78 protein-coding genes and 2 tRNA genes (2 of these 80 running past the window's edge) are annotated in these 115,343 nt (G+C 45.0%); 43 read left to right on the forward strand and 37 right to left on the reverse strand.

The window, feature by feature from the left end:
• Positions 1 to 949 carry the 5' portion of an NAD(P)/FAD-dependent oxidoreductase gene (locus tag IAQ59_RS07800; protein WP_209330236.1) on the reverse strand. It extends 104 nt beyond the left edge of the window, so only the first 949 of its 1,053 coding nucleotides appear in the window; its start codon is at positions 947 to 949; its stop codon lies off the left edge, out of view.
• A 54-nt stretch (positions 950 to 1,003) separates the two neighbouring features.
• Between IAQ59_RS07800 and IAQ59_RS07805 the strand changes: the two genes are divergently transcribed.
• The 5 genes from IAQ59_RS07805 to IAQ59_RS07825 are packed head-to-tail and all read left to right on the forward strand — an operon-like array spanning position 1,004 to position 8,109.
• A complete protein-coding gene (locus IAQ59_RS07805) occupies positions 1,004 to 1,654 on the forward strand; it encodes an MBL fold metallo-hydrolase (RefSeq protein ID WP_209330237.1) in 651 nt (216 codons plus the stop codon).
• Between the two features lie 2 nt (positions 1,655 to 1,656).
• A complete protein-coding gene (pssA, locus tag IAQ59_RS07810; protein WP_342450688.1) occupies positions 1,657 to 2,355 on the forward strand; it encodes a CDP-diacylglycerol--serine O-phosphatidyltransferase in 699 nt (232 codons plus the stop codon).
• Positions 2,339 to 5,620 (forward strand): type IX secretion system sortase PorU, encoded by a 3,282-nt coding sequence (gene porU, locus IAQ59_RS07815; protein ID WP_209330239.1) that lies wholly within the window; start codon positions 2,339 to 2,341, stop codon positions 5,618 to 5,620. The genes pssA and porU overlap by 17 nt, the downstream gene beginning before the upstream one ends.
• Complete coding sequence (gene porV / locus IAQ59_RS07820) at positions 5,617 to 6,834, forward strand: type IX secretion system outer membrane channel protein PorV (RefSeq protein WP_209330240.1); 1,218 nt, start codon at positions 5,617 to 5,619, stop codon at positions 6,832 to 6,834. The genes porU and porV overlap by 4 nt, the downstream gene beginning before the upstream one ends.
• A gap of 3 nt (positions 6,835 to 6,837) precedes the next feature.
• The gene (locus IAQ59_RS07825) at positions 6,838 to 8,109 is read left to right on the forward strand and encodes a M16 family metallopeptidase (protein ID WP_209330241.1); all 1,272 of its coding nucleotides are present in this window, start codon (positions 6,838 to 6,840) and stop codon (positions 8,107 to 8,109) included.
• Here the strand turns inward: IAQ59_RS07825 and IAQ59_RS07830 are convergent, their stop codons facing one another.
• Complete coding sequence (locus IAQ59_RS07830) at positions 8,110 to 9,066, reverse strand: glycosyltransferase family 2 protein (RefSeq protein WP_209330242.1); 957 nt, start codon at positions 9,064 to 9,066, stop codon at positions 8,110 to 8,112.
• A gap of 144 nt (positions 9,067 to 9,210) precedes the next feature.
• Here IAQ59_RS07830 and IAQ59_RS07835 point away from each other — a divergent pair, with 144 nt between their 5' ends.
• Positions 9,211 to 9,807, forward strand: a complete 597-nt coding sequence (locus tag IAQ59_RS07835; protein WP_209330243.1) for an IMPACT family protein — start codon at positions 9,211 to 9,213, stop codon at positions 9,805 to 9,807.
• Here the strand turns inward: IAQ59_RS07835 and IAQ59_RS07840 are convergent.
• Both IAQ59_RS07840 and nhaC read right to left on the reverse strand, forming a co-directional pair.
• Positions 9,797 to 10,399, reverse strand: coding sequence for a 3'-5' exonuclease (locus IAQ59_RS07840; protein WP_209330244.1), 603 nt, complete (start codon positions 10,397 to 10,399; stop codon positions 9,797 to 9,799). The two genes, IAQ59_RS07835 and IAQ59_RS07840, sit on opposite strands and share 11 nt — an antisense overlap.
• Positions 10,396 to 11,877, reverse strand: a complete 1,482-nt coding sequence (gene nhaC / locus IAQ59_RS07845) for a Na+/H+ antiporter NhaC (protein WP_209330245.1) — start codon at positions 11,875 to 11,877, stop codon at positions 10,396 to 10,398. Before nhaC ends, IAQ59_RS07840 begins: the two co-directional genes overlap by 4 nt.
• Positions 11,878 to 12,128: 251 nt before the next feature.
• On the opposite strand from nhaC, the gene IAQ59_RS07850 reads away from it, so the two are divergent.
• Positions 12,129 to 12,608: an Mpo1 family 2-hydroxy fatty acid dioxygenase gene (locus IAQ59_RS07850; RefSeq protein WP_209330246.1), complete on the forward strand. Its 480-nt coding sequence runs from the start codon at positions 12,129 to 12,131 to the stop codon at positions 12,606 to 12,608.
• Between the two features lie 212 nt (positions 12,609 to 12,820).
• Positions 12,821 to 14,845: a monovalent cation:proton antiporter family protein gene (locus IAQ59_RS07855; RefSeq protein WP_209330247.1), complete on the forward strand. Its 2,025-nt coding sequence runs from the start codon at positions 12,821 to 12,823 to the stop codon at positions 14,843 to 14,845.
• 24 nt (positions 14,846 to 14,869) lie between these two features.
• Here IAQ59_RS07855 and IAQ59_RS07860 read toward each other — a convergent pair whose 3' ends face one another.
• The 5 genes from IAQ59_RS07860 to IAQ59_RS07880 form a co-directional block, all read right to left on the reverse strand.
• A complete protein-coding gene (locus IAQ59_RS07860) occupies positions 14,870 to 15,307 on the reverse strand; it encodes an RrF2 family transcriptional regulator (protein ID WP_209330248.1) in 438 nt (145 codons plus the stop codon).
• A gap of 243 nt (positions 15,308 to 15,550) precedes the next feature.
• On the reverse strand, positions 15,551 to 17,728 hold the full coding sequence (locus tag IAQ59_RS07865) for a bifunctional alpha,alpha-trehalose-phosphate synthase (UDP-forming)/trehalose-phosphatase (protein ID WP_209330249.1): 2,178 nt from the start codon (positions 17,726 to 17,728) through the stop codon (positions 15,551 to 15,553).
• 301 nt (positions 17,729 to 18,029) lie between these two features.
• Positions 18,030 to 18,389 carry a hypothetical protein gene (locus IAQ59_RS07870; protein ID WP_209330250.1) on the reverse strand — a complete coding sequence of 120 codons (360 nt, stop codon included), beginning with the start codon at positions 18,387 to 18,389 and terminating at the stop codon, positions 18,030 to 18,032.
• Positions 18,390 to 18,567: 178 nt separating this feature from the next.
• Entirely contained in the window at positions 18,568 to 21,003 is a 2,436-nt protein-coding gene (locus tag IAQ59_RS07875; protein WP_209330251.1) for a penicillin acylase family protein, read from the reverse strand.
• A complete protein-coding gene (locus IAQ59_RS07880) occupies positions 21,000 to 21,572 on the reverse strand; it encodes a DUF2911 domain-containing protein (RefSeq protein WP_209330252.1) in 573 nt (190 codons plus the stop codon). The genes IAQ59_RS07875 and IAQ59_RS07880 overlap by 4 nt, the downstream gene beginning before the upstream one ends.
• A 255-nt stretch (positions 21,573 to 21,827) precedes the next feature.
• Here IAQ59_RS07880 and IAQ59_RS07885 point away from each other — a divergent pair, with 255 nt between their 5' ends.
• Both IAQ59_RS07885 and IAQ59_RS07890 read left to right on the forward strand, forming a co-directional pair.
• The gene (locus tag IAQ59_RS07885) at positions 21,828 to 22,907 is read left to right on the forward strand and encodes an endonuclease/exonuclease/phosphatase family protein (protein WP_342450689.1); all 1,080 of its coding nucleotides are present in this window, start codon (positions 21,828 to 21,830) and stop codon (positions 22,905 to 22,907) included.
• 198 nt (positions 22,908 to 23,105) lie between these two features.
• A complete protein-coding gene (locus IAQ59_RS07890) occupies positions 23,106 to 24,953 on the forward strand; it encodes a M1 family metallopeptidase (RefSeq protein ID WP_209330253.1) in 1,848 nt (615 codons plus the stop codon).
• Between the two features lie 110 nt (positions 24,954 to 25,063).
• On the opposite strand, the gene IAQ59_RS07895 is transcribed toward IAQ59_RS07890, so the two are convergent.
• The 4 genes from IAQ59_RS07895 to IAQ59_RS07910 all read right to left on the reverse strand — a co-directional run bounded on the left by IAQ59_RS07895 (position 25,064) and on the right by IAQ59_RS07910 (position 31,728).
• Positions 25,064 to 28,465: an efflux RND transporter permease subunit gene (locus tag IAQ59_RS07895; RefSeq protein WP_209330254.1), complete on the reverse strand. Its 3,402-nt coding sequence runs from the start codon at positions 28,463 to 28,465 to the stop codon at positions 25,064 to 25,066.
• A gap of 9 nt (positions 28,466 to 28,474) precedes the next feature.
• Positions 28,475 to 29,611 (reverse strand): efflux RND transporter periplasmic adaptor subunit, encoded by a 1,137-nt coding sequence (locus IAQ59_RS07900; protein ID WP_209330255.1) that lies wholly within the window; start codon positions 29,609 to 29,611, stop codon positions 28,475 to 28,477.
• Between the two features lie 105 nt (positions 29,612 to 29,716).
• Complete coding sequence (locus IAQ59_RS07905) at positions 29,717 to 31,114, reverse strand: TolC family protein (protein WP_209330256.1); 1,398 nt, start codon at positions 31,112 to 31,114, stop codon at positions 29,717 to 29,719.
• Between the two features lie 5 nt (positions 31,115 to 31,119).
• Positions 31,120 to 31,728 (reverse strand): TetR/AcrR family transcriptional regulator, encoded by a 609-nt coding sequence (locus IAQ59_RS07910; RefSeq protein ID WP_209330257.1) that lies wholly within the window; start codon positions 31,726 to 31,728, stop codon positions 31,120 to 31,122.
• Between the two features lie 425 nt (positions 31,729 to 32,153).
• Between IAQ59_RS07910 and purL the strand changes: the two genes are divergently transcribed.
• The gene (gene purL, locus IAQ59_RS07915; protein WP_209330258.1) at positions 32,154 to 35,834 is read left to right on the forward strand and encodes a phosphoribosylformylglycinamidine synthase; all 3,681 of its coding nucleotides are present in this window, start codon (positions 32,154 to 32,156) and stop codon (positions 35,832 to 35,834) included.
• 87 nt (positions 35,835 to 35,921) lie between these two features.
• Here the strand turns inward: purL and IAQ59_RS07920 are convergent, their stop codons facing one another.
• Positions 35,922 to 38,669 (reverse strand): outer membrane beta-barrel protein, encoded by a 2,748-nt coding sequence (locus IAQ59_RS07920; RefSeq protein WP_209330259.1) that lies wholly within the window; start codon positions 38,667 to 38,669, stop codon positions 35,922 to 35,924.
• A gap of 344 nt (positions 38,670 to 39,013) precedes the next feature.
• Between IAQ59_RS07920 and IAQ59_RS07925 the strand changes: the two genes are divergently transcribed.
• The 7 genes from IAQ59_RS07925 to IAQ59_RS07955 all read left to right on the forward strand — a co-directional run bounded on the left by IAQ59_RS07925 (position 39,014) and on the right by IAQ59_RS07955 (position 45,393).
• Positions 39,014 to 39,086 (forward strand) — tRNA-Gln (locus IAQ59_RS07925).
• Between the two features lie 384 nt (positions 39,087 to 39,470).
• Positions 39,471 to 40,931, forward strand: coding sequence for a tRNA (N6-isopentenyl adenosine(37)-C2)-methylthiotransferase MiaB (gene miaB, locus IAQ59_RS07930; RefSeq protein ID WP_209330260.1), 1,461 nt, complete (start codon positions 39,471 to 39,473; stop codon positions 40,929 to 40,931).
• A gap of 18 nt (positions 40,932 to 40,949) precedes the next feature.
• Positions 40,950 to 42,266, forward strand: a complete 1,317-nt coding sequence (locus IAQ59_RS07935; RefSeq protein WP_209330366.1) for a sigma-54 interaction domain-containing protein — start codon at positions 40,950 to 40,952, stop codon at positions 42,264 to 42,266.
• The gene (gene lptE, locus IAQ59_RS07940; protein WP_245189493.1) at positions 42,250 to 42,795 is read left to right on the forward strand and encodes an LPS assembly lipoprotein LptE; all 546 of its coding nucleotides are present in this window, start codon (positions 42,250 to 42,252) and stop codon (positions 42,793 to 42,795) included. The genes IAQ59_RS07935 and lptE overlap by 17 nt, the downstream gene beginning before the upstream one ends.
• Before the next feature lie 46 nt (positions 42,796 to 42,841).
• Positions 42,842 to 43,783, forward strand: a complete 942-nt coding sequence (locus IAQ59_RS07945; protein WP_209330261.1) for a hypothetical protein — start codon at positions 42,842 to 42,844, stop codon at positions 43,781 to 43,783.
• A gap of 8 nt (positions 43,784 to 43,791) precedes the next feature.
• The gene (gene secG, locus IAQ59_RS07950; RefSeq protein WP_209330262.1) at positions 43,792 to 44,163 is read left to right on the forward strand and encodes a preprotein translocase subunit SecG; all 372 of its coding nucleotides are present in this window, start codon (positions 43,792 to 43,794) and stop codon (positions 44,161 to 44,163) included.
• Positions 44,164 to 44,433: 270 nt separating this feature from the next.
• Positions 44,434 to 45,393, forward strand: a complete 960-nt coding sequence (locus IAQ59_RS07955; RefSeq protein ID WP_209330263.1) for a sterol desaturase family protein — start codon at positions 44,434 to 44,436, stop codon at positions 45,391 to 45,393.
• A gap of 56 nt (positions 45,394 to 45,449) precedes the next feature.
• On the opposite strand, the gene IAQ59_RS07960 is transcribed toward IAQ59_RS07955, so the two are convergent.
• Entirely contained in the window at positions 45,450 to 46,160 is a 711-nt protein-coding gene (locus IAQ59_RS07960) for a hypothetical protein (RefSeq protein ID WP_209330264.1), read from the reverse strand.
• A 340-nt stretch (positions 46,161 to 46,500) separates the two neighbouring features.
• Here IAQ59_RS07960 and IAQ59_RS07965 point away from each other — a divergent pair, with 340 nt between their 5' ends.
• From IAQ59_RS07965 to IAQ59_RS07975, 3 genes are all read left to right on the forward strand, one after another.
• The gene (locus IAQ59_RS07965; RefSeq protein WP_209330265.1) at positions 46,501 to 46,779 is read left to right on the forward strand and encodes a co-chaperone GroES; all 279 of its coding nucleotides are present in this window, start codon (positions 46,501 to 46,503) and stop codon (positions 46,777 to 46,779) included.
• Between the two features lie 42 nt (positions 46,780 to 46,821).
• A complete protein-coding gene (groL, locus tag IAQ59_RS07970) occupies positions 46,822 to 48,456 on the forward strand; it encodes a chaperonin GroEL (RefSeq protein WP_209330266.1) in 1,635 nt (544 codons plus the stop codon).
• Positions 48,457 to 48,625: 169 nt separating this feature from the next.
• A complete protein-coding gene (locus tag IAQ59_RS07975) occupies positions 48,626 to 49,003 on the forward strand; it encodes a response regulator (protein ID WP_209330267.1) in 378 nt (125 codons plus the stop codon).
• A gap of 11 nt (positions 49,004 to 49,014) precedes the next feature.
• Here IAQ59_RS07975 and IAQ59_RS07980 read toward each other — a convergent pair whose 3' ends face one another.
• The 7 genes from IAQ59_RS07980 to IAQ59_RS08010 form a co-directional block, all read right to left on the reverse strand.
• A complete protein-coding gene (locus IAQ59_RS07980) occupies positions 49,015 to 50,469 on the reverse strand; it encodes a TolC family protein (protein WP_245189494.1) in 1,455 nt (484 codons plus the stop codon).
• A gap of 23 nt (positions 50,470 to 50,492) precedes the next feature.
• A complete protein-coding gene (locus tag IAQ59_RS07985) occupies positions 50,493 to 51,845 on the reverse strand; it encodes an HlyD family secretion protein (protein WP_209330268.1) in 1,353 nt (450 codons plus the stop codon).
• Positions 51,846 to 51,849: 4 nt separating this feature from the next.
• Positions 51,850 to 53,562 (reverse strand): peptidase domain-containing ABC transporter, encoded by a 1,713-nt coding sequence (locus tag IAQ59_RS07990; protein WP_209330269.1) that lies wholly within the window; start codon positions 53,560 to 53,562, stop codon positions 51,850 to 51,852.
• Entirely contained in the window at positions 53,552 to 54,232 is a 681-nt protein-coding gene (locus IAQ59_RS07995; protein ID WP_209330270.1) for a TetR/AcrR family transcriptional regulator, read from the reverse strand. The genes IAQ59_RS07990 and IAQ59_RS07995 overlap by 11 nt, the downstream gene beginning before the upstream one ends.
• A gap of 170 nt (positions 54,233 to 54,402) precedes the next feature.
• Entirely contained in the window at positions 54,403 to 54,792 is a 390-nt protein-coding gene (locus IAQ59_RS08000; protein WP_209330271.1) for a DUF983 domain-containing protein, read from the reverse strand.
• A 2-nt stretch (positions 54,793 to 54,794) separates the two neighbouring features.
• Positions 54,795 to 55,001 (reverse strand): hypothetical protein, encoded by a 207-nt coding sequence (locus IAQ59_RS08005; protein WP_209330272.1) that lies wholly within the window; start codon positions 54,999 to 55,001, stop codon positions 54,795 to 54,797.
• 34 nt (positions 55,002 to 55,035) lie between these two features.
• On the reverse strand, positions 55,036 to 55,536 hold the full coding sequence (locus tag IAQ59_RS08010) for a DUF4920 domain-containing protein (protein WP_209330273.1): 501 nt from the start codon (positions 55,534 to 55,536) through the stop codon (positions 55,036 to 55,038).
• 244 nt (positions 55,537 to 55,780) lie between these two features.
• Here IAQ59_RS08010 and serA point away from each other — a divergent pair, with 244 nt between their 5' ends.
• From serA to IAQ59_RS08045, 7 genes are all read left to right on the forward strand, one after another.
• Positions 55,781 to 57,673 (forward strand): phosphoglycerate dehydrogenase, encoded by a 1,893-nt coding sequence (gene serA, locus IAQ59_RS08015; RefSeq protein WP_209330274.1) that lies wholly within the window; start codon positions 55,781 to 55,783, stop codon positions 57,671 to 57,673.
• 554 nt (positions 57,674 to 58,227) lie between these two features.
• On the forward strand, positions 58,228 to 59,151 hold the full coding sequence (locus tag IAQ59_RS08020; protein ID WP_209330275.1) for a universal stress protein: 924 nt from the start codon (positions 58,228 to 58,230) through the stop codon (positions 59,149 to 59,151).
• A gap of 91 nt (positions 59,152 to 59,242) precedes the next feature.
• Positions 59,243 to 60,175 (forward strand): DUF4412 domain-containing protein, encoded by a 933-nt coding sequence (locus IAQ59_RS08025; protein ID WP_209330276.1) that lies wholly within the window; start codon positions 59,243 to 59,245, stop codon positions 60,173 to 60,175.
• Between the two features lie 22 nt (positions 60,176 to 60,197).
• Positions 60,198 to 60,695, forward strand: coding sequence for a dihydrofolate reductase (locus IAQ59_RS08030; RefSeq protein WP_209330277.1), 498 nt, complete (start codon positions 60,198 to 60,200; stop codon positions 60,693 to 60,695).
• A 90-nt stretch (positions 60,696 to 60,785) separates the two neighbouring features.
• Positions 60,786 to 65,396 (forward strand): PAS domain S-box protein, encoded by a 4,611-nt coding sequence (locus IAQ59_RS08035; protein WP_209330278.1) that lies wholly within the window; start codon positions 60,786 to 60,788, stop codon positions 65,394 to 65,396.
• A gap of 102 nt (positions 65,397 to 65,498) precedes the next feature.
• The gene (locus tag IAQ59_RS08040) at positions 65,499 to 65,714 is read left to right on the forward strand and encodes a hypothetical protein (RefSeq protein WP_209330279.1); all 216 of its coding nucleotides are present in this window, start codon (positions 65,499 to 65,501) and stop codon (positions 65,712 to 65,714) included.
• Between the two features lie 181 nt (positions 65,715 to 65,895).
• A tRNA-Val gene (locus tag IAQ59_RS08045) sits at positions 65,896 to 65,970 on the forward strand.
• A gap of 19 nt (positions 65,971 to 65,989) precedes the next feature.
• On the opposite strand, the gene IAQ59_RS08050 is transcribed toward IAQ59_RS08045, so the two are convergent.
• Positions 65,990 to 68,944, reverse strand: coding sequence for an FAD-binding and (Fe-S)-binding domain-containing protein (locus IAQ59_RS08050; RefSeq protein ID WP_209330280.1), 2,955 nt, complete (start codon positions 68,942 to 68,944; stop codon positions 65,990 to 65,992).
• Positions 68,945 to 69,721: 777 nt separating this feature from the next.
• Between IAQ59_RS08050 and IAQ59_RS08055 the strand changes: the two genes are divergently transcribed.
• The 8 genes from IAQ59_RS08055 (at position 69,722) to IAQ59_RS08090 (ending at position 84,116) form a co-directional block, all read left to right on the forward strand.
• Entirely contained in the window at positions 69,722 to 76,165 is a 6,444-nt protein-coding gene (locus IAQ59_RS08055) for a PAS domain S-box protein (protein WP_209330281.1), read from the forward strand.
• A 186-nt stretch (positions 76,166 to 76,351) separates the two neighbouring features.
• Positions 76,352 to 77,323: a sensor histidine kinase gene (locus IAQ59_RS08060; RefSeq protein ID WP_209330282.1), complete on the forward strand. Its 972-nt coding sequence runs from the start codon at positions 76,352 to 76,354 to the stop codon at positions 77,321 to 77,323.
• Between the two features lie 79 nt (positions 77,324 to 77,402).
• The gene (locus tag IAQ59_RS08065; RefSeq protein WP_209330283.1) at positions 77,403 to 78,749 is read left to right on the forward strand and encodes a sensor histidine kinase; all 1,347 of its coding nucleotides are present in this window, start codon (positions 77,403 to 77,405) and stop codon (positions 78,747 to 78,749) included.
• Positions 78,750 to 78,992: 243 nt separating this feature from the next.
• Positions 78,993 to 79,430, forward strand: a complete 438-nt coding sequence (locus tag IAQ59_RS08070) for a response regulator (RefSeq protein WP_209330284.1) — start codon at positions 78,993 to 78,995, stop codon at positions 79,428 to 79,430.
• The gene (locus IAQ59_RS08075; RefSeq protein WP_209330285.1) at positions 79,427 to 80,449 is read left to right on the forward strand and encodes a response regulator; all 1,023 of its coding nucleotides are present in this window, start codon (positions 79,427 to 79,429) and stop codon (positions 80,447 to 80,449) included. The genes IAQ59_RS08070 and IAQ59_RS08075 overlap by 4 nt, the downstream gene beginning before the upstream one ends.
• A 31-nt stretch (positions 80,450 to 80,480) precedes the next feature.
• A complete protein-coding gene (locus tag IAQ59_RS08080; RefSeq protein WP_209330286.1) occupies positions 80,481 to 81,059 on the forward strand; it encodes a DUF4202 domain-containing protein in 579 nt (192 codons plus the stop codon).
• A gap of 339 nt (positions 81,060 to 81,398) precedes the next feature.
• On the forward strand, positions 81,399 to 82,736 hold the full coding sequence (locus tag IAQ59_RS08085) for a hypothetical protein (RefSeq protein WP_209330287.1): 1,338 nt from the start codon (positions 81,399 to 81,401) through the stop codon (positions 82,734 to 82,736).
• Between the two features lie 282 nt (positions 82,737 to 83,018).
• Positions 83,019 to 84,116: a glycoside hydrolase family 43 protein gene (locus IAQ59_RS08090; RefSeq protein ID WP_209330288.1), complete on the forward strand. Its 1,098-nt coding sequence runs from the start codon at positions 83,019 to 83,021 to the stop codon at positions 84,114 to 84,116.
• Between the two features lie 96 nt (positions 84,117 to 84,212).
• Here IAQ59_RS08090 and IAQ59_RS08095 read toward each other — a convergent pair whose 3' ends face one another.
• The 7 genes from IAQ59_RS08095 to IAQ59_RS08125 form a co-directional block, all read right to left on the reverse strand.
• Positions 84,213 to 86,543 carry a TonB-dependent receptor gene (locus tag IAQ59_RS08095; RefSeq protein WP_209330289.1) on the reverse strand — a complete coding sequence of 777 codons (2,331 nt, stop codon included), beginning with the start codon at positions 86,541 to 86,543 and terminating at the stop codon, positions 84,213 to 84,215.
• A 60-nt stretch (positions 86,544 to 86,603) separates the two neighbouring features.
• The gene (locus IAQ59_RS08100; protein WP_209330290.1) at positions 86,604 to 87,854 is read right to left on the reverse strand and encodes a sensor histidine kinase; all 1,251 of its coding nucleotides are present in this window, start codon (positions 87,852 to 87,854) and stop codon (positions 86,604 to 86,606) included.
• A gap of 140 nt (positions 87,855 to 87,994) precedes the next feature.
• Complete coding sequence (locus tag IAQ59_RS08105; protein WP_209330291.1) at positions 87,995 to 88,678, reverse strand: response regulator transcription factor; 684 nt, start codon at positions 88,676 to 88,678, stop codon at positions 87,995 to 87,997.
• Between the two features lie 254 nt (positions 88,679 to 88,932).
• Positions 88,933 to 90,123, reverse strand: coding sequence for a DUF4221 family protein (locus IAQ59_RS08110; RefSeq protein WP_209330292.1), 1,191 nt, complete (start codon positions 90,121 to 90,123; stop codon positions 88,933 to 88,935).
• Positions 90,124 to 90,374: 251 nt separating this feature from the next.
• Entirely contained in the window at positions 90,375 to 91,928 is a 1,554-nt protein-coding gene (locus tag IAQ59_RS08115) for a sulfatase-like hydrolase/transferase (protein ID WP_209330293.1), read from the reverse strand.
• A gap of 37 nt (positions 91,929 to 91,965) precedes the next feature.
• A complete protein-coding gene (locus tag IAQ59_RS08120) occupies positions 91,966 to 93,438 on the reverse strand; it encodes an alkaline phosphatase D family protein (RefSeq protein WP_209330294.1) in 1,473 nt (490 codons plus the stop codon).
• 180 nt (positions 93,439 to 93,618) lie between these two features.
• A complete protein-coding gene (locus tag IAQ59_RS08125) occupies positions 93,619 to 95,166 on the reverse strand; it encodes a sulfatase family protein (protein WP_209330295.1) in 1,548 nt (515 codons plus the stop codon).
• 406 nt (positions 95,167 to 95,572) lie between these two features.
• Between IAQ59_RS08125 and IAQ59_RS08130 the strand changes: the two genes are divergently transcribed.
• Positions 95,573 to 98,389 carry a TonB-dependent receptor domain-containing protein gene (locus tag IAQ59_RS08130; RefSeq protein ID WP_209330296.1) on the forward strand — a complete coding sequence of 939 codons (2,817 nt, stop codon included), beginning with the start codon at positions 95,573 to 95,575 and terminating at the stop codon, positions 98,387 to 98,389.
• 11 nt (positions 98,390 to 98,400) lie between these two features.
• Entirely contained in the window at positions 98,401 to 99,849 is a 1,449-nt protein-coding gene (locus IAQ59_RS08135) for a hypothetical protein (protein ID WP_209330297.1), read from the forward strand.
• A gap of 154 nt (positions 99,850 to 100,003) precedes the next feature.
• Here IAQ59_RS08135 and IAQ59_RS08140 read toward each other — a convergent pair whose 3' ends face one another.
• Positions 100,004 to 101,161, reverse strand: a complete 1,158-nt coding sequence (locus tag IAQ59_RS08140; RefSeq protein ID WP_209330298.1) for an MFS transporter — start codon at positions 101,159 to 101,161, stop codon at positions 100,004 to 100,006.
• A 285-nt stretch (positions 101,162 to 101,446) separates the two neighbouring features.
• Between IAQ59_RS08140 and IAQ59_RS08145 the strand changes: the two genes are divergently transcribed.
• The 3 genes from IAQ59_RS08145 to IAQ59_RS08155 are packed head-to-tail and all read left to right on the forward strand — an operon-like array spanning position 101,447 to position 105,298.
• On the forward strand, positions 101,447 to 102,112 hold the full coding sequence (locus IAQ59_RS08145; protein WP_209330299.1) for a spheroidene monooxygenase: 666 nt from the start codon (positions 101,447 to 101,449) through the stop codon (positions 102,110 to 102,112).
• A 12-nt stretch (positions 102,113 to 102,124) separates the two neighbouring features.
• Entirely contained in the window at positions 102,125 to 103,006 is an 882-nt protein-coding gene (locus IAQ59_RS08150) for a glutamate--tRNA ligase family protein (protein ID WP_209330300.1), read from the forward strand.
• Between the two features lie 54 nt (positions 103,007 to 103,060).
• Complete coding sequence (locus IAQ59_RS08155; RefSeq protein WP_209330301.1) at positions 103,061 to 105,298, forward strand: ligand-binding sensor domain-containing protein; 2,238 nt, start codon at positions 103,061 to 103,063, stop codon at positions 105,296 to 105,298.
• A 4-nt stretch (positions 105,299 to 105,302) separates the two neighbouring features.
• Here IAQ59_RS08155 and IAQ59_RS08160 read toward each other — a convergent pair whose 3' ends face one another.
• On the reverse strand, positions 105,303 to 106,505 hold the full coding sequence (locus tag IAQ59_RS08160) for a Gfo/Idh/MocA family protein (RefSeq protein ID WP_245189495.1): 1,203 nt from the start codon (positions 106,503 to 106,505) through the stop codon (positions 105,303 to 105,305).
• A gap of 324 nt (positions 106,506 to 106,829) precedes the next feature.
• Here IAQ59_RS08160 and IAQ59_RS08165 point away from each other — a divergent pair, with 324 nt between their 5' ends.
• Both IAQ59_RS08165 and IAQ59_RS08170 read left to right on the forward strand, forming a co-directional pair.
• Positions 106,830 to 109,904, forward strand: a complete 3,075-nt coding sequence (locus IAQ59_RS08165) for a PVC-type heme-binding CxxCH protein (RefSeq protein ID WP_209330302.1) — start codon at positions 106,830 to 106,832, stop codon at positions 109,902 to 109,904.
• 14 nt (positions 109,905 to 109,918) lie between these two features.
• A complete protein-coding gene (locus IAQ59_RS08170) occupies positions 109,919 to 110,812 on the forward strand; it encodes a hydroxypyruvate isomerase family protein (protein ID WP_209330303.1) in 894 nt (297 codons plus the stop codon).
• A gap of 72 nt (positions 110,813 to 110,884) precedes the next feature.
• Here IAQ59_RS08170 and IAQ59_RS08175 read toward each other — a convergent pair whose 3' ends face one another.
• The 5 genes from IAQ59_RS08175 to IAQ59_RS08195 form a co-directional block, all read right to left on the reverse strand.
• Complete coding sequence (locus tag IAQ59_RS08175; RefSeq protein WP_209330304.1) at positions 110,885 to 112,045, reverse strand: glycosyltransferase family 4 protein; 1,161 nt, start codon at positions 112,043 to 112,045, stop codon at positions 110,885 to 110,887.
• A 96-nt stretch (positions 112,046 to 112,141) separates the two neighbouring features.
• Positions 112,142 to 113,191 (reverse strand): NAD-dependent epimerase, encoded by a 1,050-nt coding sequence (locus IAQ59_RS08180; RefSeq protein WP_209330305.1) that lies wholly within the window; start codon positions 113,189 to 113,191, stop codon positions 112,142 to 112,144.
• A gap of 177 nt (positions 113,192 to 113,368) precedes the next feature.
• Positions 113,369 to 114,187, reverse strand: coding sequence for a glycosyltransferase (locus IAQ59_RS08185; protein WP_209330306.1), 819 nt, complete (start codon positions 114,185 to 114,187; stop codon positions 113,369 to 113,371).
• A gap of 8 nt (positions 114,188 to 114,195) precedes the next feature.
• Entirely contained in the window at positions 114,196 to 115,038 is an 843-nt protein-coding gene (locus IAQ59_RS08190) for an ATP-grasp fold amidoligase family protein (protein ID WP_209330307.1), read from the reverse strand.
• Positions 115,035 to 115,343, reverse strand: partial view of a glycosyltransferase family 2 protein gene (locus IAQ59_RS08195; protein ID WP_209330308.1) — the 3' end only. The gene runs 483 nt beyond the window's last position; the window shows 309 of its 792 coding nt (coding positions 484-792); the start codon falls outside the window, past its right edge — the gene reads right to left on this strand; its stop codon occupies positions 115,035 to 115,037. Before IAQ59_RS08195 ends, IAQ59_RS08190 begins: the two co-directional genes overlap by 4 nt.

Here is a 115,343-nt window from a genome sequence, read left to right on the forward strand (position 1 = left end):
CGCCCTTTGCCCCAAGCCCATTAAATATATATACCTGATTATAAGCAGGATGCCGTCCTAAAAATGGCTTTCGGTCTTTGGTCGCAGGCCGTATGCCCCAATCATGCCGTAGAATGGTTGGCCAGGGCAGATTTATCAGTGACTGCAATTTTTCCAGCAATTCGACCTTTCCCTTTTCCGTAGAACCAGATTCCAAATCTTGATTATCGTAAGTAGACCCAACCCGGTGAACGCCTTCCTCTAAAGTAATTCGAAACACTCCCCGGTTAATAATTTCTTCCGGAGAAAAGGATTGTTCCACAGTCAATATTTCTCCCCGAACCGGACGAAAGGGCAGCCAGGCAAAGTACTTGCTTTTCAAGGCCTCCAGGCCATTGGTGTAAACAACCGCTTTGGCTTCAATCCCATTGTAGGAAATGCCATCTGAATGCAGGATCAGCTTTGTTTCGTCAAAAAGCTCCTGCGTGAGCAAGCCCTCATTTTGCAGCCAATGACTATACGCATCCAGCAACTTTGGAATATTTAAGTAACCGCAGTGGGCAAGCACCACGCCTCCATAAGGGTCACTGACTACGTCATATTTCGATGCAGTGCGTATTTCAAGTAGGTAACGGCTAAAACTCATCCGGCTACTATTTCCCATCCACTCGTTTTGCTCCTCAACATTTAAAAATGGCCTGTAAATGGGTCTAGGTTCCAAAAAACGCTGACCCAACCGCTCTTCCAAACTCCGGTAGAAGGGTTCAATTTCCGGAAAATGCAAATCTGCCGCCCAGGTCTTGACCATCTTCCTTCCGGTAATTGGGTTGTAAAGACCGGCGGCTACCCGGGAACTCATATGCATGCCAGGCATATCCACCAAATGCACACGGTGTCCCCCAGCCATTAACCTCCAAGACAGCACTGTTCCAGCCAAACCTTGACCAATTAGTAAAAAATCAGTTTTCATACCCAAAATTAAATCATTATTCGTTATTTTGAATTAAAATTAATCCATTTGCACATGCAGCTAAAATCCTTCACGTTTAATCCATTTATGGAAAACACCTATGTGCTGTTTGACGAGACTAAAAAAGCGGTAGTGATCGATCCGGGGTGCCATAATAAACAGGAAAGGGGAGAACTCTTTGACTTCATCCAATCACAGGGCCTTGTGCCCGTGAAGCTTTTAAATACCCATTGCCATATTGACCATGTGCTGGGGAATGCATTTATTCAAAACAGTTACGATATCCCCTTGTGGTATCACAAAGACGAGGACCCAATCCTCAAATCTGTACCGGCCTACGCACCCAACTACGGGTTCCCGCATTTTCAGGAGTCTTCGGCAGACCATTTCATCGCAGATGGGGAAATCATAAAGTTTGGAAATCAGCAATTGAAAGCGATCCTTGTGCCGGGGCATTCACCAGGACACTTGGTTTTTTACCATGAGGCTTCCAAAATCTGCATAGGTGGTGACACGTTGTTTCAGGGAAGCATTGGCCGAACCGATCTGCCAGGTGGAGATGCCGACACACTGCTTAATGCCATCAAAGAACGACTGTTTGCCCTTCCAAATGACGTGGTGGTATTCCCAGGGCACGGACCTGAGACCACCATTGGTGTCGAGAAGATCACCAACCCCTTCGTAGGTAAAAACGCTAGATTTTGAAGGTGAAAAAGCACATTCCCAACCTGATCACTTGCCTTAACCTCTGCAGCGGCATGGCTGGTATTTACGTTGTATTGGAAGGCCGATTACTGTGGGGAGCCTATTTCGTCATGGCCGCCGCAGTTTTCGACTTTCTGGATGGGTTTGTCGCAAAATTGCTCAAAGCCCATAGCGAGATAGGCAAACAATTGGATTCCCTGGCAGATATGGTCACTTTTGGGGTGTTACCGGCATTCATCGCCTTCAAACTGCTCCAAAGTGGTGGTCAGTTGGAATACCTCCCCTACCTCTCATTTCTTATTGGCATACAATCCGCTCTTCGGCTGGCTAAGTTTAACATCGATGAGCGACAAAGTGAGCGCTTTATTGGCTTGCCTACCCCAGCTAACGCCTTGTTTTTTAGCACACTACCTCATTTAGCTATGGCGATCCCTGAGCTTGGTAGACTGCTCCTCCACCCCATCCTAATAGGCCTGTTAGTTGTGCTATTTGCTTTTCTGCTGACCGCGGAACTTCCACTATTGGCCTTGAAGTTTAAAACATTTTCTGTCAAAAAGAACTTCTCAAAATATCTATTGCTGGCCATTGGATTGGTCGTTTTGGTGATTTTGGGTACTGCCGGAGTTCCCTTTATTGTGGTGACTTACCTCCTCCTATCATTGGTTGAAAACCTGCTGACTAAACATGCTGTCCAAACCTAACATATGGAACTCACTAGCCACGCTTACCATTTGGATAATTGCTGTCGGAACCTTACCTGCGCAAGCATTTTTGGTAACCACCGAAACAGAAGGAATATATAAAATCACCCAAACAAAAGCCCAAACCTTAGGGCTTGGAGAACTTGAAAATATCAGCCTATTTGGGTTGGCCGGCATGCTTCCTCAGCGGTTGGATTCTGGTGCATGGAACATGCAGGAGCTCCCGGGACAGCTGATCGATGGCACCCTCTATTTTTTCCTTCCCGGGCCGGACACCTTCATCTGGGAGGAAAACTACCCAAGTTTTCAAGTCAATCATTACACAGAAAGGCAACACTTTATTCTAAAGGGAAATACTCCTTCCCCAAAACGGATCCAAAACCTTAACCCAAGTGAACCTACTCCTGACGATGATAACAACTCCTCCCCGTGGTATGCAATGGAAAGCTACCATGAACCAACCTACAACCTACTTCAATCGGGCCGAGATTGGTATGGGCATCGAATGTTCTCAGGGCAGCAGACTATCCTTACGGTAGACGTTCCCTCTGCGTTTGACTCACGACAAGAAGTGCTTTTCTCTGCCACCCTGCTCGCACAATCCATCGCAGACAGCAAGTTTACCACCTCATTAAACGGGCAACTTATCAAAGAATCAGCGTTCCCATCGATTCCAAACAGCACTTATGGAATAAAAGGACGGGAGGGGGCCTTCACCGAACAACGTCAAATCAATACCTCAGAACGGCTGGAGGTGCAGTTTGACTTCTATACAGCAGACCGCAACGGTGCAGGCTATTTAAAACACTTATGGATAGGCTATCCCGTAAACCCTTCCTTAATGGATAACCACGTCCTCTATCGACCGCCAAACACCGCAAAAAATACCACTTTTGAGGCACCTGAAAACCGACAGGCTTGGTCCCTTGCCCCCAAAACGCAGAAAATCGCAAATGGTAGCCTTCTCCCAGCTGAAGTATCCAAAATTGCTTTTTTTGACCCCCGATCAGTCCCAGAAATGACAATCTCCAGACCAATGGACCTCTCCCTGCGCGAAAACACATTCTTTCCGGAATTATGGATCGTGACCGCCCCACACTTTATGCCAGAGGCCAACCGTTTGGCTTCATTCAAAAGCAGTTCGGGCATATCAGCCAAAGCCGTATCCATCGATGCCGTATACGATGCCTTCGGATATGGAAATCCCGACCCAAGTGCGTTACGAAACTTCTTGGCCTATCAATACCATGAGGGAAAATCCCTGCAAAACGTTCTGCTATTGGGAAAGGGCACTTTTGATTTCAAAAATATCCTTGAGGGCGAACCTAACTTAGTACCAACCTACAGTTCCAGAAATAGCCTCAATCCACTCACAACTTACAGTTCGGACGATTATTTTGGCTTCCTATCCTTTGGAGACGGTGAATGGGAAGAATCGAACTCCGGAGATCACCTGCTATCTATAGGAGTTGGAAGGATTCCTGCCATAAGTTTATCCGATGCCAAACATGCCATTGACAAAATTATTCAATACAGCACCCGGGAGGGTCATGAAGGAGATTGGAAACGCAAGCTACTGTTGATTGCGGACGACGGAGACAACAATATCCACCTAACCGATGCCGAAGCCCACGCAACTTTTCTCTTCAACAACCACCCGGAATTTATCGTTGATAAACTGTATTTAGACCGCTTTGAACAAGTCAATACAGGGAGCTCACAAGCATCCCCCGCGGCGCGTACCTATTTGAAAGAATGGCTCCGAGAATCCGGATTAGTAATCAACTACATTGGCCATGGAAATGAAACCACCTTGGCTGCGGAAGGGTTATTTCGGGTAGCCGATATTGCTGAAATGCCAGCATCCAACCGCCTGCCTGTGTTTGTAACAGCCACCTGTGAATTTGGCCGACACGACAGCCCTTTGGTTCAAAGCGCCGCCGAAATGCTGCTTTTGACTCCTGAAAAAGGGGCCATTGCCCTGCTGACTACCGGGCGTCCAGTTTTCAGCAGTGTGAACTTCTTACTTAACAGGGCGTTCATAGAGCATCTATTTGCCCGCCCCTATGGAGAATCACTTTCCTTGGGAGAAATCTTTCGACTGACGAAGAACAATAGCCTAAGCGGTTCGCTAAATCGAAATTTTTCGCTACTGGGAGATCCTTCCCTGAAGCTTTCACTTCCTGAATACCGGATCGGAGACCTCGAGCTACGCGATGGCCTGACGGAAATGGAAGTAGATACTATACAGGCGATGCAGCGGATTCATTTTCGCGGTTCCGTATCCGACCCACTCTCCGGAGCCATCCCTGCGGGGTTTAATGGGACATTTGATATCCGTATATTGGACAAACCATTGACCTTAAAAACGCTCGGTGACGAAAGTCCGTCTGTGGAGTTTTTCGAAAACCGTGCCCTTTTGCACAAGGGAGTGGGAACGATTAAGGATGGGAATTTTGAAGGAAGCTTCTTTGTAGGTAAGAATATCGACTACCGCATTGGAGATGGAAGCATCCAACTGTTTGGCCTTGATTCAGCTTCCGGCGGGGAAATGATTGGCGCCCTTCGGGTGAAAATAGGCGGCACCTATACAGAGACTCCGGAAGATACCCAAGGGCCGCAAGTCGCCATCAATTACAACAGCCCAAACTTGTCGCCAAACGGGCAGCTATCCTCCACACAGGTTCAGCTCACCGTTTTCTTTGAAGATCCTTCCGGAATAAACATTTCACCCATAAATCTGGGGCAGGATATCACCCTGCGGCTAAACGATCAGGATCCAGTGGTTTTAAACCACCTCTTTCGCTCATTAGATTCCGGATTTGAACGAGGAAAATTGCTGATGGAAGTATCCGGCCTCAAATCAGGAATAAACCAGTTGGTTATTACCGCCTTTGACAACCTAGGCAACCGTACGGCTAAGGATTTTAGGGTAGATGTGACTGGCATCGAATCAATCAAAATTTTAGCTGTAGCCAACTACCCAAACCCGGCTTCACTGGAAACCTCCTTTCGGTTTAGGCATAATCGGCCGGGGGAAACGGTTGGTGTTACGTTGCGGATCTTTTCGATTGACGGTCGTGAAATATTTTCTACGGAAAGACGTTTTGAAAACGCTGGTGAAAACATCAGCGGTCTTGATTGGATATTTTCAGAGGGCAACGCTGTATTTCCCATAAAAGGACCGTATATTTATCATTTAAAACTCTCATCTGAGCAGGACGGCAGTTCCGACCAGATAGGAGGAAAATTATTGATTAAATGAAGATCAGAAAACCTATTTACGCGCTAACTTTTTTAGCACTGGTTTTTATGGCACCGTATTACGCGGCCGCCCAAAACTCTGTAACCCTTTTTGGCCAACAGGATCCAAACAGACGGGTCATCACCACGGCGGTACCCTTTCTGAATTTTGCACCTGACAGCCGACATTCCGCTATGGGTGACGTGGGAGTCGCCACCTCACCCGATGCCAATTCAGCCCATTGGAATGCAGCCAAATTAGCCTTTGTCGATACAGATATGGGGTTTTCCTTGTCCTACTCACCTTGGCTTGGACGATTGGTACCCGATATGTCAGTCAATTACCTCACTGGGTATAAGCGGATTGACAATGTATCCACATTTGGGTTGGATTTGAGATATTTTGATATGGGTTCTATCCAACTCACCAATGAAAACGGCGATCCGTTAGGTGATTTTAATCCGAGAGATATCGCTATTGGAGGCACCTATTCTCGCAAACTTTCCGACAACCTTGCACTGGGAATTTCTGCCCGTTTTATTCATTCCAATCTTTCGGGAAATATATCATCTGCCGGCGGGAATGAGAGTCGGCCGGGCGTCAGCGTGGGAACGGACATTGGTCTTTACCATCAATCCGACGTCTTGGTATCCGGAAAAGACGCATTGTGGTCCTGGGGGCTGAACATTTCAAACATAGGGCCAAAGATCACCTATAACAGTGCCGAAGACCTAGATTACCTGCCGACGAATTTCCGGCTTGGAACCGCATTGAAAATTCCAATGGATAATTTTAACAACATCACCTTTGCCTTGGATTTCAATAAGTTGATGGTTCCTACCCCCCCCTTGTATGAACGTAACGCAAACGGTCAGATCGTAAGAGATCCCATTACCAATCGGCCAAGCATAGCAGCTGGAAGCGACCCCACCCGCCCGCTATTGAGTGGAATGTTTGGATCTTTTGGAGATGCCCCCGGAGGGTTCAGAGAGGAGCTTCAAGAAGTGATGATTTCCTTTGGAGTGGCGTACGACTACGACAATAAATTTGCCGTTAGGACCGGGTATTTCTATGAAAACCCCCGAAAAGGAGGTAGACGGTACTTTACCATGGGTGTTGGCTTTCGAATTGTTGAAGGCCTCGCCTTTGATTTTTCTTATCTGGTACCTCAAACCCAAAACCATCCACTGGCAGAAACACTGCGCTTATCGCTCGCTTACAACATCAATAAATAGGTGATGCCAGACAGACGAAATGCGCCACCATTTCAAATACCCGATCAAATAGAGCTACGTGAACCGGAACGGAAGACGCTGGGCAATGGCATACCAATGTATTTTATACGCACCCCGCAGGTAGATGCCGTCCGGCTGGAAATCATGATGCCATCTGTAGGCCTTCCGGTTTCCTTGGAAAATTCACTGGTCCCTTTCTTTACATTAAACATGCTTTTGGAAGGCACTCGGGAGATGAATTCTTCGAAGTTGGATGATTTTTTTGATTACTTCGCTTCAGAAGTAGAAATCCACACCGGGTACGAACAGCAAGGGCTTTCACTCCTAACTACGCGAAAGCATTTTAGAGAAGTCCTCCCTGTTTTTAGATCCCTATTCACCGAAGCCACTTTTCCGGAAAAAGAACTTCAAAAGCGAAAATCGCAGAAAAAGCTGACGATTAACCTTCAATTCGATCAAACTGGTGCCCGTGGCAATCAATTGATTCGAAGGGTTCTATTTGGTGAAAACCATCCCTTCGGATTTATTTCTGATGAAGACCATGTGGATGCCGTGACAAAAGAATCTATCCACGAATACTACGACCAATACTTTCGGGTATCTCCGGAAATATTCGTTACCGGGAATTTGGGAGACCGGGAATTGTTGGAAATTGAACGGAATTTTGGAGATCTACCCTTTGGTGAGGGTAATTATGCTACCATCGCCTTCGACACGTTCCCTGAAAAGCGCCTAGTAGAAACCCGTCCATCGGCAGTTCAATCCAGTATTAGGCTAGGTAAAATTTTGGTTCCCAAATCAAACCCTGATTTCTTTGCGCTGATGATTGCCAACACCGCTCTAGGTGGCTATTTTGGCAGCAGGCTTGTCAAAAATATTCGGGAGGAAAAAGGGTATACCTACGGAATATCCAGCTTTTTGGGAAGCCTCAGATCCACGGATTATTGGATGGTTTTAGCGGATATCAAAATGGGATTTGCTGAACAGACCATCGAAGAAATTTACCGTGAACTGGAGTTACTCAGCAGTGTGCCCATGGACGAAGATGAACAAACCAAGGTTAAAAATTACCTGATCGGAAACCTACTCTCTCAGTTTAGCAGCCCCTTCGATTTAATGACTCGATTCAAAAGGGTCCATTTGCAGGGTCTGGACTATTCGTTCTACGAAAAGCAGCTTCATTACATCAAGACTTTTTCGGCAAAGGAAATTATGGTGAAAAGCAAAACCTATTTCAATCCTGAAACAATCAAAGAAGTGATTGTAGGTCCTTAACTACCTTTTTCTTTGCCAGGAACGGTACAAAAAAGAAAGATCCAGTCTACTAATAGCCCAAATTTTATAGCAAAGCACTTTGGCTCGCTGCATATTCAAGGATACAGCGAGTGCCACCATTTTATCCACCACATCGAAATTTGCCGACGCCAATGCCTGCCTACATTCGAACAAAACCCGCTGCAATAGTGCCCTATCCTCTTCAGCTGTCCGGTTCATCCTTTTAATCTTTAATAGCACTTGGTAAGTAGACGGCAACATGCGTGAAGCACCCTTTTTATATTGATGGGCAGAAAAAGAATCGGGAAGTATTCGCTTGACCACGCCCATATTTGCATCAAATACAAACGGATATTTTCTAGCCAATCGTACCAGTATATCAAAATCTTCATACACCAAATTGGCGTCGTATCCTCCCTCCCGTAGCAGCACGTGCGTGCGAAAAACCATGGAAACAGTACTGATAGCATATCGGCCCACTACATCTATATATACATCGCCCTCCTTTACGGACTGAATCAACTCACCGGCGGCATTTGTGGGATAAAAAGGCCTTTGCACTCCACCTTCAAACTGTAACATTACATTTGAAAAGTAAACTGCTGCCTTAGAAGTCTCCAGTTTGTATACAGCCGTGGCCACATGGCTTGGCAACAATAGATCATCTGCCGCAAGGTCAATGACGTACTTTCCATTGCAGTAAGAAAGCGCGTCGTTAAATACCCTGCAATAATTCTCCGTCTCCGGATAGAAGAAGGTTTTTACCGATTTGAAAAAATCATGCAGCCAAATCCAATCTTCAATTACCTTTACCGAGTTGTCGGTGCTGCCGTTATCAATCACCAGTAGTTCCAAAGCCTTATATTGCTGGTTTAGCACACTGTTTAGCGCTTCGAAAACAAAGCGCTCATGATTGTATGAGGTGCAGATTATGGAAACAAGCGGAAACTGCGACATGGCAAATCAGTAGGCTATCCAATATTTTCCCACGGCAAGGCAAACGAAGGAACAACAATTCGGGTTATTTCGAAACTTAGCGCTAATTTAGCCAAAGCGGTAGAAAAGAAACCAAGTATTAGACTATTAAATGGCGCATTCCAAATGGAAGATACTTATTTGACGCTTGCTGAAATTTCAGAGGGTCTGTACAAGGAAAAGGGTAGCCGATTTTTGGCCTTTGCCCTTCCGGTCAAAACGGAACAGGAGATCAAATCCCATCTGGATGCGCTGTCCAAGAGGTTCCATGACGCAAGGCATCAGTGCTATGCCTATATACTGGGAAGTGACCAAGCCAACTACCGAGCCAACGACGACGGCGAACCGAGTCATTCGGCGGGCGATCCGATTTTAGGACAAATAAAATCCAGAAACCTGACTGATGCCCTCGTGGTGGTGATCCGTTATTTTGGCGGTACCAAACTAGGGGTCGGCGGATTGATTAACGCATACCGGACGGCCGCAGCCTTGGCATTGGACAATAACCGCATCGTAACGGTAGTCAAAAAAGCAGTGATTCGTATCCGGTTCGATTATTCCGATACAGCCGAAGTGATGCGACTGATTCATCAACTTGGACTAGAAATCAGTCATCAGGATTTCCGGGAATACTGCACGATGTCTTTATCCTGCCGGCTAAAAAACCAGGAAGCAATTACCTCCGAACTACATGCGACCCGATCTGTCAAGATCATCGATTAAAAAGCCCGTCGAGATAGCCCTCATCTTTGAGACGAATAAAAATCTCCAAACACGCCCACGCATCAGTTGCTGCGTATAGCTGCTGTTTATCCGTCAGCTTCTCGGACTCCCAGTTGGAAACCTGCTCAGACTTGGATATGCGAATGCCCAGTACCATGGCACTCAGGTTTCGGACGCCGACATTCAAAAAGCCTACTCTCTTTAATTCCTCGTTCAGATCAAAAAAAGCCTCCGGATTGAACGAAGCGTCCAGCTTTTTTAAAGCTTTGAGATCGTCCCGAACGGCCGCCCCCACTTTTACCACGCGGGGATTTTCCAGTATCTGCTTCACCGCTCGGGGTAAGCCCATATGATTCAGCCTTACCAAATACGCCCGCTCTCGGGTAGCCAGTTGAAGTAGCGCAACCTGGTAGCTCACGCCCTTTCGGAATGCCGGACGGGTTTCTGTATCAAATCCAATATAAGGCTGTCCGTACAGGCCTTCTACCAACTGTTGCAACCCATGCTGATCCTCAACAAGCGAAATTTCGCCGTCAAACGCCCCTACTTCCAGTTGGTTAACTTCTTCTTTGGTAATCTTTAAAGGTATCATACGGCCACTTCTTGTTGAATTTCTTTAAGCTCCTCCTCGGAATAAAAAGAAATACCTAATTTCAAATATCCAAACAAAATCGTCATCAGCGGACTGATGAGATTAAAAAAACAATAGGGCGCATACGCCAGGGTAGCCACGCCCAGTACCGAGGCCTGTGTGGCCCCACAGGTATTCCAAGGCACCAAGACCGACGTAACCGTAGCACTGTCTTCTAGTGCCCTGCTCAAGTTTTCACCTTTGAGGCCTCGTTTTCGGTATATATCTGCATACATTCTACCGGGCACTAAGATCGCCAAATACTGATCAGAGGTGGCGATATTAAAAAATATGCCGGTCCCTGCGGTAGCAGCTATCAGAGAGCCAACGGACGTAACTTTTCTGATTACCGCTTCTGCCAGCACCCTTAACATACCACTCACCTCCATAATGCCCCCAAGCACCATCGCACACACGATCAACCAAACCGTATTCAGCATGCCTGCCATTCCACCCGTTACCAACAGTTCATTTACTACGTCATTCGAAGTCGTGATAGCCGTCTCTCCATACAGCGAAGTCATCACCACCTGAAAAGCATTAAATGTGAAGGATCCATCCGAGTTCCAAGCAAGCGATGTAATCAAAACGGGCTGAAATATCACAGCGCAGATACCTCCCAGTAATGCCCCCACCAAGAGCGTAGGTATTGCGGGTACCTTCTTGACGATCATAATAATTACCAGTAATGGCACGACAAACAACCATCCATTAATTTCAAACCTATCTAAGATCACTTCACTGATTTCCTTTACCTGGCCAACCGTGCCTTCGGAATCACCCGTAAATCCAATCACCCCAAAGATTAGGAGCGTGATCAGAATGGAGGGTACCGTGGTCTTCGTCATGTGTCTAATATGGGTAAATAGATCCGTTCCTGCCATGGCTGGTGCAAGGTTGGTGGTATCGGAAAGCGGGGACATTTTGTCTCCAAAATAAGCCCCTGAAATGATCGCTCCTGCAATGATTCCTTCTTCAAACCCAAGTGCCTTGCCTATTCCCAACAGGGCTACCCCTACCGTGGCAACCGTTGTCCACGAACTTCCCGTTGCCACCGAAACCACGGCGCTTACCACACAGGCCGCCAAAAGAAAAATCGTTGGATTCAACACCTGCAACCCGTAATAAATCATGGCCGGAACAATCCCACTTAACATCCAAGTACCCGCCAATGATCCGATCAACAACAAAATCAGGATGGATGACATTGCCGCAGAAATACTCTTGATCATACCGTCCTGGAGCTTGTCCCAAGGGAAATTCAGGCGAAATACCGCTATAAGACCCGCAATGGCAGCAGACATGACCAAAACCATCTGATTAGAGCCCCCCAATCCCTCAGAACCGAATACCCGAATGTTTAACACCAGTAAAACGACCAGAAAAACAATCGGAAAAAATGCTTCCAGTACGGTGGGCTGCTTAATCGCTTTATTCATTAACGGCTTTTCTTTTTCTCCACAAAGATACAGGTAAATAAAGGTAGAAAAAATATCGGTTATTCAAATGCCACTCTAAGGGTAGAATCCACAAATTATGACCTTTTCGAAAACACCTACTAAGTCTCCATGGGTAATCTGGTCTATTCACGGAAAAGAACACTGCAAAGGATGTCCCTCCACAGAATTCGAGGTAATTTGCCTTATGACAAAAAGTATTTAATATCTTTAGTATATAAACCCCGTAATCTATGAGAAAGATTGATCAGTTGCTCGAAACCTATGGAGAAAGCCATCAGCACCCGACAAATAAAACGATCCATTGGATATGTGTGCCCTTAATCTTTTTTAGCATCGTGGGGCTGCTATTTAGCATACCGCCCGGACCACTACTTTGGATTCAGTTTCTATTGGGTAATTTCTCTAACTGGGCCACTTTGGCGCTTGCAGCTGTTTTATTTTACTATCTATCCGTTTCTCCACCATTGGCATTGGGCATGTTATTTTTTTCCTCGGTATGTTTAGCCATGGCAAACCTGTTCAGCATCTTGCTTCCATTTCCACTTTGGATGTTCAGTTTGATTATTTTTATCCTTGCTTGGATTGGTCAATTTTACGGGCACAAAATCGAAGCCAAAAAACCCTCGTTCTTTCAAGACCTACAATTTTTATTGATAGGACCCGCCTGGCTGATGCATTTTATATACAGGAAGTTTGGATTTGCATATTGAGTAGCCCCGAGCCTTTTACTCAATTACGGGAATCTTACTAATGGGTCGGCGATCTACTTCCAAAAGGAGAACCAAGAAGCTTAGTACGCTTTTTGGTTGATTCGAGTCTGAAAGAGGGCTTTAGTCAGAAATCCGGCTAGTTTCCGGCAAAAAAATGTATTTTTTTAACTTGGTTGGGTTACTTTTACCTAAAGACCCCAAAAAAGGATTTTATGTTTCCAACCATACTCGCCGCAGCAGAGATCCCGCTGCTTTCGGACATCGTCGTGATCTTCGGACTGGCCACCTTGGTCATCTTGCTATTCATGCGGTTGAAACTGCCTACGATTATTGGATACCTTTTTACGGGGGCCATAGCTGGCCCCTATGGATTATCCTTGGTGGATGCCTCCACGGCAGTGGACGTGCTCTCTGAAATCGGCGTGATTTTGTTACTCTTCGTCATAGGAATGGAATTTTCGCTGAGGAGCCTGATGGCCATCAAAAAGGCTGTTTTCGTCGGAGGCACCTTACAGGTTCTCTTTACAATCGGAGCCACCATGTTGGTTGCGAATCTATTCGGCTTTTCCTGGTCCGTATCGGTGTTTTTCGGCTTTCTATTTTCCCTTAGTAGTACCGCTATTGTACTAAAGATACTGCAAGAAGCCGGGCAGGTCAATACCGTTTCCGGTCGAACGACCCTGGCCATCTTGATTTTTCAGGACATCATCATAGTGCCCTTCGTACTCTTCACTCCCATGTTGGCGGGAGAATCAGACAATGTATTGGTTTCCTTGTTGCTGCTAGGCGTTAAAGGAGGACTGGTCATTGTTCTTACCATTTTGGGTGCCAAATACGTGATACCCAGGATCCTGTTCCGAGTAGCCACTACCCGAAACGAAGAACTCTTTCTTTTGAGTATCATCGTGATATGTTTTGCTGTGGCCTATGCCACATCACTACTCGGATTGTCGCTGGGATTAGGAGCATTCCTAGCAGGACTGATCATTAGTGAATCTGAATACAGTCACCACGCTACCGGAAAGATCCTTCCCTTTCGGGAAATCTTCCTCAGTTTCTTCTTTGTGTCCGTGGGCATGCTGTTTGACGTCAGTTTCCTGTATGAGCACCTGCTGATTATCCTAATGCTGGTCGCTGTAACCTTTGTGTTCAAATTTGCAGCTGCGACACTTGCGGTTAGGGCCATCGGGTCAAGTTTTAAAGAGGCTTTTATCGTGGGCTTTTCGATCTTCCAAGTGGGTGAATTTTCGCTGCTTTTGGCAAAAGAAGGATTGAAATTCAACTTGCTAGATAATGAAACCTATCAATATTTCCTCGCCATTTCTATCCTTACCATGGCGATCACACCCTTTGTACTTAAACAGCGGGAAAATCTGGCATGTAGAATATTAAACGCCCCCCTACCTCCCAAATTAAAAAACCGCTTGGAGAACAGTGAGGCCATTCCTATGACAGTATTGGATGAGGAAGCGCTTAGCGACCATTTATTGATAATTGGGTATGGACTAAATGGAAGAAACCTCGCACGTGCTGCGAAAGCTGCTGACATTCCATTTGTAATCATTGAGATGAATCCGGAGACGGTGCGAGACGAAGCAGCTAAAGGCGAACCCATTGTATATGGAGATGCCAGTAATAGCGCAGTGCTCGAACATGTAAACATTCACAAAGCAAGGGTCGTCGTGGTAGCCATATCCAATAATGACGCTACAAAGGGAATCGTCCTAAATGTTCGTTCCTATAATCTACACGCTAGCCTTATTGTAAGAACGCGCTATGTAAATGAAATTGAATCACTTAAACAATTGGGAGCAGATGAGGTAGTACCGGAGGAATTCGAGACCTCAATCGAAATTTTCACCCGTGTCCTGAACAAATACTTGGTGCCCAAACGAAACATTGCCGCATTTACAGAGGATGTGCGGTCACATAACTACGAAATGTTTCGTTACGCCTCACTTGAACTTGGTTCCGGTGTTACGTTGGATGTACCCGAGATCAACTTTGTGAGCGTTGAAATCGAAAAAGATACCGGGCCATATATCGGGCGCCCGATTAAAGAGATTGACCTCAGAGAAAAAGCAAGGGTGAATCTCGTCGCTATCAAACGAGACGGGATTACAGAAACTAACATTACCGGAAATACCAAATTGAAATTAGGGGATATCATTTATCTCGTAGGCAAAACCGAGGACTTGGAAGCATTCGAAAAAACTGTTACTTTGCCACCGACTTGACCGTTTGGCATACAGAATAAATCGCTAAGCCAGTCTTGCCAATACGGTATCTCCGCTTTCTACCTCAATTGCAAGCTCTTTGAGGGACTTTTTGGTAAGCATTTCCTCCAATTGGGTGCGAATCTTTAGAATATCAAAATGGATAGGGCAGGGATTGCTTTCTGAACAAGTCTTCAGCCCCAAGCTGCACCCTACAAAAAGCTGATCACCATCTATTGCAACCACCAAATCCCTGATAGTCAATTCTTCATGTTCTTTATCCACGTAAAATCCACCTGTTGGACCCTTCTGAGACGACACTATCTCTTTTCTCACCAAATCTTGCAGAATCTTTGCGGTGAATGGCTCTGGGGCATGTATGTGCTCTGCTATCTCTTTTGCTCCTACCTTATACCCTTTTAGGCTTTGCTTCCAGACATAAATGACTGACTTGATACCATACTGACAAGCTTTCGAAAACATATCTCTTAACGTGAAAACACCTAAATAAAATGATGGAGACTACCAACCGAAACAACTTCCCCATCTGATAAAACAAAAATACCCAAAATATGTTACAATTGCATGACGACAAAATCTCTTATTCACTGATATTCGTCAAGTAATTATCAATAAATTACCCATTCAGAATCATTTTGGTATTTTTTTATTTCCCTTTGACATGTAGCAGGCTACCTCCGCAAGACACCAACTCATACAAACTGCTTACTTCGATCCCATTAATTGCTTCAACAATTTTCTCACCTCTGTCGGGTTTTTGATATTATAGTTGGCCTGTGTATAATCATATCCCACGCGAATGGTGTAGGAGTCTTTGGGCATAGCTTTAAAGGTATCTTCATCCGTCCAGTCATCTCCCAGCGCCAAGATAAAATCATATTCATTTCCTCTCATAAAGGAATTGGCAGCACGGCCTTTGTTGATATCCGGCCGCTTGATTTCCAACACCATATTACCCTCTAATACTTGCAGGTTGTGTCCGCTCGCCATGTATTTCAAGTGACTGAATAACTCCCTCATCCTGAGGTCGCCAAGCCCACTTTCTACCTTTCGATAGTGCCAAACGAGCGAATGATGCTTTTCTTCAATAAAAGCTCCAGGCGTTCGCAGCACATAGTAATCCATTACCTTTCGGATATCGTCCTTCCATCCATCGTCGACATCGGCATAAAGTTCCCATTCGGACTGATCTCCCCTCTTTAGCCAAACTCCGTGTTCGGCTATCATCTCCACCTTTTGATTTTCAAACCACTTCCCGAGGGTTTCCTTGTCTCTACCACTGATGAGCACCACTTCGCATCTGTTTGCCAGACCGCTAACGATTTCCAGCAATTCTTCATCGGGATAAGCGTCTTCTGGCCTACTTTTAAAGCCTACCAAAGTGCCGTCATAATCCAGAAAAACAATCGGTCTTTCAGCCTCTTTAAATTTGGAAACAATCTCCGCTGCAATGTTTCTATCCAGAGCTTTTGATTGAAACTCCTGCTGCTTTTGCTTTACATGCGCCAGGCGATCCATGAAGACTTCCACCCACTGAAAAATATCGTATTTCTTCAGGCTACTTTGCATGGAAGCGATGCGGGATTTCTTTTCCTCATCACTCATGGTCAAGGCTGCCACGATTGCCTGCTCAACCGCTGAAATATCATTTGGATTTACCAAAATAGCATCCACCAATTCTTTGCTTGCCCCTGCCATTTCCGATAGGATGAGTACGCCATCTTGGTCCGTTTTTGAAGCGACAAATTCTTTGCATACCAGATTCATCCCGTCCCTAAGCGGGGTAACCAACGCAATGTCTGACATGGAATAAAATGCGCTGAGCTCTTCAAATGGAAAACTCCGATAGAAGTAATGAATGGGGACCCAATTTAGCGTACTATACTTACTATTGATCCTTCCTACCAACGTGTCAATTTCCGTTTTGAGTTCTTTGTAAGACTGAACTTTGGCCCTTGAGGGCACTACAACCATGATCATCGATACCTTTCCATGGAAATCCTCTCGCTGATCGAGCAGCCGATCAAAAGCCCGAATGCGCTGCGGAATCCCCTTGGAATAATCTAATCGATCAATGGTAATCAACAATTTTTGCCCACCCAATTGGTCTTTAAACTTTTTCCTTTTCGTTAGGGTCTTTTGACTGATTGCAGCATTGGCAAACTTATCGTAATCAATTCCCATCGGAAATGAATCCACATTAACCAGCCTATGATCCGCTTGAATATACCCACTCTCATTGGACAAGCCCAGGATCCTACCCACTGCACTTAAAAAATGTCGCATATCATCGTAGGTATGGAACCCTATTAGGTCTGCACCCACCATTCCCTCAAGAAGCTGCCTCCTCCATGGTAACATTCGGATGATTTCATACGAAGGGAATGGAATATGCTGAAAAAAAGCAATCGTGGCATCCGGTAGCGCTTCTCGAAGCATCATTGGAAGTAACAAAAGTTGGTAGTCGTGTACCCAAATGGTATCTTCGGGCTCCGCATAGGCTAAAATTGCATCACAGAATTTCCTATTGACCTCATAGTAGGCATCCCAGTAGGCATCTTTGTAGTTTATGTATTGAGTAAAATAATGAAACGCTGGCCAAATGGTCTCATTGCTGAATCCCTCGTAATACAACTCGATATCCTCCTTGGTCAAAAAAACCGGAGCCATCTTTAGCTTTTTTAGCTCCGTGGATATCTCCTGTTGGAGTTCATTCTCTTCCACCGCATTTCCCGGCCATCCGATCCACAGATTTTCCCCTTGCTTATAAATAGATCCCAAACCGGTCGCCAAACCACCTGCACTGGCCTTAAATTCGAATTTTCCGGACTTAAGTTTTAAATTAACAGGGAGTCGGTTAGAAACAATAATTGTTTTGTTCATCTTTATTTCGTTGTATTTCAGTGGTCAAATCCCTACTCACACCGAAGATTTGGTGTAAAATCAGCAAGTTGGGTATTTCACTCTTTTTTGGTTGTCCTACACCAAGAATCGAGACTCCTTTGCAGCCCGCTTTTGTAATCCTTCCATGCACAGGAAAATTCCTATTGGATTTATTTATCATCGAGGCGATTCAAAAGTATTCCCGGATACAGACTATTCAAGTAACGAGCCTTGCAGTAAAATATAGTTCTAAGGTACTAAAAATTAAGCGAAAACTCAAGAAAGCTACCGCATGTATCCCTCAATGAAAGGTGTCACGATGAAAAATCCTAGCCAACAAACTACCTGTCAATCCACTAAACCCTCCCAGCAAAAAGCCAATTAATCCTGTGATTGCCAGTAGGTAGGTACTATTTTTTAACCCAACAATCTCACCCATCCGATTGGGTAGTTCAGATTCGGAGACTACCCAGATATACAAGGGTAAAAATAGCCAAACCACACCCACACCAAGCCCTGAGGCCACAAAGGCTACGATGCCATTTGCTCTAATCACCGTAGCAAATACGAAAATACAGGCCATGATACCCCAATAGGGTATCGAATTACCCAACAAAATCCAGATCAACGCACTTAAAATGAACAATAACGTGAATTTCATCTGTTTATAATTTGTTCTTTAGCGGTCAGATGGAATCTCGCACGAATTTCAATCGTCCCTCCGTGTGTCGCTTGCGTCGTGCTCGATTTCATGTGTCTATAATTGTTTTTCATTTTCCACGAATTGTCCCGGTTAATTGGGGTGCCTGCCCGTCCGGTAGGCAGGCTCGATTTCATGGTTAATGCTTTGGTTCCAGGCGGGTCTCAAATAACAAACGATCTATTTCGGCCATTTTCCAGAGACTAAAATCCAGGTAATCCCCTAAAGCCCACCTAGAAACAAAACTACCGTAATACTTGCTACCAGGATTGCCAGACTGTCCTCCAGGGTAAATCGCAAAGGCGGCGATTGGCTCTCCTAACTCTACAACCATCCGCCAGCTAGCACCATGGCGACTATCTGTGGCATTTACGATACCCTTACCTCCTCCAGTTTCAATTCCTTGAAACCCAAATGATTCAAAATTGGGTACTAAGTGATTGATTCTGGTGCGTTTGTAGGCAGACCAAGTGATTGATCCCCGCTCGGATTCCAGCGTGCCTAAGGTCTCCACCGTCGTCAAGAATGAGGTCTGCACTACATCCACCACGGTTTCCACTTTCCCGGTTTCGGGATTGTCAAACAACTCACTACTAGGATCTTCTGAGATGATTTTGGAAACTTGGTAATTATTTGGAAGTACGATGGGCAAATCCGCTCGCTTCCATTTTGAAAAAACAGACTCTTTCAATATTTCCCACCAAACGGTAAATACTGTGGGCGCCACCGTATTTGGATGCGTGAAATAATCCCAGCCCTCCAAAATTTGTAGATACTTACCCGCCTGATCCAAGGTTTTCAGTTGAATGGTGGATGAATCCGAAAGGTAGGAAAGAAGACCGGGCAACACCTCTGAGGCGTGAAGGTGATAATTGTCAAACTGCAATGCCTTCATATCTTCTATGGTAATCCGATTCATTTGATTAAGCTGCCCATTTATCCGTCTGTTCCGGTAATGCTCGAAGGTATGATCAAATAAGTAATACGGATAGCTGGAATCCGTAGAATGCTGATTTGCAGAGCTTACAAATCCACGGGATGGGTTAAGAGACGCTGGATTTTCCTCGAATGGGATATACCCTGACCAATCGTAGTGCGGGTCACTGCCATCCATCAAGTATTTCCCTTGTCCTTCCCATTTATTTGGAAATTTTCCTTGAACCTTTATCGCTATATCACCGTCCTTGCTGGCAAATACAAAGTTTTGGGCGGGGGAGGTAAAATGATTTAAGGCTTCGATGTAATCCGAATGATTCTTGGCCTTATTCAACAATAAAAATGTCTTTTGTTCATTAGAACCTTCGTGGGCAGTCCATTTTAACGCAAAATTGGCCTGCTGCTTATCTGCTGAAAAATGACTATCATATACCACAGGACCATGATGGGTATAAATCACCGAATCCAGAAAATCCGGCTGTCCCTTGATTTTAATGGTCTCTAATCTAACCGAGGTGGGCATCCACTGCCCATTATAATGGTATTCAAGTCGCGTATTGTCCTTAAAGGAAACAGCGTATAAATCCATCACATCTCTGGTGGCGTTGGTGACTCCCCAAGCAATGTGTTCGTTAAACCCACTGATTACTCCCAAAGCTCCTGGTAGACTTGCCCCCTTGGCACTAAACTCAGGGGTGGTTAATTGCACTGCAAACCAAAGTGATGGCATATTAAGGCTGAGATGCGGATCATTGGCGAGAATGGGATTCCCATTTAGCGTCTTGATTCCAGAAACAGCCCAGTTATTCGACCCGGTTCCAAGCTCTGGCTTGTCCATCGTAGTTACCCACAGAAGGGAGTCTGGATAAGCTATATCCTCCGGCACAGCCGGCATCTTTCCGGAAAAAGTCCAGGAATGGCTTTGATCGATCACTGGATCTATGTCGTCTGGAAAATCCGGGAACAATCGGTTCATCCAGGATTCCCCGATCATAAACCGCAGATTGGTGTATTCCACATCGGATTCCCCTACCAACATGTCTGCCATGTACTTTAGCAAAAGTAAGGTCTTTCCCGCATCCCAATCAGCGGGTTGATAGCCTAGCAGCTTGTATTCTACTGGAAGTTTAGCGAAGGGAGTTTGATGAATATATGCATTCACCCCCTCCGCATAAGCATGCAATTTTTCAAGTGTCTGGGGATCGGATTCCTCCAAGTACCGTAAACCTGCCTCCGCCCCATACGACAATCCCTTTCTTCGCTGCAACCGGTCAAAATCCAGGGCTTGTTTGCCGACGATTTCGGAGATCCGACCTGCGGCAGCCATGATTTGGAACTCCATCTGCCAGAGTCGGTGCTGTGCGGTGACATAACCTTGTGCCCGGAAGAGATCCAGTTCATTCTTTGCAAAAATGTGGGGAATTAGGTTTTCATCGTAGCGAACCGTTACTTCTTCTTGTAATCCCTCGATGGTAAGAGAAGCTACCGGACGGTGATCTTCACTATACTGATTCTGCCAAAACCCCCTGAAAGGATCCAGCAGGTCTGATATAGCCGGCATGCCTCCCAAATCCATGGAGAGCAGCATCACCAACGCCAATGTGGTGAAAAGGGAAAGGAGGAAACCTACATATTTCATTCAATATTAATTGGCAATTTCAGCTTTTCCCACTTTACTACCAATCCCTCAGGCACCATTTCGATAGTTAACCACTCTTCGCTGTTTTCCTCCCATATGGGCTCTGCGGAGATCCTCAGCACATCGTTCTCTTCCTTATACTGATAATGTCCGTGTTCCAGGTTCCATTCTGAATTAAAGATTACCGTCCAAGGTCCACTTTCCCGCGGAATCGTAAATAGCGAGTACTTGCCTGCTGGTAGGATTTCACCGTTGAATTTCAAATCCTCGGTAAACTCCAGATAGGTAGCTTCGTTTGCCCCAGTACGCCAAACCTCATTATACGGTACCAAGTCTCCCCATATGGGCCGGCCTTTGACCGCGGGCGATCCGTACTGAACTTTTAGCTGCTTATTGGCTATCGTTCCCTCTACCTTCCGCAAAGGACTAGCCCGTGACTCAACCACATCGTCAGATGGGGCTTCAGTCGTGTTCGATTCCGTACCACTCTTTTGTTCTCCACAAGAAATCAAGGATACAAAACAGGCGATAAAAAAAAGATTTGCCAGAATAGATGTCTTCATGTTCATTTAGCTGCGAATTTTTAATTACGAACGAAATTAATGATTTTTTTTGATTTGTCTATTATCGATTTCACCTGACCCTAACCAGTCCCAATTCACCGCATTACTTGCCTATGGGCAGACAGGAAATTCCCGGAGGTACCCTCTGCCTGCACGGGTATGGCTCTTAATGGTATTTCAGCGAACAAGTACATACCAAAATAAGAAAAAGGGCTAGGATGCTTTCACTAATACCTCATTGAAATTTAAAATACTAGGGCTATGTTTGTAATAGAAAGGGATATTTATTTGGTAAAGCGCATGAGGGCTGTTGTAGTATTATTCTTTTTAATGTCTTTGTTCCTGTTTTTCAGCGTCTACATTTCGCCGGAGGTCTTGTCCTATACCGGACTTCTGCCTCTTCTGATTCCGGTGTTTATGATTTTCAACCTGTTTTTGGTAGTACTTTTTTTATTCGGTAAAACCCGACTTATCCTATATCCCTTAATTGTGTTAGTTATTGGCTGGAAGTTTTTCCCGATCACCTTCCAATGGAATCAACCTTCCTCGCCCGAAGGGGGACTTGTACTGCTCAGCTTCAATGCAATGCATTTCAACCAATCTTGGAGTACTAAAAGCAAAGAAGCTATTAGCAATTCCATCGAATGGGCGAGAAAATACCCAGCTGACATAAAGTGCTTTCAGGAATTTCATCAGGATTTTTCAACTCCGTCTCGAAACGCATTAAAGCTAATCAGTAACGAAGGAGAATATCATTACAAATATCACCCCTTCGGTGGCAACAAAAAGAGATCACAAGGCCTGGCGATTTTTAGCAAGTACCCGATTGTCAATGACGGAACCGTTTTCGACAACCAAACCAACAACGGGACGATTTTTGTCGACGTGAAGGTAGCCAAAGACACCATCCGTGTCTACAACACCCATTTGGAATCCATGAACATTCCCGCCCAACAACTTGGCGAGTTGGAGGGTATCAAAAAAAATTACCGGCAAACCATCCGAAAACTCAAAAATGGAATCGTGATGCGTGCAAGGCAGATAGAGATGCTGATGGAACATATAGCCCAATCTCCCTATCCGGTGATATTGGCAGGAGACTTCAATGACGTCCCATACAGCTACACGTACTTTACAGTACGCTCCACGCTCCAAAATGCATTTGAAGCCGCCGGAAGGGGCTTTGGGTTCACTTATAACAAAGTACTTTTCTTTTTACGAATAGATCATATTTTCACGGATAAAAAATTCACAATTCACCAATTCAAGACTCACCGGGAGGTAGATTATTCGGATCACTACCCCATATCGACGAAAATATCCTGGAAGCCGCCAATTTAATCTTCGTAAAACAGACGGTTGAAATCGAGCCTGTCTGCCGACCTTTAGGCAGGCATCCCGATAAACCTAGACAAGTTGTGACCTTTGAAAAATCAATTTAAGACACATGAAATCGAGCACGACGCAAGCGACACACAGTGGGATGATTATAAACCGTGCGAGATTCCATCTGACCGCTTAAGAACAAATTATAGACAGATGAAACATATAATCTCCTTTACATTCGCATTATTTGGCATTACTATCACGCTTCCTGGAGCACTGCTTGCCCAATCGGATAGGTGGCAGCAATCCATTAGCTATCAAATGGACGTGGACATGGATGTGGTTTCCAACCGATACACCGGAAAACAAACCATCGCCTATACCAATAATTCCCCCGACACACTCGACCGATTTTTCTTCCACCTTTACTACAACGCCTTCCAGCCCAATAGTATGATGGATGTTCGCTCCAGGTCCATAGCTGATCCTGACCGAAGGGTGTTGGACAGAATCCTCAAGCTAAAGCCCGATGAAATTGGCTACTTACATATTCAATCGCTAAAGATGAATGGTATGGAGGTTTCATTTGAGGAAGTAGAAACTATTCTTGAAGCGGATTTACCCATGCCAATTCTTCCTAATAGCACCGTATTATTTGAAACAACTTTTGAAGGACAAGTGCCCCTACAGGTAAGAAGGGCGGGGCGGGACAGCCAGGAAGGGGTGCGCTATTCCATGGCGCAATGGTATCCAAAAATAGCTAACTACGATTATCAGGGATGGCATGCAAACCCCTATGTAGGTCGGGAGTTTTATGGAATCTGGGGCGATTTTGACGTAAAGATACGTATTGACAAATCATATGTCTTGGGTGGAACCGGATACCTTCAGAACGCCAACGAAATAGGGCATGGCTACCAAGATGCTGGAGTGCAGGTTCCCACACCTACCGGCGACAAACTTACCTGGCACTTTTATGCACCTAGGGTACATGATTTCATGTGGGCAGCAGACCCTAAATATACCCATGATAAAATTGAAATGGAAAATGGCACCACTATTCACCATCTCTACATTAAAAATTCACAGACTGCTGCCAATTGGGAGAAGCTAAAAACCTACACTCCTGCAGCCATTGAATTCATGAACAAACACTTTGGCCATTATCCTTACAAACAATTTTCTGTAATTCAAGGTGGTGACGGTGGTATGGAATATCCCATGTCTACCTTGATTACGGGACAGCGCCCGTTGGGCAGCTTGGTTGGAGTGATGGTGCACGAACTAATACATAGCTGGTTTCATGGCGTGTTGGGCAGCAACGAAAGCCTTTATCCCTGGATGGATGAAGGATTCACCACCTATGCAGGTAGTTTGGTCATGGCAGCCATTTACGCCGATGAACCCTCGGACTTTCCACACAGAGGTTCCTATGCCAGCTATGAAAGGCTGGCCACATCGGGTCTGGAAGAGCCCATGTCTACCCACTCCGACCACTACCACACCAATACGGCGTATGGAGCCGCCTCCTATTCAAAGGGAGCGTTGTTCCTCACCCAGTTGGGATACATCATGGGCGAGGATCATTTAGCAAAAGGCATGCTAAAGTATTGGGACACCTGGCAATTCAAACAGCCTAACGCCAACGATATTACCAGGATAATGGAAAAACAAAGCGGATTGGAGCTGGATTGGTTTAAGGAATATTGGGTAAATTCCACCAAAACCATTGACTATGCCATACAATCTGTTTCAGCAGAAGGAAACAAAACCGAAATTACATTAAGTAGAGAAGGACAAATGCCAATGCCTGTTGATTTGGTGATTACCTTTAAGGATGGAAAAAAGGAGATGGTCTACCTGCCTCTTGTTATTCAGCGTGGGGAAAAACCAGAAGAAACAGGTGCACCAAAACGCATACATACCGAGAGATGGCCGTGGACCCACACCGAAAAAACCATACAACTAGACAGGTCACTTTCAACCATTCAATCCATTGAAATTGATCCATCGATGCGCATGGCCGATATAGACCGTGAAAATAACCGCTTCGACAATTAGCTGCGCATTTTATCCCAAGTCAGCCCTCAAAGACCAGAACACTAAAAAACCCCAAGGACAAAATCCCTGGGGTTTGAACACTTAAAAAACCACCAACCTTTAATAAAATCTTATTTCAACCGTCTTAGCGCCATGCTTACCTTGTCGGTCAACAAGTACATCACCGGTACTATTACTAACGTTAAAAAGGTAGCAAAGATTAAACCAAATATAACAGTCCAAGCCATTGGCCCCCAAAAATCTGCATTATCACCTCCGGTATAGAACTGAGGGTCAAAGGAAGACATCAGTGTGCTGAAATTGATATTCATCCCCAAAGCCAAGGGAATCAACCCCAAAACGGTAGTGATTGCCGTCAACAACACGGGTCTCAACCTCGTCTTGCCCCCTTGAATAATGCTCCCTAAGAGTTCTGGAAAGGGGAGAAATTCTCCCTCCCGGACGCCAAGTTCTTCCCGCTTGCGTTCTCGAACGAGATTGGTATAGTCAATAAGTACGATCGCATTATTAACTACCACCCCTGCCAAGGATATGATGCCTATTCCAGTCATGATAATAACGAAATCCATATTAAAGGCGACCAGACCCAAAAACACCCCTATCGTGCTGAACACGACAGATCCCATAATGATAAACGGGCTGGCGATCGAGTTGAACTGAGCGACGATAATCAGGAAAATGACAGAAACTGCGATCAGCAAGGCTCTGGTGAGAAACTCGGCCGACTTGGCTTGCTCTTCTTGTTCACCCGTAAATTTGACCGAAATTCCGTCCGGGACTTCCACATTATTAAAAAGTGCCTTGATTCGCTGATTGATTTCGGTTGCATTGTATCCTTCTGTCACGTTGGAGGATAAGGTAATCACCCGGTTCAGGTCTTTCCGCTTTACCGACCCAAAGGTCGAGCTGTATTCCAAATCTGCCACGGCGGAAATGGGGATCTCCTTCAGGTTTCCAAATTTATCCCGAAAATTAATCTTTTTATTTATCAATGCCGCTACATCGTAGCGGTGCTCGTCGGCCAGCCTTAATTGGATCGGGTAATCATCCTCTCCCTCTTTAAATTTAGATACTTCGAGGCCAAATAGGGCAGTTCTTAGCTCTGTTGCAATGGTGTTGGTTGACAACCCGAATCTTCGCGCATTTTCCCTATTGATATTTACGATCAACTCGGGATTACCTGCTTCCAAATCTGACTTCAATTCCTCTATACCTTCTATATTAGCCTCATCGATTATTCGCCGCGCCTCTGATACAAATTCAACCAATTGGTTAAATACTTCTCCGCTTATCTCAATATTGATAGGTTTACCAACAGGGGGCCCGGCAGCCTGTTTTCCAACGGTAATTTGAACTCCGGGGAATCCATCGGCCAAATCCCTTATTTCATCCATAATGTGGTTGGTGTTTATGCCTTCCCGATATTGGTATTCAACAAAAGCCAGGGTAATCTTGGCTTTGTGAGGGGTAGCGGCGCCACTTGGCCCCTCCATGGCATCGCCTGTCCCTTCTCCTATCTGTGTAATTACCGACTCGATAATGTGTTCATAAGGGGCAAGAACCTGGGAAAGCTTTCCCTCAAAATCCCTTACCAGTGAGTTGGTAGCCTCAATATCTGTTCCGATGGGCTTTTCCAAGTACACATTTACCAACGCTGGTTGATTGTCCGGGAAAAACAGAACTTGGGGAGCCCTAATCCCCAATAGAACGATCGAAAACACCAACAAAACCAGCGTCCCCCCAAAAAACAGGTAGGGATTCCTTCCCCGCAGCGCAAAAAGCAGGGTTTTTTCGTAGAAATTCTCTAATAACGCCAAAAACACATTTTGAAACCAAACAATTGCCTTCCTCATAACAAAGACATTCAACAAGGTCAAGATGGCAACCAGCATAAAAACGTTTGCTAAGATCATATAACCGGGAAGGTATAATAACAACCCGATAATCCCTGCAGCCGCCGCAAACATCACCTGCTTTCCTTTGGGCTTGTCCTTACTCAAGTCCTGCACCTTCATGTACATGGCCGTTAGGACAGGATTGATCACAAGTGCCACGAACAAAGAAGAGGAAAGAACAATGATAAGGGTAATGGGTAGGTATTTCATGAATTCCCCTACGATATCGTCCCAAAAAGCCAACGGCAAGAAAGCCGCTAGTGTAGTCGCTGTAGAGGTAATGATCGGCCAAGCCACCTCCCCAACTCCTTCTTTAGCGGCTTGAACAGACGATTTCCCTTCCTGCATCAAGCGGTAAATGTTTTCAACTACCACGATCCCGTTATCCACCAACATACCCAAAGCAAGGATAAGCGAGAACAACACCATTAGATTTAGGGTGATTCCAAAGGAATTCAACACCAGAAAGGAAATAAACATGGAGAGAGGGATCGCAATGCCAACAAAAAGAGCATTTCGAAAACCAAGGAAAAACATTAACACCAAGACCACAAATATTACGCCCAGGATGATGCTATTTTCCAAATCCTTCACCTGTGCACGCGTGGTTTTTGACTGATCATTGGTGATTGAGATCTCCAAATCCTCTGGAAAACGATCTGATTTTGCTTTGTCGATGATTTTCTTTATTTCATCGGAAGCGTCCAACAGGTTCTCGCCGCTTCGTTTGACCACATTCACCGTAACCACCGGCAGTTGTTTGCTGCGGGCATAGCTATCACGCTCTTTGAAACTGTCACGCACAACAGCCACGTCTCGAACATATACTATCTTTTGCTCCTCGGTTTTGACGATCACATCTTCGATCTCGCTGGCTACTTCGAATTCGCCGGTTATTCGCAGCGTGCGCCTAAAATCACCGGAAAGCAAATTTCCGCCAGAGATGGTCACATTTTCTCCCCTTACCGCATCGGAAATATCCGAAAAGGTAACCCCCATAGCTTCCATTTTGAAAATATCGGCATCAATACGTATTTCCCGCTCAATGGTTCCACGGAGTTCTGCCTTGGATACCTGAGGCAACTTTTCTATTTCATCTTCCAGAAACTCCCCAAACTTTTTAAGCTCTACTTCCGAATAATCTCCCGATATGTTGATATTCATGATCGGAAAATCAGAAGTATTGACTTCCAATACATCCGGGTCGCGATCCAAATCGGTAGGGAGCTCACTTTTCGACTTGTCCACCGCATCCTTCACGTCTTGCAATGCCTTCGATATCTCTACATTGGGATTAAATTCAATCACAATGGAAGAAAAATCCTGGACAGACGTTGATCGGATATCCTTTATATTATTGATTGATTTCAGTTCCTTTTCGATAGGCCGGGTGATAAGGTTTTCCATATCAACGGGTGAGTTGCCCGGATAGGCCGTACCTACATACACCGTGGGAATTACCACCTCTGGAAAACTTTCCTTTGGCATGGTGGTATAGGCAAAAATTCCTAAAAACGCAATAATAAACGTAAGAATGACCACCGATGTCCGGTTACTGACCGCCAAACTAGACAGACCAAACTCTCTGGTGACTTCTTTTTTATTTTTCTCCTCCATAACCTAATCTTAGTAAGTGGTATCGATTTTTACGGGCATATTGTTACCCACTTCACGGAAGCCTTTGTCCACCAATTGTTCATTACCCGTCAATCCTTCCAATATTTCTGTCTCATCGCCTTGAGTCATTCCCCGCTTGATGTAGCGCTTGATGGCATTCCCTTGTTCCACCATAAATACGTAATCTCCCTTATTATCCTGCAAAATCAAATAGTTGGGCACTATCACAGCATCCTCTTGACGATAGTCATTGATCCTGAGTACCGAAATCATATTAGGCTTCACCAATGGTATGGATGGAAGAAACACCTCTACCTTAAACGTCCTGTTGTTTGGGTTGATTACCGATCCTACGGCACTAACCTTTGTCCGAAGTCTATAATCAATAGAAGGAAAAACAACCTCTACCGAGTCCCCCCGCTGTAATACTCCTACATATTTTTCAGATACATCTCCCTCGATGAATAGATCACTTTCTCCCACAAAGTTCAGCATAGGAGACCCTGGCTGTACTAATTCCCCTAACCTAACCATGACACTCTCTACGGTTCCGTCAAAGGGTGCCCGAACGACTGTCCGATCCTTTTGAGTCTGTAGGGAAGCCAAGGATTTCTCCAAATTCTCCTTTCGGTTTTTCACCTCCAAAAACTGTATTTCCGTCCCGATCTGCTGATCCCAAAGTCGCTTTTGACGTTCATAAAGCACCTCTGCCAACTCCAATTGGCTGCGAAGTTCATCGATATTTCTGTCTACCGACTCTGCATCTATGCGGGCCAATACCTGTCCACGCTTCACCTGCATCCCCTCCACGGCAACCACCTCCTGAATACGTCCGGGCACCTCGGCGCTGATATTGACGTTCTTTTTTGAAAGAACAGAGCCTGTGATCTCCACAAAATGGGAAAAATATCCCGTCTTGGGAGTTACGGTGGTCACTAATACTTCTTTGCGTTGCGCCCTGCCAAAAGAGGGATCAACCGCAGAAATCTCCGCAATCAGGGCATCCATCTTGGCCCTCAGCTCTGCCGCTTCTTTTTGGTAACGTTCCAATTCCAATTTCTTTTCTGCCAACTCATCTACCTTTTTCTCGCAGGCAAAAGAAAGGGACAGGAGGCCGACTAATAAAAATAAAGAATATGTTTTCATACGTCTATAATTGTCTTTATATATTGGTGTAGAATCTTGAGCAGGTAGGATATCCTGGTGATGATACCTATCGCCCTTTCATTTGGTTTGATGAATGCTTTGCGTTTACTTTAGAATTCCGAGTGATTTTTCAACCTCTACCTGTGCAATCAATGCATCGTAAAGTGCCGAATAGTAGTTGGTTTCCGCCTCCTTCAGTGCGGCATCGGCCTCCACAAGCTCAAAGTTGGAACCCACTCCCTCCTGGTACTTAATCTTGGTCATGTTAAATACCTCGCTGGCAAGCTCTCGATTTTCGCGCTGCACCTCTAGAGCCTTAAGTGCATTTTTCAGATTCTGCTTAGATTGCAGTGCTTCTACTTTGATGCTTTGCTCGGTATTGAACTTCAGGTTTTCCAACTGCCTTATCTGCACCCGGTTTTGTTGGATGGCATAGCTCTTGCGAAGTCCATCAAAAACAGGGATACTTAACCTAAAACCAACGAAGGATGAAGAGAACCACCTATCTGCCTGATACACATTTCGAAGACTCTGAGCACCGGTTACCCGCTGAAAAGTTCCAAATGCAGACATATTGGGGATATATTGAACTTGATTGTTTTTCATATCAAGGGTAGCCAACTCGATATTCTTTTCCAACTGATTGATCTCTACCCGGTTAGAAATCTCTGCTTCCAGTAGGGAAACCACCTCCCCTTCCTCGATGGCCATATTATCGAAAGACTCCTCCAAAACCACCTCATATTCAAAAGGCACACCTAGCTGTAGCTTGAGCAGCTGCTTGCTTACATCTATCGCAGAAATAAGCCTGTCAAACTCGGTAGAAACGTTATTGTACTGAACCTTTATTCGAGATATGTCCAGCTTCTCAGCAAAGCCCGCTTCATACATTGCGGTGGTCTCCTCAAGCAACTGATTTAGTCTTATCAGGTTTCCTTCAATCAATGCTTTTCGCTCTTCATTGACCAAAACAGTGTAGTAGGCCTTCTTGACATTTTCAATGACATCTATCTCTGCTTTCTCTTTGTCAAAATCCGTCAGCTGCTTGAGGGTTTTTGCGGCCTTTAACCCGACAAAATACGACCCATTGAAAATCATTTGCTCGATCGTAGTAGTTAAACTGGACTGGTAGTTTACTGCAAATGGGATGACCGTTACATCGGAAGGCTGTTCATTCGAAGGAGGAGTCCCAGGATCTCCTTCGCCCCCACCTCCAATAAAATCGCCCGCCTCTGCCGGAAGAATGATTAACGGTGGTTGTAGGTTTTTGGTAAATTCCAGGGTACTATTTATCTGAGGCAGACCTTGCGCACGTTGTTCACCGATAGTTCCTTTGGATATCAACACCTCTAATTGTGCATTTTTTGCATCCACATTATTTTCAAGCGCATACCGGATACTCTCCTCAAGGGTTAACCGAATCGCTTCCTGCGCAAATACGCCGCCTGGTAGATACCAAAGCAGCATACATATCATCAAAATTACCGGTGGTTTGTGTTTCATGTTTGTTATAGCTGATGGTTCATTTGTTCTTGATAGGCAACTCTTCCTTTTTCGGTAAACATCCCATGGAGAAAATGATCAAAAATCTGCAATTGGACTTGTCCCAAATCGACCTTTGAAGGACTGAATCTCGAAGGGTCTAACATCAGGGAGATCTGCTCCAGCGGCAACAAAGCCAACAACCTCGCATTGATCTCAGGTCTAAAATAACCCAGTTCCTTACCCCGTTCGATTAAATCCTCCAGATTCCGAATGGCATATTCCTCCTTAAATTGCTCAAAAAGAGCCCAACTCTCTGGGTAATATCTTTTAATCTCATTCAAAACCATGGGATGCATGTCCGTAAAACGCTCCCGTAGAAACCTGGAAAATTCAATCAAGTGTTCTATCACACCATCCTTACCTGCCTCCATTTCCTTTAATTTGCAGGCGTTCTTCTCCAACTCCCGAAAAAAAGTTTCGTAAACCAGTTCCTTTTTATCTTTGAATTCCTGGTAGATGGTCTTCTTCGAGATTCCCGCTTCCCGGGCTATCTGATCCATGGTAACTGACTTAATCCCAGCAGTTGAAAACTCCCGAATAGCCACAGAAATGATCTTGTCTCTCGTTTCCAATGATGTATACGCTAAATATTAGACCAAAAACTATGGAAACCCAATGAAGGTTCAAAGTTTCCGGGGTTTTTTACAGAATATTTCATCGACGAGATGTATATTATCACAAAATAACACACTATTTATTTATAAAAATTGATATTTACAAAATATTACAACTACATGAATTTAGGTTTACCAATGAAATCATTTATTTTTGAGGGCCAACAAAAAAACAACTTAAAGGCCTTAGCTACACCCTTTAGGCAATTTTCCGAACAAAAAAAATGAACGAAAACGAACACAATACCCGTGAAATGATCGAAATACGTACAGGTATCAACCGTGCACTATACCAGTCTTAAATAGTTGCAAATTCACTTACCGACTTTTCCACCCTTTTCTTACCTTTGTGCCACAAATCTCGCTATTCAACCCACACTGGTATGATTATCTTTTTCCAATCCAACGAAAAATTCTTTTACGCATTAAGTACCTCCCAAGAATTCCCTAAGGAGCAAACTGAAAGGTTGGCTTGGCTATTTGGTAATGCAAAAAGAGTAGACACAAAGGAAATTTCCGGTACTTTTATCGGCCCCCGAAAAGAAATGATCACCCCATGGTCTACAAATGCCGTCGAAATTACTGCGAATATGGGGCTGAAAGGTATCAGCCGAATTGAAAAATTTGAAAAAGCGGATGCGGAACAGCATTATGACCCGATGCTACAAGCAAGGTACGAAGGTTTGGATCAGGAGGTGTTTACCATTGCAATCGAACCCGCAGCAGTCATTTATATCGAAGACATAGCCGCCTTCAACGCAGCTGAGGGATTGGCGCTTAGCACTGAAGAAATCGGCTACCTCGAAGAAGTGAGCAAACAGCTGGCGAGACCCCTTACAGACAGCGAAGTATTCGGCTTCAGCCAGGTCAATTCAGAGCATTGCCGGCACAAAATTTTTAATGGAACGTTCCGAATAAACGGGGTAGACAAGCGAGAAACCTTGTTTCAGCTTATCAAAAAAACATCGAAGGAAAACCCAAACCGAATCGTATCCGCCTACAAGGATAATGTGGCTTTTGTGAAAGGACCACAAACGTTGCAATTCGCTCCCAAAACGCAGGATAAAGCCGACTATTTTGAAATCAGTCCCATAGACACCGTCCTTTCGCTAAAAGCAGAAACGCACAATTTCCCCACCACGGTAGAGCCATTTAACGGTGCCGCCACCGGGACAGGCGGGGAAATCAGGGATAGGTTAGCCGGAGGAACGGCATCCATTCCGCTAGCAGGAACGGCCGTTTATATGACTTCCTACGCTCGCTCAACGTCAAACCGCTCTTGGGAGAAAAAGCTTCCGCCCAGAAAATGGCTCTACCAAAGCCCCGAAGAAATCCTTATCAAAGCCTCTAACGGGGCCAGTGACTTTGGGAATAAGTTCGGTCAACCACTCATATGCGGAAGCGTACTTACTTTTGAACACATTGAAAATGATCGGAGTTACGGTTTTGACAAAGTGATCATGCTGGCGGGTGGCGTGGGATTTACCCGAGCACCGTATAGCTTAAAGCACACCCCTACCAAAGGCGATCAAATCGTGGTAATGGGAGGAGACAACTACCGTATCGGCATGGGTGGAAGTGCTGTATCATCGGTAAACACAGGCCAATTTAGTCATGCGATAGAACTAAATGCGGTACAACGCTCAAATCCCGAAATGCAAAAGAGGGTAGCAAACGTGATCCGTGCCATGGCAGAGAGCGATAACAACCCAATCATCTCCATACATGATCATGGTGCAGGAGGACACCTCAACTGTCTCTCCGAATTAGTAGAGGAGACCGGCGGAAGAATTTTTATTGACCAGCTTCCGGTGGGAGATCCCACATTATCCGCCAAGGAAATCATCGGAAACGAATCCCAAGAACGTATGGGACTGGTGATACGAAAAGAAGATGCCGCCACATTAAAGCGAATAGCCGACCGTGAACGAGCCCCGTTTTATCAAGTGGGAGAAACCACCGGAGACATGCGGTTTACGTTTGAAAACCGAAAGACCGGTGAAAAGCCGGTAGATTGGGAGCTCTCCCACATGTTTGGGTCATCCCCCAAGACCATTTTGGAAGATGAGACCCAAAAAAGCGACTTTAGCCCCCTGAGTTACGACACCTCCAAATGGGTGATTTATCTAAAGGAGGTGCTGCAGCTGGAGGCGGTAGCCTGTAAGGATTGGTTGACAAATAAGGTGGATCGATCGGTGACAGGCCGCGTGGCCAAACAACAAACCACTGGACCGATCCAACTTCCCCTGAATAATGTCGCTGTAATGGCATTGGACTTTAGCAGCAACCGGGGCATCGCTACTTCCATCGGCCACGCTCCCGTCGCCGCGCTCGCCGATCCTGCTAAAGGTTCCCGGCTTGCGATCGCGGAGGCCTTGACCAATTTGGTTTGGGCTCCCGTGGAAGATGGATTGCAGGGTGTTTCGTTAAGTGCAAATTGGATGTGGCCTGCCAAGAACAAAGGGGAGAACGATCGGCTTTATCGAGCAGTCGAGGCAGTAAGTGACTTCGCGATTGCGCTTGGAATCAATATCCCTACGGGTAAAGATTCCCTGTCCATGACCCAAAAATATCCCGATGGGAAAACGGTGTTTTCACCGGGCACAGTCATTATTTCCACGGTAGGCGAATGCTCGGATATACAGCGGGTGGTGACACCGGATCTGAAGGACCTACCAAATACTGAAATTATCTGGATAGATTTTTCGGGACAAGAACTTCATTTGGGAGGCAGTAGCCTTGCGCAAGTGCTAAATCAGGTAGGCCAATCCGTCCCAGATATCGCAAATGCAGCTTATTTCAAAAATGCGTTTGCCACCATTCAGGCACTTATCTCGGAAAATAAAATCCTTGCAGGACATGACGTTTCCTCAGGTGGCTTGATAACTACTGTCCTGGAAATGTGCTTCCCCACCGTTGACTTAGGTATCGAATTGGACCTTTCTTCGTTTTCCGATGACCTCGTGAAGACGTTGTTTTCAGAAAACCCTGCGGTATTGATCCAAGTCAACTCTGACTTGCGATTGACCGATAGGCTGAACCGATCAGGGTTAAACGCCCAAAAGATCGGCAAGGTAACCAAGGGTGGAGTGGTTAGACTGCTTCCTTCAAATGAAATATTATCAGTTTCCGAACTCCGTAAGACTTGGTTTCTGTCGTCTTACCTTTTGGACCGAAAGCAAAGTGGACCCTCCTTGGCAAAAGAGCGATTCGATAATTTTGATCAGCAGCAGCTTCGCTATTCGATTGACTCCACGTGGTTCGGTTCTTATGAAAACCTGGGAATCGGTCCCGATCGTCGGCAGGAAAGTGGTCAGAAGGCTGCCATCATTCGGGAAAAAGGTGTAAACGGCGACCGAGAGATGGCCTATGCGCTTTGGCTTGCCGGTTTCGATGTAAAGGATATCCACATGACCGACTTGATTGCCGGTAGAGAAACGCTGGAAGACGTAAATATGATCGTATTCGTAGGAGGATTCTCCAATTCAGATGTATTGGGTTCCGCGAAGGGTTGGGCAGGCGCTTTTCTTTACAACGAAAAGGCAAAGCGAGCATTGGATAGTTTCTATGCGCGAAAGGACACCCTTAGTTTGGGAGTCTGCAATGGCTGTCAGCTTATGGTCGAATTGGGGCTTATCTATCCGGATATACCGAATGCTGCGAAGATGCTGCACAATGCAAGCCAAAAGTTTGAGTCGTCCTTTGTTAATGTGACCGTTCCAGAGAATAAGTCGGTAATGTTTGGTTCACTATCCGGCCAACGCCTTGGGGTGTGGGTAGCACACGGCGAAGGCAAATTTCAACTGCCCATGGCAAAAGATGCCTATCACTTTGCCCTGCATTACAGCTACGGCAGCTATCCGGGAAATCCAAACGATTCCGATTATGCCACCGCCGGTATCGTCTCAGCAGACGGCAGGCATTTGGCTATTATGCCCCATATAGAACGTTCTCTATTTACGTGGAACTGGCCCTATCTCGACCACTCACTACAAGATCAATTACTGACACCCTGGATGGAGGCATTTATCAACGCAAGAAAATGGGTAGCACAGCATCAGTAAGAAGGTTCGGCCTTATGATTTGGCCGAACTTTTTTACTTTTCCTTGCTGAAATATTGCGTGCACCGCGCATTGGAAATCATTCCAAATTACATATTCATATTATACCCACCGAATCGGCGCAGGTTATAGGTAAGCGTAAGCATGAAGTATTGGCGCAGTACCTGAGTCCTCACGTCCTCGACAAACACATCCGTAACATTCCGGTCTATACTGGTGTTTTGGTTCATTAAATCAAAAACGGTCAGCTTGATCTCCGTTTTCCTACTTGGTGGGATTCTAAAACCCATTTCCAAGTTGACCAGTAATATCGACTGATCGAAATCCTCCCCTAAACCGGAATACGTCAGGTGGTTGGTACTACCTCCAATAAACAACCCTCCCACAAAGTTCCAAAACAGATCGGCCCGGGTGCTGTGTGTGTAAAAATTATTATCCAAATCCGGTTGCAGGCTGCTTCTTACCATGGTATAATTACCCGTAGTGGATATATTGAAATCCACTCGCTCATTGATATTGCTACTTAAATTGATCCCTTGAGATACGCTTGTATTGCGATTGAAGTTCTTAGCGCCATTGATGATGCCGGGTCGATTAATGCTGCGGACCCCTGAATTAAGGCTTATATTGCTCTTCATAAAGCGAAGTGGAAAACCATAACTCATGTAACCCCTGTAATACCTGTAATTTTCCAGGTTTACCGGTCGGCTGAATTGCCCTCCCTGAGGCAGCAGCACACCACCCTGCAACAGGGTATCCCTATCTGCGACAAATGTCTCGTTACCGATAAAGTCGTTACGGAAGTTTCCGTAAAGGAATACCATAAATGAACGATTGGTTTCCGGATTGATCCTACGGAAGCGGACAAACATCCGGTGGCTATACTCTTGATTCAAATCCGGGTTACCATTGGATACCTGAAGCGGATTCGAGTTACTGATCACATCCTGTAGTTGCCGTATGGTAGGTGCTGTAGTCTGAGTGTTATAATCGAGTCGTAAGCTGTTAAGCTCGCCTACCTGGTAATTTACCACTATGCGGGGGAGGAAATTGGTGAATTCACGCTGGGTATTTTCAAAACCAGGAAAAAGGCGATCACTATCGATCTTAGCAGACTGTAAGTTTAGCGTAGAGTAGACCGATAAATTTTCCGTTCGAAGACTATACCCCAATCCAGCCCACTGGGTCATGTAGCTATTTTCAAAGGTATTGGTGAGTACACTGTCCAATTGAAAAATGCCAGTTTCCTGTTCCTGTGCGGTCACCTGTCTGTCTGTATCAGAAAGATTGTTCGAAATCCGGTAGTTAAATCTCAAATTCGACTGTTCGCTCAGTGGTTCAAAATAGTTGAAACTAGCGCTGTAATAGGTGCTATTGTACGTACTATTTCGAAACTGTATCAAGCTGTCCAAGTTGCTATTCTGGAAGTTTTCATTCACCGCAATAAGATCCGAGTCGCTCCTGCTATCGTAGGTGCTGGTATAGACACTCGCCGAAAGCGCCCGCCCCTCCTTGCCGAATTTGTATCGATAAATAAACGAATTACCAAAATTCATAGATTCCCGGTCGTTTAATGTCGTGTTATCATTGCGACTGATGGGATTATCCCGATCAAATAGGTTTACTGCTTCCCGCGAATTAGAAGAATTACTTTTGTCGTATCCAAATCTCGGTCTAAGAATGATCGCATGTCGTTCATTGATCGTATAGTCAATGCGAACATTCATCCGATGGCTTTGTGTGGTCGTCTGATCGAGCCGATTCTCATTATACAATTGCAGACTGTCGTTCGGAAGGACATACTCTCTGGTAGAAATTCTGTTCAAGACATTTTCCCGGTTATTAAAAAGGTAACTGCCGGTAATCTTCATTTTTTCATCCAAATACTCATCAGAAAAATTAGCCCCCAAGGCATTTGTATTGGTGATTCCCGGGAGATTGCCCACGGTCAGTTCATTTCCTCCTCCCCGACGGCTATCATCACCCTCCAAATTCCCCAGCTCATCCGAGCCAAAATTCTGCTGATTGATGTTATTGCTCAGGCCAAGGATTGAAAGTCTCCTTGCTCCATTGAAGAAATTCATATTGCCGCCCGCCAAGTAGTTACCGTCGGTACCATATCCCCCGTAGAATTTGCCAAAGCGCCCCGCACGCCTATCGGGCTTGGTGATGATATTGATGGTTTTGACAGTCTCCCCGTCGTCTATACCGGTGAGTTGTGACTCGTCGCTACGCCGATCCAAAAACTCCACGCGCTCAATTACCTCTGCGGGCAGATTTTTAAGCGCTGCGGCTGGGTTGTCTCCAAAGAATGGACGACCGTCCACTAAAATCTCCTTGACATCTTCTCCCTGTACCTGAATCACCCCATTTTGTATCACAACACCGGGCATCTTACGCACCAATTCGTCGGCATCCGCTTCGGGACGGGTTTTAAATGCCGCCGCATTGAAGGCAACCGTATCCCCCCTCACCTCTCCACCGAGGGCATCTGCTGATATCTCAAAGGCCTCCATCTCCTGCCCATCACTTTCGATTTCAAAGGTACCAAGTTGGCTACCGGACGGTGCCATCATTTTCTGGCGGAACGTCTTATATCCGATAAAGGAAATCTCAACCACAAAGTCACGCTCCTTTGGCCGTTTGATGCTGAACGTTCCATCCAAATCGGTAAAAGTGGAACTAAGTGTCTCATCCGTGTCAGTCTTTAAAAAAACGTAGGCACCAAAAAGTTCTTCCTTCGTTTGCTTGTCCAACACTTTGCCTGTAAAGACCTCCTGACCGCGAACTTGAAATACAGTCAGTAACGTGAAAAGAAGATAAGAATACTTAAGCATAGAAAGAATATTTTGCAATAATCGGTTTAATTTTTGGCAAGTTGAAAATAAGTAAACACGCTACCTATGTAATTTATGTCAGAGCCCCTTTCAGGAGTTTGTTCGCAATATTGCTTGTTACAGGTGGTATGACGAAAAAATTCCACAAGGTTAAAAAAAAACAAACGCAAATAGACCGCCAAATAATTCTCTGAAAACTATAGATTTACAGGATTAATACAATACAAACGGATCTTAGATTCGCCTGCTACGGAAAAAATTCAACAATTTGAAGTAAGATCGATTTGCATTAAAAAAAAAGTCATCCTACCTTTGTGACACCTTAGGAAAGAGGCGTTCAAAATTGACCGATGGTGTAACTGGCAACACGTCTGATTTTGGTTCAGAAGAGTCTAGGTTCGAGCCCTAGTCGGTCAACATTTAAGGAGTATAACGGTGAAAGGGCGTCAAAAACGCCCTTTTTTGTTTTAAAATATTTACGTTGGTAAAAGGCCCTCACATTTCGAAATAAGTTGCTGCTTTCAATTTTTTTTTGCATCTTTGAGCTCCATCCACTTCTTGGGTTGAAGTGTGGAAATTGATTTAATGTTCAAGTCCCTTTTTCCGAAAGAAGAAAGGGACTTGTTCGTTAAAACACGATCCGTATCTTTGAGTGTCCACTCAAAAAATTGTTTACGTTACGACAAGGTTTGTTAAGACTGTTTTTCTTTTGATTATCCAGCTAATGGATTAAAATCCAAGCAAACACCTGTCAATTTGTCCGATTTTTACTAATTTTGCTGCCTGATAGTATGGACATACATGGATAACCTGATAAAAGACATTGATATACTGCCTGCGGAGGAAGCCCAGGCATGCGAATACAAAGTGACTGCGGAAGAGAATACCGGCAAATCGAAAAAGCTTTACATTGAAAGCTACGGCTGTCAGATGAATTTTTCAGATAGTGAGATTGTCGCCTCCATCATGAAGGAAAACGGTTTTGACACGACAGCTACCTTTGAAAATGCCGATGTGATCTTTCTCAACACCTGCTCTATCAGGGACAAGGCGGAGCAAACTGTCCGCAAACGCCTTCAGCAGTTTAACCAAATCAAATCGAGCCGGCCGGACCTAACCATCGGTGTATTGGGATGCATGGCCGAACGGCTAAAAGAAAAACTACTGGAAGAAGAGCAACTGGTGGATGTGGTGGTAGGACCTGATGCGTACCGTGACCTACCTAATTTAGTGCTGGCCGCTGAAGATGGGCAGAAGGGCGTCAACACCTTTCTTTCCCGCGAGGAAACTTACGCGGATATTTCACCGGTACGGCTAAACTCCAATGGAGTATCGGCCTTTATTTCCATCATGCGGGGCTGTGACAACATGTGTTCCTTTTGCGTGGTGCCGTTCACAAGAGGCCGGGAACGCAGCCGTGACCCACACTCCATCGTCAAGGAAGCCCGGGAGCTAGTAGCCAAGGGGTATAAGGAGGTTACCCTGCTCGGCCAAAACGTGGACAGCTATAAATGGTCACCGGAAGAAAACAACAAAGCCCGGTTGAATAAAAAAGAAGGAGAGAATGTCCAAATTGTGAACTTTGCCGGGCTTCTGGAGATGGTTGCCCAAGTAAATCCCAACCTCCGTATCCGGTTCTCCACATCGCACCCGAAAGACATTACCGATGAGGTGCTGCATACGATGAAACGGTACGACAACATCTGCAAATATATCCACCTGCCTGTTCAAAGCGGAAACTCCAGGGTTTTGAACTTGATGAACAGAACCTATGACCGGGAATGGTATCTGGAGCGAGTGGCCAAAATCAGGGAAATTCTTGGAGAAGAATGTGGTATTTCTTCCGACATGATCGCGGGCTTTTGCAGTGAAACCGAAGAAGAGCACCGTGACACGCTGAGCCTGATGGATCAGGTCCAATACGACTTTTCTTACATGTTCTATTATTCCGAACGTCCAGGCACCCTTGCAGCAAAAAAATATGCTGACGATATTCCGCTGCCCGTCAAAAAGCGTAGGCTCCAAGAAATCATTGAAAAGCAAAACCAGTTATCCCTGTCCAGAAACCAACTGGATATCGGAAAACGGCAGGAAATTCTTATTGAGGGTGTCTCCAAACGGTCCGATGACTACCTAAAGGGTCGAAACTCTGCCAACAAAGTGGTTATCGTACCAAAAGGGAATTTGACAATAGGCCAATACGTAACCGTAAAAATCACTGACTGTTCCTCTGCTACCCTATTCGGCGAGTTACTCTCCTAACCCTACTAGGCTATGATGATGATCAGTGACTCGGAGATTTTAAGCGTCAAGCAGCGTTTCGGCATAATAGGCAATAGCCCGCTGCTCAATCATGCCATACAAGTGGCTATGCAGGCTTCCCCTACAGATATGACCGTGTTGATCACCGGTGAAAGTGGAAGTGGCAAAGAATCCTTTTCAAAAATCATCCACTCGCTTAGTACAAGGAAGCATGGAAAGTTTATAGCCATTAACTGCGGGGCGATACCAGAGGGAACGATAGACTCTGAATTGTTTGGCCACGAAAAGGGTTCATTTACCGGCGCCTACGAAGCCAGAAAGGGCTATTTTGAAGTTACTGACGGCGGGTCTATTTTTTTGGATGAGATCGGCGAAATGCCACTTGGAACGCAAGCCAGGCTACTTCGGGTTTTGGAAAATGGCGAGTTTATAAAGGTGGGCTCCTCCAAGGTTCAGAAAACCGACGTACGGGTCATTGCAGCGACCAACGTGAACCTTATCAAGGCAGTAGAAAAAGGTAAGTTTAGAGAAGATCTCTATTACCGGTTAAATACAGTTCCCATTTACGTCCCTCCCCTACGCCAGCGTGGCGAAGATATCATCCTGCTGTTTAGGAAGTTTTCCTCAGACTTTTCAGACCGCTACCACGTGAAGCCTGTGACCCTTTCCGAGGACGCAAAGGCCCTGTTGCTCAAATTTCCTTTTCCAGGGAACATTCGCCAGTTAAAAAACATTGCCGAACAAATCTCTCTTCTGGAAAACACCCGGGAAGTTGATGCCATTACCCTTGGTAAATACCTGCCATCCACCAGCTACAATCTTCCCGTTTCACTGATCGGAAATAGACAAGGGGCAGAAAATCAGGATTTTTCCGAAAGGGAACTTCTGTACAAAGTACTATTTGACATGAAAAAGGATATGACGGATCTAAAAAAACTTGTTTTGGAATCCTATCAATCCGGTGGCCTTAGCCAATCCATCATGAAGAAACACCAAGGTTTATTCGAAGACATGGAAACCCACTCGGATGGCTTCGTGAGTGAGGAATCTGTTCCTTCTAATTTGCCGTTGGTACTGGAAAACCTACCAGAGCCTGACCTCCCCGAACGGGGGGTAAGTAGTGGACTCCCAAAAAGAGAATACCAAGAAGATGCCATCGAAGACATCGCCCACGAAGAAGACGATCACTCCCTATCGATTGAGAAAAAAGAAAAAGAATTGATCGTCCGCGCACTGAAAAAACACGGCAATAAACGTAAATATGCGGCTCAGGATTTGGGGATCTCGGAAAGGACACTCTACCGTAAGATTAAGCAGTATGATATTGAGGAATAACCTACCTATGTGGCGGACATTTGTTTGCCTAGTTGCCCTTTTGCTTGCAGCTTGTAAGGTGGAATATAGCTTTACGGGAACCACCCTTGACTATAATGTCACCCAGACGTTTTCCGTGGAAAACTTCTTCAACGATTCAGGAGGCGGTCCTGCCAATATGGGGCAGCTTTTCACAGAAAACCTGAAGGATTATTTCCAACGAAACACGCAGCTCGAACTTATAAGAGGCAACGGTGACCTTCAATTCTCTGGCGCAATAAGCCGCTACACGATCACTCCCCAAGCAACGGTTTCCAGTCAAAGCCCCACGCAGCCGGATCGTGCGGGACAGATGCGTATCACCATTGCTGTGGAGGTGGAGTTTGTTAATCTGGCCGACGAATCGGCAAATATGAAACGAACCTTTAATTTCTTTCAAGACTACGACCCTAGAAACACCTCTCTTTTGCAGGTGGAAACTGAATTGGTGGAAGTAATTTTTGAAAATATTATTCAAGACGTTTTTACTTCCACAGTAGCAAACTGGTAAGTTTAGATTTTAACCGTTATATTTAACAAAACAAATTAAGCAAGGTGTGACAGCAAAGGAATTCTTAGCAGTGGTAAATCGGGGAAATAACCTACAGGAAGGAGACCTAACCCAGTCCCTTGACCTTATTGCTGCCTATCCCTATTTTACGATTCCTCGCATCTTGGCAGCAAAGATTGCCGTATCCCAAAAAAATGAAGCAGCTTCCGAGTTCATATCCAATGCAGCAGTACGAGTTCCTAACCGAAGCCGTCTCAAGGAGTTGGTATACAGCGAATGGGGCTTTATAAATCCTGCACCTGACGGCTTGGACATAGCGCTGTCAGTTACTGAGCAAGTAAATGTAGCGGAACCAGAACCAACCACCGATACACAGCACCCTGCTATGGAATCTGAGTCCGGGGAGAAGGAAGCAGAGGACGCTTTACCGAATCAAATCGACGGAAATGGGAAGGATTTGGAAGAAAACGAGGTTCTTGTCGATAAAAGTCCTATAGATGCAATTTCCAAACGCCAAGAAGTACTTAAGCAATTGGAGAAAAACCTGTCCAAATTGCAGGAAAATGTTCAGGCTGAACCTGTAGGCCCGCTTGGGACGGAAGAAGCAGAACCTAAAACACATCAGAATAATAGCGGCAATTCTGAGCCGCGGGTTAACGAGTTGCTAGAAGCGATCAAAAAGAAGGAGAAAAAAGAAATCCCCAATGAGAAAGGAAAAGCTCAGATTGAACTGATTAGTCATTTTACCAAAAAAAACATCCGCTTAACGCCCCTGCCAAATCCGGATGGTTCAGGGCCGGTTCTTGAAGACCTCTCCATCAGCAGCACTAAACTCAACGACTCCATGGTGTCTGAAAGCTTTGCTAAGCTATTGGTAAAACAAAAAAAACTTCGGGAAGCCAAAAATATTTATGAGAAGTTACAGTTGAAATATCCAGATAAAAAAGCTTACTTTGCGGATTGTATTAAGAAATTGAATATAAATTAACGAATCACATGTTTACTGTATTTATTGGTATCATCATCGTTCTCGCCGTATTATTGATATTGGTGATCTTGGGTCAAAATTCAAAGGGCGGAGTCGGTGCTGCATTTGGAGGAAGTGCCTCTCAGATAATGGGCGTAACCAAAACCGGAAATATTTTAGAAAAGGCTACGTGGGTGTTAGCTATCTCCATACTTGCTTTGTCACTTGCTTCTTCTGCATTTAAGGGTACGAGTAGTAGCAGCATTACATCCCCAAACATTGAAAATGCCCGCAAACAAATATTAACGCCAAGTTTTGACGAAAATTCTTTATTGCCTACTCCGCAGGAAGGCGAAGAAGCGGTGGAAGAGACACAAGAAGGAACATCCGAGCAAGAATAGACACACTGCTTTCTAATCGAACGATATCCTTCGGAAACTTCTGAAAAAGCAGAAAATGCTCTTTCAGAAGTTTTTTTTATAACCAGACTTGCCTCTTTGATTTTACAACCCCAATTGATTCAATTCCATATTTCTTGCAACACTTACGCCACTTGAACAGTACATTCAAGAATCCCAAATCTTTGTTTGATTCACTTGACGCATTGATAAAAAAGATATTTTTTTGTACCTTTCACCCTACTCATAACTAATCAAAATCTATCATACCTTATGTTCGAAAACCACTTAACCATGCAGGATTTGGGAACTGAAAATTGGCCCAACATCATCATGTGGGCAGCTCCAGTCATGTTTCTCCTTGTTTTTGCAGAATGGGGATTAAGCTTGTATAAAAATAAAGACACCTACGACGGCAAAGACTTTTTAGCAGCTGCTACCATCGGTCTTGTCAATGTTGGAATAAGCGCACTCATCAAAGTGTTTACATTTGGTCTTGCCCTGTTTTTCTGGAATATCAGCCCTTTTAGGATCCCTGCCACATGGTGGTCCTTTATTCTTTGCTTCTTTGCAGTAGATTTTGCGAGATACTGGGCACACCGCATTTCGCACGAGCAGCGCTTTTGGTGGGCTACCCACATCACCCACCACAATTCCAAAAAATACAATTTCTCGGTTTCCTTTCGTTTGGGGTGGACCCAGCATATTAAAATTATATTTTTCGTTCCAGTAATGTTCATGGGATTTGATCCTTTTGTTTTCTTCATCTGCCATCAGATCGCTGTTTTATACCAATTTTGGATTCACACGGAGTACATTACAAAATTGCCAGCACCTATTGAGTACTTCTTTACCACGCCGTCCCACCATCGGGTACACCACGCTAGTGACGCCCATTACCTAGATAAAAACTACGGATCTACATTTATTATCTGGGATCGTATGTTTGGCACATTCATGCCCGAAAAAGAGCGTCCTACCTATGGAATAACGAAAAATGTGGACTCTTACAACCCCGTTTATTTGGTTTTCCATGAGTGGATTGACATATTCAAAGATCTCAGAAAAGCTGAAAGCTTTTCTGAGGGTTATCAGATACTGTTTGCAAAACCGGGAGCAGAGATCATCAAAAACAAAGAAAAAGAACGTCAGCTGGCTGTAGAAAAAGCAGGAGTTAAGCCCACACCTATTTTGACAAGGGAAGAAAAATCACTTTTGAAGAAAAAGGATTAAGCGCGATCGGCTTTCATGATCGAATGTATGACAGTCAATGCCTAAGTGGAAATCACTTAGGCATTGACTGTTTTTAATAGAAGGCGCTTGCTTATGGGAACCAAGCTTTCTTCAAATGGCACCAAGTTTTCAGAGTGAATACGCCACGCGGAGGGGTTGGGAAGATCTGTAAAACGCTTGGCAAGATCCAATTTGATTTTTTGAAGCGTATTTACGAGTGAATACCGAGCCTTTTCTACAAACCGCAGCGCGATCCCTCTCAACAAGTCCCCACTTTGATGAAAAATACTTACGGTGTATCGGTAGATAAAAATATCCTTATTCCGCTCGAAGGTTAACAATGCATAGCCTTCCCGCTGATATATCGGGGTGATCCCCACCGGCTCAATGGCTATTCCCCTTTCGATCAAGTCATAAATCGCCTTTCCATCCTCAATGTGATGCTTGATCTGCGGCAAAGCAAAATCCACAATGGACTGCATTTCTTTGATCCATTCATCATCTTGTACCCTTTCTTGATAAGATAACTGTAGCCTCTCCCATTCCAGTCCCTTCACTGTTTTGGGAAATGATGCTTTCAGCTGGGATTTCCCAGACTCCAACGCCTTTAGCTTTTCGTAATGCTGAATTAACTCGGCAAGTGGCGGATAGAGTTTGACTTCCCTAAACTGAACGTTAACATGCTGCAGATAGGCAAGTAACATGTATTTTTTATATTCAAAATCCATCCAGCCTTCTGACAACCAATTTTCTGACAAGGTAATCATATGCGTTTTCTGTCTATTTCGAAACCCCGTACAAAGATCACCATTTACACTGCATGGAACACCCTGTATGACATTTTATCCCTAACGTTGCCTAAATACGGGCAATTCCCGATGATTAACGGCCTTTAATCAGACAAAAGTTAGCAAAAACTGACATGCCGATCAATACCTTGACGAAAAAATGTCAGACTAATTTTCGGGTTATACGGTAAACCTGACATGCCTTCTCTCCAAATTGCGACGATATGGCAGTATTTATAACGCCAAATCAATTGGCATAATAAGTGCAATGTGGGACTTTGTAATTGTTGAAACTTAACTTTATAAAATAGCTAAACAAATGTCTAAAGTGAACATTAAACCTTTAGCAGACCGGGTTTTGGTAGAACCTGCTGCAGCCGAAGAAAAAACAGCCTCAGGCCTTTACATTCCTGACACTGCAAAAGAAAAGCCTCAGAAAGGCACCATCGTAGCAGTAGGCAACGGCAAAAAAGATGAGCCATTGACAGTAAAGGTTGGTGACACCGTACTATACGGTAAGTACTCTGGCACCGAGCTAAATGTTGACGGTACGGATTATTTGATCATGAGGGAGGCCGATATTTTCGCGATCCTTTAATCATTCATCTATTCAGAAAAACTAAATTAAAAAGAAAAGAAAATGGCTAAGGAATTATTTTTCAAAACAGACGCTAGAGATAGGTTAAAAAAAGGCGTAGATGCGCTTGCAGACGCCGTAAAGGTTACCTTGGGACCCAAAGGTCGAAATGTAATCATCGATAAAAAATTTGGAGCACCTGCTATCACCAAAGATGGTGTTACAGTGGCCAAGGAAATTGAGTTGGAAAATGCCATCGAAAACATGGGCGCCCAGTTGGTAAAGGAAGTAGCTTCCAAGACCGCCGACGACGCCGGTGACGGTACTACAACAGCGACCGTCCTTGCGCAATCGATCTTTTCCGTTGGAATAAAGAACGTAGCGGCAGGCGCGAATCCAATGGATCTGAAGAGAGGCATTGACAAAGCGGTAGAAGCGGTAGTAAAGTCCCTAAAGGATTCATCCAAGCAAATTTCTACCAGTAAGGAGATTGCACAAGTAGGAACCATCTCAGCCAACAATGACGAAGAGATCGGAAACATGATTGCCGATGCGATGGAAAAGGTTGGAAAAGATGGTGTAATCACTGTAGAGGAAGCAAAAGGTACCGAAACCGAAGTAAAAACGGTAGAAGGTATGCAGTTTGACAGAGGATACCTTTCTCCTTACTTCACCACCAATACCGAAAAGATGGAGGCTGAACTGGAGAATCCTTTCATCCTTATCTACGACAAAAAGATCTCTGCGATGAAGGAGTTGCTGCCCGTATTGGAGCCTGTAGCACAATCCGGACGACCACTTTTGATCATTGCTGAAGATGTAGACGGAGAGGCTTTGGCTACCTTGGTAGTGAATAAAATCAGAGGTGCATTAAAAGTAGCTGCGGTGAAAGCCCCAGGTTTTGGAGATAGAAGAAAAGCCATGTTGGAAGACATCGCTATCCTAACCGGCGGAACGGTTATTTCTGAGGAAAGAGGATACAAGTTGGAAAATGTGACGCTAGACTACTTAGGTACGGCTGAAAAAATCAATATCGACAAGGATAATACCACGATCGTGAATGGTTCTGGTGAAAAAGAAGCCATCCAAGGTCGAATCAACGAGATCAAAACCCAGATCGAAAAAACTACTTCAGACTACGACAGAGAAAAACTACAGGAGAGATTGGCTAAGCTTTCCGGTGGTGTGGCTATCCTTTACATAGGAGCCGCTACTGAAGTAGAAATGAAAGAGAAAAAAGATCGCGTAGACGATGCACTGCACGCTACCCGTGCAGCGGTACAAGAGGGTGTCGTTGTGGGTGGTGGAGTAGCCTTGATCAGAGCAGCAAAAGTGCTGGATAATCTGAAAGGAGCTAACGATGACGAAGATACCGGTATCAACATCATCCGTCAGGCGGTAGAATCTCCCCTTCGTACCATCGTAGCTAACTCAGGTGGAGAAGGATCCGTTGTCGTAAACAGAATCAAAGAAAGCGAAGGAGATTTCGGATACAACGCCAGAACTGACAAGTATGAAGATCTCTTCGAAGCGGGTGTAATCGATCCTACCAAGGTAACACGATTGGCGCTGGAGAATGCATCTTCAATCGCTGCGTTACTTCTTACCACCGAGTGTGTAGTTGCTGACATCAAAGAAGATGCTCCTGCAGGAGGACAGCATATGCACGGAGGAGGCGGAATGGGCGGAATGATGTAATCTCGTTCACTTCGTGATATTTCTTGCAGGGAGGTCTAAAAACCTCCCTGTTTTTTTTATTTTTGTTTTTAATTTTACACTCTTGTACAGTTTGACCGTATAATCCAAACGTTTAACTACACCCGGTCTTCCTTACATACTGATTTTATACATTACAAGCACGCTATCAATGCATTTGTTCGACCTGATTGTTTTAATTGACGATGATCCGATAAATAACCTTATTAACAAACGGTTGATCAACAAACTGCATATATCCCCTGCTACCAAAGATTTCCTTGAAGCTGAACTTGCACTCTCTGATATTCAGTCCAAAGATACCCAGCAAAAACTACTGATCTTAGTAGACATCAACATGCCTGTGATGAACGGATGGGATTTTTTAGAGGAGTATGCACAATCCTGCATCGGCAGAAAAGATACGATTATCATGCTGTCCAGCAGCATCGATTTCCAGGATAGGCAGCGGGCCAAAGAATTCCCCTATGTAAGCGGTTTTATCGAAAAGCCACTTACGTTTGAAAAATTGAAACCACTAATCGAATAACGAAAAAAGGGTTATTCTTCGAATCCAATACCCGCCGCGACGCGGACTTTTGAAATGGCTATTTTTTGGTTCGCGTTGATGGAGTTCAACACAACCAAGGCGTCAAATAGGGATATCTCCCTTGCGTTAATTAGGAATAATGAACTCTCTCCCATTTCAAAACGGATACGCTCACCTTCCAACAGACGCTGCAACCCTTTGATATTGTTATCAAAGGTCACCAGTTGCCTTCCCAGCACCAAATAACTATTGTATTCCTTCTCTAAAGTAGCCAGTAATTTCTGAACACTTAAATCCCGCTTATAACGAGTCATGTTTATCTTTGCCCGTGTAGCACCCAAAGCGCCTCTTTCCTTCCTCAAAAACAATGGTGTGCTGATACTTATCCCCCATTTATAATCATTTTCAAAAAAAGGACCTGTCTCCAAGGGGCGCACAGATTCGGAAAGAAAATTATAATTGACCTTTACGGTCGGCTTTAGCTGTTCTGCTTTCCAACGTCTGTCAATATCCAAAAACTCCAAGTCGTAATCCAACAGCCTTAACTCCGGATGATTGGGAAGCATACTCCTCAACTCTACAATATCTACGACATCGGAAACCTCTGTGGTCAGGCTCATCGGTGATATTTCGGGATTTAAAAAAATGGGATTTTCGTCTGCATCCCACAGGAAAACATTTAGCTCTTGTGTCTTTGCGAAAAATGCGTTTTCCGCGTTTTGCAGCCGGATAGTACGATTCAACACCTGCGTATAAGCTTCAACGGTATCTATCGCAGGCAGGTCTCCAAATTCAAAACTTGACTTGATCGCTTCAAATCGTACTTGAGCCAAGCTTACACCCTCCTGAAATACCTTGAGATCTGCGTATGCCTTCGCCCAATCCCAATAGGCAAAAGTCGCATCCAAATAAAGGTTATTTAATAAAAACCTCCTCTCCTCTACCGTGGCATCGGCATATACCTGCGCCTGTCGTAAAGCCGCTCTTCTTCGGTCAATAAAGAGCCCCTCACCTAAGTTGATCGACGCTCCTGCTGCTAATAGCCCATTCTGGGGCACGGTATTTTCCGCATTCAAATACGTACCCATATTTTGCTCAAACACCCCCTTAAGCTCAACACCGGCGACCGTCGGAACGACAATTCCTCCCTCTCGTTTGTTGTAATACTGCGTATTGCTGTATTTCTTTTCATTTTGATCTCCGTAAATTATCGGATCAAAGCCTCCCCGGGCCATTCGTAACTCTTGTCTGCCCAATTCCAATGTAAGATCCCCTTGCTTTGCCAGCGGATGAAAATCCCTCACCCACACCAGAAAATCCGAATAAGTGAGTGTTTCTTGCGCAAGCGTCCTGTGGCCACTAAACACCAGGAATAGTATGCAAAAAACGGGGATAAATAAAAACTGCCTTCGTTGGTTCGATGGTTCGGATGGTGTCAGCACTTTTGAATCTAATTTATTAGACAAACAATGATTATTCTTCCAAGGTCTCACTTTTTTGCACTGATTTCCTTCACCTCCTTCAAGGTATAAAAATCAGCAGGGAACCCATTCATCTGTCGCCATATCTCGTACCAAATCGGCACATCGTTTAGCAAGGCGATTCCGTCAGCACCGGAGCCTAGTCGCAGGGCTTCCGGCCAAGCTTCTTCGTCGGGATCGGGGACCACCAGAATCCGGTACATATTATTCGCACTGGTGAAATTATCGATAGCATACACCTGACCACCGAAGGTACCGTTGGATAGCTGAGGCCATCCGGAAAAGACGATTGCAGGCCAGCCGTCAAAGATAAAGCGTATCTTGTTCCCCAATTTAACCAAGGGTAAGTCAATCGGTGCCACGTATAACTCAACCGCCAAAGAGTAATCCTCTGGCATGATACTTACGATCTCGGCACCTTCCTTAATCGTCTCCCCCAAACCTACCTGTATCGCCTTGGTGATATACCCGGATTGCGGTGCCAGTACATAATACATACCCGAGCGAACGGTGTAGTTTGACAATTGGTTTTCCAGCTTGGTTACTGTTGCTTCCGCATCATACTGATCAGACAAAGCCGTATACCGGTCCGCATTTGCCTTAGCAAGCTTATCTCTAAAATCGTTATCGATTGCATTTAGCTCTATTTGTGCGGTTATTTGAGCATTTTTGCTACTTAATAATTTATTCTCCGCACTGATTTTCTTCGCCAGCGCCTCTTGGTATTTGATCTTTCGTTGTTCAAACTCCGTGAGTGACTTCAAACCTTGATTGTAAAGCATTTCCATCCGCTCCAGCTGCACCATGGCCACCGAAAGATTCAGCTTTTCTGCCTCAAGCACAATGCTATCCGATTCTACGCCTAATTTGGCTTGAACGAGCCGATTCTCTGCCTGTTCCTTTCTGAGTATGTTATTATCGGCTAATGCATTGATCTGATTTGCCTGTGCTTTGACTTTTTCCTCATAGGAGAGAACCGCCATCGCCTTTGCCTCTACCTGTCTCTGCGTACGTAGCAGCAGTTCAGGGTCCATGTACTCATCCTTTATCTCCGATATAAATAGGATGGTATCGCCTTTATTTACAAAGTCGCCCTCTTGCACATACCACTTTTCAATCCTTCCCGGAATAATCGAATGTACGGTTTGTGGTCTGTGTTCCGGCTTCAAAGCTGTCACCATCCCCCTAGATCTAAAGTTTTGGGTCCATGGCAAAAAAAGCAGAACAAAGGCAACCAAAAGACAATACCAAAGAATCCGTACCCGTTTTCGGCTTTCATCGTGGGGAATGGTCTGCCTATAACTGTCAAATGAATAGGGATCGATTCGATCCTTAACCGAATTATTTGAAATATTTAGCATAATCTTACGAGTTCTTACCTTCCAAATATAACTTGTATGCGCTATAAGTACCTTTAAAGACTATTTCACCCCGGTCCAGTTCGATGATTGTCTGCGCACGCTCCAACGTTTGCTCCTGATTAGAAACAGCCACCAAGGTCCACGGACCACCAAATATGTAATCAAGCAGCTTTTTCGAGTCCTTTTTATTTAAGTGATTAAATTCCTCCTCCAGTAACATTAGTTTAGGAGCGCAGTAAATGCTTCGTGCCAACACAATCTTACTGATCACCGCATGGCTTAGCTGTTTTCCCTCCGGAAGCAGCATCGTTTCCAAATCATCCTTGAGTCCGAAAACGTATTCGTCTAACTCCACAAGCTTTATTATTTCCCGAAGCCTCTGTTCGTCGCCAATTCCCTTGCCTACCGTGATATTCTCCCGGATCGTCCCATAAAAAATCGATTGGTGGGATAAACTATCTCCGATCATTCCCCTCAGTTTTTCCAACGCAATTGCCTCTAAAGGAAGTTTATTGATTATAATATTGCCTGAATAACCTTCTACTAGACCTGCCATCAGATATAACAGAGAACTTTTACCAGAGCCACTCTTTCCTGTAACGACAACTTTTTCCCCTTCGCCTATTTCCAGATTTATCCGATCCAATATGGGAACGTCCATTCCATCCGGGCGGTAGGTAAGATTCCTTAATTCGTAAGTCAGTCCATCGTTTGTAATCTTCAAAGGCTTATCAATCCCTTCAGTACGCTCTAGATCCATATCCATGATCAACCCGATCTTTTGGGTAGCAGTGAGCGTATCATATACCACTTCCAAGCTTAAAATCAACTTTTCCACTGACCCGATGATCAATACGATTATGATTTCAGCCGCCACAAATTGTCCGATACTTATCTCGTCATTCATCAACAAAACACTTCCTGCCACCAATAAGGACACCACAATCAACGCCTTAAAGGCAATCATAATCTTGTATTGAAAAATAAGGACGGCAAAATGACTGTTTCGGAACCCCACATACTTATCTACCAATCTATCCACCCGCATAAACGGCAGATCTGAAAAACCAGCCAATTTAAATGTCCCAAGTGTGCGCCCTATTTCTTCCAACCAGTATGCCACTTCGTATTTGGCAGAAGATTCCTTCAAGCTTGTTTGCATTCCCTTTGGACTGGTATATCTGAATACCAGGTAAAGAAGCAATAAAAGAATTACTGCAAAAATGATAAAGAACTCGTGATATACTGCCAGAAGAATCAGCCCGAAAAACACCTGTAGCGTGGCCGTACTGAAATCAATCAAAATTTTCGATACGCCCTTTTGGAGATTTATGGTATCAAAAAACCTATTTACAAGTTCTGGAGCATACTTTCCTCGGAGCGCCTCTAGCTTTATACGCGGTAGCCTGTACGCAAACTCAAGCGCCGATTTACTGAATATCCGCTGTTGCAGTTTTTCTGTAAGATACAGCTGACTGATTTGTAGAAAACCTCCAAAAATAACCCCCAAAGCAACAATGGCTACCAAAAGGGTCCAAGAAGTTGTCATCCTCCCTCCTAATATGAAATTCAAAATAGCCTGTATGCCCAAGGGAAGGGAAAGGGATACAATTCCGTTAAGGACTGCGTAGAAATAGATCGCATAAACTTCTTTTTTCTCTTCCTTTAAGAGGTTAAAAAACCGATTCAAAGGCGTTTGCAGGTAATCAGCTTTCATTCTTCAGGGTTTTAAATATCAACTCGTTGTAAAAATCCACCTTTTCATCTCCCACTAAACCAACCTCTGTCATCGCTGGCATATGCTTTCGGAAATAAGCGTGCAGCAGCGTGGCTTCCATAAGTGTCGATATCAAGGTCTTGGGATATTTATAGGATGGATTGATTTCCTTTACCAATGCTACCAGTCGTGCACTCAGCCGGTGGAAATGCTTGAAGTAACCATTCTGGTTTTCTATGTCCACCTCCTTTGTCAAGAACGACTTATAGGATTCTTCTGTTACTATCTGCGTCAGCATCTCGGGATCCAAGTATTGGTTCTTTTTGGTATGGGGCCCTTCTACCAACAATTTTATCGCTATACGCATTTTTTCGTAAGGGTCGGCTAAATTGGAAATATAGAAGACCAAGTGATGTTCAAGCCAACCCCAATACCAAGCAGTCAGATAGACCAACAGCTTATGCTTATTTTCAAAGTACCGGTAAATCGCTCCCTCTGTGCTGCCCACACGATCTGCCAATTTCTTAAACGTGAAGCCCTCCATTCCCAGATCAGCAATCAGAAACAGGCTCTCATGAATAATTTTCTTGCCCAGTTCCGAGCTAAGTGGGTCCTTTAGATAAACCTCATCGGTAACCTGAACCACAATTGAATTTAAAATTTGATCCATAGACAAGCCATTAAACTAACTAACAACAGGTGTATACGACTTTTGTTGTGGTAAGTTTTACTAACAATTAATAAATTTCAACTTTTTTGATTTTTTTTTAGCGAAAAGCAAATGAATTACTTAGTTAGCTATGAAAAAAATAATCGATTCGTGACCCAAATGGGATAACCTTAATATCCTCGGAACTTAATTCGACCAACCCCATACAAATAAAGCACTTTTGAATACCGAAGCATAAGAGGTAGTAGGAGCACATTGAATACCACCACACTTCCTATGTACAGCATCAGTGCGGGGTCTTCAAACAATACGTTCAACGCCACCATAATACTGATAAACAACGCTACAGACAGGGCATAGCTAATATACATGGCACCGTAAAAAAAATCAGGTTCCGGGGCAAACTCTTCACCGCAAACTGCGCATTGCTTATTAACCACTGTCAGCTTTAAAAAACTGTAAACGGGAACCGGAAAAAGACCGCCGCGCCGACAACGGGGACACTTGCAGCCTATCAGCGCACTGGTCAGACCGGGCACCTCTTTGTCAATATTACTCATCGTTATTCAATTATTTCATCTAAATCGTAATCGCTTCCTCTTCCCCATCGCAACAACTCTTCCAATTCGTACTGTTCCAACGTATCCATGTCCTTTACTCGAAAGTTGTTGGCACTGACCTTTTCCAACACTTTCAACGTTCTTACTTCTCCAAAATTGACCAGTCTGTAGGCTCTACCTACTCTCAGATTGTCTAGTGCCAACGGCATAGGTTAACGTGCTTAAAAACAGCTAATATTTAAATTATACACCCTCCTCAATGACCACCCCGAAGGCTTCAAATGCCACGGACTCCTCAGGTTCAGTAATAGCATCAATTTCCACTTGGGGCTTTCCCGCATCCTTTGCATAATGTTTGAGCATATCAACTTCCGTAACCGAAATTTCTGCAACTCCCTCTAACGTGACTGAATATCCTTGAACATTTTTGGGCACAAAAAACGAATAATCTTTAAAAGTAACCCGCATTTCAGAACCGTCGGGGAGTGCTAAGGTCATCCAACATCCCTTATGTGTACACACCTCCTTGATGATACCGGTCACCTTGCCCTCAAAGTTCCCTTCGTGGCGAATATACCCTTGCATTTGGGACAAAGAGTGTGGCGTACGATCACTTAATGGATCTCCATAGACCCCGGTCACGCTGGAAAGAGCTTTCTCATCCAAATTCCCCTTGTCTGACGTTTTGCCGCAGCTAGCCAATAAGGCAATGACGGCATAAGCTAGTAGAATTTCTTTCGACATCTCCAGTTAGTGTAGTATGGTCAAATAACTCCGAAAGATAGGAAAACAGTTTCCATTGACCCGAAAAAGCCCCATCTTTTTTGTCCAGACCCGTTTCAAATCCATCAGGCAGAAAACAGCTCCATGTACCTCTTACCGAGAAGTGGCAAAAGGTCGCTTTCGCTAAAGTAATTTCAAACTAAACCTTCATAATATTTTTTTATCTGTTAATTTTGCGTCTTGTTATAAAAATTTTACCAGCGAAATGACAGTTACGAAGAAATTCATTATTGACTTTGACAGCACCTTTACTCAGGTAGAAGCCTTGGATATATTGGGAGAAATCAGTCTGAAAGAAGATCCTAAAAAAGAAGAAAAACTTCAAGCGATAAAGGATATCACAGACCGGGGAATGGAAGGTAGTATTACCTTTAGAGAAAGCTTAGAGCAACGCCTGTCCTTGTTAAATGCCAATAAGTCCCAAATTTCCGAATTGATCCAAGCGCTGAGAAGTAAAGTATCGACCTCCTTTCAACGTAACAAGGAATTTTTGAGGGAAAATGCCGCTGATATATACATCATTTCAAACGGTTTTAAAGATTTCATTCTGCCCATCGTCGCTGAGTATGGGATCCGGGAAGAAAATGTCTTTGCAAATGAGTTCATTTATGACGATGCTGAACAAATCGTGGACTTCAACCGGGAAAACCCCCTTTCCAAAAACAACGGAAAACCCGAGACCATAAAACGTCTGAACCTCGAAGGAGACATCTACGTGGTGGGTGATGGCTACACCGATTATGAAATCAAGGCTTCCGGGGTGGCCAACAAATTTTACGCATTTACCGAAAATGTGAACCGTCCGAAAGTACTTGCCAAGGCAGACCATGTTGCTCCGAGTTTTGACGAAATACTCTACGTCAATAAGCTGAATAAAAAGTTTTCCTATCCCAAAAGCCGTATCAATGTCCTACTGCTGGAGAATGTGCATCCGGTAGGCATAGAGCTTATGAAACAGGAAGGATACAACGTAGAAGTCGTAAACTCTGCCCTTTCCGAAGAAGAGCTTGCAGAAAAGATCAAAACGGTGTCAGTTTTGGGCATACGATCCAAAACCCAGGTGACCAAAAAAGTTCTCGAAAATGCCAACCGGTTGATTGCGATTGGAGCATTTTGTATCGGCACCAATCAGATTGATCTGGAGACCTGTCAGGAAAAAGGAATCGCTGTATTTAACGCCCCTTTTAGTAACACCCGTTCTGTGGTAGAAATGGCTATCGGAGAAATCATTTTCCTCCGACGAAAATTATTTGACAAGAGTGTAAACTTACATAAAGGCATTTGGGACAAATCGGCCTCCGGCAGCTTTGAAATCCGAGGAAAGAAACTGGGAATTATTGGTTATGGAAATATCGGAGCGCAGTTATCCGTGTTGGCTGAAAACATGGGCATGGATGTATATTACTACGATGTCTTGGAAAAGCTAGCGCTCGGAAACGCGACTAAAATCGAATCCCTAGACAGCCTGCTGGAGACCTGTGATGTGATTAGCTTACATGTAGATGGCCGCAAAGAAAACCACAATCTCATCAACCGGGAACGGCTTCAAAAAATGAAAAAAGGAGCCCTTCTAATTAACCTGAGCCGTGGCCATGTCGTTGACATTCCTGCTTTAAAGGATTCCTTAGAATCCGGGCACCTGGCAGGTGCTGCAATTGACGTTTTCCCCTCAGAACCCAAAAACAACGAGGAACCGTTTGAATCCGAGCTGTTGGGACTTCCCAATACCATTTTGACTCCTCACATCGGAGGCAGTACACTAGAGGCACAAATTAACATCGCTAAATTTGTGCCGGGAAAAATCATGGAGTATATCAACACCGGCAACACTTACAACAGCGTCAATTTCCCTAACATCCAGCTTCCATTCCTGCAAAATGCGCACCGGTTGATCCACATACACCAAAATGAACCGGGGATCATGGCAAAAATCAACCAGATCCTGGCGAATCACGAAATCAATATTGTGGGGCAATACCTAAAAACAAACGAGAGAATAGGTTATGTAATCACCGATATCGACAAAGCCTATTCGAGCCGGGTCATCGACGACCTAAAAAACATACAGGGAACTATCCGATTTAGGATGCTCTATTAAGCGAATAAAGCGGGACCATCTAGCAGCTATGCCGGATGATCCCGCCTTTGATAAGAGTCCGGACCTTGGAGTGTTACAAACCTCCTATAAAACAAGATTTGAGCTGCCCTCAGATCGCAACCTTCCACTGTTATCCTGCTGTAAAGCGAGGTCCTAATGACCAAAAGGCCCAAGATGAGGCCTGGTTTTGAAAATGGGCTTCACTCGGCATTTTCATTCATTTGTGAAGTTTGAACATGTCATCGGCCCGAACTCCTGACAAATATACGATGGGAAATCGGTAAATGTAAATTGAAGCACCGAAAGATGTCTATATACCAAGCGACACCCGGCACCAAAAAAGTGAACGCTTTGGCTGGAAAATCGGTCATTTTGAAGAAAAAAGATCACCAATCAATAAGCTATAATTAACCATCACTTAAGCTAATACCCCAAAAATACCATCGCTTCTTGCTATCAAACCCAAAAAGCTATACCTTACAAGAAATAGAGACATTTTTTACAAACAGTATGTTGACGTTATTTTACCATAAGCCAAACGCCGGAAAATCAGCATGTACCAAATCAAAAAACTGATCGTCTGCCTAGACCAGACTGACATGGATGCTACGTTGGTTAAATTTGCCGCATTCATCGCAGAGACAAACCAGTCCAAAAAAATCTATTTTACCAATGTCATCCGCAACCTAAACATTCCGAAGGAGGTGCTAAATGAATTTCCGAATCTGATAGATGGAATGATCGAGGAGCGTAAATCTCAAATGAGGAAGACCGTGGAGGCCCATTTTGGCAAAGGTATCGACGTAGAGATTGCCTATGTTGTCAAAGAGGGGCAGCTCTCAAAAAAAATACTAAAACTGGCCATCGATAAGTCTGCCGATATGATTTTGGTGGGCCGCAAAGTATCCCTTCCTGGTTCGGGAGTAGTCTCGCAGCGATTGGCTCGCAGGGCGAGTTGTTCGTTGATGATCGTTCCCGAAAACAGTAAACCTAGAATCAAGAAACTCTTGGTTCCCAGTGATTTTTCCGATTATTCCAGAGATGCGATGGAAGAGGCCGTCACCATTGCAGAACGAAGTGGGGAAAAGGTAGAAATTGTATGCCAAAACGTGTTTACGGTTCCTTCGGGATACCACTTTACCGGAAAAAGCTACGATGAATTTGCCTCCATTATGCAAACGCATGCAGAAATTAACTTTAAAAAATTTATTCGGAAAATCGACACCAAAAACATCAAAATCCATGCGGTGTACACCAAAGACGAGGATGATGACCCTGTGGAAGATATCATTCGGGTGGCCAAGGAGATCAAGGCAGACGGAATCATTATCGGCGCAAAGGGGCGGACAGCTGCCACTGCACTGTTTATAGGAAGCATGGCCGAGCGCCTCATCCAACTCAACGATCAATTTCCACTATTGGTGACTAGACCAAAAGGAAAAAACGCAGGAATCATAGAATATATTTTAGAGATTTAATCAACTAAGAATGAAAATACTAAAAAACTGCCTTTTTTGAAGTTGATCATTATTTCGTTAACTTTATCCTCATAACCAAACCCACCATACTATGAAAATCTCAACCGTGATTTTTGTTTCGGTATCACTTTTTTTCGGTCCCTTTTTATCGGAGGCCCAACTACTCCGAAGACTTAAAAACGCCGCAGAGGAAGGCGTAGCTCGCGCTGTGGAAAAAAGAGTAGTAAGCGAGGTAGAAAAAGCTACTCAAAGACAATTTGAAAAAGCCTTTGGAAACCTTTATGGAGGCCCGAGAGAGGGCGTAAACTATGACTTTGGTAAAATATTGGAATCTATAAATACCAATGTAGAAATAGCAGATTCGTATACCTTTGTGGGATTTGCCGAAATGGAGGTTACCGGCACGGAATCAAACGGAAAAACTGCCGATCCTGTCTTGATCAAATCCTACTTAAGCAACAATGAACAGCTTACGGGGATGGAGTTCATCGACCAATCCGATACGAAAACCAAAGAGCGCTCGGTGATGATTTTCGACTTTCAGCAAAATGCAACGATCATGCTGGTAGAAGAAGGCGAAAATAAGACCCGGATGGCCTTCGGCCTAGACTGGCAAAACATGATGGAAAACATGGGTGGCGTAGCATCGGAAGAAGAAAGTGACGATTATAAGTTAGAAGACTTCACCTTCGAAAAAACGGGCAACAGTAAGACCATATTAGGCTATTCTTGTGAGGAATACCTCGCCCAAAATGAAGAGATGGAGGCTTCTTATTGGATCAGTACAGAACCTATCGCCGGACTCCAATCCTTCTGGGGAAAAAACAGTCCATTTCTAACCCAACGCATGAAGTCCGAAAACAAAGTCACCTTGGATAGATTTCCCGATGGGAGCCTGATGGAAATGTATTTTTCGAGCAAGACAGATAAATCCACCTCCCAATTCACCATGGTAAATATAGAAACCGACCGTTCACAAACCTTTGTGATGGCGGATTACAAAAACGCCTTAGATCCACAATAATTCTAAACAGAAAAAACACTCTTTGAAAGTATCCATTATCGTCGCCAAAGCGGAAAATAACGCTATAGGCAAGGCCAACGGTTTGCCTTGGCACCTTCCTTCCGACTTAAAACATTTTAAAGAAACTACAAGGGGACACCACGTGATCATGGGACGAAAGACCTTCGAAAGCTTGGATAAACCGCTCCCCGGAAGGACTCATTATGTAGTTACTCGAAATCAGCATTTCAACGTGCCGGAGGGTCATGCGGTCTTCCACTCCTTAGAAAGCGCGCTAGAGGCTGCAAGAGCCAAAGAGCTTCGTACTGTCTTCATCTTGGGAGGAGCAGAAATCTACAGGCAGGCCTTACCCTATACGGACGAACTTATTATAACAGAAGTTCATGCCAATCCGGATGCAGATACCTTTTTCCCTGAATTCAACCTGAACGATTGGGAAGAAACAGAAAGGAAGAAGGTAGATCATAGGCTTACATCGGATGAATACAGCATGGATTTTATTGTCCTGAAACGAAAATAAGTCGTTCGATGCGTAAAATATCCATCAACCCTACAACTAATTGAGAATGAATCGCTAATTTTAATTCAATGACTCTAATTGCCTTGGGATATGAAAAAGGTTAGTGATGGAGAAAGCAGGAAATCAGAGGAACAACAACTTTTAGCGATTACAGAGTCGCTGACTAAGTCGGGCACTTGGAAGCTTTGTTTGCTCACAAACAACATTGAGTGGTCCGCGGGAGTATATCGGATGCTGGGATATGAACCCGGCGAGTTTGTATTGGATTTTGCCTCTGCAGTGGAAGTTATCCATCCCGAGGATCGAGAGCGGGTCTTCGAACACATGGAGGCCGTAGTCAATGGAATAACGGCCTACAATATTCGTAAACGGTTAGTGCGGAAGAATGGCCAATTGGCCTACATAGTATCCAAGGCAGAGGTGATCCGTGACCATGCCGGAAAGGCAATTCGCCTAATTGGAATTTTTCAAGATATCACCGAATTTACCGAGAAAAAACAAGAACTTCGAAAAATATTAAACAGCTCATTGGATCTTATATGCGTGTTGGATATGGAAGGTCGCTTTTTGCAGATAAACAAGGCTTCCAACGATATCCTGGGGTACAGTCCCCAAGAACTAAAGGGGCGCCACTTCTCGGAATTCCTTAATCCAGACCATATAGACCAGGCCAGCGCATTATGGGCTCAATTGATGCTGGTCAAAAAACTAAAAAACTTCGAAAATGCGTATCTGCACCGGGCCGGGCATTTGGTTCCATTAATCTGGACAGCCCATTTTGATATAGAACAGGAGCGTGTTTATTGTGTTGGTCGGGATGTAAGCGAACTCAAGGATGCAGAGCGACTTATCGCGAAAAATGAAAGACGCTATAAATCGATGATCCAAGAGGGCGGCGATTTTGTGGCTATTCTTAGCAAAAAAGGCACCTTCGATTATGTCAGTCCAACCTATCAGCGCATCCTAAACTATGCGGAGGAGGACCTTTTAGGGCAGTCCGCCTACGCTTTTATTCATCCGGAAGACCGCAACCGGGTAAAAGAAGAAATTTCACAGATCATTTATGCGCAAAGTTCCATCACCTCCCCCTACAGATTTCGAAAAAAAACCGGGGAATGGCGTTGGATCCGTACCACTTTGGCGGATTTGTCAAATGACCCGGATATACAGGGCTTTATTGCCAATAGTAACGACATATCAGATATCGTATATGCCAATCAAAAACTGAAAGAAAGCGAAGCCAGGCTAAGGGGCTTGTATGAGTCCCAAACCAATTATGTAATCCGATTAGATCTCGATGGTAGGTATACCTATGTAAATAAGAAGTTTCAAGAAGAGTTTAGCGGTAATTACAGGGGTAGAGAAATGATTGGAGATTTCTTTTGGCAGGCCATCCGAGAATACCATCTCCAACAAGTAAAGGAAACCATAGCCCAATGTATCCTGCAGCCTGACACCGTTCACAAGATTGAAATTGATACGCCTACCAAAGACGAGGGTACCACGAGCACATTATGGGATTTCATCTGTGTGAAAGACACCATGGGAAACCCATTTGAGCTACAGTGTATAGGGATTGATATCACGCAGCGGGTTCAATCTGAGAAGATGCTCAGAGATAGTAATGAACGGTTTGAACTGATCAACAAAGCAACCAATGATGCCATTTATGACTGGGATATAGAGAAGGACACCTTCCAATGGGGCGAATCCTACGGACGAATTTTCGGAAATAATCCAGATCAAATACCCTCTTCGATAAAAGAATGGGAGAACATCCAACACCCGGTCGATGTTGAAAAAAACAGGGAAGAATGGGTAAAATTCATGGGGGATCCTTCCCGACTAAAATGGCAGGAAGTCTTTAGGTGGAGAAAAGGAGACGGAAACTACGCCTTTGTAGAAGAGATTGGTCACTTGGTAAGAAATCGTCTAGGTAAACCCATTCGCATGGTAGGTGTAATGCGGGATATTTCCAACACAAAAAAAAGTGAACTTGCTCAGCTCTACCGACATAAAATCTCAACACTCTTCAATACTGGTAGTTCACTTTCTCTTGTATTAAAGGAAACACTCCGGATGTTTTTCGAGGACAACGAGTTCCTTTTAGGAGAAATCTGGGTTAAAAGCGATGACAACGATAGTCTGTCCCTAGCCGCATTTTGTTCAGAAAACCCACTTCCTTGTCACGAAAAATACATAGGATCAAGAAAAAAAATCAGCCGAGGAGAAGACGTTCCCGGTTTGATATGGAATCTCAAACAATCAAAAACTTGGGAAAACCCGAAAGAAAACCCCTCTTTTCCACAAAAAGAGCTGCCCCAAAAGGATAGACTGAGGTGCTGTATGGCATTCCCGGTAATCCAAGGCGAAAACCTGGTGGGAGTACTCGTTCTTTACAGCGCGGAAGCGCTCGCCGATGTTCACTATCGACTCGAAATCATCGAAGAGGTGGTTGATTACTTGGGTGGCGAGATCAGACGTAAACAACAAGAGGAACAGATGAGACTGCTTTTTGAGTGGTCGCCGGATATTCTGGCAATTGCGTCGCCCAAAGGGTACTTCACCAAAGTCAATCCAGCCTTATGCACGTTGCTAGGATATACTGAGAAGGAAATCTTATACCAACCATTTACAAACTTTGTACATCCCGACGATCGATCAGCGACTTCTATGGAGTTTTTGGAAACAAGTACAGGAGTCAGACAGGCAACTAATTTCATCAATCGCTACAGAACCAAGTCAGGGGCTTACAAATATATTTCTTGGGGATCCTCCACACCCTTTGGAGATGACGGGTACTTATTTTCCTATGGTAAGGATGTTACACCACTTTTTGAACTTCAACGAATGCTTGCCGAGGCTTCGGAAATGGCCAAAGTAGGTGCTTGGGAAATCGACTTTGTGAATAATACACATAAATGGTCCGCTATGACGCGGGAGATTTTTGAAGTTCCTGCAGAATATGAACCTGGACTTGACACTGCAATAGCCTATTATCCGGAAGACTTCCGGAATTTTATAAGAGAAAAAATCAACAGAGCCATAGAGTTTGCAGAGCCTTTTGATTTTGAATCAAGCATCACCACCGCACAGGGAAAAGAAAAATGGGTGCGAATAGAAGGTAAGGTAGAAGTGGAAGAGGGTCAGGTCGTGCGTCTTTATGGCAGCGTCCAGGACATTCACCAACACAAAACAGACCAACAGGCGATTCGGCAAGCACTAAATGAACGGAATAATATACTGGAAAGTATTGGTGAGTCGTTCTTTTCTGTAGACAAAAGCTGGAAAACCCTATACTGGAACAAAAGTGCCGAAAACCTGCTGCAGGTTCCACGTAGTCACGTGGTTGGAAAAAACATCTGGGAAGCGGTGCCAGAACTCCTAAAGTATGGACTCCTGAAGAAATGTCAAATAGCTTTGGAAACAAAAGTCTCCCAGCAGATGGAAAGCCACGACGCCGTTTCAAATAGGTGGTTGGAGATTGGAATTCATCCTAGGTGGGACCAACTAGGCGTTTTTATTCGCGATATAAGCAGTCGAAAAAAATCGGAGCGGGAAATACATATGTCCAATGAGCGGTTCCAGAAAATCGCCGACGCCACAAACGATGCCATTTGGGACTTTGATGTGCCCAAGAATTCCCTTTTTTGGGGTAAAGGGTTCGAAAACCTATTTGGATACAAATTACACGAAGTAAACCCTTCTCTGGAATATTTGATCAGCCGGATTCATCCTGGTGACAAAGAACATATCATCCAAAAGATCCAAGAATACATGCAGCCATCCTTCCCAACCAACCATTGGGTGGAAGAATATCGATTCATGCGGGCAGATGGATCATTTGCCCACGTGGTCGATAGGGCGATATTCATACGGGATACATTCGGAACCGTAGTACGGGTGCTGGGAGCTATGACAGACATTTCACATCAAAAAGAATATGAAAATTCCCTCAAAGCACTCAATTCCCAATTAAAATCAAAAATTGAAGAACTCGCTATCTCCAATCAGGAACTAGAACAATTCGCTTACGTCGCATCCCACGACCTGCAAGAACCGCTGCGAATGATCACAAGCTTCTTGGGACAAATCGAACGCAAATACGGCAAACTCTTGGATGATAAGGGCAGGCAATACATCAACTTTGCTGTAGACGGCTCTAGGAGAATGCGGCAGATTATATTAGATCTGCTTGAATACTCGCGAGTTGGCCGCGAGCAGGATCAATTGGAGGAGGTCAGTATTTCGGAGATTGTAGAAGAAACAAAACTACTTTTCCGGAAAACGATCGAAGAAACGAACGCGGTGATCACCACTGAAAACCTGCCGATCGTAAAAGGCTTCCAAGTGCCCCTTCGACAGGTCTTTCAGAATTTGATCAGTAACGCCCTCAAATACCGCTCACCCCATAGAAGCCCTGTCATTCATATTGGCAGTATAGACAGTGGTAATACCTACGAAATAGCGGTACAGGACAATGGAATCGGAATAGAACCCGAATATTTTGACCGGATTTTTATCATATTTCAGCGGCTAAATCAGGAACCTACCCTTCCTGGTACTGGCATGGGACTGGCAATCACCAAAAAAATCATTGAAAACTACGGGGGGACGATCTGGCTGGAATCCAGGCTAAATGAGGGAACCACCTTCCGCTTTACAATCAAAAAAGAAGTGGGCAAAAAACCGTTAAAATAATCAAAACTCCATTTATTTTTTATATTGACCACTTGTAAATATGAAGATATTTTTATGTACTTTTGTGTCGTCCAAGTGGACGTAAAAAATCACATAAAAAAAATGAAAACAAGCATCATTGCGATGACTATCGCTGCAGCAATGGCAGTAGCCTCTTGCGGCCAAAAAAAGGTGGAAGAAGAACTTTCTGAGCCCATTGAATCTTCCGTAGAAGAAACGCCAACAGAAGAGGTATGGGAAGAGGAAGTAATTGAAACTCCTGCTGAAGAAACTCCAGAGGTATCGGAAGAGCAACTGGAAGAAGCTTCTACAAATTAAGAAAGAAGACCAAAAAGAAAAGTCCCGGATTCGTTCGGGACTTTTGCGTTTTTAGTCCATTATCTTGTGACGTCCGTTGACGTATCCTTTGGCAAACGCCATGACTCCATCTATTTTGATAATGCATTGGACGACCATTTGGCCGTGTTCCAAAATAACCTTATTATTGCAGCATGAACCTAGGTCGTTAGCTCAGTTGGTTCAGAGCGCTGCCTTGACAGGGCAGAGGTCACCAGTTCGAGCCTGGTACGACCTACTTTCCTACCCATCCCCTCTTAGGCCAACCCCGCCGCATCAAACAGGATTTCTACAGGGTGCAATGCCTTTTTACCGGTTCCATCGGCTATCTGATGCCTGCAACTAGTCCCCGGCGCCGCTATGGCCACCTCTTCCCCCGCTTTTCGAATTGCCGGAAAAAGCACCATTTCCCCGATTTGCATGCTGAGTTTAAAATGCTCTTCCTCATATCCAAAAGATCCCGCCATTCCGCAGCAACCTGAAGGAATTACCTTAACGGAATAATTTCTCGGCAACGCCAACAACTTTGAAGTGAAGTTGACCGAAGACAAGGCCTTTTGATGGCAGTGACCATGCAATAGAATCTCCCGTTTCTCGTCTGTAAATTGATCTGGGGTTATATTACCCGCCATAACTTCCTTGGCCAAAAATTCATCTATGAGCGACGCGAATACCTTCAACTTCTTGGCAGCAGCGACCCATTGTTTGGATACCAACCGCGGGTATTCGTCCCGAAAACTCAAAATGGCAGAAGGCTCAACCCCCAAGAGTGGCATGTCGGCAGAGATCAACTTACTGAATAACTCGACATTTTTATCCGCAACCTTTCGGGCATATTCCAGCAAGCCTTTCGAAATGGCTCCACGCCCACTTTCCGGGTGATCCACCATCCTTACCTCATAACCCAAATACCGCAACAACTTGATTGCCTTGATACCTACTTCGGTATCGTTGTGGTTGGTAAACTCATCGGCAAACAAATATACCGTCTTGATACAGGGAGTTTTTCCTGTAAGGCTATGGTAATTTTTGGTATACCAATTCCGAAGTGAAACAGGGGAAATCTTGGGTAGCTCCCTGTCAGGTGACACTCCAAGCACTTTTTTAAGCACACCGGCAGTTAGGCTGTTGGAAAGGAAAAAGTTGGAAACTCCAGGGATTTTGCTCCCAATCCCATTGAGCTGATTAATGTAAGCAAAGGCTTTGGCTCGTAGCGGAACTCCATGGGTTTTGTAATACTGGTGTTGAAATTCTGCCTTCATCGTAGCCATATCCACATTAGAGGGACACTCAGAGGTACACCCTTTGCAAGAAAGACATAAATCCATCACCTCTTTGATCTCAGGATGGTCAAAGGGGTTCGCTTTGGTGCTGTTAGTCAAAAACTCTCTAAGGGTATTCGCGCGGCCCCTAGTAGTGTCGCGTTCGTTTCGGGTGGCCTGAAAACTCGGACACATGGTTCCTCCACCCGTATGGGGTAATTTTCGGCAGTCGCCACTTCCATTGCACTTTTCCGCCATACGCAGAATCCCACCTACTGAACTAAAGTCAAACATCGTCTGATGTTCGGGAGTCACCATGTCCGGCTCATAACGCAGCGAACTGTTCATTGGGGGGGCATCTACAATCTTACCCGGATTAAATACATGGTTTGGATCCCATGCTTTTTTGATGCGTTTAAAAAGGGCGTAGTTCTCTTCTCCCACCATCAGCGGTATGAATGCGGCTCTGACCCGTCCGTCCCCATGCTCACCACTCAACGAACCTCGGTATTTCTTCACCAGCTTGGCAGAAGCCTCGCTGATTTCGTAAAACTTCTGCACATCGGCCGATTTCTTCAAGTCAAGTATGGGCCTAAGGTGGATTTCTCCAGCTCCTGCATGCGCATAGTAGACCGGGTTTTGACCAAAACCCTTCATGATCTCAGCAAATTCATCGATGTAATCCGCTAAATCTTCAATATCCACTGCGGTATCCTCGATGCAAGCTACCGCCTTGGGGTCTCCCGGTATATTGGCAAGCAGCCCCAGACCGGCACTGCGTAACTCCCAGGCGCTCTTTGTCCGTTCAGGACCGATGATTGGATAAGCATATCCCAATTCGACATCACGTAGCGATTGGATGAATTGTTCACCTTGTGCAATGGCCTCTCCCAATGCCTTTCCCCTGAATTCAACCATCAGAATGGCCTTGGGATCGCCTTCAACAAAATCGCGGTTTTTGCTTTGCTCTACATTCTCTTTGGTACAATCAAGAATGATCTTATCCATCAACTCTACCGCAGTAGGCTGATGTTTCATCGCTACTTGTGCAGCCTTCATACTTTGATGAATCGAATCGAAATGGGCTGCCACCACGATCTCGTGAGGATCTGGAAGCGGATCCAAGTGCAGTTTCACTTCTGTTGTCACCGCAAGAGTGCCTTCCGAACCACACAGCAACTTACAAAAATCAAAAGGGTCAGGATTCTCGGAAAACTGCCTAGACTCCAGCAAATAGTCTACTGCATATCCGGTATTTCGCCTATGGATACTTGGCTTTGGAAAATTCTCCCGAATCTGCATTTGCACTTCAGGATTGGATAGCTCATCCCTTATATGCCGGTACAAACTCCCCTCAAGGGTATCCAAGGTGCACTTCTGTTCAAATTCGCCGTCTGAAAGCGCTTTGACTTCAACTTCAGATCCATCGCTAAGCAGCACCGTCAACGCAAGCGTGTGCTCTCGGGTGCTTCCATACACAATGGAGGTAGTCCCACAGGAGTTATTACCCACCATTCCCCCGATCATCGCCCTACTAGCCGTGCTCGTAATCGGACTAAAGAAGTACCCGTGGGGTTTTAAGAAATGATTTAATTCATTGCGGACGACACCGGGCTGTACCCTTACCCAGCCCTCTACGGCGTTGAATTCAAGGATTTTGTTCATGTGCTTGGATACATCCATTACGATACCCTCTCCCACACACTGACCGGCCAAAGAAGTCCCTGCAGTTCGGGGAATCAGGGAAGTCTTGTGCTCCGTAGCAAATTGTATCAGCTTCTGTATGTCCTTGGCATTTTTAGGAAATACTACGGCAAGTGGCATAGCCCGATAAACCGAGGCGTCTGTCGCATACAGTGTTTTCATTAAAGAATCGTAGTGTAACTCGCCCTCTAGTATGCCGGCGAGCTGCCTAAGAAATGGCGCAATGGGGTTGGTGTCCTTACTCATGGTTCAAAATTAAGACAGTTGCACATAGGAATAAATAGATAGTTAAAATATTTTAGAAGCACCCTAATATGATCCAACGGCCTATCTTTGCCCAGCAAAGCGCACAAAAAACCAGGAATTCATGGAATTGACAATGAAAGCTCCGCCTAGCGCAAAAGAGGAGTAAATAAACCACCTGATAAAATGCACAAACAGACTATTGAAGTAAACAAAATATACTTAAGAATTAAATTCACAAATTTAGCTAATTCTCACCTCTATAAATATTCAATTGATACACATATCCTCCGCTCCTAAGTAAGGGTATTTCCATCGTTTACGCTTTTTTTAATAAAATTTTATTAATAGCTTTCCTACATATTAAAATGGATTTGGACGGGATGAAAACTCTCGGGCGCTGAAGTTGGGGCTGTATGCTTGATTGTATTGGTTAATTAGGACTTGTCTTGGTACCATCGATTGAAATCAACCTACTTTGATAGCTTTTAGTACGATTTTAAAATAAACCGGCATTCCTTCCTTCTAAATTCATTAAAGCTTCAAGGTAATTTTTAGCATGGAAAAATCAACAGTAGTTTGCGACCATCTGCCAAGGTCGTGTTCGGAAAAGTGTTTTTTTGGAAAACATTGGTCTACTGGCTTTTTTATGCTTAAAACATCCCCGGAAAATTCAGATCTACACACGAGCTAAAAAGGTGAATTGCCAAATTAAATTGTGATACCTGTTTATACCTAATCCAGCTACCTACCCTAAAAGTTTAAAATCCGCTATTGAACATGACATCAAACTCGACATCCGAGCCAGCTATAGACGAGACGACCATTCAAAGCCCAGCCCTGCGAATTATTGCCGTGGGCGCTTCGGCAGGAGGGCTGGAAGCCCTGCAGGATTTCCTTTCCAATCTAGATGTACTGGATAACTGCTGTGTAGTAATCGCACAACACATGAGCCCTACACATCGCAGTATGTTAGTGCAATTGCTCGCCAAAGCCACCTCTTTCACGATACAGGAAGCAGTCCATTTGCAAAAATTAACTGAAAAAACCATCTACATCACCCCTCCGGATACAGAAATTTCGATCTCTGAGGAAACTATCTATTTGGCCAAACCTCATTCCAGTATCGGCCCGAAACCCTCGGTCGATGTATTGTTTGAGTCGCTCGCCAAGGAAGACAATCAAGTAATCGCGATTATTCTCTCCGGCACTGGAACCGACGGTGCGGAGGGCATTAATCGCCTGGCCATGGCTGGGGATGCCTATGTTTTGGCACAAGAACCTTCCAGTGCCAAGTACGATGGGATGCCCAACGCCGCTATTCAGACGGGGCATGTCGACGAGATTCTTTCGGCAAAGGAGTTGGGAAAACACTTATCCGGCATGCTATCGTTGACTGCCGGTTCAGACCAATTTAAATCCCAAGAGTTGCAAAAGCCACCTTATGAAAAAATTGTAGAGTTACTTAGTAAAAAAAGTGGCACAGATTTCTTCAATTATAAAAATGCCAGTCTGACAAGACGGTTGGAAAAAAGGGTGACTACCCTCCACCTCGACTCCTTGGAGCGGTACGTAGAATACCTAGAGGATAATCCAGAGGAAGTCAACGACCTCTTTAAGATGGTTTTGATTGGCGTAACGGACTTTTTTAGAGATGCCGATTCGTTCGATGCCCTTGAATCTAGCTTGGACGGATTAATTCAATCCAAAAAACACAACGAAACCATTCGTGTATGGATCCCGGGTTGCTCCACTGGTGAGGAAGCCTATTCCATAGCGATATTGCTGCATCGATTACTTAAAAATCACGGTAAAGAACATCTAGACGTACAGATATTTGCCACTGATATCGATGACCGGGCAATCGCCCATGCGAGGTCGGCTGTCTACCGGCCCGCATCCTTGGAAAAGCTTTCAGTGGAAATAATCGCCCAATACTTTACAGCTAGGGGATCTGACTACGAGGTGGCGAAAGCCATTCGCACCATGGTGTTGTTTTCCAAACACGACATCATGCGGAACCCACCATTTTTAAAGTTGGATTTGATTTCGTGTCGGAACCTACTAATCTACTTTAAAAACTCTCTTCAGCAGCAACTCATCCCACTTTTTCATTTTGCGCTGTTGCCATCAGGATACCTGTTTTTGGGGAAATCTGAAACTATTGGTGCCTTTACCTCCTTATTTAAAGAAGAAAACGCCAAGCATCGAATATACAGAAAAAAAATATCCCAAGGACTTCAAACGATTCGGTTTTCGGCGCTTAAACCACAGACTATCCCCGCTAAAAAAACGGGGCCACCGCCCTCCGACTCGGGAAATAGCCTGAAAGATGCAGTAAAAAAAACACTGCTGCGGGCCCTGGACATCCCCTACGTGGTGGTGAACGAGGCACACGATATTCAGGAAGTACACGGAGACGTACGACTATTTATCACCCTTAGTGAAGGAGGCATTCAGGCCAACCTGATCAAAATGTTGAACCCGGAACTCCAAATAGAAGTCCGGTCGGTGCTTTCCAAATGCATCAAATCCAATAAAGAAGTCAAAAGTAAGATTAAAAAATTCCATCTGTTCGATTCCATCCATTATGCACGGATCGGCGTTTTTCCCATCGAGGGCAGCGGTACTTCCGAGCCGCTTTTTATGGTGCTTTTTGAAAGAATGGACATCGAAGAGTTCATCCAACCGGGCGAGCCGATCGTCAACGGAAATACCGAAGTGTTCCGCCTTCGTGAACTGGAAGAAGAGCTGAATGAAACCAAAGAACAGCTTCAGACTTACATAGAGGAAATCGAAACCAGTAACGAGGAATTACAGTCTCTGATCGAAGAACTACAAAGTACCAACGAAGAACTTCAATCAGCAAACGAAGAACTTGAAACCACCAACGAAGAGCTGCAAAGTACCAACGAAGAGATACAGGTCGCATACATGGAGTTAAAAACGGCCCATGAAACCCTGGAGGCCAAAGAACTCGACCTGCAACACCTTCAGTCCAATACCGAAGCACTGCTTAATAACGACTTGCAGGCTTTTGTATTGGTAGACAACAACTACCTGATCAAAAAATTCAACACCCAGGCGACACAGCTATTCCACGATTTAAGCGGAAAAAAACTAGCAACCGCGACATTGATTTTGGACTACCTACCGGGGGGGGAAACCGAGGATTTTATTCGTAACTTCAAAGAGGTCACAGCGGGCAGGGCATTTACAGGGGAAAAGCACTTTCGGAATCTCTCAGGTGACACCAGATGGCTAACGGTAAACTATACTCCGGTCTTGTTTAACCAAGAAGAAGTCACGGGTATTTCGCTGGGTCTCTTGGACATTACCTCATTGAAGAAAACCCAGTCTAGCCTTACTATGGCGGAAAAACTCATTTCCTCCGTCTACAATGTTGTTTCCCTAGGAATTTGTATCACCGACGAGGAAGGCTTCATGGTGGACGTAAATGAGGCATACTGCAAGCTGTACGAATACACCAGAGAAGAGTTAATTGGAAAACATTTCACCCTGGTGGTTCCACAGGCGGAGCGGGACAGGTTAAAGTCCCTGCATGACCGATTTATCGAAAACGGCATAGAAGGAATCGGTGAAGAACGTGTGGTTACCAGAAATGGAAAAACCTTCGATGTGGAAGTTTCTGCTGATCTGATGGTACAGCCAGATGGAAGGAAGTTTAAGCTTACTTCTGTCAAAGATATTACCCAGCAAAAAGGAATCAAGAGATTACTCGCAGAAGCCCAGGACATCGCACAAATCGGAGCCTGGGAATACCTAGTGGGCTCAGAAACCCTAAACTATTCGACAATCACGCAGCAAATATACGAAATACCGGACTCCGTTTCACTCAGTATTTCAAATGGCTTGTTATATTACAAAGAAGGCGAAAGCCGTGATTTGATAAGCCAGGCAATTTCGGACTGCATTGAAAAAGGCAGTCCTTTTGACCTGGAATTGGAATTTATTAGCCAAAGTGGCAAGCACAAATGGGTCAGATCCATAGGCAAAGCAGAGAAGGCAGACGGGTCTGTGATACGAGTATTTGGTTCCATACAAGACATAACCGCACGAAAACAGGCTGAAGAAAGTATACGGGAAAGCAATCAGCGATTCACCTATGTCACCCAAGCAACTTCTGATGTGATCTGGGATTGGGATATCGCAACAGGAAAAGTACATTGGGGGGGGAATTACGAAAAAGTCTTCGGTGAAGTCCCGGATGACCGCAGATTGACCGACCTCGCTAAAGTACACCGGCGACTAGATCCGGCTGAATTGGAAGGTATCCTGCACGATGCCAATGTGGCGCTCAAATCAGATACTACACGCTGGCAATGTCAACACCGGTACCTAAAGGCAGATGGTACCTTTGCCGTAGTATCAAACAAAGCGCTGATTTTGAGAAACCGCGAAGGAAGGCCGATTAGGGTAATCGGCGCAATGCAGGACATCACGCAGCAATACAACAAAGAAATTGAAAAGAAACTTCAACATGAAATCAGCCTCATATTCAGTCAAAGCACTGGGTTGATAGCAGCTTTGGGAGAAACCTCCCATTTCTTGGGGGAGTTTGCGAAAGTAGATATCGCAGAGGCTTGGCTGATCCATACAGATAAGAAAAGTATCAAACTGGTGAGTCAACATTTGAGGACAAAGGCAGCAGAGGACTTCAAAAAGTGGAGCAGTAAATACACCTCCTTTCAAAAAGGAGAGGGACTACCCGGAACTGTTTGGCAAACGGAAAAGCCCAAGCTATGGGATCAAGTAGGAGGCAGGACTGAGTTCATCCGAAACCAAGCCGCCCGTAAATCTGGCATCTCGACGCTTTTTGGCATGCCCTTGATCCATCGGGGCGAAACAATCGGCGTAATGGTTTTCGGCACAACGGGAACAGCGGATAGTCTTCAGAATTTCATGAGCATTTTCAGTAGTCTGAACGAATATCTGGGTGGCGAGCTCATGCGCAAGAAATTGGAAACAGAGCTGAACAAAATAATTGATACAGCCCCCGATTTGATTGGTATTGCCGATTACGATGGGTACTTCATCCGAATAAATGCATCAGCCTGCCGCATGTTGGAATATTCGGAAGAAGAATTAACCTCCCGACCCATTTTGGATTTTGTTCATCCAGACGACTTGCTCAAAACCCAAGCAGAATACAAACGGCTTAGCACAGACACTAGTCCGATAGTGTTCGAAAATCGCTACATTACCAAATCCGGAAAGACCGTATGGCTTACCTGGTCCTCCACCGCATTGCCCGAAGAGGGCGTGATTTACACCATTGGTAAAGACATCACTAGGCAAAAGTCGCTCCAATTATTACTGGACAGCGCCTACCAAATGGCCAAAATCGGCGGCTGGGAGGTCAATATTCAGGGACAACTGACGCAGTGGTCAGAAGTGGCGCGCAAAATCCATGGTTTAGAAGACGAAAATTACGTTCCAAATGTGACGGAGGCGCTCAATTTTTATCGGGAAGACTACCGCGAATATGTGGCCAAAACGATCGCTGATTGTATGAAATCGGGTAAGCCGTTTGACTTTGAGGCTCCCATTATTACTGCAGACGGGCGTGAAAAATGGATTCGGTCCATCGGTCAGGCCGAGTTTGTGGGTGGAAAAGTCACTAGACTATTCGGTAGCATACAGGATATCCACGAAGAAAAAACGGCTGAACAGCAGTTACTGATTTTCAAACGCATCGTCGAAACTTCCCAAGAAGGGATCGCCGTGGCCGGTCTGGAAGGACAAGTCATCTACCTTAACCCATCCTTCGAAAAACGATTAGGTTATAACACAGAAGACCTTCAATTGATCGGAGGGCCTCAAGCTGTCTACAGCAATCAGGAGGTTTCTCGGGATGTATTTGAGAACCTACTGGACGGTAATGTTTGGAAAGGAGACATCGAACTCAAAGACCGTCAAGGAACAATAACTCCGTACTTTTTAAGTGCGGGCCCTATTCGGGATGAAAATGGTCAATTAGTTGCCGTATTTGGGATACACACCGATATTAGTGAACGTAAAAAAGCAGAGGAATCCCTAAAGCGTAACCTGCAGACGCTAGAGGACTACAAGTTTGCTTTAGATCAAGCAGCTATCGTTGCCTTAACGGACAATAGTGGCAATATTCTTTCGGTAAATGATAAGTTTTGTGAAATTTCCAAATATAGCAGAGAAGAGTTGATTGGCAGTACCCATCAAATCATCAACTCCGGCCATCACCCCAAAGCTTTTTTTGTTGAGATGTGGAAAACATTGGCAAAGGGCGAGGTTTGGCACGGGTCCATCAAAAACAAAGCAAAAGATGGTACCGATTACTGGTTGGATTCTACCATGGTTCCATTCTTGGATGAAAAGGGTAAACCAAAGCAATACCTATCCATTAGATTCGAAATCACTGACCGGGTAAATGCGACCGAAAAACTTGAAAAAGCCAATCGAGAACTGGAAAACCTAAACCTTGCGCTGGAAGCGCGTGCGCAGGAACTGGCCATTTCCAATTCGGAATTGGAACAATTCGCCTACGTCGCCTCGCATGACCTTCAGGAACCACTCCGCATGGTCACGAGTTTCCTCGCCCAACTAAACAAAAAATATGAAAGCCTTTTTGACGATCGTGCAAAGGAATATATCCACTTTGCGTTGGATGGTGCCAGCAGGATGCGACAAATCATCTTGGACTTACTGGAATTTTCCAGAGTGGGCAAAAACGACGAAAAAATAACCGAGGTGCCGCTAGAGGAAATCGTCCAGGAAGTTACCATGCTAAACCGAAAATTAATAGAAGAAACGCAGGCAAAAATATCGGTACATGGGCTGCCTCAGATTAAAGGATACCGTTCACCTATAGTTCAAGTTTTCAACAACCTAATAGGCAATGCGCTAAAATACCGCAAGAATTCGGTATCCCCGGAGATTGAAATTGCATGCCAAGATCTTGGCCAGCATTACCTATTCAGCGTAAAAGACAATGGAATCGGTATAGAAGCAGAATATTTTCAGAAAATTTTCATTATATTTCAACGACTTCATCATAAAAACGAATATTCGGGTACGGGTATTGGCCTGGCTATTGTGAAAAAAATTGTCGAAAACATGGGAGGAAACGTGTGGGTGGAATCTAAAAAGAATCAAGGCAGCACCTTTTTCTTTACGCTGCCCAAGCAACCTACTAAATCATCAAAAACTACTTCAAATAATACTTAAGTAAAACACCTAACCCGGGAGGATGTGATTTCTAGGTTGGATACCTTTTCTACCTTCACGGCAGGTTATAACTTTAGAGAACAACGTAAAGACACATGAAATCGAGCACGACGCAAGCGACACACAGAGGGACGACTGTGATTCGTGCGAGATTCCATCTGGCCATTAAAAATCAATTATAGACAGATGAAACCGGCTGTAAAAATTACCATCGCTTATTTATTGGTGGGATATTGCTGGATTTTTTTCAGCGATAGGGCCTTGTTGTGGATTACGGGCAGCGACACAGTACCGGCACTTATTGGTCTCCAAACGGCTAAGGGACTGATTTATGTGTCTGTGACCGGAATCTTGCTGTATTTTCTTGTCAGGCATTACTTGGACCAAATCGAAAGCAAAGTAATTGAATTGAAAAAGCTAAATCGGCAACTAGAAACCCATGCAGGGCAATTAAAACAGAGTAATGCCGAATTGGAACAATTTGCCTATACCGCTTCCCATGATCTTCAAGAACCGCTTAGAATGATTTCTGCATTTATGGCCCAACTGGATAAAAAGTATCATGAACAGCTCGATGAAAAAGCACACCAATATATTTACTTTGCCATAGACGGTGCCAAGCGGATGCGGAAAATCCTCATAGACCTATTGGAATATTCAAGGATAGGTAGAATATACGAAGAAACTTCCCCTATCGATGTGGAGGGCATAGTAAGCGAATGCTTAGCGGAGTTGCGTCATAAAATACAAGAAAAGGAAGCGCAAATCCATTTGGATATCACTTGTAGTGGGTTCATTTGGGATGCCAATCTCTTTCGGATGATCATTCATCAGCTGCTGGACAATTCGCTGAAATTTGCCAGGCCAGAAGTAGCCCCGGAAATAACTGTCGCTTGCTACGACTCGGACAATGAGTGGGTGTTAGCCGTAAAAGACAATGGGATTGGCATAGACCGAGAATACTTTGAGAAAATATTCGTAATTTTCCAACGGCTGCATCCCTCATCGGCTTACGAAGGATCAGGGATCGGTCTAGCATCTGTCAAAAAGGCAGTGGAATTCCACAAGGGAAAAATACAAGTCACAGCCACTCCGGGCGAAGGCAGTACGTTTACGCTTATTTTCCCGAAAAAGATCGCTTCAAGCAGTGCGGCTTAAGCAACGAACACGCTGGTTATAAGTGAAGCTCCCCTGACAGTATTTATAAACCTAGCAAATATTAAAATCCAATCATCTATTGACTATCTGGAACAGGTATTCCCTTACGGTGAGTAAAAACTTCCCGGAAATAGCTGACAAGTCCTTTACTATAGGCTATTGGAGAGACTATTTGTTCTTCATCACGATCTTATACCTGATACCCTTTAGCTTAATCGCGATTATACCAGGGATCATCGCATCACTAGTAGCAGGATTTTACGAAATCGTCCTCTTCGATGCCGTTTTGGTAGTGGTCCTCTATTTGATTGGATTTCAAAAACGCGTCTCCATACAGGTTAAGAAATCCCTATTTGTACTTATTGTTTATTGTTTCGCCCTGATCCTTTTTAAAACCTTGGGAAGCTATGGACCCGGGCTGGTTTATTTATTGGCGGTTACCGTCTTCGGAATCATCATCTTTCCGGATAAATACGCACTTTACACCTTGGCTGTCAATATCGTTTTTTGTGCATTTTATGGGTTAGTTATTCATCTCAATATAACAGGTCTCCACCCAACGGATCAAGATCAGCTTCTTTCTTGGTTTGCGGTGTCTTCCAATTTTTTATTCCTAAACGTATTGTTTGCCATGCTGATTCCCCGGATGTTTGCCGGCATGCAACAGACCTTGGACGAGCAAATCCGCCTAAAAGAACAACTAAATCAAGAACAGCAAAAACTACAGGAGTCGCTGAAGCAACTTGAGCAAAAGAATAACGAGCTTGAACAATTTGCCTACGTAGCTTCCCATGACCTGCAGGAACCGTTACGCATGATTTCGGGCTTTTTGTCCCGCATCGCCTCCAAATATTCGGACATACTAGATGAAAAAGGAAAAACCTACATTTCTCTTGCGGTGGATGGTGCGGATCGAATGCGGCAGATTATTTTGGATCTGCTTCAATACGCAAGGATAGGCAATGACCCGCAGGAAATCGAACAAATTGACGTTGCCGAATCAATACAGACAGCAATACAGTCCCTTCAGGAAATGGTAACAGCTAAAAAGGCGGAAATTACCCTAGGTCCACTACCTGTAATAAAAACCCATGAGTCCCAGCTCAGTCAGGTGTTTCAAAACCTTCTTGAAAACGCTTTAAAATATTGCCCGGACAACCGCAGACCCCGCGTTCATATTTCCTATAAAGAACTTGAAGCCCACCACCAATTCTGCGTAAGAGACAACGGCATCGGCATAGAACCGGCCCATTTTGACAAGATCTTTGTCATTTTTAAACGGCTCCACGACCGTAATACCTATCCGGGAAATGGTATCGGGCTGGCCATTGTTAAAAAAATTGTCGATTCACACGATGGAAAAATTTGGGTCGAATCTGACTTGGACAACGGTAGTGCGTTCTTTTTTACCCTTAGAAAGGAGTAAAGACTAATAAACCAATAAAAAGGAATGTTTTCTAAAAAGGACACAAATTGCGTTTTCGAATCTTGTAAACATGACAAAAAACTCCGTATCTTGCGAAGCAAACGTTTTCGAATACCTAATAGTATAATTTGATTTTTACTATTGATCGAAACGATCCGCCGCACATCACCGTCGTTCCGCATTGCACAACGAAAGGCTAAGCAGAACAGTTGCGGCAACTATTTGATATCTATGGGGAAAAGCATGAGAAGGACACATATCCTATTAGTAGAGGATAATGAAGGGGATATTTTGTTGACCCGTGAAGCATTGGAGGAGGCCAACTTTGAACACATACTCAGTGTAGTAAAAGATGGAAAGGATGCAATACAATTTTTACTTCAAGTAGATCCCTTTGAGGGAGTAAAAAGACCAGATCTCGTTCTTTTAGATATCAATCTCCCCAAAAAGAGTGGCCATGAGGTGTTACAGTTTATAAAGAGTACAGAGGAGATCAAGCACATTCCGGTAATAATGCTTACGACTTCGTCATCAAATGCAGACATTTTAAAAGCTTATAAAAGTCATGCAAACTGTTTTATAACCAAACCCGTAGACGTAGAGGACTTTATGAACACAGTTTCGATGATTGATAGATTTTGGATTAGAACTGCGGTATTACCTTCATCCATGCAACCATGAGAAAGGATAAAGACCCGTATAAGGTACTCATCATTGAAGACAACCTGGGAGATTTTATCCTCGTAAGTGACTTCTTGGAAGAGACAATTTTGGCTCCGGAAATCGACCATGCGCCAGATTTCAAACAGGCCGTAGACATACTTAACCAATCGGCAGCAGGCTCCTACAATGCCATTTTCTTAGACCTCTCCCTACCAGACAAAAGTGGCGAGGACCTTATTATTGAAATCCTAAAAATGGTTCGGCAAACACCGGTCATTGTGCTTACGGGTTATACCGACGCATCCTTTGCAATCAAGTCCTTGAGTTTGGGTGCCTCTGATTACTTGCTAAAAGATGAACTCTCGGCCACCACGCTCTACAAAAGCCTGATATACAATATAGAGCGATTTAAGACACTGCTTAGACTGAAAGAGTCCGAATTACGCTACAGTGACCTCTTCCACTTGAGTCCACAGGCCATGTTTGTAGTGGATAGAGTATCCAATCAATTCTTGGACATCAACGAAGCAGCCATCAGCCACTACGGGTATTCCAAAGAGGAATTCCTCGAAATGACTCTTAACGACATCATGCAGGAGGATGATTTTAAAAAATACGAGTGTAGACCTGCGGAGAAGAATCCCGACCAATCCAGCTTTCAGAATTTATTTCGGTTTCGACTGAAATCGGGCACTTGGGTGGATGTAGAACTGAGGTGTAACCTGCTACTTTTTAATGGAATTAAAGCAGAGGTAATCCTTGCAAACGACGTGACGGAACGACTAACTCACCTAAATATTATTCAGGAGCAAAACCGCCGATTAAAGGAAATAGCCTTTGAACAGTCCCATGTGGTCAGAGCCCCGCTCTCGCGGATGATGGGTTTGATCAACCTCATTAAAACAACGCAGATTTCCCAAAAAGAAGAGTTGATTCAGCTTTTGGGATACATTGAAGGGTCTGCATACGAAATTGATGATATCATACGGGAAATCGTACGAAAAACCGAAACCCTTAAGCAGGAGGGAGATCTTTAGCATTTTTTCGGAACCAACGCTATTTTCTAAGATGACACGACTTACTGAGGTACTTCAAGAAATAGATCGAATAAACGCAGGTGACCCGAATCTGGATCCCGAGGGCATACCAAAAGAGCTTGTATACAGTCGTAGAATGACCCAGATGCTGGCAGATTTTCACCCGGAAGCCTCCGAATTATTGCAAATCGCCGCACGTTCACAGCACATCCAACGATGGATTATTCCACGAAATACGTTTCCCATGGATCGTATCGGTTACCTGACCTGGAGAACGAAACTGAAAAAACTTCACGCTACCTTAACCGGAGAACTCATGCAAAAGTGTGGGTATCCTACAGCGGATATTCGGCGAGTAGACGACTTACTCAACAAACGGCAACTAAAAAAAGATGCGGATGTACAATGTCTGGAGGACGTGACATGCTTGGTATTTCTGTCATTTTACTTCGAAGATTTTCTGGCCAAGCACGAAGCAGAATCGGAAAAAGTAGTCGATATCCTGCGAAAGACCTGGAAAAAAATGTCTCCGACAGGGCATTTTGCCGCATTAAACCTTTCCTACTCCGAAGACGCACTTACTTTGATAAAACGAGCAATCGAGGATTAGCTTCTGCCTTTATTAAATCCACAAAATCATTTTGTGCCTGAAGTGGCTGACTATGATACCTGTTTCCGAAATAGACTCGCTTCATTTACACGGATGAACTATTTATCACTTTTCCGCTGTAATGCCCCCCTTTTTTACGAAATTTGCAACGGAGATACTTTTCGTGATAACTCAAGCATTCTCCGTTTTATCGGAAGTAACCAAAACAAATTTTCTTTATATACAAAAAATGACATCATGGAATCGGGCACAACACGGAAAGATGACTATCAACCGTGCGCGATTCCATCCCTATAAACCGTAACAGGTTGTGATCATTGAAAAATCAATTATAGACACATGAAACTTTTGTCCATGGTGATGCTAAGCGCATTGCCCCTCACAGCAGCTTTTGCACAGTCCCCATTCCTCGGCGTTCAGAATGGTCCCCGGAAAGGAATGCAAAGTGCCATTATGAACCCAGCAGAAATCGCCTCTCTCACTAAAAAAGTAGAGGCACACGTATTTTCAGCCCAAGCGGTGGTAAGCAACAATGTATTGAACTTCCAAAACATCATTGACGAGTCCGACCTACTCGACTTTGCCTTGGAAAATGCAGATGGCCCCATCAATTTACGGACGGAGGCCGCGGTGCTTGGCCCTTCTGTTGGATTTTCGGTAGGCAAATGGGGCTTTGGCATCGCCTCCCAGGGCTTTGTAAAAGCGGACATCATTGACTTGGATGCCGGCATTGCAGATGGCCTATTTGGTGATTCCGGGAATACCTGGCAATCGGGTTCGCAGACCTTTACGGGATTGTCCAGTTCCAACAACCAGCGTATTCTAGCGGCGGGATGGGCCGAGTTGGATCTCCTGCTAGGTCGTGAGATTTTGGCAGTAGGCCGCCACCACTTCGCAGGAGGTGCCAACTTTCGATTGATATTCCCGAGCCTATACACCAACCTGGGACTAGGCCAGTTCAGAGGTACCATCGTTGAAGATGAACAAGGCATATATCTAACCGATGCAAGTGCTGAATTCAATATCGCCTATTCAGATGCCGCTCTAAACGAAGATTTTAGCTACAACTTGGGGTCATTGGGCGGATTTTCCTTGGACTTGGGAGGTACTTATCAATGGAAAAAATCAGACGGAAGCTCGTTTATCCATGCAGGACTAGCCGTAAAAAACCTCGGAAGTATGTCCTTTTCCAACAACTCCACTAGTCAATCCTACGCCATGAATATCCCTGCATCGGAACAATTCCGTATCGACAACCTAGAAGGTGATTTAGAGGATATCGAAGCCCAATTGGTAAACAGCGGCTATTTCGCGATTGACAGAGGATCTGAAGGCCTATCCATCAATCTCCCTACCATGGTAAATATTTACGGAGAAATAAGGCCTGCCAAAGCCTTTCAGGCATCCCTCTTTGTGCAAAGGAGGTTATCCGATGAGGCCAACAACAACGTAATCACTGCGCAAAACATGATTGTGCTAACCCCCCGCTTGGTACTCGGATCTTTTCAAATTTATTCCCCTTGGGCCCACAGTCAGGTTTCAGGCTTAACCGGCGGTTTGGGCTTGCAGCTGGGCGGTTTTTTCATTGGGAGCAATGCGATACTTACGGGAACCCTTGCCAATTCCATGCAAGCGGACTTCCACATGGGATTTAGCTTCGGAGTAGGCAAAAAATAACGCTGTATTAACTAAAGATGTTGGGAGTAGCTCCGAACGGGCTACTCTCTTTTTGGGCTTGTCCATCTTGTCCTAGCAAGACTTATTTGGCTGCAACGGCTTGCCAGTTAACAACAGCCTATTGAGGTCTTTCACCCACAGATACCATTCTAAACAAGAATTCACGGATTCGTTGGCTTTATTAAAAGATTTTTCAAGCATTCATATTACCTTGTTCGTAAGCAGGTTGATCTAGTGGTGATTTTATCGTAACTTTCCAGCCAAACCTATTAAGATCCTATTATGAAAAAAACGAATGCCTTTTGCGAAAGAGGCCTAGCGTCAGCTTTGAGCCTGCTGATGGCAGTAGCCTGTTCAAATCCGCCGCAAGAAACACAGTCCTCTGAAACGGAGTCGACATCCAAAATTTTCGCCCATCCCCCTTTGGTCACCGAGCAATTCACAGCCGACCCATCGGCCCATGTCTTTGAAGGTAAAATATACATTTATCCCTCCCACGACATAGATGCCGGCATACCTACGGATGACCTTGGATCGCACTTTGCAATGCGTGACTATCGCGTATATTCTTTGGAAAAGCCGGGAGCGGAAGTGATCGACCATGGTACGGTGCTTAGTGTAGAGGATGTGCCCTGGGCCTCCAGTCAACTTTGGGCTCCGGATGCGGCCGAAAAAGACGGATCCTATTACCTGTATTTTCCCGCCAAAGACGAAACCGGCATCTTCAAAATTGGTGTGGCAGTAGGAGATAATCCCGCAGGTCCCTTTACGGCGGAAGGCAATCCCATCCCAGGCACCTATTCTATCGACCCATCTGTTTTCAAAGACAAAGACGGTGCCTACTACCTATACTGGGGAGGCATCTGGGGAGGACAACTCCAAAAATACCGGAACAATCAATTTAACCCGGTAGGAGACGGCCCCACAGACGGACTCCCGGCAGACGACGAGCCCGCTCTTTCCCCCATCGTAGCCAAGCTAAGCGACAATATGAAGGAACTGGCTGAAGAACCCAAAGAGGTGCTAATCGTAGACGCATCAGGATCACCCATTCTAAACGGTGACAACGCACGCCGCTTTTTTGAAGCTGCTTGGATACACGAATATGATGGGAGATATTACCTTTCCTACTCCACCGGCGACACGCACTTCATTGCGTACGCCATAGGTGACAGTCCATATGGTCCTTTCACCTACCAAGGGAACATTTTGGCACCGGTACAAGGCTGGACCACGCATCACTCCATAGTGCAGTTTGACGGAGCTTGGTATCTATTTTACCACGACACCGAACTTTCTGGAGAAACGCACTTGAGAAACATGAAAATGGCGCCTTTAACGCACCTGGCGGATGGCACCATTGAACTGATAACTCCTTAAGTATAAAAGAATGGCGGGAGAATGATTGCTTTTCATGCTCCTGCCATTCACTACCCATTTCTGAAAAATCATTGCACCCGTTCCAGCTAGATCGGATCAAAAGTTATACCTAGCCGACACAAGGAAAATTCTTGTCTCCTGTTTAGAATAAAACGACTGCGCAAAGGTACGGGAGAAGGCACTGCCTGCAAACCGCCTGGTATCAAAGATATCCCTGACACTAATAGACATATTGGCTTTTCCACCCATAAAGCGTCGCTGCACACTTCCATCGATGAAATACTGAGATAGGTCACGACCTTGCGCTTCAATTTCCGGCGATTCGTAGTTTGCCACAAATTGTAGCCTGACCCCCCAAGGCAGTTTAAAATCCTGAGTAAGCTTGGTGTTCCAGGAAAAGCCCGAATTGGTGAATTCTTCACTGATATTTGAACCGTCAACTGCAATCTGGAAGAGCGTGACTCCTCCATTTAGCGAGTACCATGGAGTGATTTCCGCCGTTCCGATCCACTCCACCCCATAGGACTCAGCAGAAAGCAGGTTGTCGGGCTGGGAATAGGAAATACCATCCTCCACAATCGTAATAAAATCCAATTGGCCGCTCACACTCCTATAAAAAACATTCGTAGTCAAGCTTGTACGTTCGAAATTCGCCATGTGACCCAATTCAAACGAATTAATCATTTCAGGCTGAAGATTTGGGTTGCCCCTTCTTACACTTAAGCTGTCTGTGATATCCGGAAAGGGATTTAACCTCCAAGCTGTAGGGCGATCGATGCGACGGCTGTAGGTCGCTTTCACCGCGTGGGCATCGTTAATCGTGTACATCCCCTGCAAACTTGGAAAGGGATTGAAGTATTGCTGCCGGTTGCGTTCTCCTGTATTTGCCAGATAAGTATCCACTACGGTTAGTTCTCCCCGCAAACCTATCCCATACTCCCATTTGCCAAACGTTCCTGAATAGACCGCATAGGCCGCGTGGATTTGGTCCTTGTATGCGAAAAAATTGCTTATTCTCTCGTCGTTCACAAAGTCTTGGCTGGTTTCCTCAAATCGAAAGTATTGGTAATCATTATCAAACTTTCGGATGGTGGATTTCAGGCCTGCCTCAAACTTCCCCGATTTCGTGGGTCGGATGTAATCCACCTGAAATACGGAGATATTACGCACTTCATCGGTGAGGGCGCGCTCCTGACCTGTAAGATTCTCGGCTACCGGATCCAAGGTATTGTTAAAAATTTCAATGCGCTGGGTTTTATACTGATTTCGAAACGAGTGGCTAGCCGTAGCACGCAACAAGTGTCCCCCTTCCCCGAGGTTGTGTTCAAAAATCAGGGCGTTATCCAATCCATCATCGGTCTCGTTTTCTGTATTTCGCCTGACGTAATCGAAGGAATCCAAGGAACCCGCCCGATCCAATTCCGCAAAAAGCGTGTTTGTCTGCCAGTCTTCACTGGTTTGGTACACCCCTTCATAGCTCAAAACACTGTTTCCAAAGTAAAAATCAAACCCATAATTCACATTATGGCCTGCGTTTCGGCTGCTGCTACGGGTATTTTGATCCAATAGTTCCTCCCTATCAAACAGTTCCCTGGTAATTCTACGGTCTCCTATTCCCTTCCAATCACGGTAATTATAGCTTGCATACGTATTGAGCTTTGTCGTACGGTGGTTGATTCTTCCGCCAAGGTTTGTTCTGTTACGGGTACCGTAGGTCAGCTCCAACCCGCCATTTGTCCCCAAATCCTGCCCCTTTTTAAGGATAATATCGATTACCCCGCCTTCGGCCTCGGCGTCAAACCGTGCGTTGGGGTTGTTGATGATGCGGATCTCCTCCACGGCACTGGCAGGCAATTGGTCTAAATTCTGGGTAAGGGAGGAGTTTCGCCCGTTGATGAGGACATTGATCCCAGAACTCCCCCGCAGTGATAGGGTACCATCCTCTGCTACCGAAATCGAAGGGGTATTTCTCAACACGTCGAGCAGCGTACCACCCACATTGGCAATGTTGTTTTCTGGCGTGATGATCAAACCTTCCATGCTGGTCCTTACTGGCATTTTGGTCGTTTCTACGATGACCTCCTCCAGTCTCGTGCCTTCACTGACCATTTCCAACGTTCCCAAATCCTTCGTAGAACTCAAATCCACACCGGTTACCTCCAAGTCATTGTAACCGATAAAAAATGCTTTGAATAGGTAATCTCCGGCAGCGGCAGCCAATCGAAATTGCCCATTTTCGTCCGTATCGCCAAATACTACTGGCAAGGAAGATTGAGTCGATTCAAAAAGCGCTACTTGCACAAAGGCCAATGGCTCCTTGGTATTTTTATCTACTAGCTTACCACGCACTTGCGCTTGCTGCGCAATCGAAGGTAGAGTCAGTCCTAATATACCAAAAATTAGAAGTGTATTAATAAATAGTTTCATGGTTTAGCTTTAACAACAGCAAGTATAGCACACAATTTTGAACCAAATTTGAAGCTAGGTTTACCATTCAATCGTTATGGTATGAGTAGCACCTTCTACACCATAATGGAACGAAAAACGATAATGCCTGCAAATTTGCTGTACAATAGCGAGGCCTAGACCAATGGAGTCGTGGTGTTTGCTGTCCTTTTTAAAACGTTGAACCAGCATTTCAGGCTTAATGTTTGAAGGTTGACCGGAATTCTGAATCCACAAATTCGCCTTGGTAAGCCGAACTTCGATCCAGCCTCCTTCCAAATTGTGCTTTATGGCGTTGCCCAGTAAATTATGGACCAATGTTTCTGCGACAAAGGCATGCATAGGTACATACACCGGCTCGGAAGCGGTAACCTTAATGTCTATTCTCCGGATTTCCGCAATTTCTTTAAGAGAGGCTAGATTTTCGAGTACCAGGTCAGCAATATTAACGGTCTCCGACGAAGAAAACTCATTATTTTCCAATCGAGCAAGGAATCCGAGCGACCTCACGATTCGATTGATACGCTCATTGTTTTGATAAATGGAATCAATAAGCCCTGCTTGATCCTCTGTCATTTCCAAGTTCATCAGATGCTCAAGCTTTCCCCTAATGACGGCGGAGGGTGTCTGCACTTCGTGGCTAATATTTTCCGAAAACTCTTTGATTTGCCGGTAATCGGCAATCATTTTGTCCGACATGCCCTCCAAAAATGAATTTAGCTCGGCAAACTCATTGATGGCCGAATGATCAAAACGCAAAGGTTGCTGTTGCGTCAGGTCAAAGCGCTGCACCTTGGCGAGTGTAGCGTTAAAGGGTTTTAAGATACGATTGGCAAACGCTCGGAAAAACAGGATGATGAAGCCTAATTGAATCAACAAAACCACCAACATTGTTTGGACCACGGTCTCAGAAATATCCTCTGTCTCCACCACGAGGTTATAATAGGAAATACGATAGTGCTCTCCGTTGATTTTGTACGACTTACTGGCTTTTAGCTGCTTTTCATGTCGATTCATCGGATCATGGTAGGCTATGGTATCCCGCAGATATAGCTCCTCAATTGGTGCATCGAAGGGCAGTTGCGTTATTTCCAGTCGATCACTATTTAGCCCTTCCGGCATCACGCCTTGCTCGAGCCTTCCGGCAAAGGCATCTATCTGCCGGTTAAGTTCCCTTCCCAATTCAAAATCAATCTCGGAAACCAGTTTTCGATACACATAAAACCCTCCAATGGCCAATGCCAATAATGTGAGGGCTACATAAAGTGCTGTAAGCAGATTTAGAAGTTTCATAGGTGTTTTATGGCTGTTTCCAAGCGCATTATTAATCCAAAATGATCAGACTGTAGCCGATGGGGAATCCAGGACATTAGGCTGACCAGGAAGCGGACAGCCATCTCAAGGTGCACGTCTGTTGAGAAATACCAAATGGCTCATCGTGCGTGCTCGTCTAACTTATAACCCAATCCATAGACCGTACTCAGGTAGTCCGTTCCCCCTGCAGCGCAAATTTTCTTTCGGAGATTTTTAACGTGCTGGTATACAAAATCTAAGTTGTCCAAGTCATGTGTATAATCCCCCCATAAGTGTTGTGCAATTGCTTGCTTGCCCAAAACCCTGTTTTTATTGGTAATAAAAAAGACTAACAGATCAAACTCCTTGGGGGTTAAATCCACCAAATTATCCTGCACCCTAACCTGCCTGTTTTCGTGGTCAACGCAAATCTCCCGAAAAACCAACTCGTCCTTCCCATCGAATTTAGACCGGCGTACGATCGCCTTGATCCTCGCCAACAGTTCCGCTAGATGAAAGGGTTTAGGGAGGTAGTCGTCTGCCCCAAGGTTAAGCCCCATCAGCTTATCTTCCAGCGAATCCTTGGCAGAAATGATCAGAACCGGTGTATTCCCCCCCAATCCCTTGATCTTTTCAATTAGAGAGAGGCCATTGCCATCCGGCAACATAATATCCAATAAGATACAATCGTATGAATGGATCAGCATACGATCTTCGGCTTCGAATAAATTACCCACCGCCTCACAAACGACCCCCTCGTTGGTCAGATAATGGACCACATTTTGTGTAAGCTCAGGATTGTCTTCTACCAAGAGTATCTTCATCTGTCTATTATTGTCTTTGAGCGGGCACGCCTTTTCCCGCTTTGGGGGAACACTTCCCTACCAAATATCCGTATTAGATATAACCTATCCGCAACCGATCATCCCCGCATGCCTATAGGCAGCGTGTCGGATTGAATTCAAACGATTACAACGCTAGCTGCAATGGTAGTGATCATACAAAGGTAGCCGTGAAACTTGAAGCAAGTTTGAAATGCGTTAGAAAGGAATACAAACGTTCATTTACCAGCCCATAATTACTTCTTATCCGCAAGCTCATATAACACAAAACTGAGATAATCTTCGTCATTGTCGTAATTATCGGGGTGGTTGACGGAGATGTAGAGTCCTTCTTTGGCAACAAAGACATTTTCTGTCACGTAGTTGTAGCCTTTAAATCGGGTCTCACCCAATACTTGGAGATTCCTATCCAAGATCATGATCGAAAAATCCTTGGCAAATCCCCGAAGCTGTTCCAGCTCCTCTTCGCTTTCGATTTCTATCTTGGGAAAACAAAATCGGTAAAAAACTTCCCGATAAGGATCGTACAACAGCAATCCGTATCTAGGTTCAGTAAACATATACCGCAAGACTTCGTCCCTTTCCGCAGTCCTCGAAAGGGTGGGAAATGTCTCGGGAAAAAACCGACTTTTTGCCGGAATAGCATCAAGCAGATCGCCCGCTGAGGACGCTGCGTAAAGATTATGATCCGCAAGAAAAGAATAAACAACCTGGTCCGGCGAAGCCGCCATACTGTAGTACGGTACCCGCAAGCCATCTGACAGGTAACCTTGCGGATATTTATGGGAAGTAAGCTCAGTATCTCCCGAATTCATATCCAGTTCAATACTTAATACCTGCTTGGAAAGAACCTTTTCTTCCGTGTCTTTGATATTACCAGGAGCCACTACTTTTGCCAATATTTTGTCCCCACGGATAATTGGATAAGAATTAAAAAAAGATGACCTGACTTGCGGGCCGGAATACCCTTCCGGCGATGTAAAGGAAATCGTTGAGAGGTAGGATTGGTCAATATCCGTCAAATAAATGGATCCCGGATGGGTGGTAAAAAGGAATATGCTGTCGGCAGAATGCACATGAAACCCGAAAACCGTACCCACTCCCTGACTTCCTTCTACATCGAATTTCAAGGTTTTTGCAAGCTCTTTTCGATCCATATCGTAAACCTGAATTTCATTACGGGGAGACTGAATATTGAATAGATAGGACTTCTCTCCGTCGAGATAACCAAGGCCATAACTAAAATTTCCCGTTTGATCATCCAGTGGAATACGGAGTTTATTCTCCGCATTTTGGAGTACCTTGTCCGGGACCGCCTGTTCCTGGATTGCTGATCCACAGGCCGCCAAAAGAATGTAGGCTGCAAACAGGAAACAAAAAGTCAAGCTTCGATGAAAGGATTCGATGGAGATGTGGGAGTAGACCATTTCAAAAAAAAAGCGTTAGGTTAAACATTACTGTTCCTGTATATCAATAGGTTTCGGTCTTGAGGTCTTTCGCAAATTACCTGCCAACCGTTACGATCGGGAATAATAAAGATAGCTGATGAAAAATTGTTTTCCTAAAAAATTAAGATTAAACAAAAAAAGCAACATGCCTCGTGAATAGGCCCAAGCAAGCTACATACCCACTATCCTAATGGATTCAGCATAGTCAAGAAATGAACCTATTGAATAACTCATTTGTCTCCATAATCTCTCCCAGTTAAGCTTTCCAACACCGATTGCTGCCATTGCGACATCTCCGCTTCCATTTTCTCAGCTAACTCCGGCAGGTTTTGGATCACATTGTGCTGCTCCTCCGGGTCGGCCAACACGTCAAACAATTCCCTTTTGGCCTTTTCACCAGATCCTCCGTGAATCACCAGTTTGTACTGATTGTCCAACCAAACCCTCGGGCCACCGAAATCCGCCTCTTGAATGTCCGTATAGCGAAAGTTTTTGAAATTTCGGGTTGCAAGGCCATTCATCAGTTTTACTAGCGGCGTAGTACCGGTTTGTTGATCGGCAGCGAGGTAGGGTTCCAATTCCACGCCCTGCCGGTCCCTACCATTCCAAAACCCAATCGGAGACGGACGCTCCATCATCACATTATCCAGCATACCGACCAGGCTTACCCCATCTATGGGCCGTTTTGGAAGCGGCTGACCAACAATTTCACAAAGCGTAGGAAGCACGTCGGTGCTGACACCGTTTACCGCACTAATCAGAGGGTAACGTACCCTCGCCGGCCATTCCAGCACACTAGGCACGCGAATGCCGCCATCGTAGACCTGTCCTTTCATTCCCCTAAAGGGAAGAGTGGCAACGCCCTCTTGAGGCGTCCCGTTGTCTCCAAAATACCATAATAATGTATTCCTGCGTAAACCTTCCCCTTCCAAGTAATCTCGAAGCATGCCGATAGAACGATCCATTGCGGTGATCTCTGCAAATCGCTCGATCAACACCTCCCGTTGATGTCGCTCGACTGTTCCCCCTGTTTCATTGGAAGTAAGTTTTACCTGCCGATCGCCAAAATCAGCCGGTAGGTTTTGATAAAAATCCAGGTCTTCCTGCAGTGCACTGTACGGCTCGTGGGGCGAGCCATACCAAATTACCACAAAAAAGGGCTTATTAGCGGCCTTTGCTTGCGCAATAAATCGCATCGCTTCCTTCACCACCACTTCAGAACCTTCTCCTTTAAAGATCACAGGATCGGCTCCATTCACCGAGAGGGGCGGGTCCATTTCAAAAAAGTTGTCATGGGACACCCATTCGTCAAAGCCCATAGCCCCCGGGTTTGTGGGAGAGGACGCCTTCACGGGCCCAAGGTGCCACTTGCCAAAATGGGCGGTGGCATATCCTGCCTTCTGCATGATCTGTGCAATACTCACTTCCTCCGGACGGATGGAATGCCCGGGAGTAAACGTTCCATAGCGATTTGGATGCCGTCCGGTGATGATGCTTCCCCGAGTGGGCGAGCATACGGGCGAAGCCGAAAAAAACCGATCCATCCGCAAACCCCTCGCTGCCATTTGGTCCAAGACCGGCGTTTTTATGTATGGATGCCCATTATAACCGACCTCATCCCAGCCATGGTCATCGCCCAATAGTAATACCACATTGGGAAGCTCTACTACCGGGGCTTCGGTGCGCGTTTGCTGACAGGCCACCAAACCCATCCAAATCCAAGATAGCAGGAAGATCCTGGCTGCCATAAATTCACGGTAACGATTACTAGCTGCTTTGCTCATGGTAAGATTTTTTGCTCTCAAGGGGTCACTTGTTATTTTAGGAATGCTTGGTAAAATACTCCTCGTGCGTAGGATTTCCGTCCACGTCTCTATGGGTGAAGCGTATACCCGGCACACCATTTTCACGGGCTACCTGTATACTCAAAAAGCCCCCTTTTACCCGTAAAAACCGGTGTTCGGGCCGCTTGTCATCCGGATCCCAACCCTGTGCGTGGCAATCGCTGATGGGACCGGAACCAAATTCTATCAACCCCGTCTCCTCGTCCTTTGAAACATACTGCCAATGTCGGTCTCCGTTCACCACGTACATATGATCGATTTTTGACAGGTATTCTCTCAGCCAATTTCCTTCGGTTTCGTATACCTTGTTGGCGTGGTTATCCTTTTTATTGTCCCTATCAGGCCCCACTACAGGGGTGGCGGTAAACAGGAGCTTAAAGGTAGCATCCGACTCCTCCACCGTACGCTTAAACCATGCTATTTGCTCCTCCCCCCAAATGGACTTTCCAACCCGATCTGGATCATCATTTGGAGATCGGTATTCGCGCCCCTCTACCAGCCATATTTGTAGATCTTTTCCCTTACGAAACGTACGGTAAGGCTTACCTACTATCGGTACATTTTCGTACCAAAGCTTTAGCCCTTCCAGGTAACTCAGCTCTCCGTAGGGAGAGGATTGGGGGTGGGCGTCATCCTTAAGCAGGTCATGATCATCTTTTAGCATGTAAATCGGCACATGTTTATACAGATCCTTTATACTCTGCCACCCATCCATGGCACGCCATTTATGCCGGGCTTTTTCCAATCCTTTTGCCAATGGACCGGGCTTATCGTAATACACATAATCTCCGGTTTGGATGAAAAAGTCGGGATTTAATCTACGCATACTGTCATAGGTTTTGAAACCTCTATCCGGGTCGTCAAAACTCCAAAAATATTGGCAGGTAGAGGTAGTAACAAGGATTGGCACAGTACTTTCCGGTAATGGAGAGGTGGTAAAATTGGCCTCCGCTACCGTAACGGAACCATTTACATTCGGCTTTCCAATCAGCTCTATCCGATAGGTTGTCCCTGGCTTAAGGCCTTCCAGGGGTATTCTAGCCGTAAAGTCGTCGCGCTGAAACACCTGCACCCATGGAGAAACGATCTTATCTGCCCCTGCATAGGCCTTCACCCGGACAAAACCCGGGCCGGATTCAACGCCCCCATCCATTTGCGCTACCGGTTGGTTCTCATCAAAATCAATGGGATGACGAAACACCTTTTCTTCTCGTTCGTGACGTATCGGATTGGGGTGTTCCTGCCGGCAAAGGCGGGTCCAAACCATGGCTGTCGAGTCTGTCACCTCACTGATTTTATATCCGGTGGTAAAGAAAACCCGTTCGTCAACTGATTGTGGGAATAACGCTCGGCGTAACCGTGCAAATACCGGCGACTGGGTTAGGAAGGAAATGGTAAATATGCCCCACCCTGCCTTTCGAAAAAAAATCCTGCGTGGAAACTTGGACATTTTTTAGATTGATTTTATGACTAATGGTTCTAAGGTAATCGAAAAAACCAAAGGCTCAAACATAATTTAATTTGAAGAGAGAATCCAGCGATTAAATTAATTGCTTTTGAAATCCGATGGCGGAACGGGCAATGCTCCGGCCTCTCAGGAGCTACCTTTATTCTGGAGCATGTAGCGAACCTACTTGAGTTCCAATGCTTCCGTGTCGAGGTACCTATCCCCTCGAATACTAACGAACAACGTAACCATTTCTTGGAGCTTTGCTTTATTTTCAGAAGCGAGGTTTCGCTGTTGCCCGATATCACTGTCAAGATCATACAGTTGGAAATCGCCATCGTTTCCAAGTTCAATATTGACCATTTGGTTTATCGTAGGTCCTTTATAGGGTGGGATCATCACCCAATTTTGATGCCTAAGTGCGGTCCTGGTAGTTGCTTCCAACACCAGCGTTTCACGGCCTTGATCGCTTTTTCCCATCAACACATCCAGTAACTCTTCCCCATCCTCGCTCCGGTATTCACTTCCGGCAAGTTGGGCCAGCGAGTTAAGCAAATCGATCTGACTGATCAGGGCACCAGAAACCTTGGGAGCGATAGTTCCTTTCCAGTAGGCCATAAACGGAACCCGGGTGCCTGCCTCAAACAAGCTATACTTTCCCCCTCTAAGTGGCCCAGCAGGCTTATGGCTTCCCAAGAGTTCCACTGCATCGTCATAATACCCGTCGTTCAGCACCGGGCCATTATCAGAGGTAAAAATAACCAGCGTATTCTCCAGCAAACCCTCTTTTTCCAAAGTCTGTAACAGTTCACCGACACACCAATCCGCCTCTAGGATTACATCCCCTCTAGGTCCCATACCCGAGCTTCCTTCAAAACGGGGATGGGGTGTTCTCGGCACATGGGGCTGTTGAAGTGCATAATAAAGGAAAAATGGCTTATCTGCATGTTGCCCGATAAACGACTTAGACTTTTCCAAAAAACGATCTGCCATATCTTCGTCCACCCATTTTGCCCTTTCTCCACCTTTCATGTAGCCAATACGGGGAATTCCGTTTACGATGCTGTTGTTGTGTCCGTGGTGCCAACGAATCCGAAGCAGCTCAGGATTGTCTTTTCCAGTTGGCTCTCCCTCGAAATTTTTTCCATAGTCCACAAGTATCGGATCTGTCGAATCCAACCCCTCAACGAGGCCATTTTCAAGGTACACCGTAGGCACCCTGTCCTGTGTGGCAGCCATGATATACGAATAATCAAATCCAATTTCATTGGGCCCGGGACTTACCCTTTGGTTCCAATCTACCATCCCGTCTCCTAATCCCAAGTGCCACTTACCCACCACCGCCGTAGTATATCCCTGCTCCTTCAACATCTTGGGAAGGGTAAGCTCGTCCGTTCCGATCAACAAAGGAGCCGTACCCGGCAAAATCTTCGCATCCGCGTTCCGCCAGGGATACCTTCCGGTAAGAAGCGCATAACGACTTGGACTGCAAGTGGCGGAGGATGCGTAACCATTGGTAAATCTTACCCCCTCATTCGCTAGCCGATCCATATGGGGCGTCTTTAAACTTTTTGCACCGTATGCACTCATGTCTCCGTAACCTAGATCATCTAGGTATATCACCACGATATTAGGCTTCGATTCAGCTGCTGATCGGGGATCAGCCGAACTGCATCGTACAAACAAACCAAAGATCCCAGCTAGAATCAGGGTTATATTGGGGTTGCTCATTGACTATTGGTATTTGGATAAAACGAAATTCAAAACGGAAGATACGGCATATCCTTCAGACCGAAAAAAAAAGTAGATACCAATTGGCCAAAAGCCCTTATATCATGTTCGGAAACAAAAATGGCCGTTTAGATCTTCCATCAAACGCTCCCCTTATACATTAAATCGATTAATTAACTTGAACTTTCGTTGTATGATAGTTGTTTACTTACGAGAATCAGGCAATGATATCCGATTTTTTGTGCAAGAAACCGAGTTTCTTGATTAATAAAAGTTAAACTCCCTAATATCCCAATTCCCTTTGATTTCCATTTATTATGATCGAAAAATCATTGTAAATATATTAATAAATTACTATTTTTGCAAAAATTTTTAAATCTATTCGTACATCATTTAAAATAAGGTTATGAAAAAAACAATACTCACGGCAGTAATTTCATTTGCCTTCGTTTGCATGGGTCTGGCACAGAGTCTGACCATAAGCGGGCGGGTAACCTCAGCGGACGAACCTGGTGGTATACCCGGTGCAAATGTTAGTGTGAAGGGTAGTACCTTAGGTACGGTGACCGACCTAGACGGCCGGTATTCGCTCAGTGTTCCACAAGGGTACGAAACGCTTGTATTCAGTTTTGTCGGTTACACTAGTCAGGAAATTCCTATCTTGAACCGAACGACGATTAATGTGATCTTAGAGACGGATGTTCGTATCCTACAGGAGATCGTCATCACGGGTCAAGGCGAGGGTATAGAAAAAAGGCGGCTACCGATAACCGTGGACCGAATGAGTGAGGAGGATATTTACAAAGTGCCAGTGGTGCAATTGGATCAGATCCTTCGGTCAAACATGCCAAATGCGCAAATCCGACTTGGATCGGGACAGCCCGGTACAGCGTCTTTCATCCGATCTAGGGGACCAATTTCTGCTGCAGTAGGAACCACGCCGGTCATCTATGTAGACGGTGTGAGAGTAGATAACCTGAATTCGGCGGCTCAACTTTCGCTTGAAACGGGAGGTGCTCAAAGTAGCGCCATAGCGGATATTCCGGTAGAAAACATTGAAAGCATTGAGTACGTGAAAGGTGGTGCAGCCACCACACTATATGGTGCGGATGCAGCGAATGGCGTGATCCAGATTTTCACCAAAAAAGGAAAACAAGGCCAAGCTAGAGTCAACCTGGAAACACAGCATGGTGCTCAAGTAGGCACACGGGATTACCTATTCTACCAAGAAACCGCCGATATTCTGTTTCGTCCGGGCTTGCAGCAAAGCTATCGACTAGGCATTGACGGTGGGACGGAAAATTTAACCTACAGTTTTTCCGGCAATCTGTACGGGGATGAAAGTTTCCGCTATGGTGTAGGACAGATTCGCCGAAATTTCAGAGGTGGCATCATGGCTAAAGTAAACAATTGGATCACCTATCAAAGCTCAGCCGGATTTTCGAGCAACCAATTCTCGAGGGATTACAATGCGAACAGTTCCTTTAGTGAGTTTGGCAACTTGGAGACTGTGGCGAGATGGGGCGACCTCCGCACCAAATCCCGCGCCCAACTGGACTCGATCAGTCAAGTGGTTCGAAACGTCATTGACCTGACCAATGTTACAGAAAGGGTCAGGAGGTTCCAAAATTCACATCAATTCAATTTCAAATTTAATGATCAGGTGTCGGCCAGGGCAATCTTTGGGATAGACTCCAGAAATAGCCGACAGCGGGACATCACCACAAACCAACAGTTGATTGTGCGTGGAAATGCGCCTGCAGGAACCAACGACCGAGGTACGATAGATGTGTTCGAAAGATCCTTTTTCACCCTTACCGGTCAGGCTGATGTGACTTGGAAAAAGGATATGAAGGATTTCTCCTTCCTTACCATCGCCGGTGGACAGTTTTTTAGAAACCAAGACGAACAGATTCTGATCGAAGCTACCAACGTAACCGAAGGATCCATCTCCATCAATAATGCGGGGGAGAAAAGTGTAGAGGACTTTCTTCTAGCCGTTACCAATTACGGATTTTTCGTAAAAGAAAACATTGGTATTCGAGATAAGGTCTTTGTAGAAGGTGGAATCAGGGTAGACGGTAACACCGCCTTTGGCTCCGAAATAGGGCTACAGGTATTCCCTACCATCGGAGTGGCTTACAATTTATCGGACGAAAAATTCTTCAGGGATGCCTTCTCGATCAATACCCTGTCAACTGTCAAATTCAGGGCGAATCATGGGGTGGCTGGCAATTTTCCCGAACCTTTTAGAAACGACCGGTTAATCAACACAAATACCTTTTTGGGAGTCCCAACATACACCTTTGGAAACCCAGGAGACCCCACCTTAAAGCCTGAGCGCACTGCTACTACCGAAATAGGCGGTGACATTGGTTTTTTTACAGACCGAATCAAACTTCAGGTAACCCGATACCATTCCCTCACGAGAGATGCCTTGTTTTCGGCACCTTTTGCCCCTTCATTTGGTTTGGGTAATCAACTTAGAAATATCGGTGAAATAGAAAACAAAGGATGGGAAATCGGTGCAAATTTTGTCGTGGTAGAATCCAACGATTGGAATGTCAATGTGTCGGCATCATACAACACGGTGCAAAACCTGGTCGTTTCGTCCGGCGGAGCGCCAGAATTTAATGTAGGCGGATTCACTTTTCTCGGTTCTTTCGTAAAAGAAGGAGAACCCCTAGGCTATTTTAGGGCAAATCGTCCTATACTGAATGGTGAAGGTGACTTAGAAAGTGTCGAGACAAACGCTTCGATTGGCAGTCCGATCGCACCTAATTTCGGGTCGCTCAGTATCAATACTACCTATAAAAGATGGAACTTATTCGTGACCGGAGACTATCAGACCGGTGGTCAAACGGTGGTTGTAGATGACGTTTTGCGCTACTTTGCGGGTGCATCAACGGTCATCCCGGATAACCTTGCAAACGAAAGCTTCTTCGATCTTGCGGCACTTTGGGTTCAAAGTTCCGATTATTTCAAAATCCGAAATATAGCCCTGAGTTACGATGTACCCACCGCTGTTATTGGCAATGCGTTTAAGAGATTAAGCGTTGGGTTTAATGTTACCAACCCAATCAATTTCTTCCGGGCCGATGTGGATCCAGAGGTAAGTGGAGCCGGTTTCGGAACCCAAAACAGCTTCGGTGGAGGTGGATTTGGATTTGGCACCGAATCACTGCCCAGAACGTATTTAGGAACCGTAAGAGTAAGCTTTTAACCCCCCTAAAGATGAAATTTCTAAAAAACTATACTCCCATATTTCTGGCCGGGATGATGACTATCTCCGGCTGTGAACTGATTGATCCTACCGAAGTAATCAATCCCAATCTTACTGAGGACGCCATTCTAAGCACTGCTAACCCAATGGCTCCTTGGGTGAGAGGTGTTAGACGGCAATTGGCCCTAACCACCAACGAACATGTGGTACTCACGGAAATCGGCTCAGATAATTACCAGAACGTAATGACGTTCTACAATCAAAACTTAGACCGATTAACCATTCGGCCGGTAGATACCGACATCAATGCATTCCAGCGTGAATTGCACCGGCTACGTGAGATGGCAGATTATGGATTGAATATTGTCAGCAATGCTGATGCAGCGACTACTGCGGATCAAATCGCTGAGCTAAATTTCCTCAAAGGTTATTCCATGCTATTAAGTGGAGAATATTTTACCTTCTTGCCCATAGCTCCAGGAGGAGAAGCGGTAGGATGGCAGGATATCCTAAATGCCTCCATTGCCGCCTTTTCATTGGCCGAAAACTCCACCGACCCCACAATCAGTGCTGCTGCCACCCTCGCAAAAGCACGGGCATATTACAGGCTAGGGAATAAAACTGAAGCGGTAACCAACGCCCAGGCGGCCATTTCCAAATCTTCAAATTTGCTTTATCAGGTTCAATTTGATCAAGCCCAAGCCCCGTTAAACCGAGCCCAAACGGCCATGTTTGACCGGGGAAATTTCGATGACCTACAAGCACTCCCTAGACTGGATTTCCTTGATCCAAAATACTACTTTCGAGGGGCAAGTGAAGCCAGTCCTGTCACCTTGTTTAAAATTGAAGAAGCCCATTTGATTATCGCCGAAGCACAAGTTTCAGACGGCAATCTCTCCGGAGCCGAATCCACCTTGAAGAGCCTTCTCGAATTGGTGAACGGACGACCTACCTCCACGTTCAATAACGACCAACAGGACAGAACCCAAAACAATCCTGGATCTAGACCTGATAAGGCGAACGTAGCCATCGCCGCAAGCCCTCAAGATCCTCTCCGTTCAGGATTAGTCTTGGATCGAAAGACTGGAGATATTACAGTGCCCACAATATCCGGAACTTCCGTGACATCCCAGCTGATAGAGGAAGCGTTGGATTCCGAGGAAACCGCGCTGGAATTGGTATACTTGCTACGACAAGAAATATTTATTGGCGAAGGAAGAAGACTGGCTGATATGGGAGTTAGGCTGGTGATAAGTGAAATCGAATACCTTGCCAACGAAAATATCGACGAAGATCACCCAGGCACTGTCCCAGTAATTCCCCCGTTTATTCAAAGCATCAATACGGAAATCGACGCCTTTACGTACGATGTAGAAGCGGGTACTGCCATAATTACGCACAACATCAACCGCATCATCAGCACCAACCGCAATAACGAATGGGTAGCTCCCTTTCACTAGCCGATGAATACGTCTAGTCAAAAAATAGTCGACTAGGAATAAGCAAGGCCTGTCGGAATTTTGAATTCCGACAGGCCTTTTTAGTTTTTTAATGTATGGCTTATAAACGCCGAAATTGCGTCCTGAACCTCTCAGGTAGCTATTTACGAATCCTTTACCTGTTGGAAGGTACTAACACCTCTTGCTTAATACTAACCAACAGGGCGATGGTAAGTCCCATCAGTGAAATGATGGCAAATGAAGCCTGTAGATTGAGTAACTCAGCAATAAACCCGATAATTGGGGGACCCAACAGGAACCCGAAAAAGGAAATGGTGGATACCATGGCAATAGCAATGCCTGGAGGATAGGTGGTAGACCTTCCTACAATGCTATAGGAAAGGGGCACCACCGCGGCGGTACCTAAACCTACACATGCAAAACCCAATAACGTCAGCGATAAGTTCGGAAACAGTACCGCTAAACACAGACCGACGAAAATCAGTATACCACTTACTCTCAACACGCCTATTTTTCCGATTCTATTGGCAAATTTATCCGCCAAAAAACGCCCGGAAGCCATTGCGCCCATAAATGCGAAGAACCCGAAAGCAACCAACGAGGGATGCGGATTCACCACTTTGGCTATGTATACCCCGGACCAATCAAACATGCAACCTTCGCACATCATACCACAAAAACCCACCAAACCGATTCGAAAGATTAGACTGTCCGGTTTCCTGAATACAAACCCTCCGTCAGAATTTGATTTTCCGGATTCATCCGGAAAAATATAAGGCCGAGCGAGCAGTAGCAGCGCAAAACCCAACGCACCAACTACCAGGTAATGCTGTAACGGTGTCAGCTGAAAGAATACCATCAAGGCACCCAAAGCAGCTCCGGCAAAACCGGCTAGGCTCCAAGAGCCGTGAAAAGAACTCAATATATTCCTTCCATAGGCTTTTTCGACAGCCAAAGCCTGGGTGTTCAGCGAAATGTTCATAATATTGCCGAGCAGACCAAACAAGACTACCAAAATGGCCAACTGGAAACGGCTATCCGCTATCCCCAAACTGATCAATCCGAAAAGATACATACTGGCACCTGCTAGGATTACGCTGCGACTACCGTATCTATACACCGCCCATGCGGCCAATGGCAGTGCTATAAGTGAACCTGTCGGCATGCCTAATAATAGGGTTCCTAACTGGCCTTCTGAAAGGCTAAAATATTCCTGAAAATCTGGTATTCGGGAAGCCCAGGATGAAAAGCTCAACCCTGTAATAAAAAATAAACCCGACACAGCCAGTCTTCTTCGACGCAATAGATTCATACAGTCAATCGATAAATTTTTAGCAAATTTACATCATTTTTTGCAATCCAATTATATTTTTCAAAACAATCGACTTTTTGCTGATAAAAATAACAATTCGGTAACCACAAACCTTTTGGGCTGTACAATGGTTTATCCCAACGAATCGTCACGATAGAACACATGGAATTTGTCATTGCAGGAGTCACCGTCGCATTAGCCATCGGACTTATTTACATCGTCATCCGGAAAGTGTTTGATTAGTTTTTATATTTGTTGAAAAAAACTCTTTTTTATCCACAGGAAATGGATCAAAGCAAACAGGTAACATCCATCAGTTTTTTTAGGTATCCAAAAAACCGCAGATGGTGGGCATTTAACCAAATGCAACTGGCCCAAAAGGCTTTGCAACAAACAGAAGGCACGTTATTTGGTAAATTGATGGGTACGGGAGGTGGTTTTGGTTTTTCGCTTAAGCCGGACTTTAGGACCTACGCCTTGCTGACCGTATGGAAAAACGCTTCCTATGCAGCTCACTATTACACAAGTGAACTGTTTAAACGCTTTGACCGGCAGGCCGAATCGCAGACTACCCATTGGATGGCTTGTGTACAAAGCCACGGGAGCTGGGGAGGAAAAAATCCTTTTACAGCGTCCGCGGAATACAAACAGGGCCCATTGATGGTAATCACACGGGCCCGCGTAAGATGGCAAAAAATTCCGGAGTTTTTACTTCAGGTACCCGATGCCAGCCGATCTGCCGAAAAAGCGAAGGGCCTGATATATACGAAAGGCATCGGAGAATGGCCCGCTATCGAACAGGCTACCTTCAGCATATGGTCGTCAGAGGCGGAAATGAGAACCTACGCGTATCGCACCGCTCACCAGCAAATTATCCGCAGAGTGAAAAAGGAACGCTGGTATAAAGAGGAATTGTTTGCCCGGTTCGTTCCCATCGAAGACCCCTTTTGATCGCTTCTGCCTATGCTGTCTTTTCAAAAAACCCGAATTGCTCCCACTCCCAGTGGCTTTTTACATTTGGGCAATGCCTTTTCTTTTATCCTTACAGCGGCACTTGCTAGACAGCACGGTGCCGCAATATTGCTTCGGATCGACGATTTAGACCAAGCCCGCCTAAAACCGGAGTACCTTGCTGATATTTTCGAAACATTGACATTTTTGGAAATCCCGTGGGACGAAGGTCCAAAGACGGTGGAAGATATCCGGAAGACGTACAGCCAACACCGGCGATTGACTATGTACCAAGAGCACCTTTCAGAATTAGAAGTTATGGGAAAGCTTTTTTCTTGTAGTTGTTCACGGAAAGATTTGACCTTAGCGGGGCTCATCAGCGGATGCACAGGACAGTGCTGCATTAAAAAACCCTTTGCCCTGAAGTTGAAGAAAAGTGCAACAGATGTGGCGGTAAAGCAGTATGCATCCGGTACCATTCACTTCCCCTTTCCAAGCACCATGTCCCAATTCATTGTGCAAAAGAAAGATGGATTTCCCTCCTACCATCTTGCCTCGGTGGTGGATGATATCCACTTTGGCGTGGATTTGGTGGTTCGCGGTGCAGACCTTTGGGATTCCAGCTTGGCACAGCTACATTTATCCACCCTGACACCCAGCCTTCACCCATACACCAAAGCGACCTTCTTTCATCATCCACTTTTGACGGATGCCGGAACCAAACTCTCCAAGTCCGCAGGGCACACCTCAATTCAATACCTCCGAACACAAGGAATACATAGGGAAGCGATATACCAGCAGGCGGCGACCTTTTTTGGAATAAAGGAAAAAGTGAACAACCTGAGAGACTTTACACTGGAACTTCAACCTACCCAAATCATAGACGCCGAATAGTCTAGATAACCGCCTTTCGGGTATATGGATTAATTGAACAAATCTATCCCGCCCATGAAATTCCAATTCCTTGTGTCTGCTTTGGTGCTTTCTCTGCATGTATTTACCTATGCGCAAACGAAATCTTTCAAACCCTACAAAGACCTCCCCTTCGCACAGGAGACCCATACGGCTCATCCGCTGTATGTGGACGGGTCGGCAATTGGGGTTAACCAGCTTGCACTAACCAAAGACGGGCACATCTGGGCCGCGACCATGTCCGGCGTATTTGTAAAGAAACATGAGGATGCGACATGGGAATACCCTACTGCAAATGAACGAATAAATGGCCCGGTATTTTCACTCATATACGGAATTGATCAACAAGTATTTGCGGGAACGTGGCAGGGGCTCTTTACGGTCAGTGAAACAGGCGCAGTACCATTAGCTGGAATTCCGGAGACGCCTATTTCGATTTTGAGCTATGATTCAAAAGGAAATCTGTATGCGTTTGGACCCGACGGAGGCTGGAAATGCGAGGAGCATGGTTGCGAGAAGCTATCCTTTTCACTACCTCAGTCGATACGATCAGCCAAAGTTGGCCCCGATGGTGCCTGGTGGGTTGCCAGCGATGTGGGGCTTTATCGATTTACCGGCTCGGAAACCCATCATCTATACGAAAAAGGCACCCTGATCAGCGCCTATCTAAACGGACTGGATTGGGATCGTGATGGCATACTTTGGGTATCCGGATTGGGCGGTGTATCAAAACTTAGGCAGTTGGATGTAATAGATCGGATTACCACCGAAAAGGGTCTGCCGACTCCCTATACCACCTGTATAGCTCAATCACCGGATGGTACATTTTGGGTAGGTACGGAGCGGGGTGTGGTAAGGTATTATACAGATGGCAGTCATTCCCTACGGTTCAGCAAAAGGTGGTTGGTAAATGATCATGTCACCTCCATTCTATTTGACGAAGCGGGGAATGCCTGGATAGGCACCCAGAAAGGTGTCAGTTGTATCAAGGCAATTGACATGACCCTGGCAGAAAAGGAAGCCTATTTCTATCAAACCCTGATGGAACGTCATATAAGGGAGCCTTGGACCGCCGGTCAGGTTCGCTTACTTGAGGCAGGAAACTTGGACACATGGGTGCCCGAAGATGATGATAACGATGGGGAATATACTTCGATGTATCTGGCTATGGAGAGTTTTCGCTATGCCGCTACCGGTTCTGCGGATGCCCGCGAAAAGGCAGGCAAGGCGTTTCGATTCTTGAAAAAACTGGAAGAAATCACCGGAAGAGACGGCTTTTTTGCCCGCAGCATCGTCCCCCCTGACTGGGAACAAGTACACGATCCCAATAGCACGTACACCCCACAGGAAATGGCTATTCGAAAAGTGAAGGAGCCTCGCTACAAGCCCGTCGAAACCCGATGGCACCTTTCTGCTGATGGAAAATGGAAATGGAAAGGAGACACAAGCAGTGATGAAATGTGTGGGCACATGTTTGGGTACTTTATTTACTACCAGTTAGTGGCAGATGAAACCGAAAAATCCATCATCCGAAGCCATGTGAGTAAGATCCTTGACCACCTACTTAGGCATGACTTTTCGCTTACCGACTTGGATGGAAAGCCAACCCGTTGGGGTGTCTGGTCGCCGGACCAGCTAAACCGAAACCCGGAGTGGCTGCCTGACAGAGCGCTCAATTCGATGGAAATGCTTGGATTCCTTAAATTCGGTTATTTCATCACCCAAAATCAGCGGTATCAGGACGCTTACCTTCATTTGATCGAAAAAGAGGGTTACCTTGAAAACATGGGGCAAATCAAGCATCAAAATCCTGCCTGGTTTATCTATTTTGACGTCATGTTGGCCTCCTATATCTATCCCCTACTCATTTTTGGAGAGGAGGATCCTGCTCTAAAAAGCTATTACGAGCAGCACATGGATGATTGGTTTGAAGATCGGGAGGGCGACCAAAATCCCCTGATCAACTTTATTTACAGCTACACCCGCGGCAAACGGGAAGGGTTGGCCGCGAGCGTGGCCTTTTTAAAAGACACCCCACTGGATCTGATCGATTGGGTGATAGACCACCGCCAACGGGAGGACATACGATTAACGCGCAGCCCGGTGCTGGAAGATCTACAGGTGGATCCCCTGCAGCCACCCAGCCTGCGGGCAGTGGTGCGATGGGACAAAAACCCCTGGGATGCCCTTTCAGGCAATCCCTTTCGTGTCCGCGAGCCGGTATTTTGGCTGCTGCCCTACTGGATGGGGCGGTACCTGCAGATGATCGAATAGTTGCTTACTTATCGTCAAAATCCGGGATGGCCAAGCGCTCACCATTCCTCAGGGCGGACTGATGGGCTATGATTCCGGGAACGGTATACGCCAGCGCTTCGTAGACGTTGACCTCCGGCATCCGATCCTCTACGATGGCTTGTATAAACTCGTGAGTAATAAAGGTGTGGGACCCTTCGTGCCCACTGTTGTGCCGGAGCGCCTCCGGAAGCATGTCTGTCAGCCACCACTGGGTGGGCGAGTAGTCCTCCACCCTATTGGCAGTATGTTCAAAACCCGCGTCGTCCTTCCCCAGTTCACCGGCTACCTGCACCTTCACATGCCGGTCACCATGCCCCATCGGCAGGTACAGGCTCATGCGGCTTCCCCTCCATTCGGCCCTCTCGGCACTTCGCAGCGCACCCTTCCAGTTAACTTCCACGCGGAAAGGATGCCCCAGGTTGGTCTGAAAGAACGCGGTTTCGTTCCAAAAGGGATTATTATAGGGATTGCCCTTGAGCAGCGGACTATCATCGCCCCAGCCCAGGCAACTCACGTGCGTTAGTCGCTCGCCCGTGACGGCGATCAAAAAGGCCGTACAATGGGTTGGATAATGCATAGGCGCCAGTCCATGGCGCCACGTCGGCTTTCCTCCTTCAAACCATAAGACTTCCAGCCCGGGATGATTATACTCTGCAGCGGCGCTGAACAGATGCCCGAATTTACCTTCCTTGAAGTAGCGCTTTGCCGTGATGGTGCTTTGCATATAGGTACTGGTCTCTGCCATCATATAGGTAAGACCAGTTTTAAGTACCTCTTCTTTCACCATCGCGCACTCTTCCACCGTCATGGCCATAGGTACCGCACATAATACATGCTTACCTGCCCGCAGCGCTGCCAAGCTGTGTGCGGCATGATCCGGTGCAGGTGTTGCCAAAAACACCGCTTCAACTTTTGGATCCTTCAACAGCTCGGCCAAAGAACTGTAGCTTTTAGAGCAACCATATACCTGCATGAGACGCTCCCTCCTATCCTGTCTCAAATCACTTACCGCCTCTACTATGCAATTGGGATGCTCGTGAAAACTAAAGGAAGTACCAAATCTGCCCCCCACTATACCTACCCTCACTTTTCGATCGGTGGGGGTTGCGAATGTCAAATTGGGAGTTAAGGAAAGGCCCGCCGTGGCCAAACCCATGGCTTTTAGAAAAGTACGTTTCTTCATCATTCTTCTTCAAGGATTATTGCAGGTCAAAATTAATGAAAAAGGAATCGTAAGTACCGTATGATTCACCATTCTTTCTTGGATACACCGCACGTTATCTACCTAAATTGGATCGGCATTACTATTCCCTATGAAGGTACCCCTATTTGGCTAAAAAGACTAACGTCGCCCGCTAAAAAACAACTGGAGCCCACCCAAGACCCCATAGGTAGGGAAAAAAGAAAACTACTGACTGTCTGGTAAATTAATCAAAAAGCATTGGTATTATAGGTTAATTTTACCTTTATTAGGAGGTTAAATAACCCCAAATACAATAACGTACATACCATGAATACGAGCGGCTCGACACTCTTCCTCGCCATGCTACTGGCTGGCACCGTTCTTTTTTCCTGTAATTCCCATTCAGCTAATCACGATGAAATCCCTTTTGATTCCCTATCTGCGGAAGAAAAGCGCCTTCCTGAAAACGCCTTGAGAGGGATTACGGTGCATGAAGACCTAGTAGCAACGCTGTTCGCCTCTGAACCGATGGTTACTAACCCGACCAATATAGACATAGACCAACGTGGGCGCGTGTGGGTTTGCGAGGCCTACAATTATCGCCCGGCCATCACAGGAAACGACGTGAAATCTGAGGGGGACCGAATTGTCATTTTGGAGGATACCAACGGCGATGGCAAGGCAGACAAAAGCACGGTTTTTTACCAAGATCCAGCATTGAATGCTCCTTTGGGCATTTGGGTGATGGGCAATCAGGTCATCGTCTCCCAGAGTCCTTACGTATGGCTACTAACCGACTCTGATGGAGACGATATGGCTGACAAAAAGGAAATTCTATTTCAGGGTGTCGACGGGGAGCAACATGACCATGGTATGCATGCCTTTGTTTTTGGGCCTGATGGCAAATTTTATTTTAATTTCGGTAATTCCGGAGGACAGATCAAAGATCGAAACGGACAGATTATTAAAGACCAGAACGGCAACCCCATCACCAAGGAACATTATAAAGAAGGACTGGTCTTTAGGTGCAATCCGGACTTCTCAGAGGTTGAGGTTTTAGGTCAAAATTTCCGAAACAACTACGAAGTTGCTGTCGATTCCTACGGTACCATGTGGCAATCTGATAACGATGACGATGGGAATCAAGGAGTACGTATCAACTTCGTCATGGAGTATGGCAACTACGGATATCGAGATGAAATGACCGGTGCTGGGTGGCGAGCTAACCGTACCAACAAAGAAAAGGAGATCCCCTTGCAGCACTGGCACCTGAATGATCCCGGGGTAGTTCCGAATCTTTTGCAAACCGGTGCAGGATCTCCTACCGGCATGACGGTTTACGAGGGTGACCTCCTGCCCGAGGTGTTTCATGGACAGATGATCCACACGGATGCGGGCCCCAATGTGGTGCGGGCCTATCCAGTCCAAAAAGACGGTGCGGGCTATAAAGCCGAAATCGTAAACCTCATGCATGGCGACCGGGATCAATGGTTTAGGCCATCCGATGTATGCGTAGCTCCCGATGGATCCCTAATGGTGGCAGACTGGTATGACCCTGGTGTGGGCGGTCACCAAGTAGGTGATCTAAACCGGGGACGAATATTTCGTCTTGCTCCCCCTGTGAGTCCCTATAAGGCACCACCGTTTGACTTCAGTTCCGTTGAGGGTGCAGCAAAGGCATTGGAAAACCCCAATCTTTCCGTTCGATACCTTGCCTGGAAAAAATTACAGGCGGAGGGAACGGCGGCAGAAGGTGTGCTAGCAAAAATCTATGCGAATCATGAAAACCCACGGGTAAAAGCGCGGGCGTTATGGATTCTGGCAAAGGTACCGGGTATTGGTCCAAAATACGTTGATCAAGCTCTAAAGCATGAAAATCCGGAAATCCGCATTGTGGGGCTTCGGGCAGCCCGACAAACCAAACTAGACTTAATACCGATTCTTTCCAAAGTTGTTGAGGACACGGATCCGCATGTTCGCCGGGAAGCAGCCATTGCCTTACGGAACACGACCGATCTATCTGCTCCTGAACTTTGGGCAAAACTTGCTTCCCAGCACGACGGAAAAGATCGTTGGTACCTGGAAGCACTGGGAATCGGTGCTGAGGGGCAGTGGGATCGCTTTTATTCGTCATGGCTCAAATTGGCTAAGGATCCCATGAACAGCCCATCCGGCCGGGATATTGTTTGGCGTTCCCGAACAGCTCAGGCAATCCCGCACCTAGCCTCCTTGGCCTCCGATGAATCGGTTCCCCTAGAAAATAGACTGCGCTATTTTAGAGCATTTGATTTTAATCCTGCCAAAGCCGAAAAATCCCGTGCTTTAATAGAAATGCTGGAAAACCCAAAGGTGCAACAAGAGACACCGGAAAATCAAAGTCAGGTGAAAAAATTGGTACTAACGCACATGGACCCCACGTATTTACCGTCTTCGCCCAGTGCACAGGCCGCCCTAAAGTCCATACTGGATGAAACCTACGGTACAGAGGCCTATTTGGAAATGGTTCAACGCTTCAAACGATCCGATGAAAACCCCCGATTATTAGCTATGGCCTTGGAGCAGTTTGACAATAACCTGGGAAGGACCTCGGCATCAACCTTATTGGAACAAAACGGTAATGAGTTGGTAAGGCAGGTGCTTCGCGGTTCAGACGAAAAGAAGAAAGTGAACATGCTATTGGCCCTACGGCAGATCGGATCCAGCGAATCTATCGGATTAATAGAGGCTGTTGCCTTTGATCAGTCTATGCCGCTTGCGATCAGACGTGAGGCAGCGTCGGCAATTGGAGGGAGCTACAGTGGCGAAGACCGGGTATTGGAATTGTTGAAACAGGGCAAGTTTCCGGAAAACCTAAAAGCCTCTGCAGTCACAGGGGTAAGTAGGGCTTGGCGAAAGAGTGTCCGCGCAGAGGCAAATACCTACTTGGTGTCGGATAGTGAATCAGATAATCCTCTTCCTCCACTAAACGAGCTATTGGCAAAATCAGGTGACATAGAAAATGGCCAGCGTATTTTCCGAACCAACTGTGCCGTCTGTCACCAGGTGGGCGATATGGGTATGGATTTTGGTCCCAAATTGACTGAAATTGGCAGCAAGCTCTCCAAAGAAGCTCAGTACTTATCCATCCTTCATCCAGACGCTGGTATAAGCTTTGGTTACGAAGGGTACGTGATAGAGATGAAAGACGGAAGCACGCTCGGCGGCATCATTGCGAGTCAAACAGAGACGGACATTGATCTGAAAATGCCGGGAGGTATCAGTAGAGCATTAAAAACCAGTGATATCCTCAAGATGACACAGATGGAGTCTTCCATGATGCCTTCTGGATTGGAAAAAGCGATGAGCACCGACGAATTAATAGATCTCGTAGAGTACTTGATGAGTTTAAAAAGAAATTCTTAATCCATAACAACGATATGAAGCAAACCTCAAAAAACAAACGGAGAAAAGCCCTTAAAACGCTGGCGGGTACAGCTACTCTTGGATTAATTGCCCCCGGCTTAACCCAGCGGTTGATGGCCGCAGAAAACAGCCTACCTATGCCCTTAAAAGGAAACATAAACCACTCAGTTTGTCGCTGGTGCTATAATAACATCGAACTGGAGGATCTTTGTGTGGCTGCGAAGGAAATCGGATTAAAGTCAATAGAGCTTGTGAGCCCCAATGAATGGCCAATTCTGAAAAAACATGGCCTGGATTGTGCCATGCCCCAAGGCGCTGGTATGGGCATTGAGCGAGGCTTCAACGATCCGAACAACCACGATGCATTGGTAAAAAGCTACGAAGAAGTAATTCCCCAAGTCGCCGCTGCTGGATTTAAACAAATTATTTGCTTCTCTGGCAATCGACGCGGCATGGACGACGAGACCGGAATAGAAAACTGCGTAAAAGGACTTAAGCGGTTGATGCCAATCGCCGAAAAACACAACGTTATCATGTGTATGGAGTTGCTGAATAGCAAAGTGAACCACAAGGATTACCACGCTGACCATACAGCTTGGGGAGCTGAAGTCTGTAAGCGGGTAGCATCCGAAAACATCAAACTGCTTTACGACATTTACCACATGCAGATCATGGAAGGCGATGTGATAGCTACTATCCGAGAATTCCATCCATACATATCCCATTATCATACCGGTGGTGTGCCGGGTAGAAACGAAATCGATGAAAGCCAGGAATTGTATTATCCTGCCATCATGCAAGCCATTTTGGAAACAGGATATAAGGGCTATGTTGGCCAGGAATTTATTCCAAAAAGGCCGGATAAAATCGCATCTCTCAAACAAGGAGTGGAAATCTGTGATATATAGAGGGGATGCTAGAAAAAAAAAGGCGGACCATCTAACAAAGATGGTCCGCCTTTTTTTTCCTATCGGATGAAATCAATTCATATTGATTTCATCCTTTCTCAGGATATCATCTGCAATCTGAAATTTCCTTTTTGATTTCATCCGATCCTCCTGCACCTTTTCCAAAACCGGCGGTGCAGCAAGCGTGAGTACTTTCACCCGCTTTAAAGTCTTAGAATCCATCCAAACACCCAACAGCGCAATCGAAACGACCATTAAAGGGAGTAACACATGGTCATCTAACCCAGCTAACACAAACGAAGTTAGAATAAAAACCGTCTTGACCCCCCCTAAAATAAGGGCTACCTTGTCATGCCCCAGCCCCATCCGGATCAAAAAATGATGTACATGACTCTTATCCGGCTTAAGTGGTGATTTCCCTTTGGAAATACGTTTTATAAAAATCCGAACGGTATCATAAACAGGTACTATCAGCAAAGCCAATCCCGCCGCAATCGGTGCCTCCAACTTATATCCTTCCCAAGAGGCCATGGTCCCATTCTTATCCACAAACAAGATAACCAAAGCGGTCAAAGCAAAACCGAGACTAAGCGAACCCGTATCCCCCATAAAGATTTTGGCCGGATGCCAGTTGAAAAACAAAAAGGAAAGAATTCCCCCGACTAGGGTAAAACTAATCAGGCTATAGGCCTCCATTCCGATATGGTGAAACCAAAAACCCAAGACAGAAAAAGAAATAAAACTCAAGGTCCCCGCCAATCCATCCGCCCCATCTATTAAGTTAAAGGAATTGGTCAGTACAATCAGCAGAAAAAACGTAAGCGACACACTCAGGAGATAAGGCAACTCGTACACCCCCAAAAAACCATAAAACCCCGATATGCGAATATCGGCCATGACAATAACAAAAAACGCTGGAATACATTGACCCAGTAGCTTTTGGAATGCAGATAACTCAATCAGGTCATCCCTAAGACCCACTGAAAACATGATGGCGAAAGCCACCAGAAAATACCGGGTTTGGTTAATCTGCTCAAACTCCATCCAGGCAAAAATGCCGAAAAAAGCAGCCAATACAATCGCCACACCTCCCATCGAAGGTATTTTACCTGTATGGATCCTCCTACCTCCGGGGATGTCGGTAAACTTCGCTCTTTTTAACGCGAGTATGATAACCGGCGTGATAAGAAACCCAATAAAAAAAGCGGTAGTAAGGGAGAGAAAAATATTCATGCGTTTTTAATTTCTACAAATATAGACACAATTCAATGGTAATTGGAAAAAAACCGTCGAATTTATGCAAATGTTCTACTACATACCGTCAACGTATCAACCATAATACGAATTATACCAATTTATAAATTTTGAAACCCCTAGCTTAATGGAGGTATTAGGTTTATAGCCAAGCTCCCTTTCCAACGCTTCCGTGTCTGCGTAGGTTGAAGGCACATCACCGGGCTGAATCGGTAACAACTCCTTTTTTGCTTCTATTCCCAAGGAGTCCTCTATTGCCTTCACGAAATCCATGAGTTTAACGGGCTTGGAGTTACCTATATTGTACACTCTATACGGTGCTTTTGCTTTGCTCGGGTCTGAGTTGTCTGATTCTAGGTTTGGATCTGCTTGGGGTGGATTGTCTACTACCCGCACCACTCCTTCGACGATATCATCTATGTAGGTGAAATCCCGCTGCATCTCCCCGTAATTATACACTTGAATAGGGTTGCCTTCCTTCATAGCCTTGGTAAACAAAAACAAAGCCATGTCCGGTCTCCCCCAAGGGCCATATACGGTAAAAAACCGCAGACCCGTTGTCGGAATGCCAAAAAGATGACTGTAGGTATGAGCCATTAATTCATTGGCCTTTTTAGAGGCTGCATACAAAGATACCGGTTGATCTACATTGTGGCTAGTAGAAAAGGGCATTTGGGTATTTGAACCGTATACAGAGCTAGAAGAGGCATACACCAAATGCTTAACCATATAATGCCTACAGGCTTCCAAAACATTCAAAAATCCGATGATATTAGCTTCAATGTAAGCATCTGGATTGATCAGAGAGTACCGGACACCAGCCTGGGCTGCTAAGTTTACTACCTTTTCGATACCTTCCTTGGCAAACAATTCAAACAAGCCATCTTTATCCTCCAGTTTGAGTTGCACAAAACGATAACTAGGGTATTTGACACTCTGCGCCACTTTACCATAACTGACGGCTTCCCGAGCTATTCCGGTTTCTTTTAGGCGACTGTACTTGAGGTCCACATCGTAATAATCATTGATACTATCCAATCCAACCACTTCATCGCCCCGTTCAAGCAAACGCTTGGCAAGGTGCATTCCGATAAATCCGGCAGTGCCGGTGATTAAAATTTTCATTTGTTTTGAGTTAGCTACAGGCAAACGATAGGCACAGCTAAGTGGCCTATCGACCACAAATTAGGCACAAACCGAAACTAGTGTGACAAATTTGGATTCGCAAAAATCAATATAAAAAGCCAAGAATCTCTGCACTGGAGGACCAAGACAGGTTTCATTTTTACGAAAAACCAAAGACTACCTAAGGAATCCTTTGTAGAATAGTTTTCGAAATGAATTGGGCAAAAGCCTTACGAACATACGAAGGATTACGTTTCTCACAAACTCTAAGCGATTAATAAAGCCAATTCGCATAAAGTCTCTTTGCACCGCAAATTCTATCTTTCCATATTTCAACCCACCCCTTCTTTTAAATAGGGCGGTACTTACCCGCATAAACAAAAGGCTTTCTTGAATATTTGCCAATTTGTAACCACTCATCAACAACCTTGCCCAAAGTTGATAATCTTGCTGATTTGCGTACGGATCATAATTGCCTACCGCTAACACAGCATCTTTACGAAACATTACCGTTGGATGATTTAAAGGACACCTTTTTTTGGCAAAAGGAAAGAGGTCTTCCGGATCTGCTGGTAATTTTCGATAGCTAACGATGTTTTCCGGACTATCCTGAAATTCAGCAATCCAAGACCCTACCACTGCAATTTCAGGATGGCTATCCAAAAAGGACACCTGTTTTTCAAATCGCTCGGGATGGCAAATATCGTCTGCATCCATCCTAGCTATTAACCCGTATTCACATAATTGTACACCTAAATTAAGCGACTTTCCTAAACCAATATTTTTATCATTTTTGATCAAGCGCAACGGTAAAACTTCGCTCCACTTTTCAATAACCTCAGCCAAAGCAGCATTTATCGGGCCGTCTTGTATCAGTAGAATCTCAGCCGCTTTAAGTGTCTGATTGGAAAGACTTTCAAAGCATTCATTGAAATGATTCGGATCATCCTTATCGTAAACACATAGCAAACAGGAAAACTTAGTAGAATTATGCATAAAAATTGTTAGAATAATACTTCAATTCTATCTCCAAAAAATTTATCAAATTTCTCGGGCTTGAATTTCTCTAAACCATTTCCCGGATAATTCGTCAACTCACCAAAGTAAACATGATCATTTACCAAAAATAAATCGACTCTTATAAAGGGAAAATCAGCTGAAAGATCCTCTGCTATAGCCAATGCATGCCGCCATTCCTTTGGCTTCTCCAATGAACCACCTTTCGGAAAATGAAGCTCGAAATCCAAAGGCTGAAAGTCTCTATTATAAATATTTCGGCGATGATCCTCAAATCTATCAAGATCTACTTGAATGAACTCGACTTTGCCATGAAAACAAAAAAACTTAAAATCGGGCGGAACTGCTGCCTTATCAGTCTTAAGCAGCTCTTCTACAATTAAATAGCGTTTTAATCCTTTATAATTTCGCTCCCTTCCCCTCACATAATAATCAGTTTTCAACCACTTTGTTGTCAACTCACTCACCTCTTTATACCCATGAATATCTTTGTCAACTATTTTAACCATTTTTGAGCCATGATTTCCTTTTATTACAAATTTTTGAGGAAGCATTTCGTAAATGGATTGAGAAAAGTCAACGCCATCCCACAGAAGCGGAATTAAGGAACAAGATGGTGCCTTCTCTGCTACAAATTTTCTAACTTGGATACGATCAGAAACCAATACACGAAGCTGGTTATCTGAATAAATCTTTATGAAATTTATTTTCTCATTGAACGTTTTGGGTCTTAATAGATTCAACAGTTTTCCATGCTTAAACAAAAAAAGCGTCCAAGTATACAAACTATCTGGAAACCAACGTAATAAGGAAATAAGTAAATCTCTCATCGACTCTTCACTGATTTAATAGTACGAACTAGCCTATCCTCACCTAATACGCTTGTTATCATAACCTTTATCCCAAGTAATCCTAACCTTTTGAAAGCAACCAACAAGCCGAAATATTTTCGGTTAACTTTCCAAGAATCACGGGCTCTGACCAAAGCAGTATTCAAGTCGGTGTAGGACGTAGAAACGCCTCCCAGCTCAAAAACTGAAATAACCTGGTCCAAAAAAACAAAGGGTATTTGGCTAATTTTCTGAGCTTTAAGCTTATAATCAGCATCAGCGCTAATCTTTAGTGTAGTATCGAA

This window comes from Lunatimonas salinarum (genome assembly GCF_017811155.1).
Classification (GTDB): domain Bacteria; phylum Bacteroidota; class Bacteroidia; order Cytophagales; family Cyclobacteriaceae; genus Lunatimonas; species Lunatimonas salinarum.

Excerpts from the sequence above, each read along its gene's own strand:
- IAQ59_RS08080 (WP_209330286.1), top strand. The coding sequence starts at position 80,481 with ATGACACGACTTACTGAGGTACTTCAAGAAATAGATCGAATAAACGCA.
- IAQ59_RS07995 (WP_209330270.1), bottom strand. The coding sequence starts at position 54,232 with ATGGATCAAATTTTAAATTCAATTGTGGTTCAGGTTACCGATGAGGTT.
- IAQ59_RS08150 (WP_209330300.1), top strand. The coding sequence starts at position 102,125 with ATGCTGTCTTTTCAAAAAACCCGAATTGCTCCCACTCCCAGTGGCTTT.
- IAQ59_RS08105 (WP_209330291.1), bottom strand. The coding sequence starts at position 88,678 with ATGAAGATACTCTTGGTAGAAGACAATCCTGAGCTTACACAAAATGTG.
- IAQ59_RS08095 (WP_209330289.1), bottom strand. The coding sequence starts at position 86,543 with ATGAAACTATTTATTAATACACTTCTAATTTTTGGTATATTAGGACTG.
- porV (WP_209330240.1), top strand. The coding sequence starts at position 5,617 with ATGAAGATCAGAAAACCTATTTACGCGCTAACTTTTTTAGCACTGGTT.
- IAQ59_RS08110 (WP_209330292.1), bottom strand. The coding sequence starts at position 90,123 with ATGGTCTACTCCCACATCTCCATCGAATCCTTTCATCGAAGCTTGACT.
- IAQ59_RS08135 (WP_209330297.1), top strand. The coding sequence starts at position 98,401 with ATGAAATTTCTAAAAAACTATACTCCCATATTTCTGGCCGGGATGATG.
- IAQ59_RS07860 (WP_209330248.1), bottom strand. The coding sequence starts at position 15,307 with ATGTTTTCGAAAGCTTGTCAGTATGGTATCAAGTCAGTCATTTATGTC.
- miaB (WP_209330260.1), top strand. The coding sequence starts at position 39,471 with ATGGATAACCTGATAAAAGACATTGATATACTGCCTGCGGAGGAAGCC.
- IAQ59_RS07975 (WP_209330267.1), top strand. The coding sequence starts at position 48,626 with ATGCATTTGTTCGACCTGATTGTTTTAATTGACGATGATCCGATAAAT.
- IAQ59_RS08100 (WP_209330290.1), bottom strand. The coding sequence starts at position 87,854 with ATGAAACTTCTAAATCTGCTTACAGCACTTTATGTAGCCCTCACATTA.
- IAQ59_RS08035 (WP_209330278.1), top strand. The coding sequence starts at position 60,786 with ATGAAAAAGGTTAGTGATGGAGAAAGCAGGAAATCAGAGGAACAACAA.
- IAQ59_RS07880 (WP_209330252.1), bottom strand. The coding sequence starts at position 21,572 with ATGAACATGAAGACATCTATTCTGGCAAATCTTTTTTTTATCGCCTGT.
- secG (WP_209330262.1), top strand. The coding sequence starts at position 43,792 with ATGTTTACTGTATTTATTGGTATCATCATCGTTCTCGCCGTATTATTG.
- IAQ59_RS07870 (WP_209330250.1), bottom strand. The coding sequence starts at position 18,389 with ATGAAATTCACGTTATTGTTCATTTTAAGTGCGTTGATCTGGATTTTG.
- IAQ59_RS07855 (WP_209330247.1), top strand. The coding sequence starts at position 12,821 with ATGTTTCCAACCATACTCGCCGCAGCAGAGATCCCGCTGCTTTCGGAC.
- IAQ59_RS07890 (WP_209330253.1), top strand. The coding sequence starts at position 23,106 with ATGAAACATATAATCTCCTTTACATTCGCATTATTTGGCATTACTATC.
- IAQ59_RS07835 (WP_209330243.1), top strand. The coding sequence starts at position 9,211 with ATGGAAGATACTTATTTGACGCTTGCTGAAATTTCAGAGGGTCTGTAC.
- IAQ59_RS08130 (WP_209330296.1), top strand. The coding sequence starts at position 95,573 with ATGAAAAAAACAATACTCACGGCAGTAATTTCATTTGCCTTCGTTTGC.
- IAQ59_RS07895 (WP_209330254.1), bottom strand. The coding sequence starts at position 28,465 with ATGGAGGAGAAAAATAAAAAAGAAGTCACCAGAGAGTTTGGTCTGTCT.
- IAQ59_RS08040 (WP_209330279.1), top strand. The coding sequence starts at position 65,499 with ATGAAAACAAGCATCATTGCGATGACTATCGCTGCAGCAATGGCAGTA.
- IAQ59_RS07905 (WP_209330256.1), bottom strand. The coding sequence starts at position 31,114 with ATGAAACACAAACCACCGGTAATTTTGATGATATGTATGCTGCTTTGG.
- IAQ59_RS08055 (WP_209330281.1), top strand. The coding sequence starts at position 69,722 with ATGACATCAAACTCGACATCCGAGCCAGCTATAGACGAGACGACCATT.
- IAQ59_RS07805 (WP_209330237.1), top strand. The coding sequence starts at position 1,004 with ATGCAGCTAAAATCCTTCACGTTTAATCCATTTATGGAAAACACCTAT.
- IAQ59_RS08085 (WP_209330287.1), top strand. The coding sequence starts at position 81,399 with ATGAAACTTTTGTCCATGGTGATGCTAAGCGCATTGCCCCTCACAGCA.
- IAQ59_RS07865 (WP_209330249.1), bottom strand. The coding sequence starts at position 17,728 with ATGAACAAAACAATTATTGTTTCTAACCGACTCCCTGTTAATTTAAAA.
- IAQ59_RS08155 (WP_209330301.1), top strand. The coding sequence starts at position 103,061 with ATGAAATTCCAATTCCTTGTGTCTGCTTTGGTGCTTTCTCTGCATGTA.
- IAQ59_RS08005 (WP_209330272.1), bottom strand. The coding sequence starts at position 55,001 with ATGCCGTTGGCACTAGACAATCTGAGAGTAGGTAGAGCCTACAGACTG.
- IAQ59_RS08075 (WP_209330285.1), top strand. The coding sequence starts at position 79,427 with ATGAGAAAGGATAAAGACCCGTATAAGGTACTCATCATTGAAGACAAC.
- IAQ59_RS07875 (WP_209330251.1), bottom strand. The coding sequence starts at position 21,003 with ATGAAATATGTAGGTTTCCTCCTTTCCCTTTTCACCACATTGGCGTTG.
- IAQ59_RS08175 (WP_209330304.1), bottom strand. The coding sequence starts at position 112,045 with ATGAATATTTTTCTCTCCCTTACTACCGCTTTTTTTATTGGGTTTCTT.
- IAQ59_RS07840 (WP_209330244.1), bottom strand. The coding sequence starts at position 10,399 with ATGATACCTTTAAAGATTACCAAAGAAGAAGTTAACCAACTGGAAGTA.
- IAQ59_RS07935 (WP_209330366.1), top strand. The coding sequence starts at position 40,950 with ATGATCAGTGACTCGGAGATTTTAAGCGTCAAGCAGCGTTTCGGCATA.
- IAQ59_RS08070 (WP_209330284.1), top strand. The coding sequence starts at position 78,993 with ATGAGAAGGACACATATCCTATTAGTAGAGGATAATGAAGGGGATATT.
- IAQ59_RS08140 (WP_209330298.1), bottom strand. The coding sequence starts at position 101,161 with ATGAATCTATTGCGTCGAAGAAGACTGGCTGTGTCGGGTTTATTTTTT.
- IAQ59_RS07965 (WP_209330265.1), top strand. The coding sequence starts at position 46,501 with ATGTCTAAAGTGAACATTAAACCTTTAGCAGACCGGGTTTTGGTAGAA.
- IAQ59_RS08000 (WP_209330271.1), bottom strand. The coding sequence starts at position 54,792 with ATGAGTAATATTGACAAAGAGGTGCCCGGTCTGACCAGTGCGCTGATA.
- IAQ59_RS07885 (WP_342450689.1), top strand. The coding sequence starts at position 21,828 with ATGTTTGTAATAGAAAGGGATATTTATTTGGTAAAGCGCATGAGGGCT.
- IAQ59_RS08190 (WP_209330307.1), bottom strand. The coding sequence starts at position 115,038 with ATGAGAGATTTACTTATTTCCTTATTACGTTGGTTTCCAGATAGTTTG.
- IAQ59_RS08185 (WP_209330306.1), bottom strand. The coding sequence starts at position 114,187 with ATGCATAATTCTACTAAGTTTTCCTGTTTGCTATGTGTTTACGATAAG.
- nhaC (WP_209330245.1), bottom strand. The coding sequence starts at position 11,877 with ATGAATAAAGCGATTAAGCAGCCCACCGTACTGGAAGCATTTTTTCCG.
- lptE (WP_245189493.1), top strand. The coding sequence starts at position 42,250 with ATGATATTGAGGAATAACCTACCTATGTGGCGGACATTTGTTTGCCTA.
- IAQ59_RS07850 (WP_209330246.1), top strand. The coding sequence starts at position 12,129 with ATGAGAAAGATTGATCAGTTGCTCGAAACCTATGGAGAAAGCCATCAG.
- IAQ59_RS08165 (WP_209330302.1), top strand. The coding sequence starts at position 106,830 with ATGAATACGAGCGGCTCGACACTCTTCCTCGCCATGCTACTGGCTGGC.
- IAQ59_RS08115 (WP_209330293.1), bottom strand. The coding sequence starts at position 91,928 with ATGAGCAAAGCAGCTAGTAATCGTTACCGTGAATTTATGGCAGCCAGG.
- IAQ59_RS07825 (WP_209330241.1), top strand. The coding sequence starts at position 6,838 with ATGCCAGACAGACGAAATGCGCCACCATTTCAAATACCCGATCAAATA.
- IAQ59_RS08010 (WP_209330273.1), bottom strand. The coding sequence starts at position 55,536 with ATGTCGAAAGAAATTCTACTAGCTTATGCCGTCATTGCCTTATTGGCT.
- IAQ59_RS07960 (WP_209330264.1), bottom strand. The coding sequence starts at position 46,160 with ATGATTACCTTGTCAGAAAATTGGTTGTCAGAAGGCTGGATGGATTTT.
- porU (WP_209330239.1), top strand. The coding sequence starts at position 2,339 with ATGCTGTCCAAACCTAACATATGGAACTCACTAGCCACGCTTACCATT.
- groL (WP_209330266.1), top strand. The coding sequence starts at position 46,822 with ATGGCTAAGGAATTATTTTTCAAAACAGACGCTAGAGATAGGTTAAAA.
- IAQ59_RS08025 (WP_209330276.1), top strand. The coding sequence starts at position 59,243 with ATGAAAATCTCAACCGTGATTTTTGTTTCGGTATCACTTTTTTTCGGT.
- IAQ59_RS07920 (WP_209330259.1), bottom strand. The coding sequence starts at position 38,669 with ATGCTTAAGTATTCTTATCTTCTTTTCACGTTACTGACTGTATTTCAA.
- IAQ59_RS07955 (WP_209330263.1), top strand. The coding sequence starts at position 44,434 with ATGTTCGAAAACCACTTAACCATGCAGGATTTGGGAACTGAAAATTGG.
- purL (WP_209330258.1), top strand. The coding sequence starts at position 32,154 with ATGATTATCTTTTTCCAATCCAACGAAAAATTCTTTTACGCATTAAGT.
- IAQ59_RS07900 (WP_209330255.1), bottom strand. The coding sequence starts at position 29,611 with ATGAAAACATATTCTTTATTTTTATTAGTCGGCCTCCTGTCCCTTTCT.
- IAQ59_RS07985 (WP_209330268.1), bottom strand. The coding sequence starts at position 51,845 with ATGCTAAATATTTCAAATAATTCGGTTAAGGATCGAATCGATCCCTAT.
- IAQ59_RS08060 (WP_209330282.1), top strand. The coding sequence starts at position 76,352 with ATGAAACCGGCTGTAAAAATTACCATCGCTTATTTATTGGTGGGATAT.
- IAQ59_RS08145 (WP_209330299.1), top strand. The coding sequence starts at position 101,447 with ATGGATCAAAGCAAACAGGTAACATCCATCAGTTTTTTTAGGTATCCA.
- IAQ59_RS07830 (WP_209330242.1), bottom strand. The coding sequence starts at position 9,066 with ATGTCGCAGTTTCCGCTTGTTTCCATAATCTGCACCTCATACAATCAT.
- IAQ59_RS08020 (WP_209330275.1), top strand. The coding sequence starts at position 58,228 with ATGTACCAAATCAAAAAACTGATCGTCTGCCTAGACCAGACTGACATG.
- IAQ59_RS08050 (WP_209330280.1), bottom strand. The coding sequence starts at position 68,944 with ATGAGTAAGGACACCAACCCCATTGCGCCATTTCTTAGGCAGCTCGCC.
- serA (WP_209330274.1), top strand. The coding sequence starts at position 55,781 with ATGACAGTTACGAAGAAATTCATTATTGACTTTGACAGCACCTTTACT.
- IAQ59_RS08160 (WP_245189495.1), bottom strand. The coding sequence starts at position 106,505 with ATGATGAAGAAACGTACTTTTCTAAAAGCCATGGGTTTGGCCACGGCG.
- IAQ59_RS08125 (WP_209330295.1), bottom strand. The coding sequence starts at position 95,166 with ATGAGCAACCCCAATATAACCCTGATTCTAGCTGGGATCTTTGGTTTG.
- IAQ59_RS08120 (WP_209330294.1), bottom strand. The coding sequence starts at position 93,438 with ATGTCCAAGTTTCCACGCAGGATTTTTTTTCGAAAGGCAGGGTGGGGC.
- IAQ59_RS08180 (WP_209330305.1), bottom strand. The coding sequence starts at position 113,191 with ATGAAAATTTTAATCACCGGCACTGCCGGATTTATCGGAATGCACCTT.
- IAQ59_RS07990 (WP_209330269.1), bottom strand. The coding sequence starts at position 53,562 with ATGAAAGCTGATTACCTGCAAACGCCTTTGAATCGGTTTTTTAACCTC.
- IAQ59_RS08170 (WP_209330303.1), top strand. The coding sequence starts at position 109,919 with ATGAAGCAAACCTCAAAAAACAAACGGAGAAAAGCCCTTAAAACGCTG.
- IAQ59_RS08090 (WP_209330288.1), top strand. The coding sequence starts at position 83,019 with ATGAAAAAAACGAATGCCTTTTGCGAAAGAGGCCTAGCGTCAGCTTTG.